This is a genomic window from Rossellomorea aquimaris (genome assembly GCF_000935355.1).
Lineage (GTDB): Bacteria > Bacillota > Bacilli > Bacillales > Bacillaceae_B > Rossellomorea > Rossellomorea aquimaris_B.
In genome coordinates this window covers 1,093,885-1,209,227 of the sequence record NZ_JXZC01000001.1, presented here as the reverse complement: position 1 = coordinate 1,209,227, position 115,343 = coordinate 1,093,885, and the positions used below count along the sequence as shown (strand labels likewise).

117 protein-coding genes, 1 tRNA gene, 1 riboswitch and 1 other annotated feature (2 of these 120 only partly in view) are annotated in these 115,343 nt (G+C 40.8%); of the genes, 76 read left to right on the top strand and 42 right to left on the bottom strand.

What is annotated here, in order from left to right:
* The 4 genes from asnB to TV75_RS06035 form a co-directional block, all read left to right on the top strand.
* Positions 1–1,241, top strand: the 3' portion of a protein-coding gene (asnB, locus tag TV75_RS06050) for an asparagine synthase (glutamine-hydrolyzing) (protein WP_172655624.1). It extends 616 nt beyond the left edge of the window; the window shows 1,241 of its 1,857 coding nt (coding positions 617–1,857); its start codon lies beyond the left edge, outside the window; the stop codon is at positions 1,239–1,241.
* Between the two features lie 490 nt (positions 1,242–1,731).
* Positions 1,732–3,255 carry a phytoene desaturase family protein gene (locus tag TV75_RS06045; RefSeq protein ID WP_044337725.1) on the top strand — a complete coding sequence of 508 codons (1,524 nt, stop codon included), beginning with the start codon at positions 1,732–1,734 and terminating at the stop codon, positions 3,253–3,255.
* Positions 3,252–4,754, top strand: a complete 1,503-nt coding sequence (locus TV75_RS06040; RefSeq protein ID WP_044337724.1) for a phytoene desaturase family protein — start codon at positions 3,252–3,254, stop codon at positions 4,752–4,754. Before TV75_RS06045 ends, TV75_RS06040 begins: the two co-directional genes overlap by 4 nt.
* Positions 4,720–5,556: a phytoene/squalene synthase family protein gene (locus TV75_RS06035; RefSeq protein WP_044337723.1), complete on the top strand. Its 837-nt coding sequence runs from the start codon at positions 4,720–4,722 to the stop codon at positions 5,554–5,556. Before TV75_RS06040 ends, TV75_RS06035 begins: the two co-directional genes overlap by 35 nt.
* A 100-nt stretch (positions 5,557–5,656) precedes the next feature.
* On the opposite strand, the gene TV75_RS06030 is transcribed toward TV75_RS06035, so the two are convergent.
* The 4 genes from TV75_RS06030 to TV75_RS06015 all read right to left on the bottom strand — a co-directional run bounded on the left by TV75_RS06030 (position 5,657) and on the right by TV75_RS06015 (position 10,945).
* Positions 5,657–7,045 (bottom strand): ammonium transporter, encoded by a 1,389-nt coding sequence (locus TV75_RS06030; RefSeq protein ID WP_044337722.1) that lies wholly within the window; start codon positions 7,043–7,045, stop codon positions 5,657–5,659.
* A 55-nt stretch (positions 7,046–7,100) separates the two neighbouring features.
* Positions 7,101–7,442: a P-II family nitrogen regulator gene (locus TV75_RS06025; RefSeq protein WP_044337721.1), complete on the bottom strand. Its 342-nt coding sequence runs from the start codon at positions 7,440–7,442 to the stop codon at positions 7,101–7,103.
* A 307-nt stretch (positions 7,443–7,749) separates the two neighbouring features.
* Entirely contained in the window at positions 7,750–9,105 is a 1,356-nt protein-coding gene (locus TV75_RS06020) for an MATE family efflux transporter (protein ID WP_044337720.1), read from the bottom strand.
* Between the two features lie 79 nt (positions 9,106–9,184).
* Complete coding sequence (locus TV75_RS06015) at positions 9,185–10,945, bottom strand: alpha-glycosidase (protein ID WP_044337719.1); 1,761 nt, start codon at positions 10,943–10,945, stop codon at positions 9,185–9,187.
* A gap of 293 nt (positions 10,946–11,238) precedes the next feature.
* Here TV75_RS06015 and TV75_RS06010 point away from each other — a divergent pair, with 293 nt between their 5' ends.
* The 5 genes from TV75_RS06010 (at position 11,239) to TV75_RS05990 (ending at position 17,556) form a co-directional block, all read left to right on the top strand.
* Positions 11,239–12,519: an extracellular solute-binding protein gene (locus tag TV75_RS06010; protein WP_044337718.1), complete on the top strand. Its 1,281-nt coding sequence runs from the start codon at positions 11,239–11,241 to the stop codon at positions 12,517–12,519.
* A 151-nt stretch (positions 12,520–12,670) separates the two neighbouring features.
* On the top strand, positions 12,671–13,957 hold the full coding sequence (locus TV75_RS06005; RefSeq protein WP_044337717.1) for a carbohydrate ABC transporter permease: 1,287 nt from the start codon (positions 12,671–12,673) through the stop codon (positions 13,955–13,957).
* A 1-nt stretch (position 13,958) separates the two neighbouring features.
* The gene (locus TV75_RS06000) at positions 13,959–14,801 is read left to right on the top strand and encodes a sugar ABC transporter permease (protein ID WP_044337716.1); all 843 of its coding nucleotides are present in this window, start codon (positions 13,959–13,961) and stop codon (positions 14,799–14,801) included.
* Between the two features lie 38 nt (positions 14,802–14,839).
* On the top strand, positions 14,840–16,378 hold the full coding sequence (locus tag TV75_RS05995) for an alpha-amylase family glycosyl hydrolase (RefSeq protein WP_044337715.1): 1,539 nt from the start codon (positions 14,840–14,842) through the stop codon (positions 16,376–16,378).
* 146 nt (positions 16,379–16,524) lie between these two features.
* The gene (locus TV75_RS05990) at positions 16,525–17,556 is read left to right on the top strand and encodes a LacI family DNA-binding transcriptional regulator (protein WP_044337714.1); all 1,032 of its coding nucleotides are present in this window, start codon (positions 16,525–16,527) and stop codon (positions 17,554–17,556) included.
* 64 nt (positions 17,557–17,620) lie between these two features.
* Here the strand turns inward: TV75_RS05990 and TV75_RS05985 are convergent, their stop codons facing one another.
* The 5 genes from TV75_RS05985 to TV75_RS05970 form a co-directional block, all read right to left on the bottom strand.
* On the bottom strand, positions 17,621–18,490 hold the full coding sequence (locus TV75_RS05985; RefSeq protein WP_044337713.1) for an SDR family oxidoreductase: 870 nt from the start codon (positions 18,488–18,490) through the stop codon (positions 17,621–17,623).
* A 387-nt stretch (positions 18,491–18,877) separates the two neighbouring features.
* On the bottom strand, positions 18,878–20,230 hold the full coding sequence (locus tag TV75_RS05980) for a CoA-disulfide reductase (protein WP_044337712.1): 1,353 nt from the start codon (positions 20,228–20,230) through the stop codon (positions 18,878–18,880).
* 69 nt (positions 20,231–20,299) lie between these two features.
* Complete coding sequence (locus TV75_RS05975; RefSeq protein WP_044337711.1) at positions 20,300–20,791, bottom strand: YajQ family cyclic di-GMP-binding protein; 492 nt, start codon at positions 20,789–20,791, stop codon at positions 20,300–20,302.
* A 446-nt stretch (positions 20,792–21,237) separates the two neighbouring features.
* Positions 21,238–21,369 carry a DUF3941 domain-containing protein gene (locus tag TV75_RS21780; RefSeq protein ID WP_098441051.1) on the bottom strand — a complete coding sequence of 44 codons (132 nt, stop codon included), beginning with the start codon at positions 21,367–21,369 and terminating at the stop codon, positions 21,238–21,240.
* A 57-nt stretch (positions 21,370–21,426) separates the two neighbouring features.
* The gene (locus tag TV75_RS05970) at positions 21,427–22,284 is read right to left on the bottom strand and encodes a DegV family protein (RefSeq protein ID WP_044337710.1); all 858 of its coding nucleotides are present in this window, start codon (positions 22,282–22,284) and stop codon (positions 21,427–21,429) included.
* Between the two features lie 187 nt (positions 22,285–22,471).
* On the opposite strand from TV75_RS05970, the gene TV75_RS05965 reads away from it, so the two are divergent.
* Positions 22,472–23,326, top strand: a complete 855-nt coding sequence (locus tag TV75_RS05965) for a YitT family protein (RefSeq protein ID WP_044337709.1) — start codon at positions 22,472–22,474, stop codon at positions 23,324–23,326.
* A 54-nt stretch (positions 23,327–23,380) separates the two neighbouring features.
* Entirely contained in the window at positions 23,381–24,118 is a 738-nt protein-coding gene (locus TV75_RS21095) for a BsuPI-related putative proteinase inhibitor (protein ID WP_052504433.1), read from the top strand.
* A gap of 41 nt (positions 24,119–24,159) precedes the next feature.
* On the opposite strand, the gene TV75_RS05955 is transcribed toward TV75_RS21095, so the two are convergent.
* The 3 genes from TV75_RS05955 to TV75_RS05950 all read right to left on the bottom strand — a co-directional run bounded on the left by TV75_RS05955 (position 24,160) and on the right by TV75_RS05950 (position 25,431).
* Positions 24,160–24,351, bottom strand: coding sequence for a DUF3813 domain-containing protein (locus TV75_RS05955; protein WP_044337708.1), 192 nt, complete (start codon positions 24,349–24,351; stop codon positions 24,160–24,162).
* Positions 24,351–24,500, bottom strand: a complete 150-nt coding sequence (locus tag TV75_RS22075) for a hypothetical protein (protein WP_172655622.1) — start codon at positions 24,498–24,500, stop codon at positions 24,351–24,353. Before TV75_RS22075 ends, TV75_RS05955 begins: the two co-directional genes overlap by 1 nt.
* 115 nt (positions 24,501–24,615) lie before the next feature.
* Complete coding sequence (locus TV75_RS05950) at positions 24,616–25,431, bottom strand: Cof-type HAD-IIB family hydrolase (protein ID WP_044337707.1); 816 nt, start codon at positions 25,429–25,431, stop codon at positions 24,616–24,618.
* A gap of 190 nt (positions 25,432–25,621) precedes the next feature.
* Here TV75_RS05950 and TV75_RS05945 point away from each other — a divergent pair, with 190 nt between their 5' ends.
* Positions 25,622–26,395, top strand: a complete 774-nt coding sequence (locus TV75_RS05945) for a prolyl oligopeptidase family serine peptidase (RefSeq protein WP_044337706.1) — start codon at positions 25,622–25,624, stop codon at positions 26,393–26,395.
* Between the two features lie 85 nt (positions 26,396–26,480).
* On the top strand, positions 26,481–26,789 hold the full coding sequence (locus TV75_RS05940; protein WP_044337705.1) for a metal-sulfur cluster assembly factor: 309 nt from the start codon (positions 26,481–26,483) through the stop codon (positions 26,787–26,789).
* Between the two features lie 64 nt (positions 26,790–26,853).
* On the opposite strand, the gene TV75_RS05935 is transcribed toward TV75_RS05940, so the two are convergent.
* Together TV75_RS05935 and TV75_RS05930 are read right to left on the bottom strand one after the other, a co-directional pair.
* A complete protein-coding gene (locus tag TV75_RS05935; protein ID WP_052504432.1) occupies positions 26,854–27,546 on the bottom strand; it encodes a Crp/Fnr family transcriptional regulator in 693 nt (230 codons plus the stop codon).
* Positions 27,547–27,618: 72 nt separating this feature from the next.
* The gene (locus TV75_RS05930; protein ID WP_044337704.1) at positions 27,619–28,428 is read right to left on the bottom strand and encodes an undecaprenyl-diphosphate phosphatase; all 810 of its coding nucleotides are present in this window, start codon (positions 28,426–28,428) and stop codon (positions 27,619–27,621) included.
* A 204-nt stretch (positions 28,429–28,632) separates the two neighbouring features.
* Here TV75_RS05930 and TV75_RS05925 point away from each other — a divergent pair, with 204 nt between their 5' ends.
* Both TV75_RS05925 and clpB read left to right on the top strand, forming a co-directional pair.
* Positions 28,633–28,812 carry a YjzC family protein gene (locus tag TV75_RS05925; RefSeq protein ID WP_044337703.1) on the top strand — a complete coding sequence of 60 codons (180 nt, stop codon included), beginning with the start codon at positions 28,633–28,635 and terminating at the stop codon, positions 28,810–28,812.
* Between the two features lie 160 nt (positions 28,813–28,972).
* Complete coding sequence (gene clpB / locus TV75_RS05920) at positions 28,973–31,573, top strand: ATP-dependent chaperone ClpB (RefSeq protein WP_044337702.1); 2,601 nt, start codon at positions 28,973–28,975, stop codon at positions 31,571–31,573.
* A gap of 28 nt (positions 31,574–31,601) precedes the next feature.
* On the opposite strand, the gene TV75_RS05915 is transcribed toward clpB, so the two are convergent.
* Positions 31,602–31,784 (bottom strand): DUF2929 family protein, encoded by a 183-nt coding sequence (locus TV75_RS05915; protein WP_044337701.1) that lies wholly within the window; start codon positions 31,782–31,784, stop codon positions 31,602–31,604.
* A gap of 269 nt (positions 31,785–32,053) precedes the next feature.
* Here TV75_RS05915 and TV75_RS05910 point away from each other — a divergent pair, with 269 nt between their 5' ends.
* The 4 genes from TV75_RS05910 (at position 32,054) to TV75_RS05895 (ending at position 34,800) form a co-directional block, all read left to right on the top strand.
* Entirely contained in the window at positions 32,054–32,797 is a 744-nt protein-coding gene (locus TV75_RS05910) for a hypothetical protein (RefSeq protein WP_044337700.1), read from the top strand.
* Entirely contained in the window at positions 32,760–33,533 is a 774-nt protein-coding gene (locus TV75_RS05905; RefSeq protein WP_172655621.1) for a hypothetical protein, read from the top strand. The genes TV75_RS05910 and TV75_RS05905 overlap by 38 nt, the downstream gene beginning before the upstream one ends.
* Positions 33,534–33,646: 113 nt before the next feature.
* On the top strand, positions 33,647–34,615 hold the full coding sequence (locus TV75_RS05900; RefSeq protein ID WP_044337698.1) for a BMP family ABC transporter substrate-binding protein: 969 nt from the start codon (positions 33,647–33,649) through the stop codon (positions 34,613–34,615).
* A complete protein-coding gene (locus tag TV75_RS05895; RefSeq protein ID WP_044337697.1) occupies positions 34,612–34,800 on the top strand; it encodes a ComZ family protein in 189 nt (62 codons plus the stop codon). The genes TV75_RS05900 and TV75_RS05895 overlap by 4 nt, the downstream gene beginning before the upstream one ends.
* Positions 34,801–34,846: 46 nt before the next feature.
* On the opposite strand, the gene TV75_RS05890 is transcribed toward TV75_RS05895, so the two are convergent.
* A complete protein-coding gene (locus TV75_RS05890; protein WP_044337696.1) occupies positions 34,847–35,062 on the bottom strand; it encodes a hypothetical protein in 216 nt (71 codons plus the stop codon).
* A 204-nt stretch (positions 35,063–35,266) separates the two neighbouring features.
* On the opposite strand from TV75_RS05890, the gene TV75_RS05885 reads away from it, so the two are divergent.
* From TV75_RS05885 to TV75_RS05865, 4 genes are all read left to right on the top strand, one after another.
* Positions 35,267–36,199: a beta-ketoacyl-ACP synthase III gene (locus TV75_RS05885; protein WP_044337695.1), complete on the top strand. Its 933-nt coding sequence runs from the start codon at positions 35,267–35,269 to the stop codon at positions 36,197–36,199.
* A 44-nt stretch (positions 36,200–36,243) separates the two neighbouring features.
* A complete protein-coding gene (gene fabF / locus TV75_RS05880) occupies positions 36,244–37,485 on the top strand; it encodes a beta-ketoacyl-ACP synthase II (RefSeq protein WP_044337694.1) in 1,242 nt (413 codons plus the stop codon).
* Positions 37,486–37,591: 106 nt separating this feature from the next.
* Positions 37,592–38,356: a DUF2268 domain-containing protein gene (locus TV75_RS05875; protein ID WP_044337693.1), complete on the top strand. Its 765-nt coding sequence runs from the start codon at positions 37,592–37,594 to the stop codon at positions 38,354–38,356.
* 440 nt (positions 38,357–38,796) lie between these two features.
* A complete protein-coding gene (locus tag TV75_RS05865) occupies positions 38,797–39,546 on the top strand; it encodes a YjbA family protein (protein ID WP_044337692.1) in 750 nt (249 codons plus the stop codon).
* A gap of 121 nt (positions 39,547–39,667) precedes the next feature.
* On the opposite strand, the gene trpS is transcribed toward TV75_RS05865, so the two are convergent.
* On the bottom strand, positions 39,668–40,666 hold the full coding sequence (trpS, locus tag TV75_RS05860) for a tryptophan--tRNA ligase (protein ID WP_044337691.1): 999 nt from the start codon (positions 40,664–40,666) through the stop codon (positions 39,668–39,670).
* 51 nt (positions 40,667–40,717) lie between these two features.
* Positions 40,718–40,950, bottom strand: a binding site (T-box leader).
* Between the two features lie 43 nt (positions 40,951–40,993).
* Positions 40,994–41,377: a DUF3899 domain-containing protein gene (locus tag TV75_RS05855; protein WP_044337690.1), complete on the bottom strand. Its 384-nt coding sequence runs from the start codon at positions 41,375–41,377 to the stop codon at positions 40,994–40,996.
* A 509-nt stretch (positions 41,378–41,886) separates the two neighbouring features.
* On the opposite strand from TV75_RS05855, the gene TV75_RS05850 reads away from it, so the two are divergent.
* The 12 genes from TV75_RS05850 (at position 41,887) to pepF (ending at position 56,479) form a co-directional block, all read left to right on the top strand.
* Complete coding sequence (locus TV75_RS05850) at positions 41,887–43,542, top strand: peptide ABC transporter substrate-binding protein (protein ID WP_044337689.1); 1,656 nt, start codon at positions 41,887–41,889, stop codon at positions 43,540–43,542.
* 170 nt (positions 43,543–43,712) lie between these two features.
* On the top strand, positions 43,713–44,642 hold the full coding sequence (opp3b, locus tag TV75_RS05845; protein ID WP_044337688.1) for an oligopeptide ABC transporter permease: 930 nt from the start codon (positions 43,713–43,715) through the stop codon (positions 44,640–44,642).
* Positions 44,642–45,667, top strand: a complete 1,026-nt coding sequence (opp3C, locus tag TV75_RS05840; protein ID WP_044337687.1) for an oligopeptide ABC transporter permease — start codon at positions 44,642–44,644, stop codon at positions 45,665–45,667. The genes opp3b and opp3C overlap by 1 nt, the downstream gene beginning before the upstream one ends.
* A gap of 19 nt (positions 45,668–45,686) precedes the next feature.
* On the top strand, positions 45,687–46,757 hold the full coding sequence (locus tag TV75_RS05835; protein ID WP_044337686.1) for an ABC transporter ATP-binding protein: 1,071 nt from the start codon (positions 45,687–45,689) through the stop codon (positions 46,755–46,757).
* Entirely contained in the window at positions 46,757–47,692 is a 936-nt protein-coding gene (locus tag TV75_RS05830; protein ID WP_044337685.1) for an ABC transporter ATP-binding protein, read from the top strand. Before TV75_RS05835 ends, TV75_RS05830 begins: the two co-directional genes overlap by 1 nt.
* Before the next feature lie 277 nt (positions 47,693–47,969).
* The gene (locus tag TV75_RS05825; RefSeq protein WP_044338034.1) at positions 47,970–49,121 is read left to right on the top strand and encodes a putative glycoside hydrolase; all 1,152 of its coding nucleotides are present in this window, start codon (positions 47,970–47,972) and stop codon (positions 49,119–49,121) included.
* A gap of 292 nt (positions 49,122–49,413) precedes the next feature.
* Positions 49,414–49,986: a GNAT family N-acetyltransferase gene (locus TV75_RS05820; RefSeq protein ID WP_044337684.1), complete on the top strand. Its 573-nt coding sequence runs from the start codon at positions 49,414–49,416 to the stop codon at positions 49,984–49,986.
* 299 nt (positions 49,987–50,285) lie between these two features.
* Positions 50,286–50,681 carry a transcriptional regulator SpxA gene (gene spxA / locus TV75_RS05815; protein WP_032089161.1) on the top strand — a complete coding sequence of 132 codons (396 nt, stop codon included), beginning with the start codon at positions 50,286–50,288 and terminating at the stop codon, positions 50,679–50,681.
* Between the two features lie 356 nt (positions 50,682–51,037).
* Positions 51,038–51,709, top strand: a complete 672-nt coding sequence (gene mecA, locus TV75_RS05810; protein ID WP_044337683.1) for an adaptor protein MecA — start codon at positions 51,038–51,040, stop codon at positions 51,707–51,709.
* Between the two features lie 75 nt (positions 51,710–51,784).
* The gene (cls, locus tag TV75_RS05805) at positions 51,785–53,290 is read left to right on the top strand and encodes a cardiolipin synthase (protein WP_044337682.1); all 1,506 of its coding nucleotides are present in this window, start codon (positions 51,785–51,787) and stop codon (positions 53,288–53,290) included.
* A gap of 89 nt (positions 53,291–53,379) precedes the next feature.
* Entirely contained in the window at positions 53,380–54,567 is a 1,188-nt protein-coding gene (locus TV75_RS05800; protein ID WP_044337681.1) for a competence protein CoiA, read from the top strand.
* 88 nt (positions 54,568–54,655) lie between these two features.
* Entirely contained in the window at positions 54,656–56,479 is a 1,824-nt protein-coding gene (gene pepF, locus TV75_RS05795) for an oligoendopeptidase F (protein ID WP_044337680.1), read from the top strand.
* 102 nt (positions 56,480–56,581) lie between these two features.
* Here pepF and TV75_RS05790 read toward each other — a convergent pair whose 3' ends face one another.
* From TV75_RS05790 to TV75_RS05770, 5 genes are all read right to left on the bottom strand, one after another.
* Positions 56,582–56,770: a hypothetical protein gene (locus tag TV75_RS05790; RefSeq protein ID WP_052504431.1), complete on the bottom strand. Its 189-nt coding sequence runs from the start codon at positions 56,768–56,770 to the stop codon at positions 56,582–56,584.
* Positions 56,771–57,054: 284 nt separating this feature from the next.
* On the bottom strand, positions 57,055–57,921 hold the full coding sequence (locus TV75_RS05785) for a ClpXP adapter SpxH family protein (protein ID WP_253275471.1): 867 nt from the start codon (positions 57,919–57,921) through the stop codon (positions 57,055–57,057).
* Positions 57,914–58,315 carry a globin gene (locus TV75_RS05780; RefSeq protein WP_044337678.1) on the bottom strand — a complete coding sequence of 134 codons (402 nt, stop codon included), beginning with the start codon at positions 58,313–58,315 and terminating at the stop codon, positions 57,914–57,916. The genes TV75_RS05785 and TV75_RS05780 overlap by 8 nt, the downstream gene beginning before the upstream one ends.
* A gap of 267 nt (positions 58,316–58,582) precedes the next feature.
* Positions 58,583–59,227: a lytic transglycosylase domain-containing protein gene (locus TV75_RS05775; RefSeq protein ID WP_044337677.1), complete on the bottom strand. Its 645-nt coding sequence runs from the start codon at positions 59,225–59,227 to the stop codon at positions 58,583–58,585.
* 52 nt (positions 59,228–59,279) lie between these two features.
* Entirely contained in the window at positions 59,280–59,861 is a 582-nt protein-coding gene (locus TV75_RS05770) for a CYTH domain-containing protein (protein ID WP_044337676.1), read from the bottom strand.
* A 128-nt stretch (positions 59,862–59,989) separates the two neighbouring features.
* On the opposite strand from TV75_RS05770, the gene TV75_RS05765 reads away from it, so the two are divergent.
* Genes TV75_RS05765 through TV75_RS05750 form a run of 4 tightly spaced genes read left to right on the top strand, consistent with a single transcriptional unit; the run spans position 59,990 to position 62,771 of the window.
* Positions 59,990–60,364 carry a hypothetical protein gene (locus TV75_RS05765; protein WP_044337675.1) on the top strand — a complete coding sequence of 125 codons (375 nt, stop codon included), beginning with the start codon at positions 59,990–59,992 and terminating at the stop codon, positions 60,362–60,364.
* Between the two features lie 19 nt (positions 60,365–60,383).
* A complete protein-coding gene (locus TV75_RS05760) occupies positions 60,384–61,040 on the top strand; it encodes a GTP pyrophosphokinase (protein ID WP_044337674.1) in 657 nt (218 codons plus the stop codon).
* A gap of 18 nt (positions 61,041–61,058) precedes the next feature.
* Positions 61,059–61,856: an NAD kinase gene (locus TV75_RS05755; protein ID WP_034763479.1), complete on the top strand. Its 798-nt coding sequence runs from the start codon at positions 61,059–61,061 to the stop codon at positions 61,854–61,856.
* A gap of 21 nt (positions 61,857–61,877) precedes the next feature.
* Positions 61,878–62,771, top strand: coding sequence for an RluA family pseudouridine synthase (locus TV75_RS05750; RefSeq protein ID WP_044337673.1), 894 nt, complete (start codon positions 61,878–61,880; stop codon positions 62,769–62,771).
* A gap of 90 nt (positions 62,772–62,861) precedes the next feature.
* On the opposite strand, the gene prpE is transcribed toward TV75_RS05750, so the two are convergent.
* Positions 62,862–63,599 (bottom strand): bis(5'-nucleosyl)-tetraphosphatase PrpE, encoded by a 738-nt coding sequence (prpE, locus tag TV75_RS05745; protein ID WP_044338032.1) that lies wholly within the window; start codon positions 63,597–63,599, stop codon positions 62,862–62,864.
* 224 nt (positions 63,600–63,823) lie between these two features.
* Between prpE and mgtE the strand changes: the two genes are divergently transcribed.
* The 5 genes from mgtE (at position 63,824) to TV75_RS05720 (ending at position 69,777) form a co-directional block, all read left to right on the top strand.
* Positions 63,824–65,221 carry a magnesium transporter gene (gene mgtE, locus TV75_RS05740; protein ID WP_082051181.1) on the top strand — a complete coding sequence of 466 codons (1,398 nt, stop codon included), beginning with the start codon at positions 63,824–63,826 and terminating at the stop codon, positions 65,219–65,221.
* Positions 65,222–65,242: 21 nt separating this feature from the next.
* Entirely contained in the window at positions 65,243–67,105 is a 1,863-nt protein-coding gene (locus TV75_RS05735) for a monovalent cation:proton antiporter family protein (protein WP_044337672.1), read from the top strand.
* Between the two features lie 112 nt (positions 67,106–67,217).
* On the top strand, positions 67,218–67,703 hold the full coding sequence (locus TV75_RS05730; protein WP_044337671.1) for a DinB family protein: 486 nt from the start codon (positions 67,218–67,220) through the stop codon (positions 67,701–67,703).
* 81 nt (positions 67,704–67,784) lie between these two features.
* Positions 67,785–68,561: an enoyl-ACP reductase FabI gene (gene fabI / locus TV75_RS05725; protein ID WP_044337670.1), complete on the top strand. Its 777-nt coding sequence runs from the start codon at positions 67,785–67,787 to the stop codon at positions 68,559–68,561.
* A 664-nt stretch (positions 68,562–69,225) separates the two neighbouring features.
* Entirely contained in the window at positions 69,226–69,777 is a 552-nt protein-coding gene (locus TV75_RS05720; RefSeq protein WP_044337669.1) for a CotO family spore coat protein, read from the top strand.
* Between the two features lie 47 nt (positions 69,778–69,824).
* Here TV75_RS05720 and TV75_RS05715 read toward each other — a convergent pair whose 3' ends face one another.
* Positions 69,825–70,310 (bottom strand): CotY/CotZ family spore coat protein, encoded by a 486-nt coding sequence (locus tag TV75_RS05715; protein WP_044337668.1) that lies wholly within the window; start codon positions 70,308–70,310, stop codon positions 69,825–69,827.
* Positions 70,311–70,438: 128 nt separating this feature from the next.
* Between TV75_RS05715 and TV75_RS05710 the strand changes: the two genes are divergently transcribed.
* From TV75_RS05710 to TV75_RS05670, 10 genes are all read left to right on the top strand, one after another.
* The gene (locus tag TV75_RS05710) at positions 70,439–70,789 is read left to right on the top strand and encodes a DUF1360 domain-containing protein (protein WP_044337667.1); all 351 of its coding nucleotides are present in this window, start codon (positions 70,439–70,441) and stop codon (positions 70,787–70,789) included.
* 265 nt (positions 70,790–71,054) lie between these two features.
* Positions 71,055–71,522, top strand: a complete 468-nt coding sequence (locus TV75_RS05705) for a sporulation protein (RefSeq protein WP_044337666.1) — start codon at positions 71,055–71,057, stop codon at positions 71,520–71,522.
* A gap of 12 nt (positions 71,523–71,534) precedes the next feature.
* Entirely contained in the window at positions 71,535–72,005 is a 471-nt protein-coding gene (spoVAC, locus tag TV75_RS05700; RefSeq protein WP_044337665.1) for a stage V sporulation protein AC, read from the top strand.
* Entirely contained in the window at positions 72,005–73,021 is a 1,017-nt protein-coding gene (gene spoVAD / locus TV75_RS05695; protein WP_044337664.1) for a stage V sporulation protein AD, read from the top strand. Before spoVAC ends, spoVAD begins: the two co-directional genes overlap by 1 nt.
* Before the next feature lie 18 nt (positions 73,022–73,039).
* Positions 73,040–73,396, top strand: a complete 357-nt coding sequence (gene spoVAE / locus TV75_RS05690; protein WP_044337663.1) for a stage V sporulation protein AE — start codon at positions 73,040–73,042, stop codon at positions 73,394–73,396.
* Between the two features lie 15 nt (positions 73,397–73,411).
* Positions 73,412–74,104, top strand: a complete 693-nt coding sequence (locus TV75_RS05685) for a DUF421 domain-containing protein (protein WP_044337662.1) — start codon at positions 73,412–73,414, stop codon at positions 74,102–74,104.
* Between the two features lie 80 nt (positions 74,105–74,184).
* Positions 74,185–74,301, top strand: a complete 117-nt coding sequence (locus tag TV75_RS21380; protein WP_082051146.1) for a YjcZ family sporulation protein — start codon at positions 74,185–74,187, stop codon at positions 74,299–74,301.
* A 454-nt stretch (positions 74,302–74,755) separates the two neighbouring features.
* Entirely contained in the window at positions 74,756–75,013 is a 258-nt protein-coding gene (locus TV75_RS05680) for a stage VI sporulation protein F (protein ID WP_044337661.1), read from the top strand.
* 197 nt (positions 75,014–75,210) lie between these two features.
* Positions 75,211–75,489 (top strand): hypothetical protein, encoded by a 279-nt coding sequence (locus TV75_RS05675; protein WP_044337660.1) that lies wholly within the window; start codon positions 75,211–75,213, stop codon positions 75,487–75,489.
* A gap of 114 nt (positions 75,490–75,603) precedes the next feature.
* Entirely contained in the window at positions 75,604–76,500 is an 897-nt protein-coding gene (locus TV75_RS05670) for an MBL fold metallo-hydrolase (protein ID WP_044337659.1), read from the top strand.
* Here the strand turns inward: TV75_RS05670 and TV75_RS05665 are convergent.
* The 4 genes from TV75_RS05665 to TV75_RS05650 all read right to left on the bottom strand — a co-directional run bounded on the left by TV75_RS05665 (position 76,497) and on the right by TV75_RS05650 (position 79,143).
* Positions 76,497–77,171 (bottom strand): DUF421 domain-containing protein, encoded by a 675-nt coding sequence (locus TV75_RS05665; RefSeq protein ID WP_082051145.1) that lies wholly within the window; start codon positions 77,169–77,171, stop codon positions 76,497–76,499. The genes TV75_RS05670 and TV75_RS05665 overlap by 4 nt on opposite strands.
* Positions 77,172–77,301: 130 nt before the next feature.
* Complete coding sequence (locus TV75_RS05660; protein ID WP_044337657.1) at positions 77,302–77,724, bottom strand: GNAT family N-acetyltransferase; 423 nt, start codon at positions 77,722–77,724, stop codon at positions 77,302–77,304.
* 3 nt (positions 77,725–77,727) lie between these two features.
* Positions 77,728–78,246, bottom strand: a complete 519-nt coding sequence (locus tag TV75_RS05655) for a YjcG family protein (RefSeq protein WP_044337656.1) — start codon at positions 78,244–78,246, stop codon at positions 77,728–77,730.
* 171 nt (positions 78,247–78,417) lie between these two features.
* The gene (locus TV75_RS05650; RefSeq protein ID WP_044337655.1) at positions 78,418–79,143 is read right to left on the bottom strand and encodes an alpha/beta hydrolase; all 726 of its coding nucleotides are present in this window, start codon (positions 79,141–79,143) and stop codon (positions 78,418–78,420) included.
* A gap of 151 nt (positions 79,144–79,294) precedes the next feature.
* Between TV75_RS05650 and TV75_RS05645 the strand changes: the two genes are divergently transcribed.
* From TV75_RS05645 to TV75_RS05630, 4 genes are all read left to right on the top strand, one after another.
* On the top strand, positions 79,295–79,849 hold the full coding sequence (locus TV75_RS05645) for a phosphatidylglycerophosphatase A family protein (protein WP_044337654.1): 555 nt from the start codon (positions 79,295–79,297) through the stop codon (positions 79,847–79,849).
* A gap of 312 nt (positions 79,850–80,161) precedes the next feature.
* On the top strand, positions 80,162–81,154 hold the full coding sequence (locus TV75_RS05640) for a TAXI family TRAP transporter solute-binding subunit (RefSeq protein ID WP_044337653.1): 993 nt from the start codon (positions 80,162–80,164) through the stop codon (positions 81,152–81,154).
* A 123-nt stretch (positions 81,155–81,277) separates the two neighbouring features.
* On the top strand, positions 81,278–81,796 hold the full coding sequence (locus TV75_RS05635) for a DUF1850 domain-containing protein (RefSeq protein WP_044337652.1): 519 nt from the start codon (positions 81,278–81,280) through the stop codon (positions 81,794–81,796).
* On the top strand, positions 81,783–83,768 hold the full coding sequence (locus TV75_RS05630) for a TRAP transporter permease (RefSeq protein ID WP_044337651.1): 1,986 nt from the start codon (positions 81,783–81,785) through the stop codon (positions 83,766–83,768). The genes TV75_RS05635 and TV75_RS05630 overlap by 14 nt, the downstream gene beginning before the upstream one ends.
* Before the next feature lie 56 nt (positions 83,769–83,824).
* Here the strand turns inward: TV75_RS05630 and TV75_RS05625 are convergent, their stop codons facing one another.
* Positions 83,825–84,049: a hypothetical protein gene (locus TV75_RS05625; RefSeq protein WP_044337650.1), complete on the bottom strand. Its 225-nt coding sequence runs from the start codon at positions 84,047–84,049 to the stop codon at positions 83,825–83,827.
* 147 nt (positions 84,050–84,196) lie between these two features.
* On the opposite strand from TV75_RS05625, the gene TV75_RS05620 reads away from it, so the two are divergent.
* Both TV75_RS05620 and TV75_RS05615 read left to right on the top strand, forming a co-directional pair.
* A tRNA-Val gene (locus tag TV75_RS05620) sits at positions 84,197–84,268 on the top strand.
* A gap of 696 nt (positions 84,269–84,964) precedes the next feature.
* Positions 84,965–85,165, top strand: a complete 201-nt coding sequence (locus TV75_RS05615; protein WP_034763533.1) for a cold-shock protein — start codon at positions 84,965–84,967, stop codon at positions 85,163–85,165.
* A gap of 123 nt (positions 85,166–85,288) precedes the next feature.
* On the opposite strand, the gene TV75_RS22485 is transcribed toward TV75_RS05615, so the two are convergent.
* Complete coding sequence (locus TV75_RS22485; protein WP_301280415.1) at positions 85,289–85,420, bottom strand: hypothetical protein; 132 nt, start codon at positions 85,418–85,420, stop codon at positions 85,289–85,291.
* Between the two features lie 185 nt (positions 85,421–85,605).
* Here TV75_RS22485 and TV75_RS05610 point away from each other — a divergent pair, with 185 nt between their 5' ends.
* The 3 genes from TV75_RS05610 (at position 85,606) to TV75_RS05600 (ending at position 88,802) form a co-directional block, all read left to right on the top strand.
* Complete coding sequence (locus TV75_RS05610) at positions 85,606–86,373, top strand: 3-hydroxyacyl-CoA dehydrogenase (protein ID WP_044337649.1); 768 nt, start codon at positions 85,606–85,608, stop codon at positions 86,371–86,373.
* Positions 86,374–86,487: 114 nt separating this feature from the next.
* On the top strand, positions 86,488–87,633 hold the full coding sequence (locus TV75_RS05605) for an acyl-CoA dehydrogenase family protein (protein WP_044337648.1): 1,146 nt from the start codon (positions 86,488–86,490) through the stop codon (positions 87,631–87,633).
* A gap of 14 nt (positions 87,634–87,647) precedes the next feature.
* The gene (locus tag TV75_RS05600) at positions 87,648–88,802 is read left to right on the top strand and encodes a thiolase family protein (RefSeq protein ID WP_044337647.1); all 1,155 of its coding nucleotides are present in this window, start codon (positions 87,648–87,650) and stop codon (positions 88,800–88,802) included.
* 110 nt (positions 88,803–88,912) lie between these two features.
* On the opposite strand, the gene TV75_RS05595 is transcribed toward TV75_RS05600, so the two are convergent.
* The gene (locus TV75_RS05595; protein WP_044337646.1) at positions 88,913–89,839 is read right to left on the bottom strand and encodes a nucleoside hydrolase; all 927 of its coding nucleotides are present in this window, start codon (positions 89,837–89,839) and stop codon (positions 88,913–88,915) included.
* A gap of 118 nt (positions 89,840–89,957) precedes the next feature.
* On the bottom strand, positions 89,958–90,818 hold the full coding sequence (locus TV75_RS05590; protein ID WP_044337645.1) for a MurR/RpiR family transcriptional regulator: 861 nt from the start codon (positions 90,816–90,818) through the stop codon (positions 89,958–89,960).
* A 163-nt stretch (positions 90,819–90,981) separates the two neighbouring features.
* Between TV75_RS05590 and gndA the strand changes: the two genes are divergently transcribed.
* A complete protein-coding gene (gene gndA / locus TV75_RS05585; RefSeq protein WP_044337644.1) occupies positions 90,982–92,394 on the top strand; it encodes an NADP-dependent phosphogluconate dehydrogenase in 1,413 nt (470 codons plus the stop codon).
* A 43-nt stretch (positions 92,395–92,437) separates the two neighbouring features.
* On the opposite strand, the gene TV75_RS22070 is transcribed toward gndA, so the two are convergent.
* Both TV75_RS22070 and TV75_RS05580 read right to left on the bottom strand, forming a co-directional pair.
* Positions 92,438–92,614 (bottom strand): hypothetical protein, encoded by a 177-nt coding sequence (locus TV75_RS22070; protein ID WP_172655620.1) that lies wholly within the window; start codon positions 92,612–92,614, stop codon positions 92,438–92,440.
* A gap of 126 nt (positions 92,615–92,740) precedes the next feature.
* Positions 92,741–93,517 (bottom strand): SurA N-terminal domain-containing protein, encoded by a 777-nt coding sequence (locus tag TV75_RS05580; RefSeq protein WP_044337643.1) that lies wholly within the window; start codon positions 93,515–93,517, stop codon positions 92,741–92,743.
* A 642-nt stretch (positions 93,518–94,159) separates the two neighbouring features.
* A riboswitch (cobalamin riboswitch) is annotated at positions 94,160–94,340 on the top strand.
* A 145-nt stretch (positions 94,341–94,485) separates the two neighbouring features.
* Between TV75_RS05580 and TV75_RS05575 the strand changes: the two genes are divergently transcribed.
* Positions 94,486–96,735, top strand: a complete 2,250-nt coding sequence (locus TV75_RS05575; RefSeq protein ID WP_437176697.1) for a ribonucleoside-diphosphate reductase subunit alpha — start codon at positions 94,486–94,488, stop codon at positions 96,733–96,735.
* A gap of 19 nt (positions 96,736–96,754) precedes the next feature.
* Positions 96,755–97,792 (top strand): ribonucleotide-diphosphate reductase subunit beta, encoded by a 1,038-nt coding sequence (locus TV75_RS05570; protein WP_044338030.1) that lies wholly within the window; start codon positions 96,755–96,757, stop codon positions 97,790–97,792.
* 355 nt (positions 97,793–98,147) lie between these two features.
* Here the strand turns inward: TV75_RS05570 and TV75_RS05565 are convergent, their stop codons facing one another.
* Together TV75_RS05565 and TV75_RS05560 are read right to left on the bottom strand one after the other, a co-directional pair.
* Positions 98,148–99,614, bottom strand: coding sequence for an aldehyde dehydrogenase family protein (locus tag TV75_RS05565; RefSeq protein WP_044337641.1), 1,467 nt, complete (start codon positions 99,612–99,614; stop codon positions 98,148–98,150).
* A gap of 19 nt (positions 99,615–99,633) precedes the next feature.
* On the bottom strand, positions 99,634–100,377 hold the full coding sequence (locus TV75_RS05560) for an SDR family oxidoreductase (protein ID WP_044337640.1): 744 nt from the start codon (positions 100,375–100,377) through the stop codon (positions 99,634–99,636).
* A 174-nt stretch (positions 100,378–100,551) separates the two neighbouring features.
* On the opposite strand from TV75_RS05560, the gene TV75_RS05555 reads away from it, so the two are divergent.
* Positions 100,552–100,881: a DUF3243 domain-containing protein gene (locus TV75_RS05555; protein WP_044337639.1), complete on the top strand. Its 330-nt coding sequence runs from the start codon at positions 100,552–100,554 to the stop codon at positions 100,879–100,881.
* Positions 100,882–100,925: 44 nt separating this feature from the next.
* On the opposite strand, the gene TV75_RS05550 is transcribed toward TV75_RS05555, so the two are convergent.
* From TV75_RS05550 to kynA, 3 genes are all read right to left on the bottom strand, one after another.
* On the bottom strand, positions 100,926–101,378 hold the full coding sequence (locus TV75_RS05550) for an OsmC family protein (RefSeq protein ID WP_044337638.1): 453 nt from the start codon (positions 101,376–101,378) through the stop codon (positions 100,926–100,928).
* A 105-nt stretch (positions 101,379–101,483) separates the two neighbouring features.
* Positions 101,484–101,684 (bottom strand): cold-shock protein, encoded by a 201-nt coding sequence (locus TV75_RS05545; RefSeq protein WP_034763568.1) that lies wholly within the window; start codon positions 101,682–101,684, stop codon positions 101,484–101,486.
* Between the two features lie 215 nt (positions 101,685–101,899).
* Positions 101,900–102,739, bottom strand: a complete 840-nt coding sequence (kynA, locus tag TV75_RS05540) for a tryptophan 2,3-dioxygenase (RefSeq protein ID WP_044337637.1) — start codon at positions 102,737–102,739, stop codon at positions 101,900–101,902.
* A gap of 403 nt (positions 102,740–103,142) precedes the next feature.
* Here kynA and TV75_RS05535 point away from each other — a divergent pair, with 403 nt between their 5' ends.
* Positions 103,143–103,955 (top strand): YihY/virulence factor BrkB family protein, encoded by an 813-nt coding sequence (locus tag TV75_RS05535; RefSeq protein ID WP_044337636.1) that lies wholly within the window; start codon positions 103,143–103,145, stop codon positions 103,953–103,955.
* A 42-nt stretch (positions 103,956–103,997) separates the two neighbouring features.
* Here the strand turns inward: TV75_RS05535 and TV75_RS05530 are convergent, their stop codons facing one another.
* The gene (locus TV75_RS05530) at positions 103,998–105,392 is read right to left on the bottom strand and encodes a peptide MFS transporter (RefSeq protein ID WP_044338029.1); all 1,395 of its coding nucleotides are present in this window, start codon (positions 105,390–105,392) and stop codon (positions 103,998–104,000) included.
* Positions 105,393–105,517: 125 nt separating this feature from the next.
* Here TV75_RS05530 and TV75_RS05525 point away from each other — a divergent pair, with 125 nt between their 5' ends.
* From TV75_RS05525 to TV75_RS05510, 4 genes are all read left to right on the top strand, one after another.
* A complete protein-coding gene (locus TV75_RS05525; protein WP_156142322.1) occupies positions 105,518–105,757 on the top strand; it encodes a hypothetical protein in 240 nt (79 codons plus the stop codon).
* Positions 105,758–105,814: 57 nt separating this feature from the next.
* Positions 105,815–106,870 carry a M42 family metallopeptidase gene (locus tag TV75_RS05520; RefSeq protein WP_044337634.1) on the top strand — a complete coding sequence of 352 codons (1,056 nt, stop codon included), beginning with the start codon at positions 105,815–105,817 and terminating at the stop codon, positions 106,868–106,870.
* A gap of 183 nt (positions 106,871–107,053) precedes the next feature.
* Entirely contained in the window at positions 107,054–108,529 is a 1,476-nt protein-coding gene (locus TV75_RS05515) for a UDP-N-acetylmuramoyl-L-alanyl-D-glutamate--2,6-diaminopimelate ligase (protein WP_044337633.1), read from the top strand.
* Between the two features lie 125 nt (positions 108,530–108,654).
* A complete protein-coding gene (locus TV75_RS05510) occupies positions 108,655–109,707 on the top strand; it encodes a GGDEF domain-containing protein (RefSeq protein WP_172655619.1) in 1,053 nt (350 codons plus the stop codon).
* A 52-nt stretch (positions 109,708–109,759) separates the two neighbouring features.
* On the opposite strand, the gene TV75_RS05505 is transcribed toward TV75_RS05510, so the two are convergent.
* On the bottom strand, positions 109,760–110,977 hold the full coding sequence (locus TV75_RS05505) for a NupC/NupG family nucleoside CNT transporter (RefSeq protein ID WP_044337631.1): 1,218 nt from the start codon (positions 110,975–110,977) through the stop codon (positions 109,760–109,762).
* A 172-nt stretch (positions 110,978–111,149) separates the two neighbouring features.
* Here TV75_RS05505 and TV75_RS05500 point away from each other — a divergent pair, with 172 nt between their 5' ends.
* From TV75_RS05500 to nhaC, 4 genes are all read left to right on the top strand, one after another.
* A complete protein-coding gene (locus tag TV75_RS05500) occupies positions 111,150–111,383 on the top strand; it encodes a YueH family protein (RefSeq protein ID WP_044337630.1) in 234 nt (77 codons plus the stop codon).
* Positions 111,384–111,542: 159 nt separating this feature from the next.
* Positions 111,543–113,111, top strand: coding sequence for a peptide chain release factor 3 (locus TV75_RS05495; RefSeq protein ID WP_044337629.1), 1,569 nt, complete (start codon positions 111,543–111,545; stop codon positions 113,109–113,111).
* Positions 113,112–113,310: 199 nt separating this feature from the next.
* A complete protein-coding gene (locus TV75_RS05490) occupies positions 113,311–114,339 on the top strand; it encodes an EAL domain-containing protein (protein WP_044337628.1) in 1,029 nt (342 codons plus the stop codon).
* Positions 114,340–114,850: 511 nt separating this feature from the next.
* Positions 114,851–115,343 carry the beginning of a Na+/H+ antiporter NhaC gene (nhaC, locus tag TV75_RS05485; protein ID WP_044337627.1) on the top strand. The gene runs 914 nt beyond the window's last position, so 493 of the gene's 1,407 nt are visible here — the first part of the coding sequence; its start codon is at positions 114,851–114,853; its stop codon lies beyond the right edge, outside the window.

The window sequence follows — 115,343 nt, the reverse complement described above, 5'->3', positions numbered from 1 at the left end:
AGGAACTCCGGCCGGCTCATGCTTTACTATTTTCTACAAAGGGCTTGAAAATATGGAGATACTGGAATGTGAAGAGTGAGAAGCATACAGATTCTTTTATTGAAACAGTTGCGAAAGTTCGCTTTCTCGTAACCGACGCCATCAAAAGACAGCTTGTTTCCGATGTGCCCCTTTGTACTTTCTTATCCGGCGGACTTGATTCAAGTGCCATTACAGCGGTAGCAGCGAATTGCTATAAAGAAGAGGGTAAAGGAAGTCTTCATACGTACTCCATCGACTATGAGGAAAATGATCAATACTTTAAGGCAAACGATTTTCAGCCGAACTCCGATGCACCTTGGATTGAAAAGATGACTTCTGAATTTAAAACAGTCCACCATCGCAGTGTCATTAGTCAACAACAATTAAAGGACTATCTCACTGAGGCGGTTCATGTAAGAGATTTACCGGGAATGGCTGATGTTGATTCATCCCTCTTATGGTTCTGCCGGGAAATTAAACAGGACTTCACGGTTGGTTTATCAGGAGAATGTGCGGATGAAATATTCGGGGGATACCCTTGGTTTCACCGTCCTGAAGATTTTGACCGCAGAGGATTTCCATGGATGCGCTCCACGGCTGAGCGTCAAGGCCTGCTGAAGGAAGAATGGAGTAAGAAATTAAATCTTGAAGAATATGTGCTGGAGCAATATGATAGCACGGTAGCAGAAACCCCATTATTAGAAGGGGAAAATGAAGTTGAATCGAAAAGAAGGCAATTATTCTACCTGAATCTGATTTGGTTCATGACGACATTGTTAGATCGCAAGGACCGCATGAGTATGGGGGCAAGCTTGGAGGTCAGGGTGCCATTCGCTGATCATAGACTTGTAGAATACGTCTGGAACATCCCATGGGAGATGAAAATGCACGAAGGAAGAGAAAAGGGGATTCTGCGAAAGGCTCTCGAGGGAGTACTACCACACGAAGTCCTTTATCGCAAGAAGAGTCCGTATCCGAAAACACATCACCCTGTATACACGAAACTGGTCAGTGACTGGTTGAATGAAATACTTGAAGACAAATCAAGTGTTCTATATGAATTGTTCGATGAAGAAAAACTGAAAGAAATCGTTGCAACAGGCGGATCTGCCTTCCAGGTACCATGGTACGGTCAACTCATGACCGGTCCCCAACTACTTGCCCACCTGGCACAGATCCATGTTTGGTTTAAAGATTATAATGTTGAGATTGTGGAATAATAGCTATTTGAAAAGGTGAGCTTCTTTTAAAGGGCTTGCCTTTTTGGTTTGGATCAGGACGATAGGAGAGATGTGGTAGGGGAGGGAAATAAAAGTTAATGTCGGGTTTCATTTGATAACGGCTGAATTATCTTGAAAAACAGCATGGATTTTAATAAAACCTATAAGAATTAAGAGACCGGTACAAACATAGATTTAAGTATTAATGATTTGAAAAGGAGGCATAGTAAAAGGAGGGTACCTTTTATATGTCTCCTTATTGTGTTTTCAAATAGTGATCTATCCTGTTCAAACAGCGGATATAAGCTGAGCTGAATGCTTAAGGTACGCGATCATTATATAAGAGACAAGCCCAATTATATTGGGGTGATGAAATTTTTTTTGAAAATGAGAGCTTAAACTTTGTTTCTAGTAAAAAAGAATTGTATACTGTATTTGTATAAGTATTGTATAATGAATGTACAAATAAATTGCATTGGAGGCTGTAACGATGGCCAAAAAAATGATCGTCATAGGCGCTGGTCCAGGTGGCTTGGCAGCTGCAATGCTGCTAGCCGGCAAGGGATACGATGTAGAAGTGTATGAGAAGCAAACGTTCGTTGGCGGACGAAACGGTTCTGTCACCATGGATGGGTATACGTTCGATATTGGTCCAACGTTCTTGAGCATGCCTGAAATTGCTGAGGAATTATTCGAGGCAGCAGGAAGAAATCTTCACGATTATCTGGATTTAAAAGAGCTCTCCATGATGTATGAACTTATTTTTAAAGATAAAAGAGTGCAAATGTTTAAAGACCCGGAGAAACTATCCCGGGAAATCGAGCGTCATTATCCCGGCAATGCAGAGGGTTATACACGCTTTATGAATGATACTCGTAAAAAAATGGAACGTTTAAAGCCGATTCTACAAAGTCCCATGGATCGATATTATCAATATATCAGCTGGAAGGTTTTGAGAGCACTTCCCCAATTATCATTAGGGAAATCACTGTATAGTGTGTTAAGTGATTATTTCACCGATCATGAATTGAGGTTGGCTTTTACCTTCCAATCAAAATATTTAGGGATGTCACCGTGGGAGTGTCCGGGAGCATTCTCGATTTTATCTTTCATGGAACATGAATATGGCATTTTTCATCCGATCGGCGGGTTGAATCAGCTTTCTGAAGCCATGGCCAAAGTAGTAACTGAGCATGGCGGTTCCATCCATTTGGGCCGGGGGGTCAAGAAATTGTGGATTGAAGATCGTAATGTGGTGAAGGGAATCATTACAGAAGATGGAGAGAAGGTTTCCGCAGATGAAGTCATCATCAATGGAGATTTTGCTCATGTGATGAGTAACCTTGTAGAAGATGGGGTTCTCAAGAAATACAGTAAAGAAAAACTGAAGAAGAAGAAGTATTCCTGCTCCACCTTCATGATTTATCTTGGAATCGATAAACAGTATGATCTTCCTCATCACAGCATCCTGTTTGCAGAGGACTATAAGAGAAATGTGGAGGAAATAACGGAGACGTTTACACTTCCGGAAGATCCTTCCATCTATATTCAAAATGCTTCTGTGACAGATAAGACGCTTGCTCCTCCAGGACATTCCACTTTATATATCCTTGCTCCCGTTCCGAATAATGTAAGCGGAATCGATTGGACAGAGAATGAACAAACGTTTCGGAACCTTGTTCTGGATGTGGTTGAAAGCAAAACAGGCTTAAAGGACATTCGGGAACATATTCGAGTCGAAAAAATCATCTCTCCTCATCACTGGGAAACGGACTTCAATATATACGAAGGTGCTACCTTCAATCTTGGTCACCAATTAACTCAGATGATGGCACTAAGACCTCACAACAAATTTGAAGAACTTGAAAACTGCTGGCTGGTCGGTGGAGGAACTCATCCGGGAAGCGGATTGCCAACGATATTAGAATCAGCCCGTATTACAACGAATATGCTGATGAACGAAGATCCGTCCTACTCATTCCGAAAAGATCAAGCAATGGGGGAAGCCTTATGAAGACGGCAGTTGTTGGATCGGGTATCGGCGGACTGATATCGGCCCTGTTACTATCGAAAGAGGGACATGAGGTGACGGTGTATGAAAAAGAGTCCATCATCGGTGGGCGCCTTGCCTTTGTTCAGGAAGGTGAGTACAAAATCGATAAAGGACCGACCATCGTGCTTCTGCCTGAAATGCTACTTTCCATTCTTTCAGAAGCAGATATAAAGACAGACGCAATTGAATTTGTTCGTTGTGACCCTTTGTATAATGTTCATTTTGCAGACGGGCAGACATATACCAAGTATGCTGATATGGATAAGCAATATGAAGAAATAAAACAAAAGTTTCCTGGAGATGAAGACGGATTCCTGCAATTTATGGATGATATGGATGAACGGTTTACAATCGGAAAGCCTCAATTTCTTGAATCCTCTTTTCTAAAAACAAAAGACTATATGAACAGGCAAACCCTGGGTTCGCTGCTTAAGTTAAAAGCATACAGGAACGTGATGGGGAACTTAAAGCATTATTTTCATCATGAAAAACTACAAACCGCTTACGGGCTTCAAACCTTATACATCGGCGGGAATCCCTATACGACTCCTGCGATTTATAGTTTAGTATCCTTTAGTGAGCATAAACATGGTATTTATTATATAAAAGGTGGTTATGCCTCTCTTTTGGAGCATGTACTAGAGGCATGTGAACGAAATGGTATCATAATCAAGACCTCCTCAGCTGTCACAGAAATAGAGACTACAGGAGAAAAAGCGACTCATATCGTCCACGGAAACCGTAGAGAAGAAATAGATGCGGTGATCATCAATGGAGATTTTCCTACGGCATCAAAATTAGTAAAGAAGAAGTCCCCTAAACCATACAAACCTTCGTCTGGTTGCGTCCTGTTGTATATGGGCGTGGAGGGGAAGTTTGATGAAAAGGAAATGCATCAATTTTATCTAAATGAAGATTTCTCTAGAAATATGGAGGATATTTTCAAGAATAAGAGAATTCCTAAAGAACCTTCATTTTACGTATTTAACCCGTCGAAAGTTGATTCATCCCTTGCTCCTGGAGGGAACAGTGTCCTATACGTCCTTATTCCTGTTCCGGTTTCCGAGAAATTGGACTGGAAAGAGGCTTCAGAATTTCTTTCCAATTCCGTATTGGATACAATGGAGAAAAGGGGCTTTAAAGAGTTAAGAAAGCGAATGAAGTGGATGAAAGTAAGGACACCTGAAGAAGCAAGACAAGAGGGGTTATATTCAGGAGGAAGCTTCGGTATTGCACCCAGTTTACGTCAATCAGGTCCGTTCAGGCCACAGGTACAACCGTTTGCAGAAAAGAATATCTTTGCTGTGGGAGCATCCATCCATCCGGGTGGGGGAGTACCGATCGTCATGCAGGGGGCAAAACTCGTAGCTGAAACCTTTAAAGAACATTATAAAACCGAGTCGGAAAGGAAGGATGTGGCCTTACATGAACAAGATCTTGGAAGCGTACGATCATTGTGAGATTATCATTAAACTTCACTCAAAGACGTTTTACAGAGCATTCTCCCTGTTGCCGAAGGACCAAAGAAAAGCAGTATGGGCTGTTTATGCATTTTGTCGAAAAGTAGATGATATCGTGGATGAGGGCATCTGCCCTTCTAAAGAATTGCTTCAATTCGAAAGAGAATTCGAATCATTTCTTAGGGGATATTATAACGAAGAAGAGCCTATGTGGATAGCCTTAAACGATGTGTTTAAACATTTCAATATGGATATCGGAGCTTTTCGGGATATGATTAAAGGTCAACGGATGGATTTGAACGAGAGAGTTTACGTGACGATGGATGATGTACTGGACTATTCTTATCACGTAGCGAGCACTGTAGGGTTAATGCTTCTGCCTATCCTTGCTCCCGGGAAAGAGCATCAATTGAGAGAAGATGGGATTTACTTAGGCTATGCCATGCAGCTTACCAATATATTAAGAGATATTGGTGAGGATCTGGAAAGAGGAAGATTATATATCCCGCAGGATTTATTAGTTAAATATGAATATACCGTAACAGAATTAATGGATTATCGAAATAATGATGCTTTTCGGTCCATATGGGAAGATATGGCTCGGGTTGCAGAAGATTATTATGATAAAGCATTCCGTACAATGAATCTTTATCCTGTGTATTCAAGGACACCGGTGAAGGGTGCTGCATTATTGTATCGGGCCATCCTGAGTGAAGTTAGAAAAAATCACTATAATGTTTTTTCCAAGAAGCATTTTGTCTCAAAAGATGTAAAAGAAAAAATCATTTCAACGATATCGTAAATAAGCCCGTCTGGAAGCTTTAGCTGGAAGCCTTCCATACGGGCTTATTTTTGTTTGGCGGCAAAAAAAAGAGAGCCGCTCTAAAGCAGCTCCCGATTGGTTAAATCGTGTTTCGTTGATTCATGGTTTCACTTACTTTACCTGTTCCGATCGAATTTAATCGGTCAACCAGGTCAGACCCAAAAGGAGAAGTGGAAGAAACGTTCGATTCTAATACAGTATCCTTTAGTTCATATGCGTTCGATCCATGCTCTGTAAAGTCCAGTCCTGAAAGTTCTTCTTCACGTGAAACCCGGATACTTGATACTCTCGTGACGATGAACAGGAAACCGCCGACTGTAACGGAAGTCCAGGAAATAACTGCGAGAACGCCGAGGGCCTGAGTGGCTACTAAAGAAACGCCACCACCATATAACAAACCGTTTGAAACATCAAACAATCCAACTGCTACAGTACCCCAGATCCCACAAATGCCATGGACGGCAATGGCTCCAACTGGATCATCGACTTTAAGCTTTGAATCGATGAACGTTACTGCTTCAACCAGGATCACTCCTGCAATAAGCCCGATAAAGAGAGAACCGACAAGTGATACATTGGCACAGCCGGCGGTGATTCCGACAAGTCCTCCCAGTGCTCCGTTTAAGGTCAGGGAAGGATCGATGCGTTTATATCTAACCAAAGTGTAGAAAGCGGATGAAAGGATGGCAGCTGATGCTGAGAATAAAGTTGTTGTAATCACCTGGGGCACAAGTGTCGGATCAGCAGCTAAGCTGCTGCCTCCATTGAATCCAAACCAGCCGAACCAAAGGATGAATACGCCAAGGGCACCGATCGGGATATTATGACCAGGAATAACATTCACTTTCCCTTTATTGTATTTGCCGATACGTGCCCCAAGGAAAAGCACCGTAATGAAAGCCCCGACAGCACCAGTTAAATGAACGACAGTAGATCCTGCAAAATCGACGAATCCAAGCTCTGAAAGCCATCCCCCACCCCAAATCCAATGTCCGACAATCGGATAAATGATTCCGGTCATGGCAATGGTCAATAGAATATAACTTTTAAGCTTCATTCGTTCAGCTACAGCACCTGAAATGATTGTTGCACATGTAGCGGCAAATACGGATTGGAATAGGAAGAAGCCGATGTCTTCACGCCCTGATAGGAAGAAACTGTCAGACCCAATGATGCCTCCGGATGTTCCTCCGAACATAAACCCAAATCCTACAATGAAAAACAGGACAGAAGCAATGGCTACAGTTAAGAAGTTTTTCATCAGGATATTAAGGGAGTTCTTGGCTCGGGTAAATCCAGTCTCCACCATGGCGAATCCAGCGTGCATGAAGAACACAAGGATTGCAGCAATCATGACCCACAGGGAGTCAACGGATGCTTGAACAGATTCTGCGGTAGGGGCCGCAGCAAAAGCAGTAGTGCTCACAAACAATGACAGAAGCAACAGAGCAGAAATTTTTTTAATCAATGGTATCCCTCCAAAATTGGTTTGGTAAAGCGCTAGTGGCTATGCATGAAATCATCTATAAAACGGCTTTTTTTCCTCGTTCACCTGTACGGATGCGAATGATATCCTCAACCGGATAGATGAAAATCTTCCCGTCTCCTACGGTATCAGTACTGCAATGTTCAACTATGAGATCAATAATGTCTTCAACCTGACCATCGTCGACAATCATTTCCACCTTTACACGGGGGACTAACTGCAGTTCAAATTTATTCCCTCTGAAAATCCCTTGCTTTCCTTTTTGTTTTCCACAGCCGGCTGCTTCCGATACCGTCAGTCCGCTGAATCCACGAAGGCATAACGCTTCCCGCAGGGACAAGAATGCTTCTGCCCGAATAATCGCTTCTACTTTTTTCATTGTGGTTCCTCCTTTGTTTTTTGTTTCCTTTTGAAATGAAATACTTCCTGGATGTAAGGTTTTATGACATGAATAAGTTATATTATTTATCATATTCAGAAAATAATAAAAGTTCAAGTGTTAATTTGTAATGTAAGCGTTTTTATGTAAAAAAACTTAACATGAATTTATGGATGCGTTTTCATTTGGTGTGAAAAAAAGAGTCAGCTCGCTAAGGAGCTGACTCTTTTTAAAGGAGATGTGGGTTAAGGTAGCGGTGGTCAATGGACTTGCGAAAAGGTTCGCAACCACCTGGAGGTCCGTCCCTCTATACTGCGCTTTTATCGCTTTGGACAAATCGTTTGTGGATCCATATTTTGGATCGCCAGCGTTTGAGCATGATAATGCCTCGGAGCCATTCATCGGCAATGAAGGATATCCAGATCCCGATAAGTCCGAGCCCGAACCAGATGCCGAGTATATAGGAGAGCGTAACGCTTACTCCCCACATTGATAAGATCCCCATATAGACAGGGAAGCGTACGTCACCTGTTGCTCTCAGTGCATTAATGACGACTAGATTGAAACTTCTGCCTGGTTCGAGAATGATGGTCAGGTAGATCAATGTTTTACCAAGAGAAATGATTTCTTCGTTGTTTGTGAATATTCGCAGCAGCGGCTCTGCTGCGATAGAGAAAATTCCAGCCATAATAAGAGAAATGAAGATAGCAATCTTTAAACTTTTCAAACACCGCTCATAGGCACTGTCGAATTGTTTCGCTCCGATCATATGACCAATGATAATTTGAGTTCCCTGACTGATCGCTACGCTGAATAAAAAGATAAACATCATCAGGTTTTGTGCATACACCTTGGTGGTCAATGCGTTCGTCCCGATACTTGCTATTAAATACGTAATGACCATTTGTGAGCCATTATAAGATAAATGTTCTCCTGCAGAGGGAATCCCGATGCGTAATAAATTCTTTACATGGGAAATGGGTAAACGAAAAAGTCTCTTCATTGGAAGAGCATTGGGGATTCGTTTGGTGATCACGATGATGCTCACTATGAATCCGATCAGTCTGGAAGCGATCGTGGAAATCGCTACCCCTTCCACCCCTAAAACAGGAAAGCCAAATGGACCAAAGATAAATAAATAGTTCCCGATCACATTGATGATATTCATTCCGATGGTAATGTACATGGCGTCTTTTGTGTAGCCATAGCTCCTCATGATGGAACCTGCAGTCATGATCAAGGCCTGGATGAAGGCGAATCCTCCGACGATTTTTAAATAAGAAGAGGCTTCATTCATCAGTGATCGTGGAAGATCCATCGATAGCAGAATCGGTTCACTGAAAAATACAAGGACGATACTAAGGAAAAGACCGAATCCTAAGTTAACGGCAATGGAAACGATGGACACTTCTCCAGCCAATCGATTCTCCTGGGCTCCCAGATGCTGAGCTACAAGAATGGCGGTACCTGTAGCGACAAATCCAAACATGACAATAATGAGAGAAAGGATTTGATTGGAAACCCCGACGGCTGCAACAGAGTCATCTGAGTACTGACTTAGCATTAACGTATCGGCATTTCCCATCAGCATATGAAGAAAGATTTCAATGAAAATCGGCCAAGTCAGGGCAAAGAGGGTCATGTTTTTTTGATTCTTGGGCATAGATTTTCTCCTTATGATTTAAATAGATAAGGGGACTAACCGTTAAGGTGTAGTCCCACTTTTTACGAACAAAGCTTTATTAAAATTTCAATATTGCAAATCCATACCCCTCGAGTGCCACTTCGATGGACTCTGCTTCAGCGGCAAATTCTTCTCCACTCCACAGATTTGTGATTTTCTCTCCTTTTAATTCAAATGGAAGAGTGTAGGTGGTCGATTCATCACTGCAGTTTAATAGAACAAATATTGTTTCCTCTCCGTTTGATTTGGTGAAGGAAAGGCAATGCTCATGAAGGTCCCCGGGTAAAAATGTCAAATTCCCTTCGTTGCTTAACAGTGGATACTGCTTGCGAAGGGCGATATGTTTCTGTATATGCCCGAAGAGCTCTTCATTATGTTGTTCTTGTTCCCATGGGAAGCACTTACGGCACCCTGGATCCTGTTCACCGGTCAGGCCGATTTCATCACCATAATAAATACAAGGGGTACCTGTGAAAGTGAGCATGAACGTGTAGATTTGTTTAGCACGTCGGATATCTTCGCCGCACTCTGTTAATACACGCGGTGTATCGTGACTTCCGACAAGGTTGAAATTCACTTCGTTTACGTTCTTTGGATACATATGAACAACCGAAGTCATGTTTTCTACAAATCGAGAAGCAGAAATTGTTTGATGAGCGAACAGATTCAATAGATTTGTCGTGAAAGGATAGTTCATGACAGCGTCGAATTGATCTCCCCGCAACCAAGGCATTGAATCGTGCCAAATTTCTCCTAAGATATATAAATCAGGCTTTATGCTTTTCACTTCTTTGCGGAATTCACGCCAGAAGTGGTGATCGACTTCATTTGCAACATCCAGTCGCCATCCATCGATATCAAATTCCTTAATCCAGTATCGGCCAACCTCTAATAGATAATTGCGAACCTCTTCATTTTCAGTATTTAACTTCGGCATGGAAGCTTCGAATGCAAAGGTATCATAATTAGGCGGCAAAATGTCTATATCCAAAGGAAATTCATTTACATGAAACCACTCTTTGTAAGGAGAGTCCTCACCGTTTTCGAGTACATCCTGGAACTGTTCGAAGTAGAAGCCGCTGTGATTGAAGACGGCATCCAGCATGACTCTAATTTCATTTTCATGACAAACCTTAATTAATTCCTTCAATGTTTCTTTTGTCCCAAACTGTGGGTCGATTTCGAAATAATCAATCGTGTCGTATTTATGATTAGAATGAGCTTTAAAAATTGGGGTGAAATAGATCCCGGAGATCCCAAGCTCTTTTAGATAAGGGATGTTCTCGATCACACCTTCTAGATCCCCTCCGAAGAAATTGGTTGGAGTGGGCTCAGCGCTATTCCAAGCCAGTGTTCCTTCAGGATCATTATCAGTATTCCCATTTGCGAATCGCTCAGGGAAGATTTGATACCATACTGTATCCTTCACCCAAGCCGGTGCTTGAAAGACATCGATGGTATTCAAGAACGGGAAGCAGAAGTAATCCCCGATATCAGTAGAAGGGGTCCCATTAAATCCTTTTTCTCCATAAAACACTTCTTCTGTTTCGTCATGCAGAAGGAAGCCATAACGAAGGCGTCTGTAAGGAGGGGAGATGGGAGCAAACCAATAATCAAAAAGCTGATCTGTTCCGGTTAAAATCATCTCCTTACGATCATATAGCCATTTTCCATCCTCCCATCGATAAGGGTCTCCGTGCAGGAGTGTGACGTTTTCTACATCATTCTTCTTCGTACGAATCCGTATGTGTAATTCATTATTTGTGCAAGCGTATGCATAATTATCTTTCGGTCTATGATAGATGGCTTCCAATAGCATCGTATATCCTCCTCTTTTTCATTCCATTTAAAGAGTATTCTAAACCAACAATGTTGTCAATGATAGGTATCCAATCTAGTAAAGCGTTTTCTTTTTCTTCCTCGCAAACATAAAAAAATTTCAAAAAAGTATTGTCAAAGTAGATTTAATTTGTATAATAAGAAGTAGGTTGTGCAATCGTTTTCACAAAGAATGTAAGCGATATCTTGAGAGATTTAGTCATAGTATGTGCAAGCGTTTGTTCAGTCTAACAGAAAGCTTAATATTTTTCACCATACTTAGGAGGGGTCGAGATGAAGAAAGCGTTATCATTATTAATGGTAATCATGCTTGTACTAGGGGCGTTGGCTGCTTGTGGTCCTAATCGTGAAGAAGGATCAGGAAACAACGACAGCGGAGAGAAAAAAGCTGACGATGCAAACAAACCTGAAAAACTGGTTGTCTGGGAAGATGAAAAGAAATCTGGATGGCTGGATGAAGTAGGTGCTAAGTTCGAAGAAGAAACTGGCATCAAAGTAGAAGTAAAAGAAGTCGAAATGGCTACTAAAATGAAAGAACAATTACGTTTAGACGGTCCTGCCGGAACTGGTCCGGACGTATTAACATTACCACATGACCAAATTGGTGAGCTTGCTCTTGCCGGTCATATTGCTGCATTAGAAGTTGAAGGGGACATTGAAGAGCGTTTCACTGAATCTTCCATGACAGCAGAGAGTTATGATGGGAAATTATATGGTCTTCCAAAATCTTCTGAAACGCCTGTATTTGTTTACAACAAAGCGTTGATGGAAGAAGCACCAAAGACAATGGATGAAGTATACTCATTCTCTAAGGATTTCACGAAAGATGGAAACTACGGTTTCTTGGCTCTATGGGACAACTTCTATTTCGCTCATGCACCGATCGGTGGATTCGGCGGATATGTTTTTGCTGAAAATGATGGAGCATTAGACGCGCAAGATCTTGGTTTAAATAATGAAGGTGCTGTAGAAGGTACTGAATATATTCAAAAATGGTACTCGGAAGGATTATTCCCTAAAGGTATCGTTGGAGAAAATGGTGGATCAGCAATGGACGGTCTATTTAATGAAGGAAAAGTTGCTTCTGTAATGAACGGTCCATGGTCTTTCCAAGGTTACAAAGATGCTGGAATCGATATCGGCATTTCGGCTATGCCTAAACTTCCAAACGGAGAGCCAATGAAAACATTCATGGGTGTTAAAGGCTGGCACGTATCAGGATATTCTGAAAATAAAGAGTGGGCTCAAAAATTCATCGAGTTCATCACTCAAGATGAGTATGCTAAATTACGTTTTGAACAAACACAAGAAGTACCAACAAACCAAGGCTTGATCGACGATCCTGCGATTGCTGATAATCCTGGTGCAAAAGCGGTTGCCGAGCAATCTCAATATGCGGTTCCAATGCCAAACATTCCTGAAATGGGAGAGGTTTGGGGACCGATGGCAGATTCACTTCAAACGGTTGTGACGGGCAAACAAGAACCGAAAGCGGCCCTTGATGCAGCTGTAAAGCAAATTCAACAAAACATTGAAGCGAACCACTCTAACTAATGCATAAACATAGCGGTACCTTCTCATACTTGAGAGGTACTGCTATCCTTTTAAAGACCCATTCAAGGGCTTTTTAAGGAAATAAAGATTTCTTTTCTTAAAAAGCTCTTGAAGCTTATCAAAATTGTGAACGCAGAAAGGGGAATATAGGATGGAGCAACAATCCTATCAAACAAAACATAGAAAAACAGCACTGGCCCTTTCCCTAATCCCTGGATTAGGTCAGATGTATCATAGACAGTTTCTGAAAGGCGGATTCTTCCTGATCATGACAGCCGCTTTTATCCTTGTCTTTAGAGATTTGATCGGTTACGGATTATGGGGGATTACAACGCTTGGGACAGACATCTCATACGGAGATCATTCCATTTTCTTAATGGTATACGGAATCCTGGCAATCATCGTATTAATCTTCGGAATCGGATTCTACTTATTCAATCTTCGGGACGCATATAAAAACGGAGAAAAGAGAGACAGGGGAGAGAAGCTAAGTACGATTCGGGAACAGTACAGGAATTTAATAGACAATGGCTTCCCATATCTCATCATGTCTCCTGGATTCTTACTACTCGTTTTCGTAGTCATTTTCCCGATCATATTTGTTATTTTACTTGCGTTTACAAACTATGATTTGTATCACTCACCACCGGCTAAATTGGTCGACTGGGTAGGGATTCAAAACTTTGTTGATATTTTCAAGATTGATATTTGGAGAGAGACTTTCATTACCGTATTAGCCTGGACACTTGTTTGGACATTCGGTGCCACAACGCTTCAAGTTGCCCTGGGTGTATTCCTTGCCATCCTGGTCAATCAAAAAGATTTAAAAGGAAAAGCAATCATTCGTACGGTGTTCATCTTACCTTGGGCCATCCCGGCTTTCGTTTCCATTTTGGTTTTCGCAGGGATGTTCAATGAATCCTTCGGAACGATCAACCGGGATATCCTAGGATTCTTCGGCATTGAAGGTTTACCATGGATGACAGAACCGATGTATACACGGATTGCCCTGATCGGTATTCAAGCCTGGTTAGGCTTCCCATTCATCTTTGCCATGACAACGGGGGTACTTCAATCGATTCCTGACGAGCTTTATGAAGCAGCAACGGTGGACGGGGCATCAGCTTTCCAGAAATTCAAGAACATAACGTTGCCACTCGTTCTATTTGCAACGGCACCAATCATCATTACGCAATATACATTTAACTTTAATAACTTTAACGTTATTTACTTATTCAATGGCGGAGGACCTGCCCTGACAGGACAAAATGCAGGCGGAACGGACATTCTGATTTCATGGATCTACAGTCTGACTATGACATCCGCACAGTATTCGAAAGCCGCTGCCATCACATTATTATTATCTGTCATCGTCATTACAGTAGCGATCTGGCAGTTCAAGAGAACGAAATCATTCCAAGAAGAGGATATGATGTAATATGAATATGAAGAGACAGAAACTCATACGTTTAACACTTTCATACGCAGCCATCGCAATCATGTTTGCCATCATTCTTTACCCGGTTGCATGGATCATCGGATCTTCATTCAACCCAGGTCAAAGTTTGTCCGGTTCATCCATCATCCCGAAGAATGCAACATTGGCACATTATAAAGAACTATTCGATCTGGAGCAAAGTAATTATATGCTTTGGTACTGGAACTCATTAAAAGTCAGTTTATCAACTATGGCACTTACGGTTTTACTGGTCAGTTTAACGGCTTACTCTTTCTCGCGTTACCGTTTCGCCGGCCGGAAGAATGGATTAATGACATTCCTGATCCTGCAAATGATTCCTAACTTTGCTGCATTAATTGCGATTTTCGTTTTAGCACTATTAACAGATCTATTGGATACCCATATTGGATTGATCCTCGTATACGTAGGTGGACAAATCCCAATGAATACATGGTTAATGAAAGGGTATCTGGATACGATTCCGAAAGAGCTTGATGAGTCAGCAAAAATGGACGGAGCGGGACATTTGCGTATCTTCTTCCAAATCGTCATGCCCCTTGCGAAACCGATCATTGCGGTCGTTGCACTATTTTCATTCATTGCACCATTCGCAGACTTTATCATTGCAAGTATCCTTCTGCGTTCAGAAAAAATGTACACATTGCCGGTTGCACTTTATGATATGGTAGCAAAACAATTCGGAGCTGAATTTACTACATTTGCTGCTGGATCTGTATTAATTGCCGTACCGATTGCTCTATTATTCCTGTTCTTCCAGAAATACTTCGTTTCAGGATTGACGGCAGGGGGTACAAAAGGATAATCTTATAGGCGTTACTAATAGTTTTAGGAGGAGCGGAGATGAAAAGAAGAGTATTATCTCTCATTTTAGTCCCGTTTCTTCTTTTTTACGCCCTTCCGGTAGGTGCAGTTGAAAAAGAAGAAAGAAAATGGCAGGATGAGACCATTTATTTTCTAATGGTCGATCGCTTTAATAACGGGGATACGAGCAATGATGTTCAAGTGGATACGAAGGACCCTAAAGCCTATCAGGGCGGGGATTTTCAAGGTGTGATTGATAAGCTGGACTATATTAAGGATATGGGATTCACCGCCATATGGCTGACCCCCGTCTTTGATAATCAACCGCTGGGTTATCATGGGTATTGGATAACTGATTTCTATAAGACAGAAGAGCATTTCGGTTCAATGGAAACGTTCAAAAAGCTTGTTGATGAAGCTCATAAGCGGGATATGAAAGTGATGCTGGATTTTGTGGTAAACCATGTCGGACCTGAACACCCCTGGGTGAAGGACCCTGAAAAAGCGGACTGGTTTCACGAAAATCAACAGATGAACTTTGATAATGAAGAAAGCCTTCAAAATGCGTGGTTATATGACCTTCCCGATTTAAATACCGAAAATCCCGAAGTGAAAAACTACTTATTTGATGCCGCCAAATGGTGGATCGAAGAAACCGATGTTGACGGCTATCGATTGGATACGGTCCGTCATGTACCCCAGGAATTCTGGACTGAATTCAGCGAAGAGGTTAAGTCAGTCAAGGAAGACTTCTATCTTCTTGGAGAAGTGTACGATCGCGATCCCCAGAAGATAGCGAAGTACAATGATGTAGGAATCGATGGATTCGTTAACTTTCCTCAAGCAGAAGAAATGCGTTCTGTGTTCCAAAAACCTGATACATCGATGGATCGACTGTTTAACTTTTGGAAATACAATGAAACGTACTATGATGATCCCTATTTAATGGGAACTTTTATCGATAATCATGATATGGAACGTTTTACGAGACTGCTCGTTCAAGAGAAGCTCTTCCCGGGTACCAGGTGGAAGCTCGCTCTGGCGTATATGTACACAACCCCAGGAATCCCGATTGTTTATTATGGATCGGAAATCGCCGTCGATGGTGGAAATGACCCGGATAATCGCCGCTTTATGAATTTCAGGGCAGATGAAGAACTGATTGATTATATCACTCAATTAGGAAGAATTCGTCAAGATTATCCTGCACTGACCAGAGGGACGATTGAACCCATCTATGAAAAAGACGGCATGGGAATATTCAAGCGTGTCTACGGGGATCAAACACTCATAGTCGCGATTAACAACACTAGTGAATCTAAAAAAGTTCAACTGAGTGAAGAAGAATTAGCGGAAAATAGTGAGCTGAAAGGGTTACTAACCGCAGACCTGGTACGTAGTGATAAAGATGGAAACTATACAATCATACTTGATCGTGAAGAAGCAGAGGTTTATTCCCTTAAGCAGAAGAGTGGATTGAATTATCCTTATCTATTGGCGCTCGGTACGGTGTATGTCCTTTTCTTACTCTTTATTTATCTTGTATGGAACCGTGGAAGAAAGAAAAAGCAGTCATAAATCCATCAAGGGCTCTGACTAGGAGCCCTGTTTTTCCAAAACTTCAAGATTAATAAAATGGAAGCGTTTTAATTCATGAATAAAATAGAATAAAGCAGCCTTCGTCACGTAAGAGGGTAAGTTTTTTAAAGAGGGGGGTGGAATGAATGGCGGTCACCATAAAGGATGTTGCAAAGCTTGCAAACGTAGCACCATCTACGGTTTCACGGGTTATTGCAAATAATCCAAGAATCAGCGAGAAAACAAAGCAAAAAGTAAGAGAAGCGATGGAGCAGTTGGGATATCATCCTAACTTCATCGCAAGGAGCCTGGCGAATCAATCCACGCAAGTATTGGGACTTGTATTACCAGGTTCAGCTAGTACTTTTTCACAAAACCCATTCTTTCCAACAGTATTAAGAGGACTAAGTGAAGGGGCACAGGAAAAACAATACGCATTACAAATGTCCACGGGTCAATCTGAAGAAGAAATATATGAAGGTGTCGTCCAAATGGTTCAAGGGGGAAGAGTAGACGGTATCATCCTCCTATACTCGAAAGTGGAAGATAAGGTTATGAACTATTTAAAAGATCGCGACTTTCCCTTTGTTGTCGTAGGTAAGCCCTACAAATATTGTGAAGAAATCACCCATGTAGACAATGACAATTACAGGGCAACGAAGGAAGTGACCGATTATCTCTTAAAGCTTGGTCATGAGTGTATCGGCTTTATCGGGGGGGACCTCAATCTCGTTGTAACCGTCGAGCGTCTATTAGGTTATGAGAAGGCTTTGCGGGATGCTGGGATTGATATGAAAGACAAGTACATCATTCATGAAGAATTCCTTCGAGAAGGAGGACGTGAAGCCATTAATGAGCTTATGCAATTAGATGATCCTCCGACGGCCCTGGTAGTGGCCGATGACTTAATGGCATTGGGCGTACTCAACACACTGGATGAAATGGACATCCGTGTTCCTGATGACATCTCCATTGTCAGCTTCAACAATGTACTCCTGGCCGAAATGTCCCGTCCACCGCTCACATCAGTGGATATCAATATATTCAACCTGGGGAACGAGGCAGCTAAGAGTCTTATCCAAAAGATTGAAAACCCCAAAGAGCCGATCAAGAGAATCATCGTTCCACATCAGCTCGTTACAAGATGCTCCTGCAGTGAGCGAAAAGTGAAATCATGATAAAAAGCGACTGAAACGTTGGAATCTCCCTTAATGGAGACTCATATGTTCAGTCGCTTTCATTTTAACCGTTTATAACCGTCCCGCCATTAATATGAATCATCTGTCCTGATACGTAGCTTGAATCTTCGCTTGCTAAGTATACGTATGCAGGGCCTAATTCATACGGCTGACCGGCACGTCCAAGTGGAGTGTTCCCTCCAAACTGAGATACCTTTTGAGAGCTGAAGGTGGACGGAATCAGAGGAGTCCAAATCGGGCCAGGTGCCACGCCGTTTACTCTGATTCCATCGGATGCAATGTTTTCTGCAAGGGATCGCGTGAAGCTGACAATGGCACCCTTGGTAGAAGAGTAATCAATCAAATCCTTATTCCCTTTATAAGCTGTGATAGAAGCCGTGTTAATAATGGAAGCTCCCTTTTTAAGAAGAGGCAATGCTGCCCTGGTTAAGTAGAACATAGAGAATACATTCGTCTTAAAGGTACGCTCCAACTGTTCATCACTTATATCCGTAAGCCCTGCCTGAGGATGCTGTTCAGCAGCATTATTCACAAGAATATCAAGTTTCCCGAACTCTGAAATCGTTTTATTCACGATGTCTTTACAAAATGTCGAGCTTCCGATATCACCTGACAGCAGGATACACCTTACACCTTCAGCTTCCACCAATTCCTTCGTCTTATTCGCATCTTCATGTTCATCTAAATAAGAAATGGCAACATGGGCGCCTTCCCTGGCAAAATACCAGGCGACCGATCGTCCTATCCCGCTGTCTCCTCCGGTGATAAGGGCGACCTTCCCGTCTAACTTTCCGCTGCCTTTATAATTTTGATCTGTATGGATCGGCTGGGGATTCATTTCATCCACAGTACCAGGCTGATGATCCTGGTGCTGGGGGGGGAACGTTTGCTTCTGGTTTTGTTGTTGTGACAATGAAAACACTCCTTTGATGATTTGGGTTATCTTAGGATAGTGTTTACCCGGAAAAGATAATTATTAACATGTTTCTTTTGGTAGATTCATTAAATTTTTGGTCAAATTGACGTGTGATGCAGTAATTTCGTTTGGGGTGAAGACATTTGATGAGTGATGGAGCCCTGATTGAGGGGAATTTAGCCGCTTTATAGGGGGATCCGCCCAAAATCGGAGAAAATCCAGCCGTTATTGAGGAGAATCCGGTCGAAATCGGAGAAAATCCAGCCGTTATTCAGGAAAATCCAGCCGAAATCGCAAAAAATCCAGCCGTTTAACAGATTTATCCATCATCAAGGAGCATACTCACAAAAAAACAGGCCCCTCGCCAGAGAAGCCTGCCTGTCATTATTTTTCTTCCATCAACCCGGCACCCTTATACCCAATCATATTCAACAGCCCTTTAGGAGAAGAGAAGGGTGGGGCATAGCAGGTTTCGATTTCCTGGAGGTCGGTAATGGTCAGGCCTCCGTAAATGGCAGTGGCCAGAACGTCGATTTGCTTGTCTACCCCTTCGCCGCCCACTACATTACCTCCAAATATCTTTCCCGTGTCAGGGCAAAAATGGACTCTAACATACACATCATGAGCACCGGGATAGTAGCCCGCATGTGACTTTCCTTCATGCACGGTTGTTTTGTACGAATAACCCTTTTCATTTAATTCCTTCTCGCCTAATCCGGTAGATGCAATGGAAAGGTCAAAGACTTTTGCAATAGCTGTTCCAAGCATCCCCTTGAAAGGTACAGGGCTTCCGGAAAGGTGTCTTGCGATGATGTAGGCTTGTCGATGGGCAGGCCATGCGAGAGGGACCTGCTTTGGGGTCCCGTCAATAAAATCGATGGACTCCACCACATCTCCGACTGCATAAATGGAGGTGTCGTCTGTTTGCATAAATTCATTACTGACGACACCGCCTGACTCTCCAGTAGATAACCCGGCCTCCTTAGCAAGAAGGTTATTAGGCTTCACACCTACCGAAAGAAGAATGAAGTCAGACTGGAACGTCTCTCCGCTATCCAGTTTCAGGGTGCACTCCGGCAGTACTTCTTTCAATCCATCCTTTGTATACAAATTCACACCTTGATCTTTGATATGCTGTTGCAGTTTGATGGCGGTCTCTTCATCGATTACGCTGATCACATGATCCGATCTTTCCACAAGATTGACTTGCATCCCTAAGTGAGTGAAGTTCTCCGACATTTCAACCCCTATGTATCCACCTCCGATGATGGTACAGTTTTTTGGCTTTGAGGTTTCAACGAATTGTTTGATCCTGTCCATGTCTTCAACTGTTCTGAGATGAAAAGCCGGAATTTGATTCAGTCCAGGAATATCAGGGATAAAAGGGGAAGCCCCTGTGGCGAGCACAAGGTAATCGTATGTTTCTTCGTAATCCTGGTTTTTATCATGGTCTCTCACAAGTAAAGATTTTTTATCCCGATCAATTTTCAGCGCCTCATGATGCATGCGGACATCAATGTTTTTTTTCGTATGTAATTTTTCAGGCGTGGCTGCAAAAAGGCTTTCACGGTCCTTAATGACATCCCCTAAGTAATAAGGCATTCCGCAAGCCCCATAGGAAAGATAGGATGTCTTTTCAAGTAGAATGATCTCTATTTCACTATCCAGTTTTCTGATTTGGGATGCAGTGGTGGCACCCCCGCCTACTGCCCCTATGATGATGACTTTTCTCTTCATGTTTTTCCTCCTAAATGAAAGAAGTCTGATGGATATATTGTACCCATCAGACTTCTTTGAAAAACCGAATTAACGGAAGTTTACGTACTGTACATCAATTGAAAGGTCTGCTTCACGGATCGCAGCGATGATTTTTTGAAGATCATCCTTGCTTTTTCCAGTGACCCGTACTTGATCATCCTGAACCTGGCTCTTCACCTTAACGCCGGAGTTCTTGATGATGGTGTTAATTTTTTTTGCATTTTCTTTATCGATTCCTTGCACGAGTTTTGCACGCTGACGAACCGTTCCACCGGAAGCTCCTTCAAGCTTGCTGTAATCAAGATTCTTAACAGGGACATTACGTTTGATGAGTTTGCTGAGGAGCACATCCTTTAACTGATTCATTTTGAATTCATCATCAGAAACGAGGACGATTTCCTCTCCATCTAATTTAATGTCACTCTTACTTCCTTTAAAGTCATATCGGGTTTGAACTTCCTTCAACGCAATTTGGATCGCATTGCTCACTTCAGACATATCCACTTTCGACACAATATCAAATGAACTTTCCTTCGCCATATGTAACCCCTCCATAGTATTTTCTCTTTTCATTATAGACAAGCTTTGAAGGTGCATACAACTTCTAAGAAAGGAATGGGGGAGTTTTTTTGAAAATGGATCGATAAAATGTAAATGTTGGGATTCGATAATAAAAGGAGGGAAGTCGATAATATATTTTGAAAGTCGATAATATAGCTGGAGAAGTCGATAATATATTCTGAAAGTCGATAATATAAGTGAAGAAGTCGATAATATATCTGAAAAACTCGACCCCAACATGAAAATACATCATGACTCGTGAACATCAAGGAACCGATTTTATCGATAAAACACCTATTTAAGCCCATTTTTATCTTTTCTCGCAATAATGAGGAGTTTCAGCCTCCTCTATAAAAAAAAGCACCAGCTCTATCAAGAACTAGTACTTTTTCCTATTCGAGAGCAGGTGACTGCCCCGCAATCCCTTATAAATGATCCGTCTTCTTAGAATACTGATTCTTCCCGGCTTTACGGTTCACTTCTTTGATTTTATTCTTTTCCTGGCGCAGGGCGTTGTTATCCCTGGCCTTTTTTTCGTTATCAGATGTATGTGGCATAGTGATTCTCCCTTCGAGTATGATCTTCTCTCATAGTATGAGGAAGAGGAAGGGAGTTTATGAGTGTTCATTTAAGAAAAATATGGCCAGGGTGCCTGTGCCTGTATGAGAACCTATGGCACATCCAATAATACTGATATATACAGCTTTCGGTGAAAATCTTTCTTTAATGAGTTTTTCCATTTCAAGGGCAAGGTCTTCGTCATCGCCATGACTGATTGCGATGACCTGGTTGGAGAGATCTTCACCACGTTCTTCCATTAAGTCAAGAATTCGTTTTAGAAGTTTCTTCTTTCCACGCAATTTTTCAATCGGTACGAGCTTACCGTCTTCAACATGAAGAAGAGGCTTGATGTTTAACAGTCCGCCAAGAAAAGCTGATGCCTTTGAAACTCTACCGCCTTTGGCAAGGTATTCAAGGTCTTCTACGGTAAATAGGTGTTCCATATGCTCTGAGTGGTATCTGGAGGCTTCGATGATCTCTTCTTTGCTTCCTCCGTCCTGAAGAAGTTCAGCTGCCTTCATGACGACTAAGCCGTAGCCCAGGGAAGCACACTTTGAATCGATGATGGTCAAATCAAGGGAAGGGTGATCTTCTTTCACCTGATCACGTATCATGACAGCGGTTTGATACGTCCCTGACAATTGTGAGGAAAACGCAATGTAAATACCGGGTTGATTCGCTTCTGCAAGCTCTGTGAACTTCTTCAGGAAAAGATCCGGTGATACTTGAGACGTTTTGGGCATGTGGCCTTCCCTTATTTTGTTGAATACGGTTTTCGGCTCGATGGTGAACAAGTCCTCATAATCTTGACCATCAATATGTACTTTCAGTGGCAGCAGCTCTATGTTGTGTTGGTTAAAATATGCAGCAGGAAGGTCGCTTGCACTATCAGCAAATAATTTTACTGTCATCCTAATCATCCTTTGACTATACTATTTAGCTTTAGTCTAGCTATTTTTCATGAAAATGACAATCTATAGAGCATGAATTCAAGGTAAAAAGTATCATTGTTCTCTTAAAGGGTGAATATCAGGGGGAGTTTAGGTAAGATGAATTGTGGAACATAGAAAATAACAACTAGATGTGGGAGGTCTGTCAATGTCGAGAGATCATGTACAGTTAGAAGCGAAGAAGTTTTTCGTAGTGTTAGTAGGGGCCGTGCTTGGTGCCATTGCAATGAATTTTTTCTTGATACCTGCAAATGTTTATGCCAGTGGTTTTACAGGATTGGCTCAGTTAATATCCAGTTTATTGAAAGAATTTGCACCATTCAATATTTCAACGGGTATTTTATTATTCATCTTAAATATTCCTGTGACGATTCTCGGGTGGCTTAAGGTTGGCCGTTCCTTTACAGTGTATAGTTTCATTTCCGTATCACTGACGTCCTTATTCCTGGAAGTGATCCCTGTGATTAAATTATCCCCTGATATCCTCCTGAACGCCGTTTTTGGCGGGGTCATTGCCGCGGTGGGAGTTGGAATCACGTTGAAATGGGGTGCATCCACGGGAGGTATGGACATTATCGCCATGATTCTTTCCAGAATGAAAGATAAGCCAGTAGGAACCTATTTCTTCCTTATGAATGCGGTCATTATTACGTCTGCTGGATTTCTTTATGGATGGGAGAAAGCGTTATACACGTTGGTGACGTTGTATGCTTCAACGCGTGTCATTGATGCCATCCATACTCGACATGAGAAGCTGACAGCGATGATTGTAACAAAGAAATCCAATGAATTAAGAGAAGCCATCCATTCTAAGCTTGTCAGGGGAATTACGACCCTGCCTGCTAAAGGAGCATTTTCCGGTGAAGACAAGGAAATGCTGATCATCGTCATATCACGTTATGAATTGTATGAACTTGAACGTACCATTAAAGACGTAGATCCTGATGCATTTACCAATATCGTGCAAACGACAGGGATATTCGGATTCTTTAGAAAAGATTAGATTCTGGAATTTAACAAATACTAGAGGTGAACCTAGATAGAAAGGGGTATCACCTTGAAGGCAGTTGTTTATATACTTATTAGTTCTTTGATGCTCTTTTGTTTACCTTCTTCCATGAAGGCTGAGAAAACACCGCTGACCTTTACTGTAACAGCTTTTCCTGGAGAGGAAGGGTCAGAGATCCAGCTTCTTCTTTATAATAATAGTGAAGGGGATAAGAACATCACCTTTAACACGAGTCAAATGTTTGACTTTACAATCAAAAATAATGCGGGAAAAGTGGTTTACCATTACAGTCAGGGGAAATCATTCCTTCAAGCGCTTCAAACCATTTCATTGAAAAAGGGTGAAACGAAGATTTGGAAAGAAATTTGGGATTACAAGCAGGAAGGAAAACGTGTCCCAGAAGGAAGATATACGATTGAAGCCTGGTTGATGGGGGAGGACATTAGTGGATTTGATCATCCTTTGCGGGCTGAGTATTCATTCACAGTTCCTAAAGAAAACCAGTCTTTCAGGGCAGTAAAGGTACGAGAGGTGAAAGGACGGTTTACCATCCAGGGACAGGCGCGGGTGTCTGATGGGAGTTTTTATTACTATGTGGAGGATGGTCATAGAGTTCTTCTTAAAGAAACCTTATTCAAGGTTAATAAAGAATCGCCTAACTGGACCGATTTTACCATCATACTCCCCGAGTTGACAGGTAGTACAGACAAGTTCTTCCTAAGTCTTTATGAAAGGGATAATGAAGATGGGAAAATTCTGCACCGATACGTCATATCCATTCCATAAAAAAACAGGGTTGTCCATAAGGGGCAACCCTGTTTTTAGCTTTATGACAGGCGGTTTAACTCATCTTGAAGAGCGTGAAGCTGCTTTTGCTCTTCAACATTTGAGTTAGCGTAAGCAGATGACAACGCGTTTTTCGCTTTATCAATGGACATTTGAGCGTTTTCTCCCGTACTGCATGCTTGTTGGGCAGAATGAACCGCGTTACGGGCCTGTTGGAATAATGGATTACTCATTATTCCATTCCCCCTGGCCGTTCGCCATGTGAAGCAAGCTTTTTAGCTTCTGCTTCAGCATACGTCAGATGGTACGGAATACGTTCATCATGTTTTGTTACTGCGATTTTACCTTGTTGTACAAATCGTTTCGATTTATTTCTACCCATCACTACCACCCCTTTTTCAAGTTGGAACGCATATTGCGTTCTCTTTTAGTATGGCTATCCAAGGTGAGAGAATACGATGAAAAGATATACCCTCATCTTCCATAAATTTATTGGTTTAGAGGTCAAAACGTTTCTGAAGGTAGCGGCCGATACCGTCTTCTTCGTTTGATAATGTGATCTCATTCGCTATATCTTTGAGTGGGTCAATGGCATTTCCCATGGCAACGCCAGTTCCGGCATAATCAAGCATTTCGAGATCGTTATCTTCATCCCCGAATGCAATTATCCGTTCCCGGGGTATATTCAATGATGAAGCCACACGTTCAATACCGACCGCTTTGTTTAATCCTGATTTAACGATCTCAATGATGTGCCATGGGGCAGCCCAACGGCGATGGTCAATCAATTCTGCATGAACATCATCTAAATGTGCACGTATCTCAGGTACATCTTCTTCTTCTGCGTGAATGAGCATGGAAGTGGGATGATCAGATAGTACACTGCGGATATCCCCAGTTGAAATGGAAGGGTTGCCCATCATGAATACGTCAATGATCTTCTCATCATGGTAATGCAGATATACATCATCCATCACTTCGGCAACAATGTTACGGAATTTAAATTCGTCACATGCATCAATGATTTGTTTGGCCACCTTTACATCCATCGGCTCATGAAACATCCCCCACGAATCATCTGTGGGATGATGCACGAATGCACCGTTGAAGTTTACGATGGGAGTTGTCAGCTTTAATTGTTGATAATACAATTCACTGGCACGATAAGGCCTGCCTGTTGCAATCATAACTTCGTGCCCTTTATGGCGAGCTTTTTTTAATATTTCGCTGGTTTTTGCTGAAATTTTCTTCTCATCTGTTAAAAGTGTTCCGTCTAAATCCAGAACAATCAAGTGTTTTTCTTGTGAATGCATGAATACAAATCCCCAATCTTATTGGTATTAAGGCAATTTCTAGTGTAGCGTTAGACATTGAAAGTTGTCCACTGCCGCTACAAATAATTTAATAAATGTTTACAAACACTTTCGATTTAAATATTATACATACTACCAAATCTAGGATATCATAGTAAAGTGAAATGCAGTCAGGAGGGAGAGAATACACATGATCTTAGTTGATAAATCGACCATTCAAACCATTCCATTTCTTCATCTCGTGAAGGAAGAGGATGTAAATAAGCCAATACCCGTATGCTTTTTTATTCACGGATTTACTAGTGCGAAAGAACATAATTTACATTATGCCTATTATCTGGCTGAAAAGGGATTTAGAGTCATCCTTCCCGATTGTTTAGAGCACGGAGAACGATCTACAGGCAAATCAGAGCATCAATTAGGAGAAGTCTTCTGGAAAATCGTCTTACAGACGATCCATGAATTATCGATTCTTAAAGATCAGTTTGAAGAAAAAGGATTGCTCGTTCCAAATGGGATCGGGGTTGCAGGGACCTCTATGGGTGGAATTGTCACACTTGGAGCCTTAACTCAATATGAGTGGATCTCATCTGCTGTCTCGTTAATGGGGAATCCTACATATGTGAAATTTGCTCAAGCCCAGTTAGCTCAAGTCGAATCGTTAGGTTATGAACTGCCATTCAGCGAAGAAGAAATAGAAAATATGTTAAATGAACTCGCTCACTACGATTTAAGTCTTCAGCCTGAGAAACTTGATGGCAGACCCCTTATGTTCTGGCACGGAAAACGGGACAAGGTCGTACCGTTTAATCTGACACAAGAGTTCTACCAGAGCATCCTGCCTTATTATGAATCACAGGAAGACAACCTGTTATTTATAGAAGACGAAAAAGCCGATCATAAAGTATCGAGAGAAGGCGTGATCAAGTTGGTAGAGTGGTTCGAGAAGCATTTATCAGCCTAACCTTTTGTTTTATACACGTTAATTTGTTAAGATGAGTAGTGAAATTAGATAAGAAACAAGCTTGGATAAAGGAAGGAGTGTAAGAATGGATCAGGATCTTAAAGATAATTTGATGGGTGCCCTTGAACAGGTTGTTGACCCTGAATTAGGAATAGACATTGTTAATTTAGGTCTGGTATATGATGTGGATTTAGATGAAGAAGGTAAAGCAACGGTCACCATGACCCTTACGTCAATGGGGTGCCCTCTCGCTGGCACCATTGTCGATCAAGTCAAAACAGCTCTAAGTGACATTCCGGAGGTCAAAGAAACAGAAGTAGACATCGTCTGGAATCCACCATGGAGCAAAGACAACATGTCCCGTTATGCGAAGATTGCATTGGGAATCAGATAATACCGATATGTAAAAAATCCCCCTGAGGCACGGTTTGCTTCAGGGGGATTTTTTGTTGAAAGGTTTAATCAATCCGACAAATCGAAACAGGACAATTCTCACAATCGATTTCTTCCTTAAGATAGTTCAAATCAAGAATCGTGATATATCCTTTTTCCGACAAAAGTACGTTTTCTTTTTTTAATTCACTCAGCAGCCGATTAACGACTTCCCTGGATGAACCACAGAAATTGGCGAGTTCCTGGTTAGTTAACGGGAAATCGATCAGGATGCCCTTTTCAACTTTTTTTCCGTAACTGTTGGACATACGGATCAGAGTTGAGTAAAGTGCACCTTTTTTTCCATGAAGTATAAGATCACGAAATTTCGTTTGGTTTTGTTGATTTTGAATTTGGATCCATTTTAGCCATTGGATGGTCAAGTCACCGTTGTTGGTAAGCTTTTCTTCAAAGACCTCTTTTGGTAACGCATAAATCTCCGTATTCTCAAGCATTTTTGCACTGAGCATGTAGTATGCATCTTTACTGAATAACGTTAATTCACCGATCACATCATGACTTGAACAGATCCGTAAAGACAATTCACGTCCGTCAGGGATCACTTTGCTGATTTGGACACGACCGCTTTTAATTAAATATAACTCGTGAGCAGGCTTTCCCTCTTGAAACAGGAATGATCCTTTTTTGAAATTTTTCACCGTGTTTTTCTCGAAAAATAGTTGTTTAATTTCGAAAGGAAGTTCTGGAATTTCACTCATGAGATCACGTCATTTCTATCATAATGTCTTATATTTAAAGCTTACCAAAGGAATCAGACAGATAGAAGGGATTTAAGCGAAAATTAATACAGCAGCACCGACAACGGCACAATAAATGGCGAAATATTTCAGGTTTCCTTTAGCCATGATATTCATGAACCACTTTAATGAGAAGTAGGAAGCAATAAGTGATGCAATGAACGCAACTAAGTAAGGGATGGCCATTGAAGCGAGGTTCGGATCCTCAATAAGATCGCTTATTCCGAATACCATCACCCCTACACTTACAGGAATATAGAGGAGGAAAGAGAAACGTAACGCCGTTTCAGCCTTCATTCCACTAGCCATTGCAGCTACGATGGTTGCACCTGAACGGCTGATTCCAGGAATCAGGGCTACTGCCTGGGCAAGACCGATGATGATGGCGTCTTTAACATTTAGGTCACCATCATTTTTTCTTCCTCGAAGGTTGCGGATCAGCCATAGGGCAATACCTGTAATAATAAGTGTAATTCCTACTGTGATGACAGATGTTAAATGTTCCTCAATCACGTCACCGAATAATACACCAATCACCCCGGCAGGGATTGTACCAATCAATAAATAAACAATGAAATGAAAATCACGTTTCGTTTCAGGTGTTTTATGTTTGAAATAGCCTAAGCCATTCACGATCAGGCGCATGATATCTTCACGGTAAATAATCAGTACAGCCACTAGTGAAGCCGTATTAACCAGGATTTCAAATGTAAGGGTAGCATCCTTGATTCCAAGAAAATGCTGGGCCAATAGTAAGTGCCCACTGGATGAAATCGGGATTGGTTCAGTAAACCCCTGAAAAATCCCTAAAAATAAGTATTTCATAATCAGATAAAAATCCATTGTGTATCCTCCAAGCTTTTTTTCTCCACAGTTTTTAATTTAACACCATAAAGGGAAAGACTGTAAAGACTTTTTCCAAATGTTAACCGAACCGTAACTTGTTTATCATATAAAGCATTCTGATATCCTTCATCTGGCATGCATGAATGGCCGGCCTTGTAGAAAAATAGTAAGGAAGCATCGCTTCGAAAAGGAGGGGTAAGAATGGGACAGTCACGACAATTCAAAGCTGGGGAAAAAGCACCTAATAATGGAGAGTATATAGAAATTGGTGAAACAGGTAGCATGGTGAAAAATCCGCAAAAACTACGCTTAAAAGCGGGAGACCGATTTCCTGAAAACTCCAACCATAATCGTCTTTGGACGTATATGAGAAAACCTTAACCCCATAAGGAACAAGGATGTCGCGTCGACAGCTCACTATTTAATAAGAATGGTGACGCCAATCGGAGGCACTCCCTGTTCCTTTTTCTTTTCCTTTTTTATTGAAAGGGATATAATAGCTACAAAGGTCAATAAAGGTCAAAATGTGAGGTGAAGCACGATGAAATTTGATAATATGACTCACAGCATTCAAGAAGGATTGGTTTCAGCAGGAGAGGCAGCCAAAGAAAAATTACATACAGATATCACCCTGCTTCATTTGTGGAAATCCCTCCTTGGATCAGATGACAGTTTTCTTAGCACGATCTATGTTCGTGCAGGGGTAGACGTAGTCGGCCTAAGAGAATGGATTGATGACAAATTAAACGATATCCCTGCTGTGGAGGGGGAAGGGCTCCAGTATGGACAGTTTTTTTCAAGAGATATCCATCAGCTCATGCAAGATAGTGATGCCTTAAAGATTAAATGGGAAGATGACTATATCTCGGTGGAACATCTTGCCCTTGGGTTATTCAACCAAAAGAACCACCCGATTACGACATATTTAACAAAACATAATCTAACAGAAAAACAATTAAAGGACATTATTGAAACGATCAGAGGAGGGAGCAAGGTGAACACACAGAACCCTGAAGTAAAATATGAAGCGTTGAAAAAGTATGGGAGGGATCTTGTTGCGGATGTAAAGTCGGGAAGGATTGACCCAGTCATAGGCAGGGACAGTGAAATCCGTCACGTGATCCGAATCCTTTCCCGTAAAACGAAAAATAATCCTGTTCTTATAGGGGAGCCTGGAGTCGGGAAAACTGCGATCGTTGAAGGACTCGCACAGCGGATTGTCAGAAAAGATGTCCCGGAAGGCTTGAAGGATAAAACCATCTTCGAATTGGATATGAGCTCTTTGGTTGCAGGGGCCAAGTTCAGGGGCGAGTTTGAAGAACGATTAAAGGCGGTATTGCAGGAAGTGAGAAAGAGTGAGGGGCGGATTCTTCTTTTTATCGATGAACTTCATACGATTGTGGGCGCAGGGAAGACAGAAGGAGCAATGGATGCGGGTAATATCTTAAAGCCGATGCTTGCGAGGGGAGAACTGCATTGTATAGGTGCGACGACCCTCAATGAATACCGTAAGTACATTGAAAAGGACCCGGCTTTGGAAAGGCGATTTCAACAAGTGCTCGTGCAGGAGCCCAATGTTGAAGATACTATATCTATTTTAAGGGGCTTGAAGGAGCGTTTTGAAATTCATCATGGTGTCAACATCCATGACCGGGCCATTGTGGCAGCTTCCAAGCTATCTGACCGCTACATTTCTGACCGCTTCCTGCCGGACAAAGCCATTGATTTAATCGATGAGGCCTGTGCAATGATCCGTACAGAAATTGACTCTATGCCATCAGAATTGGATGAAGTCACACGTAAAGTGATGCAGCTTGAAATTGAAGAAGCAGCTCTAAATAAGGAAAAGGATCCGTCAAGCCTTGAACGACTCGATCGAATCCGTGAAGATTTAAGTAATCTGAAAGAAAAAGCAACCTTGATGAAGTTAAAATGGGAGCAAGAGAAAGAGAGCATCGGGATTGTTCAGGAGAAACGGGAAGAACTGGAGAAGCTCAGGCGAATGCTTGAAGAAGCAGAAAGTGATTATGATCTGAATAAAGCTGCCGAGCTCCGTCACGGCAGAATTCCCGCTATGGAAAAAGAGCTTGTTGCTGTTGAGCAAGAAATGATGAAAGAACAGGAAGGGCGCCTGCTGCGGGAAGAAGTGACGGAAGATGAAGTGGCAAATATTGTAGCAAGATGGACAGGGATACCGGTCACTAAGCTAGTAGAAGGCGAACGAGAGAAGCTTTTGAAGCTCGATCGTATTCTTCATGAACGGGTGATCGGGCAGGACGAGGCTGTGCAATTGGTGAGTGATGCGGTTATTCGTGCGAGAGCAGGTATTAAGGATCCGAACCGTCCGATTGGTTCATTCATTTTCTTAGGTCCTACTGGGGTAGGTAAGACGGAGCTTGCGAAGACACTTGCTCATACTTTGTTTGATAGTGAGGAACAGATGATCCGGATTGATATGTCTGAATATATGGAAAAGCATGCAGTTTCACGCTTGATCGGAGCACCTCCGGGATATGTGGGATATGAAGAAGGAGGCCAGCTGACAGAAGCAATCAGGAGGAAACCCTATTCGGTCATTCTGCTGGATGAAATTGAAAAAGCACATCCAGAAGTATTCAATATTCTTCTGCAAATGCTCGACGATGGGCGGATAACCGATTCTCAAGGAAGGACGGTTGATTGTAAAAATACAGTCATCATTATGACCTCGAACATTGGATCTTCTCATCTATTGGAACGGAACAAGGGAGAAGAAGAAATCGATAAAGAAACAAAGAACCTGGTAATGAGTCAGCTGCGTTCCTCTTTCAGACCGGAGTTCCTTAACAGGGTTGACGACATTATTCTCTTTAAACCACTGAGCATTCAAAATATAAAAGGGATAATCGATAAGCTGATAGAAGATTTGCAAAATCGGGTGGAAGAACAACATATCTCACTGTCTCTGACTGAAAGTGCAAAAGAATTCATTGCAAAGTCAGCGTACGATCCGATTTACGGAGCACGCCCTCTGAAAAGGTACTTGCAGAGAGAAGTTGAAACCAAACTGGCAAGAGAATTGATTGCCGGAAATATTAGAACGAACGCCACTATCACCATTGAGGCAGGGGAAGATGGCTTATCGATCAATCAGGATAACTAAAAAAAGCAGCCGGATCTGGCTGCTTTTTTTAGTGCTTTTCGACTGGCTCGTTTGGAAGAACAAGCGTGATGATGAATACTAATACCGTAACACAAACCGATAATATTAATCCTGTTTCAAAGTGAAACGCAGTTCCATTCATTGAACTTACAACGTAAGTTAACATTTCAGTAAGAGCAAATGCCCAGAAAAACATCCAGAAAAATCTCACGCCAAGTCACCTCATTCCTATGTAATCAACTAAATTATTAGCATTTTGTAACCAATTTCAATCTTTTTTATCTTACCACAGCTTCAGGAATTAATAAATGACTAATCTGTGAAATGTAACCCTTATCATCCTTCCATACCGGTCATGCTTAATCAAGGGGAGAACTGACTAAATTTGCAAATATAAGGGATTTCTTGGGCTTTCTCCCTGACCAATGACTTCTCCTTACATAAACTATAATGACTTACTATGTAAAAGGAGAAATTCTAATGTATCAGCGATTGTTTCAATTAGAGCAAGAGTGGTGCATGATTCATTATCCTGAACGCCCAAATGGATTCGCTGTAATGGTTATAGGGGATTCCCACCACTATGTAGATGATAAGAGCAGCTTTTGGGTACAGCATGAGGCGCGCTACAAGTGGATTCAAGAGCTGACCGCCAAAGGATATATTGTTTATTATAGTAATCTTTATGGTGCGAATTGGGGTAGCAATCAAGCCGTGCAATTAGCAAAGCGACTTTATCAACATGTTAAACGATCTGAAATCATTAATGGGAAGATTCATATATTGGCCGAAGGAATGGGAGCGTTGGTGTTAAAAAACCTCTACCCTAAAATGGAACAAGATATTAGGAGTGCTGTTATGCTCGCACCCTGTGTGTCACTATATGATCATTTAGAACAAGAGAAGGAACAGAAATTCTTTTATAAAAAGATAATTAAAGAACTCGCGCACACGTTTCGGTTGAAGGAGGAGGACTGCGAAGCCTTCATCAGTCAACAATCAAAGGATTATGAAGTATTTAAAAACATCTCGATTCCACTTTATATTGTTCAGTCAGCGACTCTTAATCGTTATAAAAATCAATTCACTCTCATAAAAGATATATATACAGAGCGTTTAGAAAAAGGAACATCAACGGATTTGTTCTTTGTACTTCCTGAAAAGCGTGCTTCTCTCGGAGGGAAATTTGCCTCGTATTTTTCTTTACATGAGAAAGAGTTATAACAAATACATTGGAGTGATTGACTTGAATCATGCATTCGTTTTTGCAGCTCAACAGTTTTTAGGATTTGAACTATGTGATGCCCTTCTTGAGAATGGGTGGACCGTAACGGCAATTGATGAAAACAAAGAAATGAAGGATAAGTGGTTGGAAATTGGAAGGAACTCAAACATTCAATATGTTCCTTATGAAGATTGGGATAAGGAAATACAATCTGGATGCAGCGTGTTCCTTCCATACTATGATCAGTTAAGAGAGAACAAAGTGGATTACTTGCCAGAAGTAGAAGGACTGATTTCAAAATTTGAACAACCTCTCATGATCATCAGAATTTATCCCAATAGGGCGATAAATCAGAACCATAAAGAAGGAACGGTATTTTACCTTCCAACTTTATACGGAATTCACCAACCGAATGACTTTCTGTTCGCTCGATTGTTGACTGGAGAAGATGATGACTGCAATTACATTGATGATCCAAGTGGAGCCATCTATGTGAAGGACGCAGCCCGTTCCATTATAAATCATTCATCCAAGAAAGAAGTCTATACGGTGAAAGCTCTCTCAAGTCAAAGCTGGAATGAAGCCTTATCTTACTTGACGAAGAAGTCTTATTCTCCCCCACGCATGAATGCTGAATCAGATGGTAAAGAGCTTATTGTAAAGCCGTCAAAGTCTCATGACAGGATATTGAAGGAACAATTAAGAGGAATCACTTTGCATGAAATTCAGGAATAATAAAATTTTTTCTTTCCTTGTGGATAGGGATGAGGGTAAAATAAATATGATGTAATAATTTCCTATTGATACTTTTTATAGATGCTGCACGGGCTTTAAAGGAGTTGCTGCAAATGAGTAAGAAATTTTATACCATTTTCTTGATTGTATTCCTCATTGGAATAAGTGGTTGTTCAGCAGGAAGAAGCGCTGAAATAGAAAAAGTCGGCTTACTGGTTCCGGAAACCGTAGACGATGGGGTATGGGGAACAAAAGGATACAAAGGATTACTAAAGATTCAATCCGATTATAATGCAGACGTCTTCTATAAAGAGAGTATAAAAAATGATGCATCAATTAAACAAGCGGTAAAAGCATATAATGATGATAAAGTTACTTTAGTTTTTGGACATGGAAGTGAATATTCCGGGATATTTAACACCCTTTCCAGTGAGTATCCCAACATGCACTTTGTAAGCTTTAATGGAAACGCCACTGAGGAGAACACAACCAGTCTTCAATTTAAAGGCTATGCAATGGGCTTCTTCGGGGGCATGACGGCAGCCTTTCAATCTAAAACGAATAAAATTGGTGTAATTGCTGCTTTTGACTGGCAGCCCGAAGTTCAAGGTTTTATCGATGGAGCGAAATTCCAAAAAAGTGAATCTGAGCTCATTGTCGAGTATACCAATCACTGGGACGATCAAACTATTGCTTTTGAAAAGCTCGAGGGTTTAATGAATCAGGGAGTTGATGTTGTTTATCCGGCAGGTGACGGCTATAATGTATCTGTAATCGAAAAGCTGAAGGAAAAGGGACTTTATGCCATTGGCTATGTATCTGATCAATCTGATTTAGGAGAATCCACGGTTTTAACGAGTACGGTGCAGCATGCAGATAAGCTGTATAGCATCGTTGCGGAAAGGTTCGCAAATGATGAACTCGATTCAGGAAACCTTGAATTTGATTTTGAAGACGGAGTCATTTCTATGGGGAAATATAGTCCTGTCATTCCAAAAGAATTTCAAGCTGAGATGAAGCAACATGTTAAAGCCTACATCGAAACAGGTAAATTGCCGAACGGAAAGGAATCGAAACAATGAATCAAGACAAAACGATGGAATTTATGCAGATTGCCATGAAGTACTTCCCACAAGCAAAAGAGCAGCTTGATCAAGCGGGTGTTGAGTTCTCTCCTGAGATGCTGCAACCATTTATGACCCTGTTTACACAAGTCATGAGTGAAGCCTATGAACTAGGCAAACAGGATGCCTTACATAACGAGTAAGTGTATAGAAAAAACGGCTCATTGACCTTATCAATGAGCCGTTTTTTTATTTTATATTCCATTGCTTTAATAATGGGCTGACTTTCTTATAGAGCGGTTTCAATTCATCTATGGAATTCATAATGGAATGAACGCCATCGAGCAATGATCCTCCTTCATTGCTTCCCTCACGTTTTTCCTGAGAAGGAGAAGCTTCTTTTTTATGAGTCCTTCCTCCGAACATCATCTGATCAAATGGATGCAGCTTTTTTTCTTCAGACATATTCTCACCCCCTCTGCCTACTACATAAACTATGAGGAAAAGGGTTGTCCGAGTATGGTCAAACGTGTAGAAGAGAGGAAGAAGTAAAAAATAATTGCAGAAAGTAGAAATCTTCGATAAAATTAGTACCAAGTCTTAATATTTGATAATAAACCAAAGTATAAGAGAGAAAACATAAAAAAATAGAAAGTAGGGAATGCCAGTATGAATACAGGAATTATTGGAATTGGGCGTTACCTTCCCGAGAAAGTCGTAACTAATGCAGACCTTGAGAAAATGGTGGATACATCAGACGAATGGATCCGTACAAGAACAGGCATTGAAGAGAGAAGAATAGCAGATAATGAAACAGACACATCAGACATGGCTTATGAAGCTGCAAAAACGGCAATCGAGGATGCAGCTATTTCTGCAGAAGAAATTGATCTGATCCTGGTGGCTACGGTCACACCTGATCAGCCATTCCCATCTGTGGCCTGCTTGCTTCAGGAAAGATTAGGAGCAAAGAAAGCGGCTGCGATGGATCTAAGTGCTGCATGTGCCGGATTTATGTATGGTATGATCACGGCAAAGCAGTTTATCGACAATGGTGCATATAAGCATGTACTCGTTGTAGGAGTTGAAAAGTTATCCAAAATCACAGATTGGGATGACCGTAATACCGCTGTCCTATTTGGAGACGCAGCAGGCGCAGCGGTCCTTGGGCCAGTTCCAGATGATAAAGGAATACTTGCCTTTGAATTAGGTGCAGACGGATCGGGTGCAAAACATTTGTACCAGGAAGAGAATATCATCATGAACGGACGCGAAGTATTTAAATTTGCCGTTCGTCAAATGGGCGAATCGAGCGTAAATGTAATTGAAAAAGCAGGATTAAAGAAAGAAGATGTTGATTTCTTAATTCCTCATCAAGCCAATATCCGCATCATGGAAGCAGCAAGGCAACGATTGGAACTGCCGGTAGAGAAGATGTCTAAAACCGTAAATAAATACGGCAATACTTCAGCAGCTTCTATCCCGGTTTCACTAGTAGAAGATTTGGAAGCTGGAAGAGTGAAAGAAAATGATGTGGTCGTCATGGTAGGATTCGGTGGCGGTTTAACCTGGGGCGCTATTATCATGCGCTGGGGCAAATAAATAGAACTCCCTTCTATAACTTGCAGACAAAGGAGATGGAATAAATGAACAAGAAACGCGTAGTTGTAACAGGATTAGGAAGCGTTACCCCGTTAGGAAATGACGTCGAGTCAACGTGGGCAAATATTTTAGCAGGTAAAACAGGGGTTGGGCCGTTAACACGCTTAAATGCCGATGAATACCCTGCGAAAGTGGCAGCAGAGTTAAAAGATTTCAATATCGAGGATTTCGGTATCGAACGAAAAGAAGCGAGAAAAATGGATCGCTTCACTCATTATGCGATTGCAGCCTCGTTAATGGCTGTCAAGGACTCGAAGCTTGACATCACAGACGAAAACGCTCACCGCGTCGGCGTATGGATTGGTTCAGGAATTGGTGGGATGGAGACATTCGAACAGCAGTATGAAACCTTCCAAAAACGTGGATACCGCAGAGTAAGCCCATTTTTCGTTCCTATGATCATTCCTGATATGGCGGCTGGACAAGTTTCCATCATGCTAGGGGCTAAAGGCTTTAATTCTTGTACTGTAACGGCATGTGCGACAGGAACCAACTCCATTGGAGATGCATTCAAAGTCATCCAGCGTGGAGACGCGGATGTCATGGTGTCAGGTGGGGCAGAGGCACCAATCACGAAGATGTCTGTAGCCGGCTTCTGTGCAAACACAGCCCTTTCTACCAATACAGATCCTGAAAAAGCTTCAAGACCATTTGATGCAAACCGTGACGGATTCGTTATGGGAGAAGGAGCAGGTGTCGTTGTCCTGGAAGAGCTTGAGCATGCGCTGAAACGAGGAGCACCCATCTATGCTGAAATCGTAGGCTATGGTTGTACTGGTGATGCGTATCATATTACCGCTCCTGCACCAGCGGGAGAAGGTGGAGCAAGAGCAATGAAAATGGCTCTGGAAGACGGTGGAATCCTTCCCGAGCAAATGGATTACATTAATGCTCACGGAACCAGCACACCTTACAATGACAAATACGAAACAATGGCGGTAAAAGAAGTATTTGGGGAGCATGCCTATAAATTAGCCATGAGCTCAACGAAATCCATGACGGGTCATCTTCTGGGAGCAGCAGGAGGAGTAGAAGCGATTTTCACAGTACTCGCTATGAAAGACAGCGTGTTGCCTCCAACAATCAATATCGAAACACCAGATCCGGATTGTGATCTTGATTATGTAGCGAACGAAGCAAGAAAACAGGAAGTGAATGTGGCGATGAGTAACTCATTAGGTTTCGGTGGGCATAATGCTACGATCGTCTTTAAAAAATATCAATAACTAAAAAAGAGAACGAGCCTGCTAATGCGTTAGCAGGCTCGTTTTTTGTTGTGAATCCTCTTTCCTTTACATATACATGATAAAAAGTCGGGAAAGAGGGATGAAGGTGACTGTTGCTCCCACTAATGAATGGCTTAAGGATTCCATTCATGAACCTTTAGAGCTTTTAAAGAAAACGATAAACGGAAGAGAAGATCAAAAGTCGTTTTATCAATACCTCATGAAGCATGGCATGTATAAATCATCACCTCAGGCTGAGGATATTTATGTGAAAATGAAAGAACGCAAAATATGGGAGCGTTTTTCCCTTTATGAAAAGAAGTATAAACATAAATGGAATGGCCCGAACGTGCCGATCTATCTATTCCCTGTACAGGAAAAAAGAGGCATGTTCCAATCGTCAATGAAAAAGTCAGGTGTATGCTTTAAAGACGAGATTTTCTTTTTTGTAACAGATCAAGAAGATACGAAAGAACACGAAGCTCTATTTGTTCACGAATACCATCACTGTGTCAGAATGAAACTCTTAAACAAAAAAGACACCCAATACACCCTGTTAGATTCCATCATTTTTGAGGGGCTGGCAGAGTTTGCTGTCGGAGAGTATTGTGGGGAAAAGTACATGGCTTCCTGGACAAAGGCTTATGAGAAAAAAAAGATGTCACTGTATTTTGAGAAGTGGATTAAGCCTAATTTGGATGTAAAACGAAGCAGTCCCCTTCACGATCACCTACTTCTTGGTCAAAGGTCTTATCCCAATATGCTGGGTTACGCTGCCGGCTATTACCTGGTACAAAATTATATTAAGGAAAAGAATGGTTCTACCATTACTCTGATAGGAAAACCTTCAGCCACTTTCTTACTTCAGTAAAATGGGGATCGGCCATTCATCTTCTGATTTCTGTGCTGGCGATGAAATTAAGCTCTTTATATCGTCATATCTTCCATTTGCACTCATAGACTATAGTAAGAATGGACGAGCTAAATCTCTAAATGCGAGGATAGAGGCGGAAGGTATGGTGTTTCGAATGTTTATATTATTTATTGGGTTTGGACTGGCTGTTTCGGGTGGTGTAAGTTTAATCATCTATTTAAACCTTCTCACTACGGGAATGACCTTTACAGACTATATTCTCTTCGTATCCACCCGAGTCGAATGCTACTTATTTCTCTTAGGGATTCTCATTATAACGATCTCAATCTATATTCCGCGAAGGAAAAATAACCACTATCTATAAAATAGGAATAAATTTACACCGATTTGCCTATACTGATTGACAAATAAGATTGTAGCAAAGCGAGGGGTCAATCATGTTATATCTTCATGATGTATGGGTAAATTGGTTCGAAGGCGAAGAAAATGGCTACAATGTCTGTCATTTTCACGAGTGGAGAAAAGAGGACGTTATTGAGTTATTGGATCAAGTTCCTCTCATTAAAGTGGACACTGTTTTGTTTCATTACATCGAGAATGATTTATCAGAGTTACCTCAACAACTGCTCAATAATGTCTATCAAAAAGCATACTTGCGAAAAAACCATGAACGAATTCAATTGGATTATTGCTTCATTGTCACGGATGGGACAGGAATACTTGCCGTGGATACCATTGGGTATACCGTTCCAATAAGAAAGAGCAGACTCATTCCAAGACAGGAACAGCTTGTCTATGAAATGGTTGAAAGTCATGAAACGATGCACTACGCCATTCAGCCTGAAGGAAAGAAAGAGGATTCATACCACATTCTTTCACCGAGTCCTTATATGATGAGTGGTCTGACAAGAAAAGAAAGACAGTTGAAGCAATTATTATTTATGGCGCTGGATCAGCTCCACAGCTCAAATAACACGGCAGAAATACGTTACTGGTACACGGAATGGGCTCCGCAGCGATATCGGACCATTCAAGAGATGGACTTTGAAGAAATTTGGCAAATGTTATACGAAGAAACACAGTATGGCTGGTCGGACAAGCATCTGACTCTCTGCGAGAACTTAATTAAGGGACAACCCTTCTTTGAAAAACTATGGGAAGTGGAAAATCGTCCTAAGGTAAATTAGTAGGTAAACGAAAACCTTGAGTCTATAATGGGCTTGAGGTTTTTTGTTTGGTGGGGGATAAGGGGTGACCATGAATGGAAATAAAAAAGCCAAGAGCCTGATCAGGCTCTTGGTACCATCACTATTTTCTTTTTCTCTCTTTACGCCCGAGTCCCATGGCCTTTTCCATCTTCTTGAGCATTTTGTTTGCAGCAAAGTTAGCCTTTTCAGCTCCGCGGTCAAGGATGTCATCTAACTCTTCTGAATCAATCAATTCATAGTAGCGGTCCTGTACCGGCTTAATGGCACTGATTACTACTTGAGCCAAGTCAGATTTGAAATCTCCATAGCCCTTACCTTCATACTTTTGTTCAAGTTCTTCTATAGAGCTGCCTTCAAGTATCGAATAGATAGAAAGAAGGTTTGATACTCCTGGTTTGTTTTCTTTATCGTATTTCACGATTCCATCTGAATCCGTCACAGCACTTTTGATTTTCTTTTCGATCAGCTTCGGATCATCAAGGAGCGTGATAAATGATTTCTGATTTGCATCGGACTTACTCATTTTCTTCAGTGGATCTTGTAGGGACATGACACGTGCGCCCACTTTAGGAATCCGGACTTCCGGAACCGTAAAGATATTATTGTATTTGTTATTGAAACGCTCAGCAAGATTTCTCGTTAATTCCAGATGCTGCTTCTGATCTTCTCCCACAGGAACTAAGTCGGTACCATAGAGCAGGATATCAGCCGCCATTAATGGCGGGTAAGTTAATAAACCTGCAGAAACTGCTTCTTTACCATGTGATTTATCTTTGAATTGTGTCATTCTTTCAAGCTCACCAATATATGTCACACACTGCAGGATCCACCCTGCCTGTGCATGGGCCGGAACCTCCGATTGAATGAATAGCGTTGATTTATCCGGGTCGATGCCACAAGCAATATAGAGTGCTGCGAGACTGCGGATGTTCTTGCGAAGCTCCATTTTATCTTGTGCCACCGTAATCGCATGCTGATCCACTACACAGAAATAACAATTGTATTCTTCCTGCAGCTCAGTGAACTGCTTCATTGCCCCGATGTAATTACCAAGCGTAATCGTACCACTCGGTTGAATCCCACTAAAGATTTTCTTCATCTAACTTCCTCCTCTGAATAAACAAAATAAAAACCCATCCGGCCTAATAAAGATAGGGACGAATGGGATCATTTCCGCGGTGCCACCCTAAGTACTCAAATGAGTCAGCTTAGTCCATGAGAACATGGAACCTCTTTAACGTGAGGTTGATCCGTTATATGCTACTCAATTTCACAAATAAAGCTCAGAAGTCCATTCCCTTTCCAATGAATACTTGTTCTCACCAACCACAAGCTCTCTATCATTCAAAGCTGAAAGGTACTACTCTTCATCGACGCTTATACTCTCATTCATATACATTTATTATATAAAATAAAGTTTCGTAATTCAAGTATACAGGAGATAAGACAAGGCGATGGACAATACGAGCGAAAAAGTACCGACTATAAGAAATGATTTCGTAATGGAATATGAGCGCTTGTGGCCATATTCTTCATGAGCATCCTTTGTTTCATCCAAATCATCGAACTGAGAGATGTATTTTCCTTGTTTCGTACTTTTCCTGAATCTCTTAAGGGCATATACGATCCCGTTGAAAAATCCCTTTTGAATAATATAGAGGAGGGCCCCTATGACAGCATAGGTAATTCCGATGATGAACAAACTGTCTATAATAGAAAGAAGCAGGTTTTTGCCCTGTAGAATAGCAGCCCCAAAGGCGATGATGAAAAACAGCAGTGTAAGAATGTAGAAAAAATTAATTCGTTTCATAGGACTCCTTAAATTGTTTTTTATAAAAGTATACATGATGGATAAAGTAGAATTCAATCATCGTTCATATATATTCAGATCAGCGTGCAATGCACGGAAAAAGTGAACAGAAATCCACATAAACCGTATACACTAGAAACACCTGCTGGTTTACAATTCCTGTGAACGAATAAAGTATATATTCTATTATTTATATTTAGTCTGGGAATCTTATATTTATAATAGAAATAGGGGGAAGTGGATGAAAAATCCTGCAGAAAACATTTGAGGTTGCCATATTTGAAATTTACATTTGTAACAATTGTAATGGGACAAACTCTCTAAAATAAACAGATTAAAGCCTTATGTATCAAGGTTTTAATAACAATATACCTATTAATCTGATAATTTCGCAAAAAAACTGTTAAATTCATATTGCAATAATTTCTCTATCATGTATAATAAGTAACAAATCTTCTGAAAATTAGAAGATAAATAAATATGAGATTTACGAGGAGGTCAATTTCAAGATGAAGAAAAAGTTTTCATTCTTGCTAGTTCTTCTTCTGGCTCTAAGTACTTTCTTGGCTGCATGTGGCGGCGACAAGAAAACTGAGGGCAATGAAGGAGCATCTGGTGAAGGCGGCGAGTCTGCTGAAAAGAAAGAACAGGTACTTAACTTACTTGAGAGTTCTGAGATCCCATCAATGGACTCTACTCTAGCAACTGACGCTGTATCATTCAAAGTAATGAACAACGTATTTGAAGGTCTTTACCGTTTAGGTGAAAATGATGAAGCTGTACTTGGTATGGCTGCAGAAGAACCACAAATCAGTGAAGATGGTAAAACATACACGTTCAAACTTCGTGATGCTAAATGGTCAAACGGAGATGCAGTTACTGCTAACGACTTCGTTTACGCTTGGCAAAAAGCTTTAAACCCTGATACTGGTGCAGAGTATGCGTACATCATGTACGATATCAAAAACGCTGCTAAAGTTAATGCTGGTGAAGTTCCAGTTGAAGAATTAGGTGTTAAAGCGGTTGATGAGAAAACTCTAGAAGTTCAGCTTGAAACAGCTGTTCCATATTTCAAAGCTTTACTTTCTTTCGCAACTTTCTATCCTCAAAACCAAAAGTTTGTTGAAGAAAAAGGCGATAAATTCGGTCTTGAAGCTGACACTGCAGTTTATAACGGTCCATTCACACTTTCTGAGTGGAAGCATGAGCAAAGCTTCAAATTAACTAAAAATGACAGCTACTGGGATGCAGAAACTGTTAAGTTAAAAGAAGTAAACTTTAACATTGTTAAAGATACTGCTACTGGAGTTAACTTATACGAAACAGAAAAAGCGGATATCGCTGGTCTTTCAGCTGAATTTGTTGACAAATACAAATCAGATGAAAACTTCAAAACAAAGGCTGATACAGCTGTATTCTTCCTTCGTTTAAACCAAGGTAATGAAGTTATGGCAAACGTAAATGCACGTAAAGCAGTAGATGCTGCATACGACAAGCAAGGTATGGTAGACGTTCTTCTTAACAACGGTTCTATCCCTGCATATTTCTTAGTACCAAAAGATTTCGTTTCAGGTCCAGACGGTGCTGAGTACCGTGAAGCTGTAGGTGATTTTGGTGGTTACGATCCTGAAAAAGCTGCAGAACACTGGGCTAAAGCAAAAGAAGAGTTAGGTAAAGATTCTATTGAATTAGAACTACTAAACTATGACTCTGACAGCTCTAAGAAAATCGGTGAGTTCTTAAAAGAACAACTTGAGCAAAACCTTGAAGGATTAACTGTTAACATTAAGGCGCAACCATTCAAGCAAAAACTTGAATTAGAATCTAAAGGTCAATATGACTTCTCATTCGCTGGATGGGGTCCTGATTATCCAGATCCGATGACATTTGTTGACATGTTCGTTACTGACGGTGCTCATAACCAAATGGGTTATTCTAATCCTGAATATGACAAGTTAATCGAACAAGCTAAAGGTGAACTTCTTGCTGATGAAGAAGCTCGCTGGCAAGCAATGGTTGACGCTGAAAAGATCCTTTTCGAAGATCAAGCGATCAGCCCAATGTACCAACGTGGAACTGCTTTCTTAGAGCGTCCATATGTTAAAGGTCTGTTACGTCACTCATTTGGTGCAGATGCATCATACAAATGGGCTTACATTGAGTAATCACTAGCTCGATGAACAAACCTACAGAGGAGAGTGTATGCGTAAGCATACGCTCTCCTTTTCCAGTGAATGTCGAAAATTATCAAAAAAGTAAAAATACATTGAATATTTGTCGAAAATCGATATAATTAAAATGTAGAAAAAAAAAGATAAAAAAGGGGGGCTAAAGAATGGTCAGATATACAATTCAACGTATCGTCTATATGATCATCACTTTGCTTATCATTGCAACCGCCACTTTCTTTCTGATGAAGCTCCTACCTGGATCTCCACTACAAAACACAGAAAGGCTGACTCCGGAACAACAACAAATCATCCTGGATAAATACGGTCTAAATGACCCGCTGCCAGAACAATATGTGAATTATATGGTTGGGTTGGCAAAAGGGGATTTAGGGTTGTCCTTCCAATATGACAATCGTCCAGTAACACAAATTGTTGGAGATCGTATTGGTCCTTCCGCACTTCTTGGATTCCAAGCTATGGTATTAGGTACATTCTTAGGGCTACTTATTGGAATTATTGCAGCAATTAAACATAACACCTGGATTGATTATGGGTCAACGTTCCTTGCTGTAATTGGAATATCGATTCCTTCCTTCGTATTTGCCGGTCTTCTGCAATATTACGTTGGGGTTAAACTTGAATGGCTGCCCGTGGCACTATGGGGAGAATACAAACATACGATTCTTCCAACCTTGGCACTTACAGTATTCGTAGTAGCGACCATTGCTCGTTTTATGCGTACTGAAATGCTGGAAATATTAAACTCCGATTATATTTTACTAGCAAAAGCAAAGGGGATTTCTAAAACGGCAACAGTTGTAAAGCATGCTGTTAGAAATGCATTGATCCCCATTGTAACGATTTTAGGTCCAATGACAGTTGGGGTTATGACAGGATCACTTGTAGTTGAACGAATTTTCGCAGTCCCTGGTTTAGGGGAACAATTCGTACTATCGATCAATACAAATGATTACACCGTTATTATGGGTATTACCCTGTTCTTCAGCGCATTATTCATTGGAGTTATCTTCTTGGTAGATATTCTTTACGGAATCATTGATCCGCGTATTCGCTTAGCTGGAGGGAAGAAATAATGGAAGCAAATAAAAAGAAACTAGATCAACTTAGTCCAGACCTCTTCCAACCTCAAAAGGCTAGGGGAGATGAGTCAGAAAAAATTTCGCGTCCAAGCCTTAATTTCTGGCAAGATTCTTGGATTCGTTTACGTAAGAATAAGGGTGCAATTGCGGGGATTATCATCACTGCAATCATTATTTTCTTTGCTCTTTTTGGTCCGATGATGAACGAATACAAGTTTAGCGATCAAAATATCCGGCATGCAAAGCTGCCACCAAAAATTGAAGCGCTTTCAGGGATTAGCTGGTTACCGTTTGACGGGAAAGATGCAGATGGATTTGATGTATATGAAGCAAGACAAATCAAAGAAAACTATTGGTTTGGTACTGATGACTTAGGTCGTGATCTTTGGACCCGTACTTGGAATGGTACTCGTGTATCTCTCTACATTGGGATATTAGCAGCCATTATCGATTTCATAATTGGTATCTCTTATGGCGGGATTTCTGCTTATTACGGTGGGAAAGTCGACGATATTATGCAACGTATCATTGAAATCCTTGTCGGGATTCCAAACTTAATTGTGGTAATTCTCTTTATCCTGATCTTTGAGCCGGGTATATTCTCCATAACCATGGCCATGGTTATAACCGGTTGGACCGGTATGGCCCGTATCGTCCGTGGACAGGTACTTCAATTAAAGAACCAGGAATTTGTTCTTGCTTCACGTACACTTGGGGCTTCAAGCAACCGTTTAATTTTTAAACACTTGCTTCCAAACGTAATGGGACCTGTTATCATCACTACAATGTTCACAGTTCCTGCTGCGATTTACACAGAAGCATTCTTAAGCTTTATCGGATTGGGGATTGCTCCACCAAGAGCATCTCTGGGATCATTGGTTAATGAAGGATATAGATCTATCCAGTCATTCCCGCACATGATGCTGGTACCATCAGCTGTCATCTCGTTGGTCATCTTAAGCTTCAACTTAATGGCGGATGGACTGCGTGATGCACTAGATCCGAAAATGCGTAAGTAATGGAAGGGAGCTTATGAATATGTCAAAAATTTTAGAAGTTAACAATCTACACGTCTCCTTCAATACGCATGGAGGAGAAGTTAAAGCTGTCCGTGGTGTGGATTTTCATTTAGATAAAGGTGAAACATTAGCGATCGTTGGTGAATCTGGTTCAGGGAAATCAGTTACTACGAAAGCTCTAATGAGATTGATTCCAAATCCTCCAGGCTTTATTAAAGGTGGAGAAATGATATTTGAGGGTAAAGATTTAGCAAAATTACCCGAAAAGGATATGCAAAAAATTCGTGGAAAAGACATATCTATGATTTTCCAAGATCCGATGACGTCTCTGAATCCAACAATGACGATTGGTAAGCAAATCATGGAACCGTTGGTGAAACACCAGAATATGAGTAAAAATGATGCGAAAAAACGGGCCATCGAGTTACTTAAATTAGTAGGCCTTCCTAGTCCGGAAACACGATTTAAGCAATATCCTCACCAGTTTTCCGGTGGTCAGCGTCAGCGTGTCGTCATCGCGATCGCTCTGGCCTGTAATCCAAAGATCTTGATTGCAGATGAGCCAACGACAGCATTGGACGTAACGATTCAGGCACAGATTCTTGAGCTGATGAAAGATCTTCAGAATAAAATTGATACATCCATCATTTTTATCACTCATGATCTTGGTGTTGTCGCAAATGTGGCGGACCGTGTTGCGGTGATGTATGGTGGTCAAATTGTAGAAACAGGTACAGTGGATGAAATCTTCTATGATCCACGTCACCCTTATACATGGGGACTGATCGGTTCAATGCCTACGACAGAAACTGAAGGTGAACAGGAATTAGTAGCTATCCCGGGAACTCCACCGGATCTATTAAATCCACCTAAAGGAGATGCTTTTGCGCTTCGCAGCGAATATGCATTAAAAGTGGATTTTGAACAAGAGCCGCCATATTACCAGGTTTCTGATACTCACTTTGTGAAGTCCTGGTTATTGCATCCGAGTGCTCCAAAAGTTGAGCCGCCTGAAATCGTTAAATTAAGACAAAGACAAATGCCATCTAATTACAAAGAGCCGGTACTTGTTGAGGGGGTTCGTTCATAATGGCAGAAAAGTTATTAGAAATTAAGAATTTAAAGCAGTACTTTAACCCAGGTAAGCCGAATATGGTTAAAGCAGTCGATGATATCAGCTTTGATATATATAAAGGGGAAACCCTTGGTCTCGTAGGAGAATCGGGGTGTGGTAAATCTACGACTGGTCGTACGATTATTAGGTTGTATAATGCCACAGATGGTCAAGTTTTATTTAATGGTGAAGACGTACATGGTAAAAAGTCACGTTCCCAATTGAAGAAATTCAACCGTAAGATGCAAATGATCTTCCAGGATCCATATGCCAGTTTGAATCCTCGCATGAAGGTAGCTGATATCATTGCTGAAGGCATAGACATTCATGGATTGGCATCTTCTAAAGAAGAACGTTTGAAAAAAGTTCATGATTTACTTGAAACAGTCGGTTTAAATAAAGAGCACGCAGGTCGCTACCCACATGAATTCTCAGGTGGTCAAAGACAGCGTATCGGGATTGCCCGTGCCCTTGCGGTAGATCCTGACTTCATCATTGCCGATGAGCCAATTTCAGCTCTTGATGTTTCGATCCAGGCACAGGTTGTTAACCTGATGCAGGAGCTTCAAAAAGAGAAGGGTTTAACGTACTTATTTATCGCCCATGATCTTTCCATGGTAAAATACATCAGTGACCGTATCGGGGTTATGTACTTTGGTAAATTAGTCGAATTGGCACCAAGTGATGCCCTTTATAAAAATCCGCTTCACCCTTATACTCAGTCACTTTTATCAGCGATCCCACTACCGGATCCTGAGTATGAGCGCACACGCAGAAGAAAAGAATATAATCCTTCTGTTCACAACTATACAGAGGAAGATAATCTTGAAATGCGTGAAGTGGCCCCTGGACACTTCGTATATTGCTCAGACAAAGAGTTTGCGCAATATAAAGCTCAGTACAAAAACTAAAACATTCATAATAGCTCCCTTTAATGAGGGGAGCTTTTTTTTATGAAGGGCTTTTCATAGTACTTCATCATTTTTACATGAAAATCATACTATTTAATGAAGATATTTAATTTCCTTGGAAATTTCGACAGTTTAGGAGTAATACCCCTTTTCTTTCAAGTTATTTCCTTGTTAGAATAGTATATGGTGTTACATATTTTACTAGATAGCTTATTTAATAGAGGAGAGGTTTATTTTGAAATGGAGTAAGGTAGCGACATCCTTATGTTTAGTCACAATGTGCTTATTACCGTTCCAAACAGCGAGTGCTGAAGGAGACGGGCCGGCAGACCACGAGAAGAGAAGTCTTTCTTTAAGTAAGAAGGAAATAGCAAGTCCCGCGCCAAGATTTGCATATGATTCCGGCTTTAAATTTGAATACCCTGATGCGGTTAGAGGAGTTTATGTTACTGGTCACTCTGCAGGTGGAGCGAGATTTGAAAGCCTAACGAAACTTATGGATGATACGGATTTAAACGCCATGGTTATTGATATTAAAGATGATCACGGTTATGTTACATACGAACCCGAAGAATCTTCTCCATATGCTAAAGTAGGTCAACCATACATCAAAGATCCTAAAGCAATCTTAAAGGTACTTGAAGAAAAACAGATTTACCCGATTGCCAGAGTCGTTGTATTTAAAGATACGATATTAGCGAACGATAAACCGGAATTATCCTTTAAAGATGGAGGTCAGGTATGGAAAAACGGCAGAGGAGAATCCTTTGTGAATCCATTTCTGAAAGAAGTATGGGACTATAATGTAGGGATAGCGATCGAAGCCGCGAAGATGGGATTCCAGGAGATACAATTTGATTATGTTCGTTTTCCTGAAGGTTTTGAGAAGCGTGATGATGAGCTGCAGTACGACGGCGGAGAATATGCGAGTAATAATACCGATAACGTCCAGAAACGTGTGAATGCTGTTACGGATTTTGTAGAGTATGCCCGTGAAAAGCTTAAGCCCTATGGCGTAAAGGTTTCTGTCGATATTTTCGGTTATACGGCAACACTGCCTGAGGCACCGGGTATCGGGCAGAATTTCTCGAAAATATCCGAGAATGTTGATGTGATTTCTTCCATGATTTATCCGAGTCATTGGACTCCATACTTCGGAATCGCCAAGCCTGATTTACAACCTTATGAATTGGTTTCTGAGTATGCGAAGCTTGAAAATTCTAAATTAGCGGAATTGGAAAACCCGCCTATCTCAAGACCATGGCTACAGGACTTCACCGCTTCCTGGTTAGGCAGTGGAAATTATAAAGCCTACGGGAAGGCAGAGGTTGAAGCACAAATTAAAGCATTGAATGATCAAGGTATTAAAGAATTCCTTTTATGGGATGCAGGTAATACGTATACTGAAGGTGTAGACTACACACCATAAGCCTAATGCCTGCCCTGTCATTTACAGGGCAGGCATTTCTGTTTTCATTGGTATCATATATGAATTAAGCTTTTCGATTTGAAAAAATGCTCATCTATTGTTATTATTAATTTATTGGAAAGATTAACCGCTTTCAACCACATTACCCTCTTCATAGGCGTTCCTGCCTTTGATTCCGTACTTTTAATCCCACGGATAAGACTAACATCTAACATAAACATTTTTTTTCTGTGAAAAATAATTGTATTCCGTTAGTCAATGTCACCCAAAATTCTTTTAAAGGAGTAGATCCATGCACTGGTATGAAAAGTTAAATCAGTATTTCCCTGTAGAGGAAATGAAATCAAAAGAACATCTTGAGTCATTACTTAAAGAAAGAAGTGATATCTATCATAAAGATGAGGGACCGCACCACGTACTTATGTATGCCGAACTTGATGACTTTATCTTTATTGATTATCTTTTTGTCTCAAAGGATGCCAGGGGTCAAGGTTTAGGTCATAAATTACTTGAGAAATTAAAAGGGAAAAATAAAGCTATCATTTTAGAGGTAGAGCCCGTTGACTATGATGACAGCGATACGGAGAAGCGCTTGAAGTTTTACAAGCGTGAAGGCTTCGAGCATGCCGTTAGTATAGGATATGCCCGTCGTTCTCTCGCTACAAATGAAATTAATGAAATGGAAATCCTTTATTGGGCTCCAGATCAAGAATCAGAAGACCTGATCTTCAACTCTATGAAGAAAACATATGAATTAATCCATACTTATAATGATAAGAAGTTTTATGGTGCGTCATACCAGCCGGTTGAAGAAGTCTTGAAGAAAGATGAAGATCGTGATGGAGATGTACTGAAAAATCTCTAAATGTAGAAGAACCTTATTGTCTATTCGCAATAAGGTTTTCTAAATGAAAATATGGAAATGTTCTCAATCATGTTTATTGGCTTTTTGAACCGGGTAAAGCGTTAATAGTAAGAGATCATATGACGTATGTAAAACCTATGTATAGGAAATTTGACAAATTAGTTAAAACTATGTTCAAGGAACAGTAATTCATGTATAATACATAATAGAGATTTCTTATTTAAACTAATTTTAATTAACAGCTATTGTTTAAATAAAATACTCTATATAAAAAATTCTTAAGGGAGTGTGAATGATTCGTGGTTACATTATTCACTTCACCTAGTTGTACATCTTGTCGTAAGGCAAAAGCTTGGTTAGAAGAGCATGAGATTCCATATACAGAGCGTAACGTATTTTCTGAGCCATTAAGCATTGATGAAATCAAGGAAATTCTTCGAATGACTGAGGATGGAACAGACGAAATTATTTCGACCCGATCTAAGACATTCCAAAAGCTTAATGTAGATTTAGAAACTTTACCACTTCAAGAATTGTTCGAGCTTATCCAGAAAAATCCTGGTCTTTTAAGACGTCCAATCATATTGGATGAGAAACGTCTTCAGGTAGGTTATAATGAAGATGAAATCAGACGATTCCTTCCAAGGAAAGTTCGTACGTTCCAACTTCTAGAAGCTCAAAGAATGGTAAACTAAAGTATTATTTCATTCTCAAGCATTATGTATGTATGAGAATATATAAGTAAAAGGGGCTGACCCTTTAAGGAACGTTGCGTATCCTTTGGGGTCAACCCCTTTTATATTAGATTAAGTATTAACACTTGAATTTTCTGCAAATATTCGCTAAAATGTCAAAAACGCGTTAAATAGTGTGATTTGTGAAGAAAAAAATGGGTGTTATTTTTATTCCATTTTCAGTGTTTATATCATAAAATAGAAGTACAAGGTACAAACTAACCTAAATGTATCTTCTATCTTCACCAGCAATCGGGCTTAAGGCTCAGAGGGTGTAGTCCCTTCACTAACATCATGCAAGAAGGGAGAGGTGTTAAATGGAAATCGAACGCATTAATGAAAATACCGTCAAATTCTATATTTCCTATGGGGATATAGAGGATCGCGGCTTTGACCGCGAGGAAATCTGGTATAATCGCGAAAGAAGTGAAGAACTCTTCTGGGAAATGATGGATGAGGTTCATCAAGAAGAAGATTTCGGAATAGAAGGACCGCTATGGATTCAAGTTCAAGCGTTAGATAAAGGGCTTGAAGTATTAGTTACAAGAGCTCAGGTTTCAAAGGATGGCCAGCGATTTGAGTTACCTATCCCAGAGGATAAACTCAAGGAACTTCCTGTAGATGAACGCATTGAGGAGCTTTTGGATCAGCATTTCCAAATCAAGCAGGATCAAGATGGAGAAGCAGAAGTAGCACTGGATTTCACATTGAAATTCAATGATTTTGAAGATGCCATTTCTCTGTCCCATCGGATGAAGGATATGCCATTGGATCACCTGGAGACAAAGCTGCTAGCATTCGAAAATAAATATTTTATTTACGTTAAATTTTCCGAAGAGCACTTCACGGAAGAAGATATCGACAATATGTTAAGTATACTGCTTGAATATGCGGATGAGTCACGAATGACCGTTCATCGCCTTGAAGAGTATGGAAAAGTTGTCATAAATGAACATGTGTTTGAGACATTGAGTGGACACTTTTCGTAAGGATAATACCGGTTTCATTTAGAAATCGGTATTTTTTTATTTAGCATCATTAAGCCAGTGGAAGGTGTTAGAAGTATGAAAAATACAGTGAGAGTCCTCCTATTTATTGCTGTTCTGGTGTTAAGTTATATTTTATATTTTGATCAGTACCTCTCTGGTATGGTAAAGTATATTAGTTTGATTTTTACATTCTCGGTTATTGTCATCGGATTTCTTATCTTCTTTGAGAATCGCCATCCCACTCAAACATTAACATGGTTAGTCGTATTGGGTGCTTTCCCGATACTTGGCTTTATCTTTTATTTATTGTTTGGCCGTAACTACAGGAAAGAGAGGATGTATCAGAAGAAGTACATATTGGACAAGGAAACCTATAATAAATATGAACCTGGTCCCAAAGAAATGAACGCTGATATGTTTGGTATGTTTCAGGAAAAGCACATACAGCTTGCCCAGCGAATAGGGAATAGTGCCATTTCTTTTTCAAGTGAAACCAAACTTTTAACCAATGGCACTGAGACATTCGGGGAAATCCTGAAGTGGTTAAAAACTGCGAAGCATCACATTCATATGGAGTATTATATTGTCCGCCATGATGACATTGGAAATCAGATCAAGGATATTCTCATTGAACGGGCGAATAATGGTGTGAAAATCCGCTTCCTTTATGATGCGGTCGGGGCATGGCAGTTATCAAAGGACTATATTGTTGAATTAAAAGATGCAGGGATTGAAGTGGTTCCGTTTGGACCCGTGAAAATTCCTGTTCTTAATAATAAGTTCAACTTTAGAAATCACCGTAAGATTATCGTTATTGATGGAAGTATTGGCTTTGTTGGTGGACTTAATATTGGAGATGAGTATTTAGGTAAGAATCCTCAGTTTGGTTTTTGGCGGGATACTCATCTATTTGTAAGGGGAGAAGCCGTCCGAACGCTGCAGCTCATCTTTCTTCAAGATTGGTATTATATGACGAACGACGATTTCTTAACACCAGGGTATTTAAGCCCGGACCCATTGGAAAATACGAACGATGGTGGAGTTCAAATGATTGCAGGAGGACCGGATAATGAATTGAGCGTCCTGAAAAATATTTTCTTCTCAATGATCACTTCAGCAAGAAAAAGCGTATGGGTTGCATCACCTTATTTCATACCGGATGAAGATATTTTCTCAGCTCTGAAGATCGCTGCCTTAAGTGGTGTGGATGTAAGACTATTGGTGCCGCATAAACCTGATAAACGAATAGTGTTTCACGCTTCAAGGTCTTATTTTCCCGATCTTCTTGAAGCAGGAGCCCGAATTTTCGAATATCAAAAGGGCTTTATGCATAGTAAAATTGTCATTGTAGATGAAGAAATGGCATCGATTGGTACTTCAAATATGGATATGAGAAGTTTTCATTTAAATTTTGAAGTCAATGCATTTCTTTATAAAACAGAAAGCACGAATTCACTTGTGAAAGAATATTTACATGATTTAGAGGATGCAGAAGAACTACAGTTGGAAGAGTTTCAAAAAAGACATCTTGGCTATCGCTTACTGGAATCCACTTCCCGCTTAATGTCACCTCTTTTATAAGAAGAAGCCTTCAAGTGATAGATAACTTGAAGGTTTTTTTTGCAGGAATTTCCCGTTTTTTGGCGAATGATTGTAGGAGGAGGTGTTCTATGTTAACAGCAGTATTTCAAGAGAAGGTGTTGTCGACCATTCACTATTCAAGAGAGGAATTAATAAGTCTGCGAAAAAAGAGTCTTCCATTCCTCTGTCCCCATTGCTTATCCCCATTGACCCTGCGAATCGGAAATCAGAAGATTCCTCATTTTGCTCATCACCCACAGTCTCATTGTAAGATAGGTAAGCAGCATGAGTCACCCCGACATCTACTCAGCAAGCAACTTTTATATGATAGATTAAAATTGCACTTTAAAGAGGTTAAGGTTGAGCATTATATTAAAAATCTTCAGCAAGTCGCTGATGTATATGTAAAAACGGAATTGAAAAAAATAGCCGTTGAAATCCAATGTTCTACCATTCCCATTTCCGATATCATCTCCAGAACGCAAGGTTATCAAAGGGAAGACATCACTCCCCTATGGATACTCACCCAGCCAGTAAAGAAAAAAGGAAACCTGCAACTGCCTTCCTTTCAGCAAGCATTTATCCGGTACTCACCTCAATTACACTACTTTCTTCTCCATTTTTCTCCTGAAGAAAGAAGCTTTCAATTATTTACCCATCTCATTCCTGTTTCAGCATCAGCGTTTATTAGTGCCGCCCCAGTCAGGGTCCCTATTGAGGAATTCACTCTTCCATTGTCCATTCCGCATACTATAGTCAATTTTCCATACCTATTAAAAAATTGGAAACAATTTCGAATGAAGTGGATCTATAATAAACTTCATTATAGTAGAGCAAAAGATGATTTATTTTTACGGGAAGTTTATCAGGAAGGGGATACTTTTTTATATTTGCCTTTGTTCGTTGGCATCCCGGTATTACCTCATGGACTACAATTTAAGAATCATGCTGTCGAATGGCAATATTATATATGGAAGGATTGCATGAAGAAGGAACTCTTTTTTTCAGAGGAAAGAGTGGTTGAGGTGATAAAAAAAAGAATAGATAGAGGATATTTAAAGCTTCGTCCGCTTCCTTTAGCAGGGGTGGGGGAGATACTCATAGAAATAGCAAAAAGTTACTTGACCCTACTAGAAGATATGCAGGTGGTTAATAGGTTGAAGAATGGTGATTTTCAGCTATCGGTGCCGTGGATGTGTCCAGACAATTTCTCTGGTTTCGAACGGCATCAGCATGATTTTTTTCCTAAATGGAAGCATATATTAAAAAAGGTCTAATAAAGATTGTTTTGTTGCAGGAAAATCTTAGATAAGAGAGAATGTAACTATAAGGAATTTTCTGTAGATTTCAGAATGGAGGATGTATATGTCAAAAGATACAGCTGCGAAAAGTCTGCCTGGTAGAAAAGAGGTAGAAGAAAAGTTAACGTGGAGATTGGAAGATATATTTGAAAATGATGAAGCGTGGGAAAAAGAATATAAAGAGATAAAAGAATTGACCGGCAAAGCAGACGAGTTCAAAGGAACTTTAGGGGAGAGTGCGGATCAGTTATATAAAGCATTTGCCTTTCAGGATGAAATTATGGAACGTATGGGTAAGGTGTATACATATTCTCATATGCGCTATGATCAGGATACAACGAATTCGTACTATCAGGGTCTCGATGACCGTGCCAAAAGTCTTTATACACAATTAGGAAGTAAATTTGCATATTTAGTGCCCGAAGTGCTATCAATTGAGGAAAGTAAGCTGCAAGGGTTTCTAGACGAAAAAGAAGAGCTGAAGAAATACAAGCATGCTTTAGAGGAAATTAACCTACAGCGCCCACATGTTCTCTCAGCAGAGGAAGAAGCGCTGCTTGCTCAGGCTTCTGAGGTGTTCAGTGCTGCGAGCAATACGTTTGGTATGCTGAACAATGCTGACCTGGAGTTTCCGAGCATTAAAGATGAAAACGGAGAAGAAGTTGACATCACACATGGCCGTTTCATTCGTTTTCTGGAAAGCAGTGATCGTCGTGTACGGGAAGAAGCGTTCAAGAAAGTATATGAAACATACGGGAAATTTGAAAATACCTTTGCCTCTACATTAAGTGGAGCAGTGAAGAAAGACAATTTTGTGGCAAACGTAAGACATTATGATTCAGCAAGACATGCGGCATTATCCAATAACAATATTCCTGAACAGGTGTATGACAACCTTGTCGATACGGTCAATAAAAACCTTCACTTGCTGCAGCGGTATGTGAAGCTTCGTAAGAAAGTATTAGGTTTGGATGAAGTTCATATGTATGACTTATATACGCCTCTTGTGAAAGAAGTAAAGATGGATATAAGCTATGATGAAGCACAGGATATGATCCTTGATGGCTTAAAGCCTCTGGGTGATGAATATGCCAATGTCCTGAAAGAAGGCTTTGATAATCGTTGGGTGGACGTAGTCGAGAACAAAGGAAAGAGAAGCGGGGCATACTCCTCAGGAGCATATGGAACAAATCCGTATATCCTTATGAACTGGCAGGATAATGTCAACAATCTATTTACCCTGGCTCATGAGTTCGGTCATAGTGTGCACAGCTATTATACGCGTAAAGCCCAGCCTTACACGTATGGTCATTACTCCATCTTTGTTGCTGAAGTGGCCTCTACGTGTAACGAAGCGCTATTGAATGATTTTCTATTAAACACAATTGATGATGAGAAAAAGCGACTGTACCTCCTGAATCATTATTTAGAAGGATTCCGAGGGACCGTTTTCCGTCAAACCATGTTTGCAGAGTTTGAACATCTCATTCATAAGAAAGCACAGGAAGGAGAAGCCCTTACATCTGAATTCTTGACGAAAGAATATTATGAATTGAATAAGAAATATTTCGGGGAAGATATTTCGATCGATGAAGAGATTGGATTGGAATGGGCTCGAATACCCCACTTCTACTACAATTACTATGTTTATCAATATGCGACCGGATTCTCTGCAGCGACAGCTCTCAGTCAGCAAATTCTTGAAGAAGGGGAGCCGGCGGTGGAACGCTACATCGACTTCCTGAAAGCTGGAAGCTCTGACTACCCGATTGAAGTGCTGAAAAAAGCAGGGGTGGACATGACAACCTCCAAACCGGTAGAAGACGCGTGCAAGGTCTTTGAAGAAAAGCTGAATGAAATGGAAGAACTGCTGGAGAAACTTCAATAATTAGATTAGTGTAAGCTTTCCATTTAGAAAATCCCAGAAGGAATTCCTTATCCTCTGGGATTTTTTTATTTTATTGAACTTTGCAAGTTGAAGGTCCGTCCCTCATTTCATTGATTTGAATCCCCTGAAGCGGTTGCGGTTTCCAAGGGAGTGGAAGAAGAGCAGGAGTGAGAGAAAGAGGATGGGGGATGTTATATAGATCGGAACCAGACGCATGAGCCCGAGTATGTTTATGAAGAAGCTGATCAGGATTAACAAGAGGAGGATTGCGTATTTCATTTTTAATGCCATATCATTTCCCTCCGGTGATAAGTTGTCTTGTATCCATATATATGAATGTGTAGTGTGGAACATGTGTGGATTTTGACAATATTGTGAAATACCATACAAACAACTTGCCAATACAAGTGGATGCGTGATATATTATCAGTGTGAAGTTGATCACAAGCAAACATATACCCCTTTGTTTGACCGTGAAAAATTTCTCCCATCCCCTTTGTTCGTATTGAAAAACCGATGTTGGAAACAACATCGGCTTTTCTTGTTTATGGGCTGATTTTAATATACTGAAATAATTAATCGCTAATATATTTCCAGAAGGTCCCGTGTTTTGCAGGGAGCCTTTTTACTTTTTGCTGAAGTGTCCATTTCTTCATTTGCTTTTCTACTTCTTCTATTGATAAATCATATACAACGGCTATTTCCTTCGACGCCACAACACGATAGTACTTCATGAATACTTCCAGTGGTGGCAAGGGCTGCTTTTCAGGTTTTGCCGCAAGCATCTCTTCAATAATATGAACATACACCTCATATGAATACAATCCCGTAATCTTTAAACCTTCATCTTCAATATTTTCATTAAAGAAGACGAGGGTCGGAATTTCTTCCACTTCCATCTCTGACGTGATTTTAACATCGCATTGAAAGGCTTTTGATGCAGAAGACGAGTTAATATCATTCATGAATTCATTTAGATCAAGCTTGGCTGCCTGTGCACATTCTTTTAGTACCTCAATGTTCGAGATGTCTTGTTTCTCTAGAAATAATCGTTCCTGTAAAAACCGTAAAAAGCGGATTCCCGAATGCTTACCTTGAAGCTCAGCGGCTTTAATGGCAAAAGAAGCAAGATAAGGTGAATCAATCGGATTCTCTATCCATAAGCTTCCGTCACACGACATCCCGGAGCGGCTCGCTGTTTTATCCCATTGTTGAGCTAAATCTTCCTGTTTTCTCTTAGTCGCAATGTTTAATGATGCGAGCTGACCGCTTAAGATATAGCGAATACGAAAGTATTGACCATATTCAATGTGCAGTTTCTTTAAGATTGGTTCAAGCGCCCAGCATTCCGGGCAAAGAGGGTCAACAAACATATATATTTCCAGGGGTTTCTTGTCACGACCACACCCTTTAAGGTGATGCCAGCTGTTTGTTCTAGTCAATGGCAGAACCCTTTGGTGTTTCAGTATTTACCATATGATGGGCGGTTAATACCAGCCTGTGAAAAAAGTCATCCCTCACTGGACCCTCTAGATTGACCTCATCCATTGCCTCATGCATACAGCTTAACCAAGCCTTTGCCCGTTCCTCTGTGATGGTGAAGGGAAGATGCCTTGCACGCAGCATAGGGTGACCATGTTCCTCTGTGTAAAGAGCCGGTCCACCTAAATATTGGGTTAAAAATTGTTTTTGTTTGCGGGCTGTCTCGGTTAAATCATCCGGGAAGATCGGTGCTAACTCAGGATGATTCGCTACTCTATTATAAAAAGCTTCAACGAGCATGGAGAGTTTCTTTTCGCCGATAAGATTATAAGGCATTTGTGGTTTCTCGACCATAAGAATGACTCCTTTTTCCTTAGATTGTATGTTTATTCTAGCAAGCATTTATTTATATCTCAAACAAATCGCCTTACATCAACTTATTATTCCTAAATTAGTGTAGCCTTCTTTCTGGTCTAAATCCTGATTTCATAGAAAATTGTGGGGGATGGTACAGGTGAATTTGAGGGGGGAGTACGTCTATAGGACTATGGTTTTTTCTTGTTCGCCTGAATAAGAAAGTACAGAAGAAAAGACTGACCAGAAAATTAAGGTCAGCCATCATTACCCAAAATAGCGATCGGTCACTTTTTTTACATAGGCAGTGGTTTCTTTAAAGGGCGGGATACCGTTGTATTTATCGACATTTCCGGGACCTGCATTGTAGGCTGCAAGAGCCAGGTGGATATCCCCATTGTATTTATCGAGCATTTGCTTTAAGTACTTCGTTCCGGCAAAAACGTTTTCTTCCGGGTCAAAGATGTTATTCACACCGAGCCCTTTTGCTGTACTCGGCATGAGCTGCATTAAACCTGATGCACCTGCAGGACTGACAGCATTAGGGTTGAAATTGGATTCCTGCTTAATAACCGCTTGAATCAGTTTTTTTGGCAGGTCATACTGATCGGCTGCACGGGATATCATTTCATCAATCTCCTGGGGAGGATTCCAGTTCGGATTGTTCAAAGCGGAAAGTTCACGAAAAGGTGATGAAAGGGGGAAGGCTGTATTGTTTCCCATTGCCTTTTTAACGGCCCCGAGTGTTTGATTTATATTTAAAGGGTTCTGGTCAGTGTGATGAAGTGCCTGATTTAATAGTTGTTGAAATAACTCGCTGGACCCCCCGGTGTTTTGTTGAACGGAAGATACTGTACCCAAGCTGTTTAATGCTTGCAACTCCATCATCGTTTTCAACTGCTGAACATTCATGAGTATAACCCCTCTTCTGGAAGACTTTTTTCATATACTATATCGGTAATGATCAATCTATTTTTAATTTTTCCTGGTAAAAACGTTTAATTTTATTATCCGTTTTCCGAAGTGGAATGTTTAGTTCCTTCAGTAAGTTGAGGAATATAGCTTCACCTGATTTGCGCTCTTTCACTTCATATTCCAGCTCATAGTCTACCTTTTGTAAATATGAACTTTTATCGAAGACCAGGAGCCCGTCTTTATAGTCGGTTTCAGCCCGGCTGGTCGAAAGCGTACCGAAATGCTGAAGGGATTTAATGGGGATTTGAAGGGAAACCAGAGTATCTTTGACTTCTCCATCAGGGAATATCCCTCGATATAAGAGAGATTCTGACTCCTCTTTCGTTAATTTTTGGTTCGTTTCTAAGAGATCTTCATTTAAAGGTGTTTTTAAGGTTAACGTATAAGTCCCATTCTTCTCCCGTATTCTTAATGCAGATTGATTATCCTTTAATTGATAGTGCGGCGTATCAAAATAGTGATTATCTTGAGAGATGAAATCCTCGTCTTTTATATGAAAATGTGAGGTTAATCCCGTAAACTCATTTTGTGTTACTAGATTCTTGAATTCTATTTCAATTTCCTGTGCCATAAAAAGCATCCTTTCATTACATACTATTTCTATTATCTCTTTTATAAAACGCAACTTCAATATTTAGATGAAATGGTTTTCTTATGTTAAAATGATACTGATTGTTTTATGGAAGGATGAAGAAAAGCATGAGGAAAATTGTTCAATTTAAACAAGCTACATTTGAAAACGGTACATTAAACTTACATACGGACCAAACGGACCTCCTGCAGGGTACGACTGCAGCCGGCCAGATCATTGCAGACTCCGATCGATATGCTTTCGTATACTTAGCAGAAAATGAAGAGGAATATGTTTACTTATATCTGGAAGAGTCAATCTGGGCTGAGTTGAAAAAGGCACTGCAAGATAAGGCTGCAGTCATTGCGAAAAGCGGTGATTACTCACTAGAATTGGATCGGTTCAACGAAGAGCTGGACTATCTTGTAAGCAATATAGAAGGAAATGGGAACTACGGTGACGAAATGGTTAAAAAGGTAGAGAGCGCATTTCTAGAAAAGTAGGCGTGTAGAGGTGAGGAGAATGAATCACTGGGAACAATTTTTAGCTCCCTACAAGCAAGCGGTTGACGAATTAAAGATTAAGCTTAAAGGGATGAGGGGAGAATATGAACTTCATAATACTCATTCCCCCATTGAATTCGTGACTGGAAGAGTAAAGCCAATTGCGAGTATTCTTGATAAAGCAAATCAAAAAGGGATTAAGTTATCAAATATTGAAACAGAAATGCAAGACATAGCCGGATTAAGGATGATGTGTCAATTCGTGGAGGATATTCATGTCGTAGTGGAAAAGCTTCGCGGACGCAACGACTTTACTATTATAGAAGAAAGAGATTACGTGACACACAAGAAACAAAGTGGATATCGATCCTATCATATTGTCATTGAGTATCCTGTTCAAACGATCCACGGGGAAAAAAATATTTTGGTTGAAATTCAAATCCGGACTCTTTCAATGAATTTTTGGGCGACGATTGAGCACTCTTTGAATTATAAGTACAGTGGACAAATCCCGGAACAAGTCCGTCTCCGTCTTGCAGGCGCTGCTGAAGCAGCATTCAGACTGGATGAAGAAATGAGCTTGATTCGTGAAGAAATTCAGGAAGCCCAAGTCATTTTTACAAACAAAAAGGAAAAAGATCAGCGGGGGAAAAGCTCTAAACCAAATCAGCAGTGACTTGAAGGGGGTAAATGAATGAAGTTCGCGATTACATCAAAAGGTGATTCAAAATCAAATACATTAATGCACAAAATGAGAACCTATCTTCAGGATTTCAATTTGACTTATGATGATGACCAACCGGATATCGTCATCTCGGTTGGAGGAGATGGGACGCTGCTTTATGCATTTCATCGCTACAGATCCCGTTTAGATAAGACCGCTTTCGTTGGTGTACATACAGGACACCTGGGCTTCTATGCCGATTGGGTGCCGGAAGAGATTGAGAAACTTGTGATCGCCATAGCGAAGACACCTTATCAAATTATCGAATATCCATTATTAGAAACGATCATTCGTTATCAGCATGGGGGAAAAGAAACCCGCTACTTGGCATTGAATGAATCGACCGTCAAAAGCGTAGAAGGGACCCTTGTCATGGACGTGGAAATCAGGGGTCAGCACTTTGAACGCTTTAGAGGAGACGGGCTGTGTTTATCGACACCTTCTGGCAGTACTGCATATAACAAGGCATTAGGTGGAGCAATCATTCATCCGTCTCTTCCTGCTATTCAATTCGCTGAAATGGCATCCATCAATAATCGTGTATTTCGTACCATCGGATCACCTTTGATCTTACCGGCTCATCATACATGTATGCTTAAGCCGGTGAATGGACCTGATTTTCTGGTCACCATCGACCATCTATCTCTTCTTCATAAAGATGTGAAGAGCATTCAATATCGTGTCGCTGATGAGAAAATTCGCTTTGCCCGCTTCCGCCCATTTCCTTTTTGGAAAAGGGTGCATGATTCCTTTGTGGCGGATGAATAACTTAAGGATAGGAAATGTAAGATGAAATACTATACATTAAAATGGGTTATTCCATCTTCCTATGACGGGAAGGCGATGAGAGAGTTTCTAATCGATCAACAGATTTCAAAGCGTACTCTGACTGCTGTGAAGTTTGATGGAGGGGCTATAACCCTTAATGGAAAAGAAGAAAATGTCCGATATCTCCTGAAAGAAAGGGATATCCTCGAGATGAGGTTCCCTGAAGAAAAAGGGAGTGAGTCTTTAGTTGCCGAGGAGATTCCATTGTCAACCATATATGAGGATGATGATGTCCTCGTAATAGATAAGCCATGGGGGATGAAATCCATTCCGACTAAGAATGAGCCGACAGGAAGCCTGGCCAATGCCATAGCCGGTTATTATAAGAAGGCAGGTATTGGTTCAACGGTTCATATCGTCACTCGGCTAGATAAGGATACATCGGGGCTTGTTCTAATCGCAAAACACCGCCACGTTCATCATTTATTCAGCCTTCAGCAGAAGGGGCGGGAAATTAAGAGAACGTATGAAGCTTTTGCAGAAGGCCAGCTGGACACGGATATCGATACGATTGAAGAGCCTATCGGCCGGAAACCGGATAGTATCATTGAAAGAGAAGTGAGGCACGATGGCCGGTATGCCCTGACTCATTATAGAGTGAAAAAGCAGTTCAAGGATTTCGCTCATATTGAATTGAAACTGGAAACGGGAAGAACGCATCAAATCAGGGTTCACATGTCATTCATAGGACACCCACTGGCAGGGGATGATTTGTATGGAGGGAGTGTGGCGTTAATAGGAAGGCAGTCACTTCATTGTAAAAAGCTTTCTTTTTTCCATCCAGTTAAAAAAGTATGGTTTCATTTGGAGGCTGTGATGCCTCGTGATATGCGGATGATGCTTGAAAGACAATGAAAAAAGAGATTCTTTTCGGTTGAAATGAAAAGAATCTCTTTTTTGGTGTGTGGAGGGGGAACAAACACAACCACGAGCACTTGCTGCACATCATTCAAAGCTTCGAAATTTCTCCTCCACAAAAGGCATGGAAGATTCAACACTCACTACTTCGATCTCAGGATATCTCAAAGCAGTCAGCTTCCCGCCAAAGACAGCACCAGTATCAATATTTGCAGTCTTATTAACGATTCGCGCTTCTTTTACCGGGGTGTGGCCATATACAATCCAGGCGTCACCTCTATAGTCAGAAGCCCAATCTCTTCTGACCGGCGTACCGTCCTCGTTCTTCTCACCAGTGATGTCTCCATACAAGACAAATGTTTTCACCCGGTTATTCTTCATTCCGATCAGCTCTTCCTTGATACCTGCATGAGCAATGATCAGCTTGCCGTCATCCAACACCTGATATAATGGGGATCGTTCATACAAGGAGACGAACATATCTCGATAGCGCTCTCTTTCACTGTGGGGAAGGGCACTTAGTTCCCCTACTGTTGTTTCGAGTCCATGGAGAATCTTTACATTATTTCCAAGGAAGTATCGGTAAAGTTTATTACAATGGTTTCCAGGAACATAGTAAATAGCTTTTTTTTCAAATAGTTCATAAACCGTTGTAATAGTCTGAAGTGAGTGATGACCTCGGTCGGTCAAGTCCCCTACACACCCGATAAACCTTCCCTGTGGATGCACGGGGAGACCTGTTGACCAATCGTAGCCTATCTTTATCGTTAATTCTTTGAACTCTTTAAAACACCCATGAATGTCTCCAATTATATCTATTTTCATCGGATCCCCACTTTCCTGTGGCATTTTTCTTTTCTTTTCACGTATTTTATGCCATATTAATGTTTCAGTCTTTCATATCGAACGGATGTTTATTCATATTGTACCAAACGATTTTTTTCTAAAACAAACCGTATCCCATTCATTTCATGAGAGACAATCGACTTAAGATTTGCTAGTATTATTACGACTATATACAATTCGAGATAAGAAGGAGGGTGTATATGATGTCTGAAGTAACTCAAGATCAAGAAAAGGAAAGAGATAAGCAGGAAAAAGAAATGTTTGATGAAGACCTACTCATTAGAGCCCTTCAAGAAGAAGATCTGGATTTATTTCGTTCAGAATTCGTCCATTTACACTCTTATGATCAAGCGAAGTTTTTCTCTAAAATAGAAGAAGATTTACGAAGCCGCCTGTATCATTACCTTTCTCCGGAAGAGATGGCAGAGCTGTTTGAGAGTCTGGATATAGATGAAGAGGATTATCAGGATATTTTAGCCGAGATGAATCCTACATATGCCGCTGAAATGCTATCCAATATGTATGCCGATGACGCGGTAGATGTATTGAATGAGTTGGATAAAGATCAGGTTGTTAGTTATCTAACAATAATGGATGATGAATCAGCCAAAGAAATTAAAGAATTACTGCACTATGAAGAGTATACAGCCGGTAGTATCATGACCACTGAGTTTGTTGCCATATCAAAGAATCAGACCGTCCGATCGGCCATGTATATTCTGAAAAATGAAGCCCCGAATGCTGAAACGATTTACTACATATATGTAGTGGATGATGATAAAAAACTGGTCGGGGTCATCTCTTTAAGGGATCTCATCATCAGCCACGATGATGTGATGATCGGGGAGATCATGAGTGATCGCGTTATGTCAGTAGGTGTCAGTGAAGATCAGGAGACGGTCGCGAGACAAATGAAGGATTATGATTTCCTTGCCTTGCCGGTTGTCGACTTTCAGCATCACTTACTTGGGATCATTACCGTTGATGATATTATGGATGTCATGGAAGAAGAGGCATCTGATGACTACTCAAAGTTAGCGGGTATCGCCGATTTGGATTCCATCGACCGAAGTCCATTTAATGCAGCAAAAAAGCGTCTTCCATGGCTGATTGCATTACTATTTCTTGGAATGTTCACGGCAAGCCTCATCGGGAGATTTGAGGATACTTTAGATAAAGTAGCGATTCTGGCTGTATTTATCCCGTTGATTGCAGGGATGGCTGGGAATACAGGAACCCAGGCCCTTGCCGTAGCCGTCAGAGGGATCGCAACAGGGGATTTGGAAAAGGAAAACAAGATGTCTCTTGTCATCCGTGAAGCGGGAACCGGACTTATTACAGGTACCACATGCGGGATAGTCGTCAGCATCGTTGTCTATGTATGGAAAGGTGAATTCTTCTTAGGAGTCCTCGTGGGAATCTCCGTGCTGGTGTCTTTATTTGTTGCAACATTGGCAGGTACATTAGTACCATTGCTTATGCACAAACTAAAAGTGGATCCGGCCGTTGCTTCCGGTCCTTTTATTACGACGATAAATGATATTATCAGTATCCTGATTTATTTTGGATTAGCCACTTTGTTTATGAATTACTTAATATAGAGAGAAGAGGGGGAGGAATAGATGGAACAACACGCATCTGTTACATCACTTGTCATTGTTATTCTCGTAGCGTTTTTAACTCCCATTTTGCTACATCGGTTTAAATTGAATTTCATCCCGGTTGTAATCGCTGAAATCATTATGGGATTGATAATAGGGAAGAGCGGATTTGATATCGTTCATCAGGACATGTGGTTAGAAACACTGTCTACTTTAGGGTTTATTTTCCTTATGTTTTTAAGCGGGCTGGAAATTGATTTCACTGCTTTTTCAGGAGGGAAAAAGAAAAAAGAACGGTTACCTAATGGGAAAGAAGAACCGAATCGTCTAAAGGTAGCCACCATTATATTCATTGGAATTTTCTTTGTTTCACTTGGACTATCTTATTTATTCGTCTTATTCGGACTTATTGATAATGCATTCTTAATGACCTTAATCATTTCAACGATATCACTGGGAGTAGTCGTTCCTACCCTAAAGGAAGCACATATAATGAAAACGGCCATTGGGCAAATCATTTTGCTTGTAGCCGTAATTGCCGATCTAGTGACCATGATTTTACTGGCTGTGTTTGTGTCCCTTTACGGTGAAGGTCATGGAAACATGTGGCTTCTTCTGATCCTATTTGGTGTTGGGGTCCTCCTATATTTCCTGGCGAAGAGATTGAAGAACAACTCCTTCATCAAAAGTTTATCGACAGGAACCGTACAAATCGGTACACGCGCCGTTTTTACACTAATCATCTTATTGGTGGCGGTATCTGAGACGGTTGGAGCCGAAAATATTCTGGGAGCCTTCCTAGCTGGTGTACTTGTATCATTATTGGCACCGAATCAGGAAATGGTCCATAAGCTTGATTCCTTTGGATATGGATTCCTGATTCCCATATTTTTCGTGATGGTCGGGGTTGAATTGGATCTTGGATCACTGCTCAGCGATAAAAAGATGCTGCTGTTAATTCCATTGCTGCTTCTTGCATTTCTAATTTCGAAAGTCATTCCTGTTTACTTCCTGAAGTACTGGTATGATACGAAAACAACGATTGCTTCAGCATTCTTATTAACATCGACTCTGTCACTGGTAATTGCTGCTGCGAAAATCGCGGAAAGAATAGAAATTATCACACCACAAATGAGTGGTACACTCATTTTAGTAGCCGTGATAACATGTATTATTACACCTATATTCTTCAAAAAGCTCTTCCCGAGGGAAAGTGCAAAAGAGAAAAAGCTTAAGATTACATTCTTGGGGGCGAATCAGCTTACAATGCCGGTTTCCAGGGAGCTTCATTCATCCCTTTATGAGCCAGTTCTGTTTCACACAAAGCAAGATAAGTCTGATCGGAATATTGCCGATTCTTTATTTACCATCAACGAAATTGATAATTATGAGATAGACACGCTTGAAGAGAACAACATCTTCGACTCAGATATCATAGTGATTTCAACAGGGGATGAAGAAATAAATGCAACACTTGCCGTCACGGCTAAAGAATATGGCGTCAATCGCGTCATCGTAAGGGTTGAGAGTCCAGACTTACATGAGACTCTGCGAGAACAGGACATTGAAGTATATTCCGTCTTCTTGTCAACGAAAGCCTTATTGCGGGCACTGATTGAATCACCATCTGTGATGAATATCCTTACTAACCAAGAAACTTCCCTTTATGAAATCCGGATGTTGAACAGTCAGTTCGAAGGCATGACCCTCAGGAAATTTCCTTTCACTGGAGACGTTATCTTTGTTCGGATCTTTAGAGGAAAAGACTCCATTGTTCCGCACGGAGATACGGAACTTCACATGAACGACCGCTTGATTGTGACCGGTTCTAAAGAATATGTAGATGAACTGAAACGCGAGCTTGAATTCTGTGAGTATTGCTAAGAAATAATCAACTTCCCAAGAAATTTTTCTTGGGAAGTTTTATTTTTTAGAGGAGTTTACCCTCTTACCACTAATATTTAATAAGAGAGAGATACTAAAGGGAGGCATGAAAATGTGGGAAGCTAAAGTATTTGAAATTAGGGATAGGGTGAAAGGAAGCTTCATGGATGTTCCTGTTGAGAAGCTGAATGAAAAGCCTTCGTCAGAGGAATGGAGCATAGCGCAGATTGTTCTCCATCTGGCTGGAGCTGAAAAAAGATTTTTAACTTTGGCTCTCCAGTCAGCGGAGAGTCAATCGGGTACATGTGCAAACAGAGCGGATCTATCTGTGTTTGATGATTTATCTATGAAATTGAAGGCACCAAACGAACCATCCTCTGAATCCCAAAAAAAGGAAGATTTAATACTAGCCTTAGATGAATCCCGTTCATTCACCACACGCTTTCTGGAACTATATACGAAAGAGAGCTTGAAAAGTCGATCAATGAACCATCATCGATTTGGAGACATGCCGATATGGCAAGTGTTAGAGCTTCTCGGTAAACATGAACAGAGGCATTTAGTTCAAATAGAAGAAGTTAAAAGGCGAATCCTGTAGGAATTCTTCTTTTCTTTTGTAGTGGATTACTGTAGAATTAGTATCAGGTACTAATAACATGTATAAATTAGGAGGATTATAATGACTCTTTCATTAAAAGGTAAAACATATGTCGTTATGGGAGTTGCAAATAAACGCAGTATAGCATGGGGAATTGCCCGATCATTACATCAATCCGGTGCACGGTTGATCTTTACATATGCAGGGGAGCGTTTTGAAAAGGGAGTCAGAGATCTTGCCTCCACTTTAGAAGGCGGTGAAGATTCACTTGTTCTGCCTTGTGATGTAACTAGTGATGAGGACATTGAAAAATGTTTTGCAACCATTAAAGAAGAAGTAGGGGTAATCCACGGACTGGCTCATTGTATTGCATTCGCCAATAAAGAAGAGCTGGCTGGAGATTATATGAACACAACAAGAGACGGATTCCTTCTGGCTCACAACATCAGCTCTTATTCATTGACTGCGGTGGCTAAAGTGGCAAAGGATCTTATGACTGAGGGCGGAAGTATCGTTTCCATGACGTACCTTGGCGGGGAGAGAGTGATGCAAAACTACAACGTAATGGGTGTAGCGAAAGCATCTCTTGAAGCAAGTGTGAAGTATCTTGCCAGTGATCTTGGTAAGCATGGTATTCGTGTGAATGCCATTTCTGCAGGACCGATCCGCACCCTTTCTGCTAAAGGTGTAGGTGACTTCAACAGCATCCTGAAAGAAATCGAAGAACGTGCTCCACTTCGCCGCAATACCACACAAGAAGAAGTCGGTGATACGGCTGTATTCCTCTTTAGTGATTATTCAAGAGGCATCACAGGTGAGAACCTGCATGTAGACTCCGGTTATCATGTATTAGGTTAAAATAAATAGTACAGAACCCAGGTTGCAGAATTTTCTTGTAGCCTGGGTTCTTTTTGTTTGCCTTTTTTTGTAAGGTTTGTTGCTACTGTAGAGAAGAAAGTAATAGTTGATTTCCGCTCCAGGATGTTCGCTTTCCGCGGGGCTGGCGGTGAGCCTCCTCGGCTGCGCCTCCGGGGTCTCACCTGTCCAGCTATTCCCGCAGGAGTCGAACATCCTTCCGCTCACTTTCTGAGTATGAATCCAAACAATTAAAACAATCTTTTTAGCAAACAATCTCATTTAAGGTAATAGAGATGACTGTCTTAAGGAAGAAGAATTATTTTTTTCTGTTATTTTGTTTTCTTGCACACCATGAAGCTCTGTCATAAAAACTCTGTTAAAGATGGTGAGGGGAACTGCGCAGACTCCTGCGGAAGTACGGACGTGCCGAGACCCCGGAAGCGAAGCTGAGGAGGCTCGGCCGAACGTCCGCGGAAAGCGGAGCAGTTCCCCTCACCTCCAGCACAAACTAATTGACAGAGCCTGAACCTTGACAGAGCTTATTAAAAAGCAACTATCACTGCGAAAAGAGCGTTATGTTTTTATAGCATTTTCAGGAGGCTTACAAGAAACTCATAGGCGCTTCCTGCATACATATAAATGTAGAATGAATGGAGGGATAGGATTGAATAGACAGAAAAAGCCACTATTATATATACATCAGCCCAAATTGAATGATGTGAAAAGCAGCATGCAAGAAGTGTATAGAGGATCATCGACAAGAAACGTTCAACCTAAACAAGTAGAAAGAAACGTCCGGCCTGTGGAAAGGAAGAACGCTGAGTTATTTGAAGCTGCTCCTTTAGGGAAGTTAAAACAGCCTGAGTATCATACTATTGTAAAAAGAGAAACTGAATCCGTAAAAAAAGAGGCATCTAAGCGGGAAGAACCAAAACCCATTCACAGCGACTTAGGAAAAGAGCCTTCACATGACGGGTATTTTAAACCACTGACTCCTTTTAAAGACCTGGATATGGATGGGAAGATTGAGTATATGGAGCAGAGTATTATGGGAAGGGCACCATTTCCATGTGCGTTTCAGACAGAAGAAGGGGTGTATCGTGGTGTATTAACCAGTGCGGATAGTGCATCCATTGATATTAAAACGTTTCAGGGAGAAGAAATCACTTTAAAAAGAAATTCAATAAAAGCGATCAAGATCATTGGATTGAAATAAAAGAAGCCAGCCGGAAATTCCGACTGGCTTTTTGTTCTGGTTCCTTATTAGTCACAAACGCCTTCTACTCGAACATCATCGATACATTGGATAGCACAGAAGCAATCCAGATCAACTGTGATACAATCTCCAGTTAATACGTACTCGAAGTTATTGTTTAACCCCATCAATTCGTCTTCAGATTCTACGTCTGCACCTGTAACGTGAACTTTCTTCAACACTTGAAGTGTCGCACAGCAGTCGTCAAATACATTCTTCACTCGGAAGTAAGGCGTTTTCCAGCAATAATGTTTAGGGTGTACCTTGAATAGGTCTCCTTTTTTATTGTAGAGTTTGAAAACACGAGTATTTGGTGCATTTCCAACTGGACTTACTAAAGATCCTAATGGCTCAAGAAAACAATCATTTTTACAATCAAAACAGTCTTGATCTGCTGCATCTTGAACATCTTTAATAGCTCGAACAGCTAGGCATACACAACCGCGATCTCTTGCACCTGCAATGTCATCTTTTCTGTAATTTCCGCAACCCATAAGAATTTTCCTCCTTAAATAATTTTCACTACATTAATAACATATTGTAGGAGAGGAAATTGGGTAACGGACAAATGCCCCTTTTGACTAAATTGGGCTGGATATTAGCAAATAAAAGGAGTGGGAGTATGGGGATACTTGACATCATTATCTTAGGGCTTGCTGTGTTTAGAATGACTCACCTCATCGTCTTTGACAAAATCACGGAATTTTTACGATCTCCATTTTTTGATGAAGTACCGGAAATGTCGGAAGATGGGGTGGAAGAAATCTTTCTTTTACCTAAAAAAGGTGGAATAAAAGGGTTTGTAGGGGAACTATTATCATGCTATTGGTGTACAGGGATGTGGGTTGCTGTATTTCTATATGTAGGAAATATTTTCATTCCTGTATTTTTCACCCCGGTGATAACAGTATTGGCAGTTGCTGGTGTCGCTTCTGTAATAGAGGCGGCTGTCCAAAGTTGGATAAGGGAATGAAATTTAGGTAATTAGTGGAAACAAGCTTACCTTATTTCACATACAATGAATGCAAGGGGGATGGTAAAGGAGGTCGATTATGATGAAGAATACTTCAGTAAATACCAAGAAACCAACCAATACTCCCATTAAGAAAAAGGGCTGCGGTTGTGGAAAAGCAAAGAAAAGATAAGACTGCTCATATTGGGCAGTCTTTTTTTTTTTTCATAAAATCTGACTTTAAGAAAAAAATAAAAGGTGAGTACAAACAAAAGAGGGATATGTCATGAACAAAAAACAAATCATCTGGCCAATTGCTTTACTGGTTTTGATAGGCTGCGCCAATAAAGAAGATGGAAACGATAGCAAGATTGCGCTTATGAAGAAAACCGATCCACCACCTATTGAGTTAGTGGATAATCCTGAAACAGATAGCTACGGCCACGCCATCAAGCGAGAAATTTCGAAAATGAAAGAGCTTTATGACGTAGCGGTCATACAAGGAAAAGAAGAAACGCTCGTTGTATACAAAGTGAAGCACTTACAAAGATTCCATATGAAGAAAATCGAAAAAAAGATGGATCAATATCTAGAAGATAAGTACTCAGGTGAAGACTTTATTTTATCCAGTGATTACAAGATATTTCTTGAAACGATCCGCCTAAAGGAAAAACTTAGGAGGGGTTCAATTTCAAAGAAGGACGCGGAAAAGAAGTTTCAGGAGATCGTAAAGCTTCAAAAGGAAAAAACGTAGGAGGAATGTTTTGTGGGGAAAGTACCAAAAACACCCGAGCAGAAAAAGTATGAGCAGTTAGAGAAACAATATGAAACAAAGCGCCCCCTACTGAAAAATATCATCAAGGCATTCTTTGTTGGGGGCTTCATCTGTTTAATCGGACAGGCCATTACGTATATGTACATTTATTACTTCAACTTTACTGAGCAGACCGCAGGAAATCCAACCGTTGCAACGATGGTATTTATAGCAATGCTACTGACAGGATTTGGGGTCTATGACCATATTGGCCAATTTGCCGGAGCTGGTAGTGCGGTTCCGGTAACAGGATTCGGGAATTCTGTTATTTCAGCAGCCATCGAACATAAAACAGAAGGATATGTTTTGGGGGTTGGCGGTAACATATTTAAACTGGCGGGTTCCGTTATTGTATTCGGAGTATTTTCTGCTTTTGTCGTTGCATTAATCAAGACGATCTTAATACAACTGGGGGTGATATAATGCTTCAAGGTTCAAGGTCATGGGTATTCCCTTCACATCCCGTCATACTGTCTACCGGTGTCGTTGGTGGACCCTTTGAAAAGAAAGGGAACTTAGCTGCGGACTTCGATCAGTTTTACGATGACCTGTGGATGGGCCAGAATACGTACGAAAAAGCCAATCGAACACTCATTGAAGATGCCGTTCAAATCGCCCTGGAAAAACAGTCTCTACAAAAAAGCGATGTACAGTTTTTCTTGACGGGGGATTTAATTAATCAAATTACCCCATCAAGTTTTGCTGCCAGAACCAACGGAATTCCTTACTTCGGATTATTCGGAGCATGCTCGACATCCATGGAGGGTCTGGCGTTATCTGCATTCCTGGTTAACTATCATGGAGCTCATCATATTGTGACAGGGGCATCAAGCCACAATTCCGCAACAGAAAGACAGTTTCGCTACCCGACTGAATATGGAGGTCAAAAGCCTCCGACAGCACAGTGGACCGTGACCGGTGCCGGGTATGCGGTAATCGGAGAAGGAGCGTCAGTCAATACGCTTGCACCCAGAGTTACATCTGCGACCATCGGCAAGGTTATGGATATGGGGTTGAAAGATCCCTTTAATATGGGAGGAGCCATGGCACCAGCCGCTGTGGATACCATAGCGGGTCACTTTCAAGATCTGGGCAGGGATCCTTCTTATTACGACCTGATCATCACTGGAGATCTTGCCAAGATCGGTCGGCAGACGGCAGTTGAAATGTTAAGGGAAAAGGGCTATAACTTCTCGGATCATCAGTTTCAAGATTGCGGATTGCTGATATATGGAAATGATCAGCCAGTCCAATCTGGAGCAAGTGGCCCAGGGTGTTCAGCTACCGTCCTTTATGGACATCTATTAAATGAAATGAAAAAAGGAACTTATAAACGCATCTTGGTTGTGGCGACGGGAGCTTTGTTATCACCCCTGACATTTCAACAAGGGGAAACGATCCCCTGTATTGCTCATGCAGTTTCCATCGAATATATGTAAAGGAAAGGAGGAAACGAAGTGTTAGCGATGTTTTTTTGGGCCTTTACAATAGGCGGGATCATTTGTGTGATTGGTCAATTGCTGTTTGATGTAGCTAAATTAACACCGGCTCATACACTAAGCTTACTCGTTGTGGCCGGGGCGGTTTTTTCAGGATTTGGTTTATATGAGCCTCTCATAGATTTTGCCGGAGCAGGCGCGACAATCCCAATAACGAGCTTTGGCAACGCCCTGGTCAATGGTGCCATGCAGGAATCACAGGAACACGGGATAGTGGGAGTCCTTACGGGTATGTTTGAAGTGACAAGCTCCGGGATCTCCTCCGCAATCATATTCGGCTTCATTGGAGCTCTCCTTTTTAAGCCAAAAGGATAATAGAGGTGAAGATTGATGCCTGAGTACTTAGAGGTGGCATTACGCAGTATATTCATTTTACTTTCCCTATTCGCCATTACCAAATTATTAGGGAAAAAACAGCTTTCTAAACTCTCCTTTTATGAGTACATTACAGGAATCACGGTTGGAAGCATTGCAGGAACGCTCTCGATGGATCTTGGCCTGCCATTAAGTGAAGGTCTGATGAGCATCCTCTTATGGTTTGCGTTCCCACTCCTGTTCTCCTATTTGTCACTGAAAAGCATTCGGTTCAGAAGATTTGCTGAAGGAAAACCAACCGTATTTATTAAAGATGGAGAGATTGATGAGAAGGCTTTAAAAAAAGAACAGTATTCCGTGGACGAACTGCTGGAACAATTGAGGAAAAAAGATGTTTTCCGTGCTGCCGACGTAGAGTTTGCAACACTTGACACCAATGGGGACCTAAGTGTTTTACTCAAAAGAGAAAAGAGGCCCCTTGTTCGGGAAGATTTATATAACATCTCACCAAAGTCCACTCCTCCACAGGCCGTCATTTCAGACGGGAAAATAGATGCAGCGGCCCTGCGGGAAGTTGGATTTCCCCTGCCCTGGTTACAAAAAGAGCTAACCAAAAGACAATTGCAGGTTGAATCCATTTTCCTTGCCCAGCTGGACAGTGAGGGAAATCTCACCTTCGACTTGTATAATTGGACAAACACACAATAAATTATCGAAAAGCCCATACGTTCACCTCTCTGTTTACATATGTTATAAGAGACTAAAGGTAAAAGAGAGGTGATACTAAAATGTATGGATATGGTTACGGTGGCTGCGGTTATGGCGGAGGCGGTTATGGTTCGACTTTTGTATTGATCGTTGTGCTTTTCATTCTTTTAATTATCGTTGGAGCTAGCTTCTGTTAGAAAGGGGTACAAAAGGCAGAATCCTCATAGGAGGGATTTTGTCTTTTTGTTTTATTGGGGGAAGCGTCACTTTGAGAATTATGGATAAGTTTGAAGTGCCAGTAAAGGTGATGGAAATAAACGTGGTGAAGTTGAACCGGTAGGAAGTCGATAATAAAAGGGCCGAAGTCGATAATATAATGCCCAAAGTCGATAATAAATCAGAAAAGTCGATAATATAATGCCCGAAGTCGATAATATGTGACCAAAAGTCGATAGTAAACATTCTTATGGCCACTAAATTCATTTACCATACCAAAGAGATTTTCAACCTTCAACGATTCCTCCAAAAAAATCGTGTAAAGACGATCTAAAATAAATAAAAACATCCTCAACCTTCAAAAGAATCAATTCATAATCACGCTCCTGGGTTTTTTACATATGATGCTTATAGTTAAAAGGAGGCGTGAAGGAAATGAATAATAACTTTTTTAAGAATTTAGAGAAGAAGACAGGCGTTAACATGAACGAAGTGTTAGAGCTTGCGAACTCATTACAAAATGCAAACTTCAAAGATGAAGCAACGGTCAGAAGCGTCATTAAACGCGTATCCAAAATTGCCAATAAACCTGTAAACAAGGAAATGGAAAATAAAATAGTGCAGTCGATTGTGAATGATGGAAAGCAATTAGACTTTGGAACCATTTCCAATATGTTAAATAAAAAGAAATAAAGATTTATCTAAAATAAAGGAGAATGGACATAAAGATGTGCTCAGGCACGTATTTTATGTTAATTCTCCTTTCTTTTTATTGTGTACGTTCTCACGTTCTACACCTCCCCTCAGAATCTCAGCAGGCAAACGGATAGCCACCAGAAAGTTTATTGCAGAACCTTAAATGGGTATTTACTAACAAGGGGGTAATGAAAATGGGATATATCGCTCCAATTCCTCACCATCAATATAAACAGTATCAAGAGCGTGAATTAAAGGTTGAAAAGCATCCGTTCACCTTTCTCCCCGTCCAACCAGTGAAGCCAATGAAAAATAAATCTCAAGCTCATCCTGAAGAGACAGGAACATCCAATCATGTATATCGATCAAATCAACGCAAAACTTCATATCAAACATTCACTAAACCGTCCATCCCGTCAAATTTATTTGCCCAGTTAACAGGAAAAGGAAACCATATTAACGAATATGTATAAGAAGTTTAAGGGGGGCATATATAGGCAAATTGAAAAATCCCAAAAGGAGCAGCCTTCCTTAGAGGTTTTTTATTTAACTGATCTTGAGCCCCTGACATATCTGGAGGTAATGACTTGAAACTACAAAGCCTTACTGAGCACTGCTACGCATTTACAGGAAGCGTTACGATAGGTTACTGCGTGAAAGAGGGAAAAGGGCTCCTTATTGACAGCGGACTGGATGATTCTTCGGTGAAGAAAGTGATCAAAATCCTAACAAACGAAGGCCTGCCCCTGAATTATTGTGTAATCACCCATGCCCACGCAGATCATTTTGGCGGAGCTCACTACCTGAAGAAAAAAGACGGCCTCCAATTATTTGCTCCTAAAATAGAAAAAGCGATTATAGAGAATTCGATCCTGGAGCCCATTTATTTATTCAATGGTGCTAATCCCATAAATGAATTGAGAAATAAATTCCTCGAGGGCCAATCAGTGGGGATTGATGGTGAATTGAATGTTGGTCAAAATACCATCGGGCCTTTCACTTTTGAAGCTATTGACTTACCGGGACATTCATATGGTCAGGCGGGACTGCTTGTTGATGATATTTTATATGCTGCGGACAGTTATTTTGGAAGGGAGACATTGGAGAAGCATGTGATTCCGTTTATTATTGATGCGGATCAAACCCTGGATTCATTAAAAAAACTCCTTCACATTACATGCAAAGGAGCAATTCCAGGTCACGGAAACTATGAAGAGAACTATGTTGAAACGGTCCAAGAGAATATCGATCTTCATGAAGAACGAATGAACTCACTTCTCACACTTGTGAATGAGAGTTCAGAAGGTTGTTCCTTTGAAAAAGTAGTAAAAGAGTATTTGCAATTACATAAAATAGCTGTATCGAATGTGGGGCAATGGCTCTTGTTCAGAACGTCGGTGACGGCTTATCTTACCAGTCTTGAAAGAAAGAACCTCCTATCCTTCGCGATAAGAGAGAATGAACTCATCGTTATGCCCCATTAATACCCTTGAACTAACAGGCTTTCTCCTTCTTCCCATTCGGCGTATAAAACATCTTCGGAAGAGAGGTAGCCTTGTTTTTTTATTTCATTCAACAGCCAATCCTCCTTCTGCTCGGCTAGCTTTAAATTATCATAAACGATTTCTCCGTCCACGATTAAAGATAGTGGGAGAGTAGCTGTTTTCGCAGGGATATTCAGGTCTTGGCGCTGAACGATTTCATAAAGGGGCTTTCTAATGACACTTAGTGTACCGTCAGACTCTAATAGGGCATATTCACATTCCCTGACTGAAAAAATATCTTTAGCACGAAGTAAATGCTGAAGCTGATTAAGATCTAAGTGATTCTTCTTGAGTTCATCAAAGTTAATCTTCCCTTTATTAATGATCAATGCAGGTGTTCCTTCCAGCATATGGCGGAATCGTCTCGATTTCTGAGTAAAATACTCCGTGAAAAAGATCAAGCTGCCCCAAATGAAAATAGCTGTAAGGATCGGAAGCACACTGACTTTGCCATCATAAAGGGAGTTACCTACAAGTTCACCTAATATTAAAGCTGAAATGAAATCAAAAGCAGATATCTGTGTGATTTGAGTCTTACCAAGGATTTTTGTAAGAATTAATAAGGCAAAATATCCTACGATTAACTCGACGGCAATCGACATGAATTCCATAAGGATCCCCCTTCCCATACACTATCTCATTATCGACGAGTTGATAATGTAATATACTTCTTTATATGGGAATTGATAAAGCAAAAAAGGAACAGGCAATTAAGCTGATCTGCTTAATTGCCTGTTCCTTTTAGATATCCTTTTTCATCGCTTTATGAGGGATTCCTGCGTCCAGAAATTCATCAGACGTAACTTTGTAGTCTAAGCTCTCATAAAAAGGGATTGCATATGTTTGAGCATTTAATTTTAATTGAGATAAGGGCAGTTGCTTAGCGTATTCTTCGATGGCGAGCATGATTTCACGACCTGCTCCTTTTCCTCTAACAGACTCTAGAACGCATATTCTTTCCACTTTCCCGATTCCGTCGAGAATACGGAATCGACCGGCACCTACTGCGTGGTTTTGATCGTAGAGGACAAAGTGTGTGGAATCATTTTCGAATTCATCGATTTCTTCTTCAAGGGGAACCTTTTGTTCTTCCACAAACACTGTCTTTCTTATGTTGAATACTTCTTGGATTTGATCTTCTGTTTTGGCAACTTCGACTTTCAACTCTTACTCTTCCTTTCCTAAACGGAAGGTTTCGTATACTGTCCAAGACCCGTTTTCTAATTGATACAACAAGTGAAATCGGTCAATGGTTTCTTCATGATCGATTCCAAGCATACGCAATGATCCGAAAATATCGGAGTGTTCATCATTTGAAAGCTTTTGTGCGACAGTTATGTGAGGAACGAAAGCGAATTCCGGCTCGTCACCCATGAAGTTTTGACTATGCATGTCATCGTGTAACCCTTCCAGTTCAGGAGTGGAATTCACCTTGAAATAAATCACATTGTTCACAGGCTGAAAAGAACTTACTTTATACACCTTAAGATTGAATGGATCGTATTTCTTTGAAATAGCAGCTAATTTATTAGCGATATCTTTAATCTGATCATCATCTGCACTAAAGACATTTTTTAATGTCAAATGTGGTGGAACTAAAGCATAATGAGGATCATAACGTTTCCTATAAGAGTTTGCGATATCTTGTAGCTTTTTCGATGGGAAAATGACTATACCATAATTCATTTTCTTCAATCCTCCTCTATTTAACTATCTTTGTAATATGTATAGTATAGCAAATTTTTCAAAAATTTAATATAGGGCGAACGAAAGAGGGAAGGTACTTTTCAAAATGTAAAAAATAGCTTCCCTGCGTTCATTTGATGTGGATGCTTGTCAGGATGGATGAGTAATTGTTTAGCTGAACATCATCTTCAAGGCACGTCTTAGATCAGGCTGCCAGTGTTTCCAAGTGTGGTCCCCGTCGAATTCATCATAAAAGGAAGAGAATCCATTTTGATCGAATGTTTGGTGGAGCTGACGGTTGGGATTTAAGAAGTCTTTAACTTTGCCATCGGTCGTTTTCACCTCTGTTTCTTGCTGACCAATGATATGGTAAATGCTTAATAGGTGAGGTTGTGAGAAGTTTTCCACTGCCTCTAACACTTTCTCGTTGACGAAAGGTGACTGAAGGAGAACCTTGCCGAATGTATTTGGATATTTCAATGCGGTCATTAGTGAAACTGTCGCTCCTAATGAATCACCAACCAGGGCACGGCCCATCCCCATATGATAGGTAGGATAATGCTCGTCCAGATAAGGGACCAATTCATGTGCTAAAAAGCGAATGTAAGCATCATTTTCTTCACCGTGTGGGTGATATTTTCTTCTGCGATCCTCAACATCTTTATAAGGAACCCCGACGATAATCATGTTTTCAATTTCCCTGTTTTCGAGAAGTTCATCGACTAACCTAGGTATTCTTCCAAGCTGGAAGTAGTCTTTCCCATCCTGGGTAATCAGGAGTGAATATTTATAGAGGGGAGAAAAAGTTGCTGGAAGGTATACGAGCATCTTGATCTCTTCATTCAGTTCTTTACTAAAGAGGTTTAATTCGGTTACAGTTCCTCTTGCGGTTGTCATGACGATAGCCTCCTATAATCAGTGTTAACGTTTACAGAAAGATTGTATCATATTCTCCAGGATAATTCCCTAAAGCGGATTGCAATACGAAAATTCAAAACAATGCTATAATTTATGTAAGTTGATGGACTGTTTAGAGAGGGGTATTGAAATGAGCAAACCTGTACATTCAAGAGATGTAACCAAAGCTGCCTTGCAGAGGCTGAAAGATAGGGGCGTATTAATAGAGGATATTGCTGAAATCGTCTATGAAATGCAGTATCCATATAATAATGGATTAAATATGGAAGATTGTATCGACAGTGTGAAGAAAGTGCTGTTGAAAAGGGAGATTCAGCATGCAATTCTCGTAGGGGTGGAATTAGATCAACTTGCTGAAGAGAAGAAGCTTTCAGAGCCCCTTCAATCGATTGTTGAATCAGATGAGGGTTTATTTGGAGTTGACGAGACGATTGCATTGGGTGCAGCACTTGGTTATGGTAGCATCGCTGTCACTACCTTTGGTCATCTTGATAAAAATAAGATTGGTATCATCCGGGACCTTGATACGAAAAACGGGAACGGTGTACATACCTTTTTAGATGATATCGTGGCAAGTATTGCGGCGAATGCATCTTCAAGAATTGCACATAGCTTGAGGGATCGTGAAGAAAATATCTCAGAAGAAGATAAGATGAAGTTTGAGGATGAAGAGTTAATAGGTTAGAATGCATCTTGATATATACCAGATGGACTGAAGAGGTATTCTTCCTTTTCAGTTTTTTTATGGACAAATATGCCCTATGAATGAAAAAAACGGGTGGGGAATGTAACCGCTTTATACATTCTCTATACATTTGTGAAATAACTGACAAGATTGGAACAAGCCACATTACGGGTCTGGAGTGCAATGTACTGTGTGAGGATAGTTTTTTTATGAAAAATGTTAAAGGTTTATGTATTTGATTTGACAAGATTGTTACAGACTGTGTTACAATTATTTCGTTAACGTATAAAATTTAATAGGGGGAATTAGAATATGAAAAAACGCAGTTTATTTCTAAGCACTGCACTACTTCTAGTTCTATCTGTCGTTCTTGCTGCATGTGGCGGCGGATCAGGTGGAGGATCATCTGAGGGTGAAGGTAACAAAGAGGTTGACTTCATTGGAATTGCTACAGGTGGAACAGGGGGTACATATTACCCGTTAGGCGGAACATTCGCTAAGATCATTGAAGATGAAACAGGAATCAAATCCTCGGCTTCTACTTCTGGGGCATCGGCTGAAAATATGGCTGCCATTAAAGACAGTAAAACTGAAATCGCTTTTACACAAACCGATATCGCATCTTATGCATCGGAAGGAACTGAAATGTTCAGCGATAATAAAGTTGAAAACGCAAGAGGAATCGCCACTCTATATCCTGAAACGATTCAAATCGTCACAACAAAGGATTCAGGTATCAAATCCGTTGAAGATCTGAAAGGAAAAGTTGTTTCTGTCGGTGAAGCCGGATCTGGAACATTACTGAACGCGAAACAAATTTTAGAAGTTCACGGAATTACGTTAGAAGACTTAGAAGCTCGTAATTTATCATTTGATGACTCAACAACTGGTATTCAAGATGGCACAATCGATGCAGCGTTCATCACTTCCGGTACTCCAACAGGAGCGGTTGAAGGGTTGGCAGCTACGGAAGACATCGCAATCGTCCCTGTAGAATCCGGCAAAATCAGTGAGCTGATCGAGAAATATCCGTACTACTCTGAGGACGAAATTCCTTCTGGTACGTACAGTAAAGTCGATGAGGCAGTGACAACAGTTGCTGTTCGTGCAATGTTAGTAACAAATGCCGATATTTCCGAAGATGTAATCTATGATGTTACGAAAGCCATTTTTGAAAATACAGATGCAATCACTCATGCCAAAGGTGAGTTAATCAAGGCTGAGGATGGACTGAAGGGTATGGGAATTGAATTGCATCCTGGTGCGAAGAAATACTTTGATGAAAAAGGCGTTTCAATGGAATAAATCCACACCAGAAGATGGACGAAGGGATAGGCCGCTTATAACGGTCTATTCTTTTGTTTTGGAAAAGGCTAAATATCTGGAGAAATAAGCCAGTAGATAAAATGGAATGGTGGGGACTTCGTTTTGAAGAAATATTCATTTTCAGGAGCAATTCTCATTATTCCCGTTCTCTTAATCATCATCTTTATACCCTTTCAAACTTTTATAGTAATCGAACCCAGGAATACAGATGGGACCGCCGCCCTTTTCAAACTTCCTGACGATCATTCATTTTCGGTTCGTTACACCCATTCTATTCATCTCTCAGAAGTAGAAGAGTTTTATCGCCAATCTACAAATCAAATTCAACAAACAAAGCTACTTTATGAAGATACTGCCATAGGTATGCCTGCGAATGCAGAAGGAGATGAAACCTTCAAAGTAACAAAAGAAGGAAAATATTTAATTTCAAATATGAATAAAGTGTTTCCGTTCATTGATATCCGAATCGGGCAGGTAGTTGCCAATCATCGACTCGTGATCGATGATAAGGCCTATCCTTTAGCCGACTATTTCGATAAAGGGTCTGTCGTCCGGGTTCAATTAAAGAAACAATCACTTTATGATCAGTGGAGAGGAGTGACTGTTGTTGGAAAAAGATAAAGAATTTGAATCATTGACCTCCGAACAACAACAAGAATTACTAGAAAAGTACGATCCTGAATCATCGACGAGAAAGCTCCATCATGGACTGTTCAAATGGATCATATTCTTTGGTTTATTAGCATTTTCATTATTTCAATTAGTAGCATCCATCTTTCAATTCATCCCTAGACAATTATTATTATCCATACACCTGGGGTTTGCTTTATCACTTGTCTTTCTATTATTCCCGGCAAGAAAGAAAAATTTACGCAAAGATAAAGTGGCTTGGTATGATGTCGTTCTCTCTATCATATCTGTCGGGATTGGTGCGTACTGGCCAATCATGCAGGATGACATTGTCAGCAGAGTCGGATTAATGACATCACTTGATTTTTACGTTGGTTTTGCTGCGATGATTTTAGTATTAGAAGCAACCCGTCGCGCGGTCGGTTTGCCCATCACCATCATTGCTTCTTCATTCATTCTCTATATGTATTACGGAAGATTGATGCCTGGATTCCTGGCACATAGAGGCTATGATTGGGACGATATCGTTAAAACGATGTTCTTCACAAGTGAAGGGATTCTTGGAACGCCATTATATGTTTCAGCAACCTTCATATTCCTATTCCTGTTATTCGGGGCTTTCCTCGTTAAAACGGGAGTGGGTCAATACTTTAATGATTTAGCTGTTGCGATCGCCGGTAAACGCACGGGTGGTCCTGCAAAGGTTGCCATATTCTCGAGTGCACTGCAAGGAACGATCAGCGGAAGTTCCGTTGCGAACGTTGTAACATCGGGATCCTTTACGATTCCAATGATGAAAAAGCTTGGCTATCGTAAAGAGTTCGCTGGTGGAGTAGAGGCAGCAGCGTCAACGGGTGGCCAATTAATGCCGCCAATCATGGGAGCTGCAGCATTCTTAATGGTTGAATTTATAGGTGGTATCTCTTACTGGGATATTGCAAAGGCTGCCACCATTCCTGCTCTTTTGTATTTTACAGGAATTTGGATCATGACTCATTTTGAAGCGAAGCGAATCGGTCTTCGCGGTCTTTCAGATGAAGAAATGCCGAATCGTAAAGAAGTTTTAAAGAAAATCTATTTGTTAATGCCGATTCTTACAGTCATTATTTTATTAGTCAGCGGTATGAGTGTAATGCGTGCAGCGCTTTGGTCAATTGTTGCTACAATCGTGATTAGCGCGATTCGGAAAGAGACAAGGATTGGGTTTAGAGATGCAGTCGACGCACTGGTAGATGGTGCCCGTACTGCTCTTTCCGTAGCTGTAGCGACTGCTGCTGCAGGGATGATTGTCGGGGTAGTGACGAAAACCGGATTAGGTCTTACACTTGCGAATGGTTTAGTAGACCTTGCTGCAGACTTAACAAATTCAACAGAAGGTAAATTAATCCTGACTCTGGTGTTTACGATGATTGCATCGATTGTGTTAGGGATGGGATCACCAACAACAGCCAACTATGTAATCACGTCGACAATCGCGGCACCGGCGATCATCCTGTTAGGTGCACCTGAGTTAGCGGCACACTTATTCGTCTTTTATTTTGGTATCATTGCAGATATCACGCCACCAGTGGCTCTTGCAGCATTTGCCGCCGCCGGGGTATCAGGGGGAGAGCCGATACGAACCGGGGTCAATTCTGCTAAATTAGCGATTGCCGCCTTTATCATTCCGTATATGTTCGTCCTGTCACCTGAGTTGCTGATGATTGATACAACCATCCCGAGATTATTATGGGTTGTCTTTACGGCCATAACCGGAATGATGGCAATAGGGGCAGGTATGATCGGGTATTGGTACCGCCGAGTGTATGTTGTTGAACGTTTCCTTTGTGTAGCAGCCGGTTTAATGCTTATCTATCCGGAGGGAAGCACAGACATCATTGGTTTAGTATTATTTGCTGTTATGCTCGCGTTACAATTCTTCATTAAAAGAGAAGACAAGGCACCGAAAAAAGCAACAGCATAAACAAAGATGCGTGAGGCTGACCTGATTAGGTCGGCCTCACGCATTTTAGTTTACAACTAGGATATGGTCCGTTTTGTATAAGGAAGAAGGGGATAAGCGGCCAAAATATCATGTAGTCTGAATCTCCGAAACTCTTTGCGTAAAAAGCAATAGGCAAGAATAATGTCCTCATCGATTTTTTTTACGATGATCTTTCTTTTCGTGCAAATGGATTCAGGAGTCATATAGATGATTACAATGGGGCGTTGGTCCATGAATGAGCGTTGTAATACCGTATTCATTTTGGGCTCCTCTCCTGGAAGTGTACTCACAGTATATGCGAACGAACGTTCTTTTATTCGCGGATTCCCAGAAAATAAATGTTTAGAATAAAAAATGATTGACATTTTTCTCATCATGACTATAATTTAATATATACCTTCCATTGCGACTTGTTAGCTCAGTGGGAGAGCACTTCCTTGACAGGGAAGGGGTCGTGGGTTCGAATCCCTCACAGGTCATACATAAAGAAAGCCTGCATCTTTATAAAGATGCAGGCTTTCTTCTTTTATATGGAGATCAAATCTTTATCAAGGATTCTAAGTATTAAACAGCCAGCACTGTCATGCCATTAAAAGTAAAAAGGACTCTGTTGGCATTCACGTAAGAGTCCTTGAAAAATTATATTATGATATGATCATTCTGTTAGTTGACTTCTAATTCTTCCTCAAAATAAAACGTGCCAGGATGTTCTTTTACGATATACGAGTATCGCTTCATGTTTTTAACGTATTGCCATTTCAATATTGTCACTGTTTCTCCAGTTTCCTTTATCGTAACCATTGCGCCATTACTAAACCGATTTTTTGTGGATTTCATTGGGCACTCCCTTTCATATTCTCTCATTATACCACAGTTTATCCTTCATTTTAGAGTCTCATTAAGGATAAATCTTGATAAAAATATTGTTAGCGCTTTAATGGGCATAAAGGTAGTATTCATTAATAACTATAAAAACATTTGATGGGGGAAGGTCGTGTGAGAGGTCTGACTTTCAAAACTTCTCCTTGAATAACTTGCTTATTTGTTTCATTACTGTTATTCTATAGAAGAATTATTTTTGTCCGGTATACGAGGGAAGAACAAGATTTGGTTTTCACCTGATATCGCAAGAATAGTAATACATTGTGTGTAACGCACTTTAGGAGGCAACAAACATGGAAAATGGTAAAGTAAAATGGTTTAACGCAGAAAAAGGTTTCGGATTCATCGAAGTAGAAGGTGGAGACGACGTATTCGTACACTTCTCAGCGATTCAAGGTGAAGGTTTCAAATCTCTTGACGAAGGTCAAGAAGTATCTTTCGACGTTGAACAAGGTGCTCGTGGACCACAAGCAGCTAACGTTCGTAAAGCATAATCTAACTTTACAGACCCAAAAACAGACTCATTCGTGAGTCTGTTTTTTTTATGGGGACCATAAGAACAAAAACGTCTCTTCCACAGGCTTGTTATCCTGAACTCAATTAAAACCTGTTCTATTTTATTGGTTTTTTCCTAAATCCTTCTTCGTTACTTCACTGCGGATATTGATTTCTTTCGAGAATTCAGTATCGCTTTTTTTGTTGTTTGGGTATTTATTTTTTCTTTCACGATTATCATTTTTATTTGTCATCGTTGTTTCCTCCTGAATTGTTAATGGTTGTCACATTCTTATTTTTGACAAGTGATGCTTCATTATCCTTGGTAAGTAAGGGAAGGGATTTTTAAGTAGACAGAATTTTAAAAACATTATATCTTTTTCCTCCACACAACGCTAAAATTAATGTATATGCTTTTACATGAGTGGAGGGACTTATCTTGGAATTAAAAGAAATAGTGGCTTTGGTGACAGGTGGTGCATCCGGTCTGGGTGAAGCTACAGTAAGAAGGATTATTGATGAAGGTGGTAAGGCCTATATCCTGGATCTCAATGAAGAGAGAGCAGCTGCGTTAAAACATGAGTATGGGAAATCCATTGGTTTTTATCAAACAGATGTAACAAAGGAAAATCAGGTTTCAGAGGCTTTGAACGGGGCCATACAGGCTTTTGGAGGGATAAATACTGTGGTGAACTGTGCAGGGATTGCCCCGCCTGGGAAAGTGGTAGGAAGAAAGGGGATTCATTCTCTTGAGCATTTTTCCAAGGTGATTGAGATTAATTTGATTGGTACGTTCAATGTGATTCGTTTAGCTGCGGATAGGATGATGGGGAATACTCCAAACCAGCATGGGGAGAGAGGGGTTATCGTCAATACAGCTTCAGTTGCGGCATTTGATGGGCAAATCGGTCAGGCTGCTTATAGTGCATCAAAGGGTGGAGTGGTCGGGATGACACTTCCGATTGCCAGGGAGCTTGCAAGGGAGGGGATCAGAGTGATGACGATTGCGCCAGGATTATTTCATACTCCGATGTTTGACACGCTGCCTGATGAAGCAAGAAACTCGCTTGGGAAAATGGTGCCCTTTCCACCAAGGCTCGGTTACCCTTCTGAATATGCTCAATTAGTAAAGAGTATACTCGAGAATCCAATGCTGAACGGTGAAACCATCCGATTAGACGGCGCGATTAGGATGCAGCCTAAGTAACCATTTAAAACTATGGTGAATGTTAACCACTAAATGAATGCATGTTCATTCACTTTTCATGAAAATGAAAACGCTTAATAAAGGGAATCCCATATGAAAAGAGGTTGAGTACGCATGAAACATCCTTATTTAACGGAGGATCATAGCATATTCAGGAGTGCACTTCGAAAATTTTTACTTAAAGAAGCTTATCCTTATTATGATGATTGGGAGAAAAACAGAATGGTTCCAAGGGTCTTTTGGACCAAAATGGGAGAGCAAGGATTTCTTTGTCCCGACATTGATGAAGAGTACGGTGGAAGTGGAGTGGATTGGGGATTTTCCGTCATTATTAATGAAGAATTGGAACGGGTGGGCTCTGGTTTGATCGGTATAGGATTGCACAATGATATTGTGGTCCCATATATATCTGAATATGGAAGCGACGAACAGAAAAAGAAGTGGCTCCCCGCATGCACGAGTGGAAAAATGATTACGGCCATTGCCATGACTGAGCCTGGTACAGGATCAGATTTAGCAGGGATTAAAACGACGGCCAAGCTTGAGGGGGACCATTATATTGTAAATGGTCAAAAGACCTTCATTACAAATGGTATACAAGGGGATCTGGTGATTGTGGCATGTAAAACAGATACGACCATCAGCCCATCTCACAAAGGGATCAGTTTGATTGCCATTGAAAGGGGTGCACCCGGATTCTCCAGGGGAAGAAAGCTGGATAAAGTTGGTTTGCACTGTCAGGATACAGCCGAACTTATCTTCGAAGATTGTAAGGTCCCCAAAGGGAATCTTATTGGGGATGAAGGAAAAGGATTTCATTATCTAATGAATAAGCTCCAGCAGGAACGTCTTGTCGTAGCGATTGCCGCACAGACGGCGTCAGAAGAAATGTTCTCTCTCACGATGGATTATGTGAAGAACCGCCAAGCGTTTGGTAAGAATATAAGTCAATTTCAAAATACACAATTTAAGATGGCAGAAATGGCGACGGATATTGAAATGGGCAGGGCTTTCCTCGATGGCTTGATCTCCGAACATATGGATGGGAAAGATGTCGTGACGAAGGTTTCCATGGCCAAATATAAGCTGACTGAAATGGCCCGTCATATCGCTACTGAATGTATGCAGCTCCATGGGGGATATGGTTACATGGAAGAGTATCAAATCGCAAGAAGGTACCGGGATATTCCTGTAGCAAGCATTTATGCAGGTACTAATGAAATCATGAAAGTGATCATTGCGAAGAATTTAGGATTATAGAAAGGAAGAGGCAGATGAGAGAGGTTGTCATTGTAGAAGGTATTCGATCAGCGGTCGGGAGAAGAAAGGGTTCATTGAAAGATATGAGGCCGGATGATTTGGCTGGAGATATTCTAAAGGGGTTAATGGACAGAACGGGGATTGACCCTGGGCTAGTCGATGATGTCATTTTAGGCTGTGTCACTCAATCAGGTGAGCAGGCTGGTGATATTGCGAGGGTGGCTGCATTGATTGCCGGTTTTCCAATCGAGGTACCTGGTACGACAATCGACCGGCAATGCGGATCGAGCCAGCAGGCTGTGCATTTTGCATCACAAGCAATTCTTTCCGGCGACATGGATGTCGTGATTGCTGGTGGGGTAGAGAATATGTCAAGAACTCCAATCGGTTCAAACTATCAGGGGTCTGCTTTTAGTGAAAAGCTTCGAGAGCAACATGAAATCATACACCAGGGACTATCAGCTGAAAGGATTGCAGAAGAGTATGGATTCAGCCGTGAAGAGCTTGATCAATTCGCATTCACAAGTCATCAAAAGGCGTTAAAGGCACAAGAAGCAGGTTATTTTGATAGGGAAATTTATGAGGTGGCGGTTAAAGGACCGGACGGAACTTCTTTTTCATTTTCTAAAGACGAGGGACCAAGAAAAGAAACGTCTTTGGAAGTACTGGCAAGTTTAAAACCTGCATTTAAAGAAGATGGAATCATTCATGCAGGGAATGCTAGCCAAATTAGTGATGGGGCAGCCGCACTTCTTCTGATGACAAGAGAGAAGGCAGAAGAATTAGGGTTGAAGCCACGAATCAAGGTCCATACACGCGTCGTAGTGGGTTCTGATCCAACCCTTATGCTTACCGGCCCAATACCCGCAACGAAGAAAGCTTTACGTAAGGCAGGAATGTCGGTGTCGGAAATTGATATTTTCGAAGTGAATGAAGCTTTTGCGCCAGTGGCCCTTGCGTGGTTAAAGGACATGGGAGCAGATCCTGCAAAGTTAAATCCAAATGGGGGAGCAATTGCCCTGGGACACCCCCTTGGTGCGAGTGGTGCTCGAATCATGGTAAGCATGATGCATGAGCTTGAACGTTCCGGGGGGAGATTTGGCCTCCAAACGATGTGCGAGGGGCATGGGATGGCAAATGCCACGATCATTGAAAGACTGGACGCCTGAGAAATTGGATGCAGACCTAAAGGTGAAGTGGATAAGAAGCTGGAGAAGGATGCACGGGAATATCGGAAGTGAAAGAGTAGGGACGGAACCTTGGAACAAGGTCCGTCCCTCTACTTGCTCATGATCGTCATGAAATCATGGATAAATGCCTGGTAATCCAGTGAAAGGTAGATTTTTGTAGTAGACTCTTTTTCTTCTGAACCGACACGGAAATCAGCTATGGACTCCCCGCGGGCTTCTCCAAAAATTTGAACATCTACATCCCTCTTGAGGTAGCTGCCCATGTCAGGGTTCATGAGTAAAGAGAGGGTCAGGACATCGTGGAGGGGAGCTCCGCTAATACCCGGGATCAGCTTCTGATAAGCTTGTAAATAATAATCATATACTTTATCAAGGATTTTAATCAAAGGACTTGAGGAGGCATTCTGGATTTCCTGGATTTGCGACTTCGTAATGATCGCTTTATTTGTCACATTCAGTGGTACCGATGTAATATTTTTCACTTGGGTCATGACAAAATTACTGGCAACGGGATCACCATAAAAGTTTGCCTCAGCTAATTTAGTGACGTTCCCTGGTACAAAAAAGGCGCCACCCATAATGTGAAATTCTTTAATCTTCTCTCCAAACTTATCATCCAATATAAATGCCACGGCTAAAGAAGTATTTCGTCCTACATCCACAACCACAATGTCCTTAAAGTTTTCCACCAAGTTAAAGATTTCCGAGAAATTCAATAATTCCCCTTTTATTGTATCAGGTGGACGAATTGGCCCTAACCCTTCTTTCCCATGAATCTCAGGATAGTAGACTGGGTATTCCCCAGTACAGGATCGAGTGGCACCTCCGATGATCGGAATATTCGTTTGATTGGCCAGGTGAAGCAAATAGGCGACATTATTCGTTGCCTGTTCTTTATCCACATTCCCATAACCTGATACAATTCCAATAATATTAATTTCCGGGTGTAAAAGAGCGTACATGATCGCTATGGAGTCATCGATTCCAGGATCAGCAAAAAGAAGTATGTTCTTCATTTAGTAATCTCCTATAGATATGATTTGTTCCAATATATGTATAGGATAATGTAATATGCTGCACCTTTAGCCCTTGATCAAAAAAAGACTATCCTTCAGATAGCCGTTAGTGGATATACTATATTTTCTTAATGGAGATAGCGTCACGCATTTTAAGCAAAGAGTCTTTCGACAGTTCTTTTCTTTTCATCATGGTATTAACATATAGTGCATCCACAATACTAAGCTGACTAATCCTTGAAGCAAGTGCTTCTGACCGATACTCGGTCTCCTGAGATACGGTAAATAGAGGAATATCGACGCCATTGCTTAGAGGGGATTTAGCAAAATGAGTGATGGCAATGGTTTTGACACGATTTTTCTTGGCAACTTCCAGCACTTCCATTAAATCTTTGTTCGATCCTGAATGAGAGATAAACACAATCACATCTTCTTCTGTTAGTTGAGAAGCCGAGATAATCTGCATATGAGAATCATTGTAAGCCGTAGTGGTCATCCCTGTTCTAAGAAACTTATGATGAGCATCCATGGCAACAAAGCCAGATCCACCCGTTCCGTAAAATTCGATTCTTCTGGCACTAAGCAGCCCTTGAACGGCTCTCGTGAACATCTCCTCGTCCAGCAAACGTGATGAATCCTCTAGGGTTCTAATATTAGATCGGAACACTTTTTGGGCAATAACTCCTTCAGAGTCCTCCTCATTGATCGTTTCATGAATATCTTTAATAGGATTTACAAGGTCCGAAGCCAGGGAAATCTTCATGGCCTGGTAGCCTTTAAAGCCTAATCGCTTACAGAATCGGAAGACTGTGGCGTCTGCAACCCCCAGGTCCTCTGCTACACCACTAATGGTGGAGTGGATAATTTTTTCAGGATTAGCAATAATAAAATCTGCAATCATCTTTTCTTTTTCACTGAATTGGGAGTAATGGGTTCTGATTCGTGGCAAGCAATGTTGTACATTTTCATCGGTATTCATGTATAACCTCCATTTTGCATTTACTACTGATGAAAATAATTTTAACCTAAATAACAAAATAAAAAAATATTATTTCATAAAAAACACACCACGGAAAATTATTTCGTATTATAATATAAACGGTGAAAATATATTTACTCGATTTGAAAGGAATGTTCAATCTATGACAAAACAACAAATAGGAGTCGCTGGCGTCGGAGTGATGGGAAAGAGTCTGGCCTTGAATTTCGAAAGCAGAGGCTATTCAGTTTCTATATATGATGTTTCTGATGAGAAGGTAAGGGAAGTTCTTGAAGAACATCCGGGAAAGAAAATGGTCGGTACACACGATGTGAAGGAGTTCGTCCAGTCATTGGAAACACCACGAAAAATATTAATCATGGTACCTGCCGGTAACATCACCGATAAAGCGATTGAGTCATTGCTTCCTCATTTAGATCAGGGAGATATCCTGATTGATGGTGGAAACACATACTTTGAAGATACGGTCCGCCGCAATAAGGAACTTGATGAAAAAGGAATCAACTTCATCGGTGCAGGCGTCTCGGGCGGGGAAGAAGGCGCTTTATACGGTCCTGCCATCATGCCGAGCGGTCAGAAGGAAGCATACGATTTGGTCGAGCCTTTCCTGACAGCAATTGCTGCAAAGGTAAAGGGCGATGCATGCAGTACATATATCGGTCCGGATGGATCAGGGCATTATGTGAAAATGGTCCATAATGGAATTGAATACAGTGATATGCAGCTTATCTGTGAAGCGTATTATCTTATGAAGAATGTATTGGGTTTAAGCGCAACAGAGCTGCATGAAATATTCAAAGAATGGAACGCGGGGGAGCTAGACAGCTACCTGATTGAAATCACGGCGGATATTTTCACAAAAGTGGATGAAGAAACAGGAAAGCCCCTTGTTGACGTGATCCTGGATACAGCAGGGCAGAAAGGAACTGGGAAATGGACGAGTATTTCTGCACTGGAATTAGGTGTACCATTATCGATCATTACTGAATCTGTGTTTGCCCGTTTCATTTCTGCAATGAAGGAAGAAAGAGTGAAGGCAAGTAAAATCTTAAGAGGACCAAGAAATAAGGAGTTCTCAGGTAACAAAGAAGAGTTTATCGAAATGATTCGTAAAGCGTTGTATTTAAGCAAAATTTGTTCATATGCACAGGGTTTCGCCCAGCTTCAATCTGCTTCGGATGAGTATAACTGGGACCTGAAGCCCGGCGATATTTCCATGATCTTCAGAGGTGGATGCATCATTCGTGCAGGCTTCCTGGAAGAAATCAAGAAAGCTTATGATCGTGAACCGGGATTAACGAATTTACTTCTTGACCCATATTTCAAGGAAATCGTAGAAAACTATCAGGAGGAAGCTAGGGAAGTGGTGGCTACAGCCATTAAGTTAGGGATCCCTGTACCAGGTCTTGCGAGTGCTTTAGCATATTATGACAGCTATCGCTCTGAGTCACTGCCTGCCAACCTTCTTCAAGCCCAACGAGATTACTTTGGAGCCCATACGTATCAGCGAGTGGATAAGGAAGGAACATTCCATACGAATTGGTTATCCAAATAAAAGAGTGCCCTGTGGGAATCCCACAGGGCTTTTGATTTACGTATTATTCTTTGCTTGATGAGTCATCTTTCGTATGATGTTTATTTTTCTCGTCCAGCTGCTCTTTTTTTAAGTCATCGAGGGGAATTGGATCCACATTTTGCTCACTTTCATGCTGATCGAGAATGCCGTCATGATCTTGATTGATTTGTTCGGGATTGTCATTGGCCCTCTTCGTCATAATCTTTCATCCTCCCTTAATGAGTCGTTGTTGTACCATACCCTTCTTGATCAGAGAAAAACATAATGGGGGAATAGAACATAAGAAAGCCACCTATCTGTATAGGTGGCTTTCTACAATGATGCTTTAGATTTTTACATCGACTTTAGCATTTTTCTTTAAATCTTCTACATGCTGAACAAGTTTTTCTTGTTTTTTCTGTTGTTCTAACTGAGTCTTGATCTGAGGTTTAACTTCTTCGAATTTTGGTGCGTCCTTTGATTCACCTTGACCTTGCTGACTTGCATACTGATCGTAAAATTTCTTCATTTCCTCTTCAGAGACTTCTTCTACTTTGATTTCTTTCTCAACGTAGTTTGTGTATTTGATGTTTTCAGCGATTTGAGTTTTTAACTCATCCATCGTAAATCCGGCTTTTTTCATTGCGTCTTCAAATTTCTTTTCATCACCATACTGCTTTTTAACTTCTTCCAATTGTTTATTGATTTCGTCTTCAGATGCTTTGTAGCCTTTTTGATCGGCCTGCTGCATTAGGAGTGTTTGTCCAACTAGACTATCAATCGTTTGTTCTTTTATTTTCTTTGCTGCATCTTTACTTGTCGGGTCTTGTCCCATCTGTTGATACTGCATTTGTGATTGAGTCAATACGTTATTGAAATCTTCACCTTTAATTTTTTCGTCGTTTACAATGGCAACGATCTTATCTTTTTCAACCTTCTGTTCATCCATTTTCTTCTGCATTTCTTCCATTTGCTTCGCTTGATCTTCTTGAGCCTGTCCATCGCTTTTTTCTTCTGTTTTCGCTTTATCGTCAGCTTGTTTTTGGCTCTCCTCGTTCGAACCGCAAGCGGCTAGTCCAATCGTTAATAATGTCAATAGTAAAGCCGTTAATAATTTTTTCATAATAGACTCCTTTCAGAAGTAAGGTGTGATTTCAAACAATCACTTAATGCGCATTTTAAATGAAAAGCCAGTAAAAAGAAAGTATTTAAGCCGAAAAGTATAGATTGTAATAAGGTTGAAATACAGTGCATTACTAATATGGTCCCTCTTTCACTATAATGTATGCAGTTACATCCGACTGTCAACTGCCGGGCAGAAATGAAAATGTAAGAACTCTGCTGCTAAAAAAAGAGGCTGTTTAAATCGAGATATCTTCCTCCATTTAAACAGCCTATAAAAAATATTGGGGACCAAAGAATACTGTCAAACAACCTTCTATTTGAATTATAGAGAGTGCTTATCATTTTCTCAACTAACATATAGGAAGGTGTCGGGGGACTAGTGTCCTTTTGAACATACTATTCAATCTTCTCCTATTCTTTTCATGGAAAATAATAATTATAAGCATATTTCAAAGGGAGGATTTTTCCTTCCTTCTTTATTACATATCTTGACTTTACGAGTGTAATAGCGTGATACTAGTAAAGGATTCTAGCTTCAAAACAAAATAAATAGTTTCACTTGTAAAATTATTTTTAATCGTTTATGATTTAACAGAACACAACATTTTGTGTTCTGTTTCATTAATTAAACTATATATTGATAATGACCTGTGAATAGGGTGTCTGAATGGACTTAAAAGGGAATCCGGTGTGAATCCGGAGCTGTCCCCGCAACTGTAAGTGCTGACGAAATAAGGAACTGCCACTGTCGTATACGATGGGAAGGCCTTAGAGTAGGGTGAAGCATGAGTCAGGAGACCTGCCTTGTTTATCATGTATTATCTTCTTCGGGAATTGGGAGGATAAAGCGAGGATTGGAATAGGCCCTTTAGCCTATGCATATATCTATCGTACATAAAGCCCATCCGCTAAGAAGGATGGGCTTTTTTTGACTCCTTCCCACACTGTATAAATTTGGGAGGAATGATGATGTCAATCGTATCACAGGATCAAAGGATCACAATGGAAGCGAAAGCGATTCTTACAAAACTCCACAGTCGCTTTCCACACCTAGATTTTAAAGAATTCGATGAAAAGATTTTTAAGTATGCAGAAGGTCAATCTGAATCGAGCAAAGAAAAGCTATATCATTTCATGATCCTCACGGCAGTCGAACGAATTTCTGCACATGAACCTGATTGGACGTATGTTGCTGCAGAATTATATTTAGTGAAACTCTATCGTACCGTCGCCTATTCAAGGAGAGTTGAAGAAAGCGTGCTTTACAGTTCCTTTTATGAATTGATTCAAGAATTGACTGATAGAAAACTATTTACGACCGAACTATTGGAATCCTATAGCAAAGATGAAATTGACTCTTTAGGGAGGATCATGGACGCATCTAAAGACCATCTGTTTACGTACATAGGGATCGTGACATTGTCAGAGCGGTATTTAACTAAATCCCATGATGGTGAAATCCTTGAATTACCCCAGGAGCGATTTCTAATAATCGCCATGACACTCTTTATGAACGAACCCCGTGATAAGCGGATGGCGCTCATTCAGGAAGCATATTGGGCACTTTCCAATTTGTACATGACGGTAGCAACACCAACGTTCGCCAACGCCGGCAAAAGTCATGGTCAGTTATCAAGCTGTTTTATTGATACGGTGGCAGATGATTTAAGAAGTATTTACGACAGCAATACAGATGTTTCCACATTAAGTAAAAACGGTGGAGGACTTGGTATCTATTTAGGGAAGGTCCGAAGCCGGGGAAGTAATATCAAAGGTTTCAAGGGAGTAAGTTCAGGTGTCATTCCGTGGATGAAGCAGTTAAATAACACAGCCGTATCCGTTGATCAATTAGGTCAGCGTCAAGGAGCGATCGCTGTTTACTTAGACGTATGGCATAAGGACATTTTTCCTTTTCTTGATACAAGATTAAATAATGGAGATGAAAGGCAGCGTACCCATGACCTTTTCACAGGTGTCAGTTTACCTGATTTATTTATGGAGCAAGTGGAGAAGAGAGGGGAATGGTATTTATTTGATCCTCATGAAGTAAGGGTGGTCATGGGGTATTCACTGGAAGATTATTATGATGAACATGATGGAGGAGGTTCTTTCAGGGATAAGTATTGGGAGTGTGTGGAATGTCCCGGTCTCTCAAGGGAAGTCCTCCCAGCAATTGAAATTTTTAAGCGGATCATGATTTCCCAGCTCGAAACAGGAACACCATACATGTTTTACCGTGACACAGTTAACCGGCTAAATGCCAATGGGCATAAAGGGATGATTTACTGTAGTAATTTATGTACGGAAATCGCCCAAAATATGAGTGCGACAGTCATGGAAGAAGAGGTTATAAAGGACGGGAAAATCATTACCTATAAATCTCCCGGAGATTACGTCGTCTGTAACCTGGCATCTGTTTCTTTAGCTAAAGCAATCATGGATGATAAACTGGAAAGAGTCGTCTCCATAGGTGTAAGATTACTTGATAATGTCATAGATATGAATAAACTTCCAGTCCTGCAAGCCCAGTTGACAAACAGGCGCTATAGGGGAATTGGATTAGGAACCTTTGGGTGGCATCACCTCCTTGCATTAAAAGGGTTGAAATGGGAGAGCGATGAAGCCGTTGAATATTGTGATTCCCTTTACGAGGAGGTTGCCTATTACACGATAAAAGCCAGTCATGAATTAGCAATAGAGAAAGGTTCTTATCCATATTTCAGCGGTTCAGATTGGTCCACGGGAGAGTATTTTTCAAAGAAAGGGTATTCTGGACCCAGGTGGGATGCACTCAAGGATGATATTTCTTCAAAAGGAATTAGAAATGGGTATTTAATGGCCGTGGCACCTAATTCATCCACCTCGATCATAGCGGGATCCACTGCAAGTATAGATCCTTTATTCAGATTAGAGTACTCGGAAGAAAAGAAGGATTATAAGATTCCCGTGACAGCCCCTGATTTATCGCCTAAGACTACCTGGTATTACAAAACGGCTTATAACGTAGATCAGCACTGGAGTATTAAACAGAATGAGATGAGACAGCGTCATATAGATCAAGGAATATCGTTTAACTTGTATGTGCGGAATGATATCAAGGCGATAGAGTTATTGTCTCTTCATTTAGATGCATGGAAGTCAGGATTGAAAACGACCTACTATGTGCGATCAACATCTGTTTCAAATTTTGAAGAATGCGAAAGCTGCCATAGCTAACAGGAAGGAAGAAGAGAACGTGAACGAATTAAAGCAGCGAATCTTAATAGATTCAAAGGCCCCAAATAAATCAACAGGTATCGTAAACGGGAAAAGCTCGAATATATTAAACTGGGATGATGTCAGGTTCTCGTGGGCATATCCGAAATATAAGAGAATGCTCGGGAATTTCTGGACACCTTTTGAGATCAACATGGCAAAGGATATCAAGCAGTTCCCTACTCTTTCATCAAGGGAGCAGGAGTCCTTCTTGAAAATCATCGGCCTTCTGGCTCTCCTTGATAGTGTGCAGACAGATTACGCGGGTAAAGTGGCAGACTACCTCACTGATTCCAGCCTGAATGCACTGATGATCATTCTGGCGCAGCAGGAGGTCGTCCATAACCACTCGTACAGTTATGTGTTATCCAGTATCGTGTCCAAAAAGAAACAGGATGAAGTGTTCGATTTCTGGAAGAACGATCCAATCCTAAAGAAGCGGAATGAGTTTATCACGAATGGATATAAAGGATTTGTAGAATCCCCAACCATTGAGAATCTATTAAAGTCGATTGTTTATGATGTGATTCTGGAAGGATTGTTCTTTTACTCCGGATTTGCGTTTTTCTACAATTTGGCCAGAAATCAGAAAATGGTGGCGACCTCTACGATGATCAATTACATCAATCGGGATGAACAGCTGCATGTCGGCTTATTTGAAAAAATATTTAAAGAGGTGCTGAACGAGAACCCTTCTTATGAAACGGAAGAGCTGCGTGACTTTGGACAATCTGCTTTCAAACAGGCAGCTCTCCTGGAAATTGAGTGGGGAAGGGAAATTATCGGATCTCACGTTGACGGCCTCTTAATGAGCGATCTTGAAGATTATATTAAGTTCATGGCGAATAAAAGAGCCAAGCAGCTGGGATTTGAAGAACCATTCCAGGGTTATAAATCGAATCCTCTAAAATGGATCATTGCCTATCAGGAAGTGGATAGAGGGAAGACCGATTTCTTTGAACAGAAATCAAGACAATATACGAAGACTTCGGATGCTAATGGGTTTGATGAATTGTGAAAATTAGAGATCGGGTACTTTGGGTCAGTCACAGATATCTTTTGTCGTAAGTCCAGTTCGCCGTTATATTTGAAATTTCGCCGATAAAAGTACTGATTTCGCCGATAAAATCAGAATTTCGCTGATAAAATCAGAATTTCGCCGATATCCAGCCAACATTTAGTAAAATCAACTAATAGTGAGTGGAATTTTGGTGTCTTGTTACTGAAATGGATCAACTTCCTATCAAAATGCGTTTTTCCAGAACTAAATGCTGTATTTTTCTCATCGAAGCAGTTTTTTATTTTCAGACTTCATACAACTTCATACAATCACCCCCATAAGGAAAGCGAGTCATCACGACTCGCTTTTTGACTTATTTCTTCTCTATAAATGGTCCATAATCTCTTCTCTTATGTTGAACGGCTACCCATTTAACCGTTGTGAATTCTTCAAGAGCCCATTCGCCATTGAAACGGCCAAGGCCAGAATCCTTTTCCCCTCCGAATGGCATATGCGGTTCATCATTCACAGGTTCATCATTAATATGAATCATCCCGGTCTGCACTTGGTGGGCAAGATTCGTCGCTCTCTCTATGGAGGAAGAGTGTACTGCTCCACTGAGGCCGTATGGATGTTCATTGGCCAAGCGGATCGCCTCATCGTCATCTTCAAACGGGATGATGGCTGCTACGGGTCCAAAGATTTCATTCTTCGCAATCGGCATTGAATTGGTTACATGAGTCATTACTGTAGGGTGCAATAAGTTATTATCTGCGTGGCCTCCTAATACAACTTCCGCTCCTTGTTCCTTGCTGCTCTCAATATCCTTCAGGATTCGGTCTGCTTGATCTTGATCAATTAACGGACCGATATGGGTTGTTTTATCTGAGGGATCTCCTGCATTTAGTTCTTTTACACGTGATACAAAGGTTTCGATAAATTTATCGTATATGCCTCTTTGAACCATGATCCGATTTATGGACATGCAAATTTGTCCTTGATGATAGAACTTACCGAATAGGGCAGATTCAACCGCCTGTTCAAGATCCGCATCATCCAAGACGATAAAGACGTTATTCCCTCCTAACTCAAGGGCGGTCTTCTTCAGGTTTTTTCCTGCAAGCTCACCTATCCGACGTCCCACCTCAGTGGAACCTGTGAAGGAGATTAAACGCGGAATCGGGTGAGTGACGATATCATCACCGATTTCTGACCCCTTTCCGACGACTACATTCAGTAATCCCTTTGGCAGTCCCGCTTCCTCAAAGATGCTTGCAAATAATAACCCGCCTGTCACAGGGGTGTGGGTAGCTGGTTTAACCACCACACCATTTCCGGTTGCTAAAGCCGTTGCGATTGAGCGTACAGCTAAATGGAAAGGGAAATTCCAGGGGCTGATTACTCCCACAACTCCCAGTGGTTCTCTATAGACACGGTTTTCTTTCCCGGGCACTTGAGAAGGCAGGATTTTTCCTTCCATTCTGTAAGGGTAGGTTGCCGCCTCCTTCATACTATTAATGGAGACCTTCACTTCGCCTGCCGCTTTCATGTATGTGCTGCCAGACTCTTTGATGAGCCAATCAATGATCAATTCCTGATTGTTTTCGACGACATGGACGGCTTTTTCCATCACTTCTCTTTTTACTTGAGGAAGTTCCTTCGCCCAGGTTTCTTGAGCTTTTTGTGCTGATTTATAAGCGGTGTCGAGATCTTCTTTACTGGCAGCTTTAATGGAACCAAGCTCTTTATCATCGAATGGGTTTTTATTGGGGATCATATTCTCACTGCTTCCATTAACCCATTCTCCATTAATAAATAGTTTATCGAATTGTGTATTCATGATTCTTCCTCCTTGTTGTTTACATATCTTGTCGGGTAGGGCGTACGATGATTTCATTTACATCTACATGGTCCGGCTGCTCGACGGCGTAAGAGATCGACTTCGCTATATTTTCACTGTCGAGTGGCTTCATGTCACGATCTTTGAACGCGGCTAATATATCTTCATCCGTAATCGTTTCTGTCAGTTCGGTTGCAACTGCACCTGGACAGATAATTGTTGTACGAATGTTATGGGAAGCGTTCATTTCCTGCCTTAAGCCTTCTGTAATCGCACGAACGGCATATTTGGTCCCGCTATAGACGGAGCTTCCGGGCATCACTTTATGACCTGCTACGGAAGAGATATTAACAATATGTCCTGACTTTTGTTCTTCCATATATGGGAGAACAGCAGATATTCCATAAAGTACTCCTTTAATATTCACATCAATCATCTGATCCCATTCTTTAATTTTTCTTTTATTTATTAATGAAAGGGGCATGAGTCCTGCATTATTTACTAGAATGTCAATATGGCCGGCCAGTTCTACCGTCTTTTTAGCCAGTTGTTCCATTTCTTCTGCATTCGTCACGTCTGTTACATGGTAATAAGCAGTTCCGCCCAATTGTTCAATCTCATCCTTCAATTCTTGTAATCGTTCTTCGCGTCTTGCCGCAAGCATCACGGTTATATCTTTTGAGGCTAATTCCTTCGCGGTAGCTTGTCCGATCCCACTGCTTGCTCCTGTAATAATGGCAACTTTCTTCTTATCATTCTTCATTTTTTTCGTCCTCCTCATTTTCTAGTGTCCACTATATTGTTTACACTCTGGAGCAAAGGATTAAACAGGAAGGAGAGAGTTGGGGTTTCCGTTACCAATAATATGTATATATATGTTTAACTCTTCCAGTGGTGGGAATATACATACTAGATTGAATGAGAGGAGAGATTTTACATGGCAAATCATTCTACAGAGGAAAAAATGGAGTCGAAAGTAGACAGTGCGTTAGACAATATGTCTCAGGACAAGAAAGAGGATATTCTTTCAAACTTTGATCATTTTAAACAATACTTAGGTAATAAAGTTTCCTTGGCTGATAAGTTAGGGATGAATGAAGAGCAGCAAGCTAAGGCAGCCCAGAAGGTAGGGGATTATCTTGCAGCACATGAAGAGCCGAAGAATAGAGAAGAGAAGTTATTATATGAATTATGGAAAGCGGGTAACAAGGATGAGCAGCATATGCTTGCCCATATGTTAGTGAAGCTTGTTCACGCTGAATCATAATCGCTTTCAATAAAGGTAAGGGCATCCGCTTGGGTGCCCTTTGTTTATGACTTTGATAGATGAAGGGTGGGATCAACTTTAACAGTGACATTCCCCTTGATTGCACGGGTGATCATACAAGACTGCTCGGCTTTCAACAACAGTTTTTTAGCAAGGGAGATGTCTTTTTCTGTAAGGGAGGGGACTAATGTCAAGACAGGACGATGAATGATTTCCTTATACGTAATAACTCCTTTTTCCACTTCTACAATTCCTTCAGATGTCATCGTTAAGCCGGTTTTCCCGATGTGGCTTCGTTCAAGCATTGCGGCCAGTGTAATGATGTAACATGTAGCTGCAGCCCCCAGAAGCATTTCATCAGGGTTTGTTCCAATCCCAGGGCCGTCCATTTCCGGTGGAATCGATATTTTTGTTTCTAAATTTCCTGAGCTCAAGGTTCCTACATCGTTTCGTAAACCCGGCCAATCCGTCGTGATATGAAAAGAGTGTCGAGTCAAAATTACAGCCTCCTAGTTTGAGTGATATGACTATTGTAAACGCCTTAATGGATGAGGGCAAAGAAAAAAGACCCTACAGAGTAGGGTCTTCGTCAGTAGCATGAATTATGCTTTAGTAACGTTAGCAGCTTGGTCGCCACGGTTTCCTTGAACGATTTCGAAAGAAACTTTTTGACCTTCTTCTAAAGTTTTGAATCCTTCGCCTTGAATAGCTGAGAAGTGTACGAACACGTCGTCTCCACCTTCGCGCTCGATGAATCCGAAACCTTTTTCTGCGTTAAACCATTTAACTGTACCTTCTAACATAATGTTACCTCCTCGTGTGTTCTCCACACAATTGTATTACTATTCTTGCTCATGTAACTTCAAGGCGAAAAGCTTTAAAAACTTTGTCTATCCTTCCATTCCGAACAAAAATAATTCTCTTACATAATATCAGGTAACCATATAAAAGGCAACCCTTACGAATGATGGAAATAAAAATAGGCTGATAGAATGCGTGAATATTACGTCAATTATTTTCAAAGATTCGTACGGACATTCCACAGCTCAGGGAAGAACCGATGGTCAAGGACCTTTTTTAAATAGCCTACTCCGCTTGATCCTCCCGTGCCCATTTTATGCCCGATGATCCGTTCAACGGTTTTCATATGTCGGAAACGCCATTGTTGAAGCCAATCCTCAATATCGATCAATTTTTCGGCTAATTCGTATAAATCCCAATATTGATCGGTATGCTTATAGACTTCTGTCCAGGCTTCCAATACAGACTGATCTTCCGTGTAAGGCTTCTTATAGTCCCGAAGAAGTACATCCTCGTGAATGGGTAAGCCTGCTTTTGACAGTGCGAGGATGGAAACATCATAGAGGGAAGGGGCTTCGTATGCCTCTTTTAGCTGGGCTAATAACTCAGGATCCTTCTTATAAATTTCCAGTACATGTTTCGTTTTGTATCCGAGGGCAAATTCGATCATTCTATATTGGTAGGATTGAAATCCTGAGGCTTGCCCAAGACTGTCCCTGAACTCGACATACTCTGAAGGAGTAAGTGTGGATAGTACATCCCAGGCATGAATGATTTGTGATTGGATTTTTGAAACGCGTGCCAACATTTTAAATGCAGGAGAAAGTTCACCTTTTTGAATGGAAGTGATACTAGCCTTGATTTCATGAAGGATCAATTTCATCCATAACTCGCTTACCTGATGAATGATAATGAATAACATTTCATCATGGTGACCGGATAAACGTTTCTGACTATGGAGTAGTGTATCCAGACCAAGGTATTCACCATAGGTCATTTTATTAATAAAGTCTGTGTATACATCTTCATTCCCCATTATTTCCTTATTGTTGCCCATATCAATTCTCCCTTTCCTTTCGTCTGTTTTAAACAGTGATGCAAGAAATTTCCGTTCTACTATTCATTTCTTGAATGAACGGGAGAAATCCTTTATTAGTTTTGGATGTTTTCTATTTCATCATGTGAAAATATATCCCCAATATAGAAAATAACGATAATATCGAATGATTTATAATGCATAAAGGTGAATGGTGTGGAAAAATTTATCTTTTTTTCTCATTGAAATTTATGGCATTTGTTAAAAAGGGGCTCCTCCATTATTCTAAGTATTTGTCAACGCTTACCATATTGAAGGGAAAATGAAGAAGGGACAAATGCTCATGCAAATCAGATCAATAATGATTGAATTGTGAGTGAAAGGGGAAAATAAGAATATCATTCCTATATAGGAGTTTAAAATCATGAATATCTTACATCATATCAAGATGGTGACCGTTCGTTTTTTTAAAGAACGCTTCTTCGATCATTCTGCACAGTTGGCGTATTATTTGTTATTATCCATTTTTCCGTTTTTAATTTTTGTCTTCTCGTTGATTAGTTATCTGCCCATTTCAGAAACCAATGTATTGCTTCTCATTAAACCATTTGCACCTGATAAATCGTACGCCATCATTCAAAATAATATAGATCGTATTTTGTATGACCAACGGGGAGATGTGTTGTCCATTTCCATCTTCTTTACGTTCTGGCTTTCCTCTATGGCCGTCCAATCCATGGTGAGATCATTGAATAAAGCATATAAGATTGAGAGGAAGAAGCCCTTTCTGGTTGCGTTATTGTATGATCTTTTATTGACAGTCGGTTTTATGTTCCTTATTTCTTTTTCTCTTATCGTACCGGTGGTTGAGGAATATATCCGTCACGCACGATTCACAGAGGGGAGGATTAACGGAGAATGGAGTCAAGCATGGGTCATAGGAAAATGGGGCTTAAGTTCACTCTTTATGCTCATACTCTTCCTGTTTCTATATATGGTTGTTCCGAGTAAACGAATTTCCTTCCTGCATGTCATTCCCGGTGCACTAGTCGCTACCTTTGGCTGGCAGGGGGTTTCCTGGTTATATGGTACGTATGTGAAATTGAACGATTATTCCCAGTTTTATGGTCAGCTGGGCAGTGTCATTACGTTGGTTGTATGGTTCTACATTTCTTCCACGATTTTATTGATTGGTGGATTATTGAACGGGAGTGTAGCTGGGAAGAAGGTGAAATAGGAGAACCGCTTGGCTTGAATGCCAAGCGGTTCTCCTATTTTTTTACGTATGGTTTTCTTCCCTCATCATTAAGACAAGCTTTTTCGAAATGACAAGTAATACGAAGCCCAGGATGATGGCTGTGGCACCGATGACAGCGAAGATTTCCAAATATCCCAGCGTAGCTGTCAGGGAAGCCAATTGTCCCGCAAGAAGGCTCGCCACACCTATCGCAGCCATCCAAACGCCCATTAGCAGGGAGGCAATCTTTACTGGTGCTACTTTACTGACAAGGGACAAACCAACTGGAGAAAGGAATAACTCTCCCAGTGTGTGAAGCAGATAAGTAAAGACGATAAATAACAGGTTTGCCTTTACGGTAATATTTTGTTCATCCGAACCCGTTTGCATCACTGCTGGAATGAGAATCATAAATCCGAGTCCAAGGAGAATCATTCCGATTCCCATTTTTGTCGTCATGTTCAAATCCCCTCGATTTGATCTTGAAAGCTTAAGCCAGACACTTGAGAGAATCGGTGCCAGGATCACAATGAACAAGGGATTAACTGACTGGAACCAGGCAACGGGTATAGTGTAGCCGAACACTTCCCGATCGATGAAGTTTTTAGTGTACAAAGTGAACGAGCTCCCTGCCTGTTCAAAACCAGCCCAGAAGAAAACGACAAAGCAGGCGAGGATGAGAATGGCTGTTGTACGCTGCTTTTCCTTTTTCGTTAAAGGAACATTCTGGTTTTCATTCGCTTCTTCAGCTAACGTTTTATTAGGCTTAAGCCCAACGGTTCCGAGATACTTATTATTTAATGTACTAAAGATAATTTGTCCGGTAACCATTCCGATGGAGGATGCAAGAAATGCCCATTTGAATCCATAGTGCATCGTTCCATCCGCTAGCGTTGTGAGGAATAAATCCTCTGCAAGAAAACCTGCAATCAGCGGTGCGAATAACGCTCCCAGGTTAATCCCCATATAGAAAATCGTAAAGGCCGCATCCTTTCGTTTATCGTGTCGTGGATAGAGCTCCCCGACGAGGGTTGAAATATTCGGTTTAAAGAATCCGTTTCCAATCACTAATAGGGCTAATCCGGCATATAAACCTATTTGGGAGTGGGTCAGGAAGATTAAGAAATCTCCACACGCCATTGTAATACCCCCAATGGTGATCGCCTTTCTTAACCCAATATAGCGATCCGTAAGCCAGCCTCCGAAAATTGGGGTGAAATATACACTACCTGTATAGATACCATAGATGGATAATGCCTTCGCGGGATCCACCCCTAATCCTCCGCTCACAAAAGCGGTTGTTAAATAAAGGACAAGAAGAGCTCTCATTCCGTAGTAACTATACCTCTCCCATAATTCAGTGAAAAATAGAAGGTATAGTCCTTTAGGATGTTTCTTTCCCTGAGGTAAACTGTCCAATGTAGATGAGTTCACTATATCACTCCCAAGTAATGTGTATTGAATACTGTTAGGTATAAGACGAACAGTAAACTTTCTTCCAAATCCTTTCATAGTATTCCCGTTCATGTCATAGGCATGTACAAAAAGGGATGGAGGAAAATATGATGTTTAAAGGATGTTTATATTGCGGTCATACCACAATAAATGAAAGCGAATTATTCATGAAAGAGGAATATGGTGATCAATTGGTATATCCCCATGGACAGAGGTTAGGGGGGAATGTGGCCATTTACAGCTGCGGAAAGTGTGGATTTGTTCATCCTTTCATTAAAGAAAAGAGAAAGAAATTTGAAAAGGAAGCTGTTAAGGGATTTAACGACATTCGATGGAATATTCGATAAACATGATTTGTAGTAATCTGGCAAATGACGGTATAATACGGGAAGGGAGGGAGTCAAATGAATACATATCCAGATACGAAGAAAACGCTTCAATTAATTAAGGAGCTTGTAGAAATTCCTAGTCCTTCAGGAAACACGAATAAGATCATGAATTTTGTTGAGGAATATCTTTCAGACTTAAATGTAGAAATGAAAAGAAACAGAAAAGGTGCGCTTATCATTTCGCTACCTGGCGAAGACACAGGAAGGCATCGCATGCTGACGGCACATGTGGACGCTCTTGGCGCAATGGTAAAGGAAATCAAGGGCGATGGACGTCTGCGTTTATCAATGATTGGCGGATTCAGATGGAATGCAGTCGAAGGGGAGTATTGTCAGATTGAAACCTCTTCGGGCAGAACCTACAGTGGAACGATCCTCATGCATCAAACTTCCGTTCATGTTTACAAAAATGCAGGTGAAGCAAAACGGGACGAAACGAATATAGAAGTCCGTATTGATGAAAAGGTCCGCAATGCAGAAGAAGTTAGAGGGCTTGGTATAGAAGTGGGGGACTTTGTTTCCTTCGATCCACGTGCTGAAATTACTGAAAGCGGCTTTATTAAATCCCGCCATTTAGACGATAAGGCAAGTGTGGGTATGCTTCTCTGCTTGATTCGCCAAATTAAATCAGAAGGAATCTCTCTTCCTTATACGACCCATTTCTTAATTTCCAATAATGAAGAAATCGGATATGGGGGGAATTCTAATATTCCTGACGAAACCATTGAATACCTGGCAGTGGATATGGGAGCAATAGGTGATGGTCAATCAACGGATGAATACACCGTTTCTATATGTGCGAAGGACTCGAGTGGACCTTATCACTACGAGTTGCGTAAGCATTTAGTATCATTGGCTGAAGAGAATGGAATCGATTATAAGGTAGATATTTATCCGTATTATGGATCTGATGCATCAGCAGCAATCCGGGCAGGATTTGATATTGTTCACGGACTGATAGGAGCAGGTATCGATGCTTCTCACGCATATGAACGGACACATGAGTCATCGATTCTTCATACAGAAAAATTACTTTGGCACTATGTTCAATCGAAGATGGTTGCGGGATAGAAAAGAAGTCCTTCATCCTCCAATAGGAGGATGAAGGACTTCTTTTTGTTTTAATTCTTATCATTAAGGGTAGGTGACATTTGTGTGAAAAAAGTTTGTTTTGATTTTAGGAGGTATTTCTCTTATCAAAGCTAAGATGATAAGATAAAATAGATACAATATTAATTCAAATGAGGTAAGAATATGAATACATATAACCTGTTAGACAGCATTAAATTAAAAACCATTTACGGTGAATTACCTTCAGAAATAAAAGAGATTCATGTAGATTCCAGAAAAGTGACAGAAGGCAGCATGTTTGTATGCACAAGAGGCTACACAGTGGATGGACATGATTATGCACAGATGGCCGTTGAAAAAGGAGCCACCCTGATTGTTGCAGAAAAACAATTGGACATTGATTTAAATGAAGCGGCATTGGTCGTTGTCAAAGACTCCTTCAAAGCCTTGGCTCAATTATCAAATAAGTATTATGATTACCCTTCACAAAAGTTAACGGTTTTCGGTATAACTGGTACAAACGGAAAGACCACAGTAAGTAACCTGATCCACTCCATCCTGAAAAAAGACAGCCGGAGCTCCGCATTATCGGGTACAATCGGCTTTAATTTAGACGGAGAGCTGCTACCGAGTGAAAACACAACCTGTGACAACTTAACGAATCAGCAGATGCTTCAAAGAGCAATAAATCGCGATATTGAAAATTTCACCCTTGAAGTATCCTCACACGGGCTCGCCTTGGGAAGATTATGGGGGATCGACTTTGATGTGGTGGCTTTCACCAATTTAAGTCATGATCATTTGGATTATCATGGGACAATGGAACATTATGGATATGCGAAAGGGCTATTGTTCTCACAACTGGGTCAAGACTTACAAAATCCAAAGTACGTTGTTCTCAACGCAGATGACGACTGGTATGACCGCTACAGCTATATGACTCCTCATGAAGTGATCAGCTATGGTCTTGAAGGGCATGCAGACTTTAAGGCAGAGAACGTGGAGTATTTCAATGATTTAACGAAGTTCACGCTGATTTCTCCTCAAGGGAGCTTTGAGGTAGAAATGAAGCTATTAGGGAAATTCAATGTGTACAATGTCCTTACAGCTATGGCATGTCTGTACGCGAGGGGTATGGAAGTATCCCGACTGGTTGAAATTGTTCGGGACCTTCCACCTGTAAGTGGCAGAATGGAGAAGGTAGAAATGGATGCTCCCCTGTCCGTTTACATTGATTATGCACATACGCCGGATGCAATCGAAAACGCCATTCAATCAGTCCTTCCGTTTAAAGAAAACAAAATCATCTTCCTCGTCGGTACAGGAGGGAATCGTGATAAGAGTAAACGGCCTACCATGGCAGAAAAAGCATCACTCGCAGACTATGTCATCTTAACGACAGACGACCCGAGATATGAAGAGTACGACAGCATTCTAGAAGATCTTGAAAAAGGGATGCAGCATGAACAGTATGCTTTAATAGGGGATCGCGCAGAAGCAGTTAAGCATGCAGTGGAGGTAAGTGAACCCGGTGATATCATCATCTTTGCAGGTAAAGGTCATGAGGATTATCAAATCATCGAAAATACGAAATATCCTCATAGTGACAAAAATATTGCGATAGAAGAAAGCAAGTTGAGGTACGGTGTAACCGAATAATCTTCTCCTGAGTAGCAGACCAATATGATAAATGTTGGTCTGCTTTTTTTGAATATGAACATAGACGCCTTTCATAAACTTTGGTAAATTTAAACTATATATTAAACAATGAGAGAATGAAGCTTATGAGATTTTCGTTGTATTTAAATGATTATGAAACAGAGAAATTGTTTTCTACTTTGAGGTGGCTGTTTGTAGTGATTGCTATACTCCTATTTTACGTCCCTCCCTTTTCAGATAATATCTCTACGAACAAAGAGATCTTCCCCTATTTATTGATATCCGGTGTCATCTATATGCTTGTGACTCAAATCGCACTTATACGGGCAAGGGATGATAAAAGAAGTCTTCAAATCATCTTAAAAGCGGGGATCATATTCGATTTCCTGGCATTGATCTGGCTGATGTTTCTATCAGAAGGGATACATAGTCCGCTTTATCCGATTTCAATTTTGTTTGTCATGCATGCAACGATTTACTGGAGAACGAAAGGGGCCCTCATTTCCCTTGTTGTATTCAGCCTCGCATATCTATTAATGGGGATCATGACCGTCAACTTAAATGAATTTCAACATTATTTCACACTTTCTTTTAATTTGTTTTTCCTTTGGATCATCGGTCTTTTTGGGGCGTTGATCATGCTGCGGGAGCGTGCACATTATGCGCAAATGGAAGCCTATCATCATCTCGCCCATAGAGATTATTTATCCGGCTTATTCAATCAACTATCATTTCAGGAAAAGTTTAGAAAGAAAGTGGATGCGAATGAATCCTTCACCATATTCCTGGGTGACATTGATGATTTCAAAAAAGTGAATGATGAATATGGTCATTTAACAGGGGATGAAGTGATTCGAAAGGTAGGGGAAGTTTTTCGTACCCTCTCGGAGGGCTATAAGGGACAGGCATTTCGATATGGCGGAGAAGAATTTGTCATCCTATTGCCTCATATGGATGACATAGTAATCCATCAGTTTTTGAGGGAATTATACGGCAGGTTGGAGTCCTTACAGCCTCTGCCGATTTCCATGAGTTTCGGTCAAGCCGAAACCACTGAAGCCAATGACCCTGAAAAGCTTATCACACTTGCTGATCAAAGACTTTATACAGCGAAGAAATCCGGGAAAAGAAGAACCTGTCTTTCAGATGATGAGTTGTTTATTCCATCCGCAGTCTAGAATGAAAAGAAGCTGTCCACCCAGTGGACAGCTTCTTTTTTGATCATATAAATTATACAAACATACCAGCAATTGCAGCGCTTAGTAACGAAGCGAGTGCACCGGCAATGACGGCTTTTAATCCTAAGCGGGCGATATCTCCTCTGCGGTCAGGGGCAAGGTTTCCAAGTCCACCAAGTAAGATACCCAAGGAAGAAAGGTTCGCAAATCCACAAAGAGCGAATGAGATGATGGCTACCGCTTTATCTGATAAGTTACCGATTTCAGGAGCAAACGCGGAATAAGCAACGAATTCGTTGATGACAAGCTTTTGTCCAATGAAGTTTCCTGCGACAACTGCCTCACTCCAAGGAACACCAATTGCAAAAGCAAGTGGAGCAAAAGCATATCCAAGTAATAGTTCAAGTGAAAGGCTGTCAAAACCGAACCAACCACCTACAAACCCTAGTAAACCATTAATGAGGGCAACGAGTGCAATAAACGCAAGTAGCATTGCACCGATATTAAGTGCTAATTGAAGCCCGACGCTGGCACCTTTGGCAGCGGCATCGATCACATTTGCCGAATCAGAATCCGCTTCCATATCAAGCTCTTTTGGTTCAGGCGTATGATCTGTTTCAGGTACAAATAACTTTGCCATTACAAGTCCGGCAGGAGCTGCCATGAAGCTTGCTGCCAATAAATACTCCAGAGGGACACCTAATAAGGAATACCCGACTAATACGGAACCGGCAACGGAGGCAAGTCCGCCTGTCATGACTGCGAAAAGTTCCGATTCAGTCATTTTAGATAGATAAGGTCTTACTACTAACGGAGCTTCTGTTTGTCCGACGAAAATATTCGCTGCAGCAGACAGTGACTCCGCCTTTCTCGTTCCTAACAGCTTTGCCAATCCGCCACCTAAAATTTTGATGAAAAATTGCATGATCTTAAGATAGTAAAGAACTGAAATTAACGCAGAAAAGAAAATGACGACAGGAAGGACATTAAATGCAAAAATAAACGCTATATTGGATTCTTCCGTATAAAGACCACCGAAAAGGAATGTGATCCCTTCGTTTGAATAATTGATTATAGCGTTTACACCCTGAGTCAACCATTTAAGAGAACTCTGACCCCAAGAAGTTTCTAACACGACAAAAGCGAAAAATAGCTGTATAGCCAGTCCTCCAAGGACGGTTCTGAAATTGATACGCTTTTTGTTCGTGGAAAATGCAAAAGCAATTCCCAGAACGACAATGATACCCATGATACCCCATAAATATTGCACTTCTTTCACCTCTTCAAAATGTAAGTTTGTAACTTGATGCTTTCGGTTTTTTATTTTACAATTCTTTCAGACGTCTGACAACCTACAATTACACGATATCAGCAAAGTTGTACGGACAACATCGTCATTAGTATGCGCCAATAAAGCGTTTTCATGAAAGGGGATACAAATTATGAAGATCAGAAAAAATTTTTTGGAAGGCTTGGAACAAAAAGTATATATCTACGAAAACAAGAAAGAAGAGTTCATATTGATTGCAGTGCCTGATATTCAATGGTCTTATTCTTTTACCTATGAAGAGGAAGATATACAAACAAAATTATTCCATTCATTGCAGGAAAGGGTTTCCGAAGAAACAGCATCTACATTAAGTTCCAGGATTGTTCAGTGGACACGTGAAATGTAATAAAAGCCTGGATAATGAATGCGGATGTCGTCCCGATCATACTAATAGGAGATGATCTGTGTAACCGACCTGAATGACCAAGGTTTTGATTCTTTGTTGCATTGTTACTTTAGAACGAATATGATGAGAAAGTGACAATGACGAGAAAGGGTTTTATGAATGAAAATAGACTTTATACAGGAAGTTCAGTCAAGACGGACTTTCGCTATTATTTCCCACCCGGATGCTGGGAAAACAACATTAACAGAGCAACTTCTTCTTTTTGGAGGAGCGATTCGAGCAGCTGGAACTGTAAAAGGAAAAAAATCAGGGAAGTTTGCAACATCTGACTGGATGGAAATCGAGAAGCAAAGAGGGATTTCGGTCACATCTTCTGTGATGGCATTCGACTATAATGATTATCGGGTGAATATCCTGGATACACCAGGTCACCAAGATTTTTCTGAAGATACGTATAGAACCTTGATGGCTGTTGATAGCGCGGTTATGATCATTGATTCAGCCAAAGGGATCGAGGCGCAAACCTTAAAGCTTTTTAAAGTTTGCCGCATGAGAGGGATACCGATCTTCACCTTCATTAATAAGCTCGATCGTCAAGGACGTGAGCCGTTAGAATTATTGGAAGAGCTTGAAGAAGTACTGGGAATTCAATCCTACCCGATGAATTGGCCAATAGGGATGGGGAAAGAATTTTTAGGAATCTATGATCGATTCCATAATCGAATTGAGCAATTCCGTGTTGAGGATGAAGATCGCTTTATACCCTTAAACGATGAAGGTGAAATTGAAGGCGAGCACCCTCTTAAGGAAAGCAATCTATATGATCAAACTCTTGAAGATGTTCTGCTTCTGAACGAAGCAGGAAACCAATTTTCCCGCGAACGCATAGCAAATGGAGAGCTATCTCCTGTCTTCTTCGGTAGTGCATTAACGAATTTTGGCGTTCAAACGTTTCTTGAAACATATTTACAGTTTGCACCGTCTCCGCAGCCAAGGAATTCTGATGCAGGTGAGATTGAGCCGACAGCAGAGGAATTCTCTGGTTTTGTGTTTAAGATTCAAGCCAATATGAATCCCGCTCACCGTGACCGGATTGCATTTGTCCGTATTTGTTCAGGTCAATTTGAAAGAGGGATGACTGTTAATCTTTCCCGAACAGGTAAATCCATTAAGCTTGCCCAGTCTACACAATTTCTTGCAGATGATCGAAGCACTGTAAATGAAGCTGTGAGTGGGGATATTATTGGGGTTTATGATACAGGTACGTATCAAATCGGTGATACGCTTGTTCAAGGAAAGCAAGGCTTCCAATATGAAAAGCTCCCTCAATTTACTCCAGAACTTTTTGTTCGTGTTACAGCTAAAAACGTAATGAAACAAAAACACTTCCAAAAAGGAATTCTTCAACTGGTTCAAGAAGGGGCCATTCAATATTATAAGACCCGCACGGAAGATATCATTCTTGGTGCAGTCGGTCAGCTTCAGTTTGAAGTATTTGAGCACAGAATGAAAAATGAGTATAACGTTGATGTGAAAATGGAACCGATTGGATCAAAAATAGCAAGATGGATTGAAAATGAAGAAGATGTTAAGGAAACAATGTCAAGCTCTCGAAGCATGCTGGTGAAAGACCGTCATGACAACCTTGTCTTCTTGTTTGAAAATGATTTTGCCATGAGATGGTTCAATGATAAAAATCCTGATATAAGACTATATAGTTTGATGTAAAGTCTGTAAGCACCCCTCAAGAATCGGATCTGGAGGGGTGCTTTTTAAGTTTCGGGAATTCAGGGTGTCCCCTGGAATCGTGTGAGCATTATCAAGTGAATTAATCCTAAAATAAAGGGATATTAGTGGCGTTGTTTAGGTAAAAAGTCTTAGTATATACTTATAGGATATATTTTCATATAAAGGGAGAGAGTTGAAAATGAAAATCGCTTGTGCAAATTGTGCTGTAACTATGAAGTATCACGACACAGGGTACTTTTTTCTACATAATAATCAGAATCATTCCGTACCGGTGATGGGATATTCTACCCGATTAGAAGATGGTACATATGTTTTTCTATATGAAAACCTGAAAGACCTATACGAAAAGCTTATGAGAGTAGAGGAATTAATGGAAAAGGACGGATGGAAGTGCAGCATAAATTGTATAAATCAGCCTGGACCTTTCATGACAGTAGGCAGATTTATGTTATTAATGAAGCATAAAGAGATGGTAGAGATGATTCAGGATGGGCATTTCACAAGTCACCTTCAACCAATCGTTGATTTAAGCGATTACAGTCTCTTTGGTTATGAATCACTTTTGCGGGCAGGGGACCAGTCAAAAAAAATAAATCCCGGACAATTATTTGAGGTTGCTGCCAACACAGGCTTTCATTCCATGTTGGATCAGAAAGCAAGGAAATCTGCAATCGAATGCCGTGTGGGTCAGGTGACTCCTGGTATTAAAAGTTTTATTAATTTCCTACCTTCTACGATTTATAACCCTGAATTTTGTTTGCGCCATACTTTTCAGATCGTTAACGAATTAGGATTAAATCCAGAGGATCTCGTATTCGAAGTGGTTGAAACAGAAAAGATTGTGGATGTGGAGCATTTAAAGTCCGTCCTTGATGTATATAAACGTGAAGGAATGAAGGTCGCGCTGGATGATGTTGGATCCGGATTTGCTACAGTGGAAATGCTGACCCTCCTTAATCCGGACTATGTAAAAATTGATCGTTCCTTTATCAATCATTGTGATAGCGATGCAGAAAATCAGGAGTTTTTACGAAAAGTCATGAAGATTGCAGGTGAGTTAGATATCCATGTATTAGCTGAAGGAATTGAGAGGAAAGAAGAATTGTTATTCTGTAAAGAAATCGGTGTTCATTATGCACAAGGCTATTTCATAGGAAAGCCGGCCCGACAAGCAGAAAAACCCTTTGCCGATTCTCTGCTGGTTTAAAAAAGATGACCTCGCTTCTACGAAGAGAGGTGTTTTTTTATAAAAATGTAGTTGACATATTTTAAGATGATGTTAAAATACTAGTATAATTACTTTAGTGCATAAAAGCTTAAAAGCGTTTAAGAGCGAAAGAGGGTGATGCCCTTTCCGACTCTTAGCGGTTAATCACATATCTTTGTCTTGAGCAACGCAGTAGGAAATAGGTAGACAGCAACCAGAGACTAGGCGGCAGGTGAAAGCTTAGGTCGATTATTTCTGAATTACATTGCTTATAAACCCTCTGAGTAAAGGAGGCTTTATCAAGAGACAAATCTTTATGAAGTGGGAATAAACAAATTGTCATACATTCATGAATAGTAATGAATGGACAGAGGGAATGTATGACAATAGGTTTATTCCAATTAGGGTGGTAACGCGGAGAACTCTTCGTCCCTATTCGGGATGGAGGGTTCTTTTTGTTGTTCTTTCTATTCCATTTCATCAATTTCAACTTAGAGAAGGAAGTGTTACTATGTTAAACATTCAAAGCGTAAACAAACCAACCGTAATAGAAGCTTCAGCGATATTACTCGCTATACTGGGGATGATTAGTGGCAGTATTATAGGACTCCAATCAGTCCCTCATATTCCGATCATCTTTTCACTCTTTTTTCTAATGGTGTATGGGCTTATTCGAAAAGTTAAATTCAAAGAGATTGAACAAGGAATGATTGTTGGGGCACAAGGTGGCTTAGGGGCCATTTTACTCTTTTTCTTCATTGGTCTTCTAGTGAGCAGCTGGTTACTCAGCGGAACCATTCCTACCTTGATGTTCTATGGATTTGAATTTGTTACTCCCAACTATTTTTATGCGATTGCCTTTTTGCTTACTTCCTTAAGCGGCATCGTGATAGGGAGTTCATTGACGACCGCCGCAACCATAGGTGTAGCACTTATCGGAATTGGTGAGGCGATGGGGTTATCCATGAGTATTACAGCGGGAGCGATTGTTTCAGGAGCCTTTT

Excerpts from the sequence above, each read along its gene's own strand:
- TV75_RS05790 (WP_052504431.1), bottom strand. The coding sequence starts at position 56,770 with ATGGCATTAAAAATGAAATACGCAATCCTCCTCTTGTTAATCCTGATC.
- TV75_RS05890 (WP_044337696.1), bottom strand. The coding sequence starts at position 35,062 with ATGTCTGAAGAAAAAAAGCTGCATCCATTTGATCAGATGATGTTCGGA.
- TV75_RS21780 (WP_098441051.1), bottom strand. The coding sequence starts at position 21,369 with ATGCCACATACATCTGATAACGAAAAAAAGGCCAGGGATAACAACGCC.
- TV75_RS05565 (WP_044337641.1), bottom strand. The coding sequence starts at position 99,614 with ATGAATACACAATTCGATAAACTATTTATTAATGGAGAATGGGTTAAT.
- gndA (WP_044337644.1), top strand. The coding sequence starts at position 90,982 with ATGACAAAACAACAAATAGGAGTCGCTGGCGTCGGAGTGATGGGAAAG.
- cls (WP_044337682.1), top strand. The coding sequence starts at position 51,785 with ATGAAAAATACAGTGAGAGTCCTCCTATTTATTGCTGTTCTGGTGTTA.
- TV75_RS22075 (WP_172655622.1), bottom strand. The coding sequence starts at position 24,500 with ATGGGTAGAAATAAATCGAAACGATTTGTACAACAAGGTAAAATCGCA.
- TV75_RS05865 (WP_044337692.1), top strand. The coding sequence starts at position 38,797 with ATGTTATATCTTCATGATGTATGGGTAAATTGGTTCGAAGGCGAAGAA.
- TV75_RS22070 (WP_172655620.1), bottom strand. The coding sequence starts at position 92,614 with ATGACGAAGAGGGCCAATGACAATCCCGAACAAATCAATCAAGATCAT.
- TV75_RS05650 (WP_044337655.1), bottom strand. The coding sequence starts at position 79,143 with ATGACAACCGCAAGAGGAACTGTAACCGAATTAAACCTCTTTAGTAAA.
- prpE (WP_044338032.1), bottom strand. The coding sequence starts at position 63,599 with ATGAAAATAGATATAATTGGAGACATTCATGGGTGTTTTAAAGAGTTC.
- TV75_RS05685 (WP_044337662.1), top strand. The coding sequence starts at position 73,412 with ATGCCTGAGTACTTAGAGGTGGCATTACGCAGTATATTCATTTTACTT.
- TV75_RS05595 (WP_044337646.1), bottom strand. The coding sequence starts at position 89,839 with ATGAAGAACATACTTCTTTTTGCTGATCCTGGAATCGATGACTCCATA.
- TV75_RS05945 (WP_044337706.1), top strand. The coding sequence starts at position 25,622 with ATGATCTTAGTTGATAAATCGACCATTCAAACCATTCCATTTCTTCAT.
- TV75_RS05510 (WP_172655619.1), top strand. The coding sequence starts at position 108,655 with ATGAGATTTTCGTTGTATTTAAATGATTATGAAACAGAGAAATTGTTT.
- TV75_RS05855 (WP_044337690.1), bottom strand. The coding sequence starts at position 41,377 with ATGAAACGAATTAATTTTTTCTACATTCTTACACTGCTGTTTTTCATC.
- TV75_RS05580 (WP_044337643.1), bottom strand. The coding sequence starts at position 93,517 with ATGAAAAAATTATTAACGGCTTTACTATTGACATTATTAACGATTGGA.
- TV75_RS06015 (WP_044337719.1), bottom strand. The coding sequence starts at position 10,945 with ATGCTATTGGAAGCCATCTATCATAGACCGAAAGATAATTATGCATAC.
- mecA (WP_044337683.1), top strand. The coding sequence starts at position 51,038 with ATGGAAATCGAACGCATTAATGAAAATACCGTCAAATTCTATATTTCC.
- TV75_RS05655 (WP_044337656.1), bottom strand. The coding sequence starts at position 78,246 with ATGAATTATGGTATAGTCATTTTCCCATCGAAAAAGCTACAAGATATC.
- trpS (WP_044337691.1), bottom strand. The coding sequence starts at position 40,666 with ATGAAGAAAATCTTTAGTGGGATTCAACCGAGTGGTACGATTACGCTT.
- TV75_RS05755 (WP_034763479.1), top strand. The coding sequence starts at position 61,059 with ATGAAGTTCGCGATTACATCAAAAGGTGATTCAAAATCAAATACATTA.
- TV75_RS06035 (WP_044337723.1), top strand. The coding sequence starts at position 4,720 with ATGAACAAGATCTTGGAAGCGTACGATCATTGTGAGATTATCATTAAA.
- TV75_RS05955 (WP_044337708.1), bottom strand. The coding sequence starts at position 24,351 with ATGAGTAATCCATTATTCCAACAGGCCCGTAACGCGGTTCATTCTGCC.
- TV75_RS05910 (WP_044337700.1), top strand. The coding sequence starts at position 32,054 with ATGTATCAGCGATTGTTTCAATTAGAGCAAGAGTGGTGCATGATTCAT.
- TV75_RS05645 (WP_044337654.1), top strand. The coding sequence starts at position 79,295 with ATGAGCAAACCTGTACATTCAAGAGATGTAACCAAAGCTGCCTTGCAG.
- TV75_RS05495 (WP_044337629.1), top strand. The coding sequence starts at position 111,543 with ATGAAAATAGACTTTATACAGGAAGTTCAGTCAAGACGGACTTTCGCT.
- TV75_RS05780 (WP_044337678.1), bottom strand. The coding sequence starts at position 58,315 with ATGGTCGAGAAACCACAAATGCCTTATAATCTTATCGGCGAAAAGAAA.
- TV75_RS06005 (WP_044337717.1), top strand. The coding sequence starts at position 12,671 with ATGGAGCAACAATCCTATCAAACAAAACATAGAAAAACAGCACTGGCC.
- opp3b (WP_044337688.1), top strand. The coding sequence starts at position 43,713 with ATGGTCAGATATACAATTCAACGTATCGTCTATATGATCATCACTTTG.
- TV75_RS05935 (WP_052504432.1), bottom strand. The coding sequence starts at position 27,546 with ATGAGTGAAATTCCAGAACTTCCTTTCGAAATTAAACAACTATTTTTC.
- spoVAD (WP_044337664.1), top strand. The coding sequence starts at position 72,005 with ATGCTTCAAGGTTCAAGGTCATGGGTATTCCCTTCACATCCCGTCATA.
- TV75_RS05820 (WP_044337684.1), top strand. The coding sequence starts at position 49,414 with ATGCACTGGTATGAAAAGTTAAATCAGTATTTCCCTGTAGAGGAAATG.
- TV75_RS06045 (WP_044337725.1), top strand. The coding sequence starts at position 1,732 with ATGGCCAAAAAAATGATCGTCATAGGCGCTGGTCCAGGTGGCTTGGCA.
- TV75_RS05705 (WP_044337666.1), top strand. The coding sequence starts at position 71,055 with ATGAACAAAAAACAAATCATCTGGCCAATTGCTTTACTGGTTTTGATA.
- TV75_RS05555 (WP_044337639.1), top strand. The coding sequence starts at position 100,552 with ATGGCAAATCATTCTACAGAGGAAAAAATGGAGTCGAAAGTAGACAGT.
- TV75_RS05830 (WP_044337685.1), top strand. The coding sequence starts at position 46,757 with ATGGCAGAAAAGTTATTAGAAATTAAGAATTTAAAGCAGTACTTTAAC.
- TV75_RS06040 (WP_044337724.1), top strand. The coding sequence starts at position 3,252 with ATGAAGACGGCAGTTGTTGGATCGGGTATCGGCGGACTGATATCGGCC.
- TV75_RS06000 (WP_044337716.1), top strand. The coding sequence starts at position 13,959 with ATGAATATGAAGAGACAGAAACTCATACGTTTAACACTTTCATACGCA.
- TV75_RS05750 (WP_044337673.1), top strand. The coding sequence starts at position 61,878 with ATGAAATACTATACATTAAAATGGGTTATTCCATCTTCCTATGACGGG.
- TV75_RS05500 (WP_044337630.1), top strand. The coding sequence starts at position 111,150 with ATGAAGATCAGAAAAAATTTTTTGGAAGGCTTGGAACAAAAAGTATAT.
- TV75_RS05775 (WP_044337677.1), bottom strand. The coding sequence starts at position 59,227 with ATGAATGTTCAGCAGTTGAAAACGATGATGGAGTTGCAAGCATTAAAC.
- TV75_RS05680 (WP_044337661.1), top strand. The coding sequence starts at position 74,756 with ATGAATAATAACTTTTTTAAGAATTTAGAGAAGAAGACAGGCGTTAAC.
- TV75_RS06025 (WP_044337721.1), bottom strand. The coding sequence starts at position 7,442 with ATGAAAAAAGTAGAAGCGATTATTCGGGCAGAAGCATTCTTGTCCCTG.
- TV75_RS05970 (WP_044337710.1), bottom strand. The coding sequence starts at position 22,284 with ATGACAGTAAAATTATTTGCTGATAGTGCAAGCGACCTTCCTGCTGCA.
- kynA (WP_044337637.1), bottom strand. The coding sequence starts at position 102,739 with ATGGGCAACAATAAGGAAATAATGGGGAATGAAGATGTATACACAGAC.
- TV75_RS22485 (WP_301280415.1), bottom strand. The coding sequence starts at position 85,420 with ATGACAAATAAAAATGATAATCGTGAAAGAAAAAATAAATACCCAAAC.
- TV75_RS05925 (WP_044337703.1), top strand. The coding sequence starts at position 28,633 with ATGGGACAGTCACGACAATTCAAAGCTGGGGAAAAAGCACCTAATAAT.
- TV75_RS05760 (WP_044337674.1), top strand. The coding sequence starts at position 60,384 with ATGAATCACTGGGAACAATTTTTAGCTCCCTACAAGCAAGCGGTTGAC.
- TV75_RS05490 (WP_044337628.1), top strand. The coding sequence starts at position 113,311 with ATGAAAATCGCTTGTGCAAATTGTGCTGTAACTATGAAGTATCACGAC.
- TV75_RS05590 (WP_044337645.1), bottom strand. The coding sequence starts at position 90,818 with ATGAATACCGATGAAAATGTACAACATTGCTTGCCACGAATCAGAACC.
- TV75_RS05605 (WP_044337648.1), top strand. The coding sequence starts at position 86,488 with ATGAAACATCCTTATTTAACGGAGGATCATAGCATATTCAGGAGTGCA.
- TV75_RS05980 (WP_044337712.1), bottom strand. The coding sequence starts at position 20,230 with ATGAAGAGAAAAGTCATCATCATAGGGGCAGTAGGCGGGGGTGCCACC.
- TV75_RS05940 (WP_044337705.1), top strand. The coding sequence starts at position 26,481 with ATGGATCAGGATCTTAAAGATAATTTGATGGGTGCCCTTGAACAGGTT.
- TV75_RS05525 (WP_156142322.1), top strand. The coding sequence starts at position 105,518 with ATGATGTTTAAAGGATGTTTATATTGCGGTCATACCACAATAAATGAA.
- TV75_RS05900 (WP_044337698.1), top strand. The coding sequence starts at position 33,647 with ATGAGTAAGAAATTTTATACCATTTTCTTGATTGTATTCCTCATTGGA.
- TV75_RS05615 (WP_034763533.1), top strand. The coding sequence starts at position 84,965 with ATGGAAAATGGTAAAGTAAAATGGTTTAACGCAGAAAAAGGTTTCGGA.
- fabI (WP_044337670.1), top strand. The coding sequence starts at position 67,785 with ATGACTCTTTCATTAAAAGGTAAAACATATGTCGTTATGGGAGTTGCA.
- TV75_RS05930 (WP_044337704.1), bottom strand. The coding sequence starts at position 28,428 with ATGGATTTTTATCTGATTATGAAATACTTATTTTTAGGGATTTTTCAG.
- TV75_RS05765 (WP_044337675.1), top strand. The coding sequence starts at position 59,990 with ATGAGGAAAATTGTTCAATTTAAACAAGCTACATTTGAAAACGGTACA.
- TV75_RS21380 (WP_082051146.1), top strand. The coding sequence starts at position 74,185 with ATGTATGGATATGGTTACGGTGGCTGCGGTTATGGCGGAGGCGGTTAT.
- TV75_RS05535 (WP_044337636.1), top strand. The coding sequence starts at position 103,143 with ATGAATATCTTACATCATATCAAGATGGTGACCGTTCGTTTTTTTAAA.
- TV75_RS05640 (WP_044337653.1), top strand. The coding sequence starts at position 80,162 with ATGAAAAAACGCAGTTTATTTCTAAGCACTGCACTACTTCTAGTTCTA.
- TV75_RS05895 (WP_044337697.1), top strand. The coding sequence starts at position 34,612 with ATGAATCAAGACAAAACGATGGAATTTATGCAGATTGCCATGAAGTAC.
- clpB (WP_044337702.1), top strand. The coding sequence starts at position 28,973 with ATGAAATTTGATAATATGACTCACAGCATTCAAGAAGGATTGGTTTCA.
- TV75_RS05850 (WP_044337689.1), top strand. The coding sequence starts at position 41,887 with ATGAAGAAAAAGTTTTCATTCTTGCTAGTTCTTCTTCTGGCTCTAAGT.
- TV75_RS05560 (WP_044337640.1), bottom strand. The coding sequence starts at position 100,377 with ATGAAGAATGATAAGAAGAAAGTTGCCATTATTACAGGAGCAAGCAGT.
- TV75_RS05835 (WP_044337686.1), top strand. The coding sequence starts at position 45,687 with ATGTCAAAAATTTTAGAAGTTAACAATCTACACGTCTCCTTCAATACG.
- fabF (WP_044337694.1), top strand. The coding sequence starts at position 36,244 with ATGAACAAGAAACGCGTAGTTGTAACAGGATTAGGAAGCGTTACCCCG.
- TV75_RS05735 (WP_044337672.1), top strand. The coding sequence starts at position 65,243 with ATGGAACAACACGCATCTGTTACATCACTTGTCATTGTTATTCTCGTA.
- TV75_RS05995 (WP_044337715.1), top strand. The coding sequence starts at position 14,840 with ATGAAAAGAAGAGTATTATCTCTCATTTTAGTCCCGTTTCTTCTTTTT.
- mgtE (WP_082051181.1), top strand. The coding sequence starts at position 63,824 with ATGTCTGAAGTAACTCAAGATCAAGAAAAGGAAAGAGATAAGCAGGAA.
- TV75_RS05545 (WP_034763568.1), bottom strand. The coding sequence starts at position 101,684 with ATGTTAGAAGGTACAGTTAAATGGTTTAACGCAGAAAAAGGTTTCGGA.
- opp3C (WP_044337687.1), top strand. The coding sequence starts at position 44,642 with ATGGAAGCAAATAAAAAGAAACTAGATCAACTTAGTCCAGACCTCTTC.
- TV75_RS05665 (WP_082051145.1), bottom strand. The coding sequence starts at position 77,171 with ATGGAATTCATGTCGATTGCCGTCGAGTTAATCGTAGGATATTTTGCC.
- TV75_RS05975 (WP_044337711.1), bottom strand. The coding sequence starts at position 20,791 with ATGGCGAAGGAAAGTTCATTTGATATTGTGTCGAAAGTGGATATGTCT.
- TV75_RS05965 (WP_044337709.1), top strand. The coding sequence starts at position 22,472 with ATGTCGAGAGATCATGTACAGTTAGAAGCGAAGAAGTTTTTCGTAGTG.
- TV75_RS06020 (WP_044337720.1), bottom strand. The coding sequence starts at position 9,105 with ATGCCCAAGAATCAAAAAAACATGACCCTCTTTGCCCTGACTTGGCCG.
- TV75_RS05990 (WP_044337714.1), top strand. The coding sequence starts at position 16,525 with ATGGCGGTCACCATAAAGGATGTTGCAAAGCTTGCAAACGTAGCACCA.
- TV75_RS05625 (WP_044337650.1), bottom strand. The coding sequence starts at position 84,049 with ATGAATACGGTATTACAACGCTCATTCATGGACCAACGCCCCATTGTA.
- TV75_RS05800 (WP_044337681.1), top strand. The coding sequence starts at position 53,380 with ATGTTAACAGCAGTATTTCAAGAGAAGGTGTTGTCGACCATTCACTAT.
- TV75_RS05715 (WP_044337668.1), bottom strand. The coding sequence starts at position 70,310 with ATGGGTTGCGGAAATTACAGAAAAGATGACATTGCAGGTGCAAGAGAT.
- TV75_RS05885 (WP_044337695.1), top strand. The coding sequence starts at position 35,267 with ATGAATACAGGAATTATTGGAATTGGGCGTTACCTTCCCGAGAAAGTC.
- TV75_RS05770 (WP_044337676.1), bottom strand. The coding sequence starts at position 59,861 with ATGGCACAGGAAATTGAAATAGAATTCAAGAATCTAGTAACACAAAAT.
- pepF (WP_044337680.1), top strand. The coding sequence starts at position 54,656 with ATGTCAAAAGATACAGCTGCGAAAAGTCTGCCTGGTAGAAAAGAGGTA.
- TV75_RS05515 (WP_044337633.1), top strand. The coding sequence starts at position 107,054 with ATGAATACATATAACCTGTTAGACAGCATTAAATTAAAAACCATTTAC.
- TV75_RS05575 (WP_437176697.1), top strand. The coding sequence starts at position 94,486 with ATGATGTCAATCGTATCACAGGATCAAAGGATCACAATGGAAGCGAAA.
- TV75_RS05730 (WP_044337671.1), top strand. The coding sequence starts at position 67,218 with ATGTGGGAAGCTAAAGTATTTGAAATTAGGGATAGGGTGAAAGGAAGC.
- TV75_RS05520 (WP_044337634.1), top strand. The coding sequence starts at position 105,815 with ATGAATACATATCCAGATACGAAGAAAACGCTTCAATTAATTAAGGAG.
- TV75_RS05825 (WP_044338034.1), top strand. The coding sequence starts at position 47,970 with ATGTGCTTATTACCGTTCCAAACAGCGAGTGCTGAAGGAGACGGGCCG.
- TV75_RS05710 (WP_044337667.1), top strand. The coding sequence starts at position 70,439 with ATGGGGATACTTGACATCATTATCTTAGGGCTTGCTGTGTTTAGAATG.
- TV75_RS05675 (WP_044337660.1), top strand. The coding sequence starts at position 75,211 with ATGGGATATATCGCTCCAATTCCTCACCATCAATATAAACAGTATCAA.
- TV75_RS05600 (WP_044337647.1), top strand. The coding sequence starts at position 87,648 with ATGAGAGAGGTTGTCATTGTAGAAGGTATTCGATCAGCGGTCGGGAGA.
- TV75_RS05950 (WP_044337707.1), bottom strand. The coding sequence starts at position 25,431 with ATGCATTCACAAGAAAAACACTTGATTGTTCTGGATTTAGACGGAACA.
- TV75_RS06010 (WP_044337718.1), top strand. The coding sequence starts at position 11,239 with ATGAAGAAAGCGTTATCATTATTAATGGTAATCATGCTTGTACTAGGG.